The organism is Ensifer sp. 4252 (assembly GCF_050434565.1).
Taxonomy (GTDB): Bacteria; Pseudomonadota; Alphaproteobacteria; order Rhizobiales; family Rhizobiaceae; genus Ensifer.
Map to the genome: position 1 here is coordinate 1072531 of NZ_JBNDIU010000001.1, position 115343 is coordinate 1187873.

Annotated in this window: 99 protein-coding genes and 2 tRNA genes (2 of these 101 only partly in view); 40 read left to right on the plus strand and 61 right to left on the minus strand. The window is 61.9% G+C overall.

Annotation, left to right across the window (positions count from 1 at the left end):
• The 18 genes from fliF to ABIE33_RS05355 all read right to left on the minus strand — a co-directional run.
• Positions 1–450, minus strand: the 5' portion of a protein-coding gene (fliF, locus tag ABIE33_RS05270; RefSeq protein ID WP_429122243.1) for a flagellar basal-body MS-ring/collar protein FliF. Its footprint begins 1227 nt before the window's first position; 450 of the gene's 1677 nt are visible here — the first part of the coding sequence; its start codon is at positions 448–450; the stop codon falls past the left edge of the window.
• Positions 451–799: 349 nt separating this feature from the next.
• Entirely contained in the window at positions 800–1192 is a 393-nt protein-coding gene (gene cheT, locus ABIE33_RS05275) for a chemotaxis protein CheT (protein ID WP_429122246.1), read from the minus strand.
• 74 nt (positions 1193–1266) lie between these two features.
• Complete coding sequence (gene cheD, locus ABIE33_RS05280; RefSeq protein ID WP_053250482.1) at positions 1267–1821, minus strand: chemoreceptor glutamine deamidase CheD; 555 nt, start codon at positions 1819–1821, stop codon at positions 1267–1269.
• Complete coding sequence (locus tag ABIE33_RS05285; protein ID WP_025425902.1) at positions 1818–2207, minus strand: response regulator; 390 nt, start codon at positions 2205–2207, stop codon at positions 1818–1820. The genes cheD and ABIE33_RS05285 overlap by 4 nt, the downstream gene beginning before the upstream one ends.
• On the minus strand, positions 2207–3265 hold the full coding sequence (locus ABIE33_RS05290) for a protein-glutamate methylesterase/protein-glutamine glutaminase (RefSeq protein WP_429122249.1): 1059 nt from the start codon (positions 3263–3265) through the stop codon (positions 2207–2209). Before ABIE33_RS05290 ends, ABIE33_RS05285 begins: the two co-directional genes overlap by 1 nt.
• Complete coding sequence (cheR, locus tag ABIE33_RS05295; RefSeq protein WP_429122252.1) at positions 3262–4170, minus strand: protein-glutamate O-methyltransferase CheR; 909 nt, start codon at positions 4168–4170, stop codon at positions 3262–3264. The genes ABIE33_RS05290 and cheR overlap by 4 nt, the downstream gene beginning before the upstream one ends.
• Positions 4167–4637, minus strand: coding sequence for a chemotaxis protein CheW (locus ABIE33_RS05300; RefSeq protein WP_429122254.1), 471 nt, complete (start codon positions 4635–4637; stop codon positions 4167–4169). The genes cheR and ABIE33_RS05300 overlap by 4 nt, the downstream gene beginning before the upstream one ends.
• 5 nt (positions 4638–4642) lie before the next feature.
• Entirely contained in the window at positions 4643–6928 is a 2286-nt protein-coding gene (locus ABIE33_RS05305; RefSeq protein ID WP_429122257.1) for a chemotaxis protein CheA, read from the minus strand.
• 19 nt (positions 6929–6947) lie between these two features.
• A complete protein-coding gene (locus ABIE33_RS05310; RefSeq protein WP_025425897.1) occupies positions 6948–7313 on the minus strand; it encodes a response regulator in 366 nt (121 codons plus the stop codon).
• Positions 7314–7316: 3 nt separating this feature from the next.
• On the minus strand, positions 7317–7610 hold the full coding sequence (locus ABIE33_RS05315; protein ID WP_429122260.1) for an STAS domain-containing protein: 294 nt from the start codon (positions 7608–7610) through the stop codon (positions 7317–7319).
• A gap of 41 nt (positions 7611–7651) precedes the next feature.
• Positions 7652–9271, minus strand: coding sequence for a globin-coupled sensor protein (locus ABIE33_RS05320; protein WP_429122263.1), 1620 nt, complete (start codon positions 9269–9271; stop codon positions 7652–7654).
• A 695-nt stretch (positions 9272–9966) separates the two neighbouring features.
• The gene (locus ABIE33_RS05325) at positions 9967–11364 is read right to left on the minus strand and encodes an FGGY-family carbohydrate kinase (protein ID WP_429122266.1); all 1398 of its coding nucleotides are present in this window, start codon (positions 11362–11364) and stop codon (positions 9967–9969) included.
• 4 nt (positions 11365–11368) lie between these two features.
• A complete protein-coding gene (locus tag ABIE33_RS05330; protein WP_429122268.1) occupies positions 11369–11683 on the minus strand; it encodes an L-rhamnose mutarotase in 315 nt (104 codons plus the stop codon).
• A 7-nt stretch (positions 11684–11690) separates the two neighbouring features.
• Positions 11691–12695 (minus strand): ABC transporter permease, encoded by a 1005-nt coding sequence (locus tag ABIE33_RS05335; RefSeq protein ID WP_429122271.1) that lies wholly within the window; start codon positions 12693–12695, stop codon positions 11691–11693.
• Positions 12695–13675, minus strand: a complete 981-nt coding sequence (locus tag ABIE33_RS05340) for an ABC transporter permease (protein WP_429122274.1) — start codon at positions 13673–13675, stop codon at positions 12695–12697. The genes ABIE33_RS05335 and ABIE33_RS05340 overlap by 1 nt, the downstream gene beginning before the upstream one ends.
• Positions 13672–15168 carry a sugar ABC transporter ATP-binding protein gene (locus ABIE33_RS05345; RefSeq protein ID WP_429123107.1) on the minus strand — a complete coding sequence of 499 codons (1497 nt, stop codon included), beginning with the start codon at positions 15166–15168 and terminating at the stop codon, positions 13672–13674. The genes ABIE33_RS05340 and ABIE33_RS05345 overlap by 4 nt, the downstream gene beginning before the upstream one ends.
• 250 nt (positions 15169–15418) lie before the next feature.
• On the minus strand, positions 15419–16408 hold the full coding sequence (gene rhaS, locus ABIE33_RS05350) for a rhamnose ABC transporter substrate-binding protein (protein ID WP_429122277.1): 990 nt from the start codon (positions 16406–16408) through the stop codon (positions 15419–15421).
• Positions 16409–16533: 125 nt separating this feature from the next.
• Positions 16534–17346 carry a DeoR/GlpR family DNA-binding transcription regulator gene (locus tag ABIE33_RS05355; RefSeq protein WP_429122280.1) on the minus strand — a complete coding sequence of 271 codons (813 nt, stop codon included), beginning with the start codon at positions 17344–17346 and terminating at the stop codon, positions 16534–16536.
• A gap of 203 nt (positions 17347–17549) precedes the next feature.
• Between ABIE33_RS05355 and ABIE33_RS05360 the strand changes: the two genes are divergently transcribed.
• The 6 genes from ABIE33_RS05360 to ABIE33_RS05385 all read left to right on the plus strand — a co-directional run bounded on the left by ABIE33_RS05360 (position 17550) and on the right by ABIE33_RS05385 (position 22906).
• Complete coding sequence (locus ABIE33_RS05360) at positions 17550–19649, plus strand: bifunctional rhamnulose-1-phosphate aldolase/short-chain dehydrogenase (RefSeq protein ID WP_429122282.1); 2100 nt, start codon at positions 17550–17552, stop codon at positions 19647–19649.
• 13 nt (positions 19650–19662) lie between these two features.
• A complete protein-coding gene (gene rhaI / locus ABIE33_RS05365) occupies positions 19663–20955 on the plus strand; it encodes an L-rhamnose catabolism isomerase (RefSeq protein ID WP_429122285.1) in 1293 nt (430 codons plus the stop codon).
• 384 nt (positions 20956–21339) lie between these two features.
• Positions 21340–21594: a GlsB/YeaQ/YmgE family stress response membrane protein gene (locus ABIE33_RS05370; protein WP_053250496.1), complete on the plus strand. Its 255-nt coding sequence runs from the start codon at positions 21340–21342 to the stop codon at positions 21592–21594.
• 77 nt (positions 21595–21671) lie between these two features.
• Positions 21672–21860, plus strand: coding sequence for a hypothetical protein (locus ABIE33_RS05375; RefSeq protein WP_429122288.1), 189 nt, complete (start codon positions 21672–21674; stop codon positions 21858–21860).
• 94 nt (positions 21861–21954) lie between these two features.
• Positions 21955–22416 carry a YbaK/EbsC family protein gene (locus tag ABIE33_RS05380; protein WP_025425882.1) on the plus strand — a complete coding sequence of 154 codons (462 nt, stop codon included), beginning with the start codon at positions 21955–21957 and terminating at the stop codon, positions 22414–22416.
• 103 nt (positions 22417–22519) lie between these two features.
• Positions 22520–22906, plus strand: coding sequence for a DUF930 domain-containing protein (locus tag ABIE33_RS05385; protein WP_429122290.1), 387 nt, complete (start codon positions 22520–22522; stop codon positions 22904–22906).
• A 771-nt stretch (positions 22907–23677) separates the two neighbouring features.
• On the opposite strand, the gene ABIE33_RS05390 is transcribed toward ABIE33_RS05385, so the two are convergent.
• The 10 genes from ABIE33_RS05390 to ABIE33_RS05435 form a co-directional block, all read right to left on the minus strand.
• Positions 23678–23753: transfer RNA gene (locus ABIE33_RS05390), tRNA-Phe, on the minus strand.
• A gap of 181 nt (positions 23754–23934) precedes the next feature.
• Positions 23935–24144 carry a DNA gyrase inhibitor YacG gene (gene yacG, locus ABIE33_RS05395; protein WP_053248722.1) on the minus strand — a complete coding sequence of 70 codons (210 nt, stop codon included), beginning with the start codon at positions 24142–24144 and terminating at the stop codon, positions 23935–23937.
• A 5-nt stretch (positions 24145–24149) separates the two neighbouring features.
• A complete protein-coding gene (locus tag ABIE33_RS05400; RefSeq protein ID WP_025425878.1) occupies positions 24150–24770 on the minus strand; it encodes a Maf-like protein in 621 nt (206 codons plus the stop codon).
• Between the two features lie 49 nt (positions 24771–24819).
• Positions 24820–25038 carry a translation initiation factor IF-1 gene (gene infA, locus ABIE33_RS05405; RefSeq protein ID WP_004435948.1) on the minus strand — a complete coding sequence of 73 codons (219 nt, stop codon included), beginning with the start codon at positions 25036–25038 and terminating at the stop codon, positions 24820–24822.
• A gap of 287 nt (positions 25039–25325) precedes the next feature.
• Complete coding sequence (locus ABIE33_RS05410; protein ID WP_429122294.1) at positions 25326–25793, minus strand: low molecular weight phosphatase family protein; 468 nt, start codon at positions 25791–25793, stop codon at positions 25326–25328.
• A 14-nt stretch (positions 25794–25807) separates the two neighbouring features.
• Positions 25808–26284 carry a UPF0262 family protein gene (locus ABIE33_RS05415; RefSeq protein ID WP_025425876.1) on the minus strand — a complete coding sequence of 159 codons (477 nt, stop codon included), beginning with the start codon at positions 26282–26284 and terminating at the stop codon, positions 25808–25810.
• Positions 26281–27585: a histidinol dehydrogenase gene (hisD, locus tag ABIE33_RS05420; protein WP_429122297.1), complete on the minus strand. Its 1305-nt coding sequence runs from the start codon at positions 27583–27585 to the stop codon at positions 26281–26283. Before hisD ends, ABIE33_RS05415 begins: the two co-directional genes overlap by 4 nt.
• A gap of 37 nt (positions 27586–27622) precedes the next feature.
• Entirely contained in the window at positions 27623–28063 is a 441-nt protein-coding gene (locus ABIE33_RS05425; RefSeq protein WP_429122299.1) for a DUF2948 family protein, read from the minus strand.
• A 106-nt stretch (positions 28064–28169) separates the two neighbouring features.
• Positions 28170–29462, minus strand: a complete 1293-nt coding sequence (gene murA, locus ABIE33_RS05430) for a UDP-N-acetylglucosamine 1-carboxyvinyltransferase (RefSeq protein WP_429122302.1) — start codon at positions 29460–29462, stop codon at positions 28170–28172.
• Positions 29463–29622: 160 nt separating this feature from the next.
• The gene (locus ABIE33_RS05435; RefSeq protein ID WP_429123110.1) at positions 29623–29862 is read right to left on the minus strand and encodes a hypothetical protein; all 240 of its coding nucleotides are present in this window, start codon (positions 29860–29862) and stop codon (positions 29623–29625) included.
• Between the two features lie 158 nt (positions 29863–30020).
• Between ABIE33_RS05435 and ABIE33_RS05440 the strand changes: the two genes are divergently transcribed.
• The 3 genes from ABIE33_RS05440 (at position 30021) to ABIE33_RS05450 (ending at position 33170) form a co-directional block, all read left to right on the plus strand.
• A tRNA-Thr gene (locus ABIE33_RS05440) sits at positions 30021–30095 on the plus strand.
• 85 nt (positions 30096–30180) lie between these two features.
• Entirely contained in the window at positions 30181–31884 is a 1704-nt protein-coding gene (locus ABIE33_RS05445; protein WP_429122305.1) for a DUF6538 domain-containing protein, read from the plus strand.
• Between the two features lie 134 nt (positions 31885–32018).
• Complete coding sequence (locus tag ABIE33_RS05450; RefSeq protein ID WP_429122307.1) at positions 32019–33170, plus strand: hypothetical protein; 1152 nt, start codon at positions 32019–32021, stop codon at positions 33168–33170.
• A gap of 32 nt (positions 33171–33202) precedes the next feature.
• Here the strand turns inward: ABIE33_RS05450 and ABIE33_RS05455 are convergent, their stop codons facing one another.
• The 4 genes from ABIE33_RS05455 to ABIE33_RS05470 are packed head-to-tail and all read right to left on the minus strand — an operon-like array spanning position 33203 to position 39935.
• On the minus strand, positions 33203–33946 hold the full coding sequence (locus tag ABIE33_RS05455; RefSeq protein ID WP_429122310.1) for a M48 family metallopeptidase: 744 nt from the start codon (positions 33944–33946) through the stop codon (positions 33203–33205).
• Complete coding sequence (locus ABIE33_RS05460) at positions 33933–37235, minus strand: type I restriction endonuclease subunit R (RefSeq protein ID WP_429123112.1); 3303 nt, start codon at positions 37233–37235, stop codon at positions 33933–33935. Before ABIE33_RS05460 ends, ABIE33_RS05455 begins: the two co-directional genes overlap by 14 nt.
• Positions 37232–38431: a restriction endonuclease subunit S gene (locus ABIE33_RS05465; RefSeq protein WP_429122313.1), complete on the minus strand. Its 1200-nt coding sequence runs from the start codon at positions 38429–38431 to the stop codon at positions 37232–37234. The genes ABIE33_RS05460 and ABIE33_RS05465 overlap by 4 nt, the downstream gene beginning before the upstream one ends.
• A complete protein-coding gene (locus ABIE33_RS05470; protein WP_429122315.1) occupies positions 38421–39935 on the minus strand; it encodes a type I restriction-modification system subunit M in 1515 nt (504 codons plus the stop codon). The genes ABIE33_RS05465 and ABIE33_RS05470 overlap by 11 nt, the downstream gene beginning before the upstream one ends.
• Positions 39936–40618: 683 nt before the next feature.
• Here ABIE33_RS05470 and ABIE33_RS05475 point away from each other — a divergent pair.
• From ABIE33_RS05475 to ABIE33_RS05490, 4 genes are all read left to right on the plus strand, one after another.
• Positions 40619–41239, plus strand: a complete 621-nt coding sequence (locus ABIE33_RS05475) for a recombinase family protein (RefSeq protein ID WP_429122318.1) — start codon at positions 40619–40621, stop codon at positions 41237–41239.
• 135 nt (positions 41240–41374) lie between these two features.
• Complete coding sequence (locus ABIE33_RS05480; protein ID WP_429122321.1) at positions 41375–42685, plus strand: hypothetical protein; 1311 nt, start codon at positions 41375–41377, stop codon at positions 42683–42685.
• A gap of 1231 nt (positions 42686–43916) precedes the next feature.
• Positions 43917–44126 carry a cold-shock protein gene (locus ABIE33_RS05485; RefSeq protein WP_025425871.1) on the plus strand — a complete coding sequence of 70 codons (210 nt, stop codon included), beginning with the start codon at positions 43917–43919 and terminating at the stop codon, positions 44124–44126.
• Positions 44127–44273: 147 nt separating this feature from the next.
• Positions 44274–44588: a hypothetical protein gene (locus tag ABIE33_RS05490; protein WP_429123164.1), complete on the plus strand. Its 315-nt coding sequence runs from the start codon at positions 44274–44276 to the stop codon at positions 44586–44588.
• A gap of 208 nt (positions 44589–44796) precedes the next feature.
• On the opposite strand, the gene pncB is transcribed toward ABIE33_RS05490, so the two are convergent.
• The 3 genes from pncB to ABIE33_RS05505 form a co-directional block, all read right to left on the minus strand.
• On the minus strand, positions 44797–46101 hold the full coding sequence (gene pncB / locus ABIE33_RS05495) for a nicotinate phosphoribosyltransferase (RefSeq protein WP_429122324.1): 1305 nt from the start codon (positions 46099–46101) through the stop codon (positions 44797–44799).
• A 134-nt stretch (positions 46102–46235) separates the two neighbouring features.
• Positions 46236–46835 carry a bifunctional nicotinamidase/pyrazinamidase gene (pncA, locus tag ABIE33_RS05500; protein ID WP_429122327.1) on the minus strand — a complete coding sequence of 200 codons (600 nt, stop codon included), beginning with the start codon at positions 46833–46835 and terminating at the stop codon, positions 46236–46238.
• A 182-nt stretch (positions 46836–47017) separates the two neighbouring features.
• Positions 47018–48199, minus strand: coding sequence for a polysaccharide biosynthesis/export family protein (locus tag ABIE33_RS05505; RefSeq protein WP_429122330.1), 1182 nt, complete (start codon positions 48197–48199; stop codon positions 47018–47020).
• 405 nt (positions 48200–48604) lie between these two features.
• Between ABIE33_RS05505 and ABIE33_RS05510 the strand changes: the two genes are divergently transcribed.
• The 5 genes from ABIE33_RS05510 to ABIE33_RS05530 are packed head-to-tail and all read left to right on the plus strand — an operon-like array spanning position 48605 to position 61460.
• Positions 48605–56146 carry a type I polyketide synthase gene (locus ABIE33_RS05510; protein WP_429122332.1) on the plus strand — a complete coding sequence of 2514 codons (7542 nt, stop codon included), beginning with the start codon at positions 48605–48607 and terminating at the stop codon, positions 56144–56146.
• Positions 56143–57558: an aminotransferase class I/II-fold pyridoxal phosphate-dependent enzyme gene (locus tag ABIE33_RS05515; protein WP_429122335.1), complete on the plus strand. Its 1416-nt coding sequence runs from the start codon at positions 56143–56145 to the stop codon at positions 57556–57558. The genes ABIE33_RS05510 and ABIE33_RS05515 overlap by 4 nt, the downstream gene beginning before the upstream one ends.
• A gap of 51 nt (positions 57559–57609) precedes the next feature.
• Positions 57610–58428 (plus strand): SDR family oxidoreductase, encoded by an 819-nt coding sequence (locus tag ABIE33_RS05520; RefSeq protein WP_429122338.1) that lies wholly within the window; start codon positions 57610–57612, stop codon positions 58426–58428.
• 55 nt (positions 58429–58483) lie between these two features.
• Entirely contained in the window at positions 58484–60118 is a 1635-nt protein-coding gene (locus ABIE33_RS05525; protein WP_429122340.1) for an LTA synthase family protein, read from the plus strand.
• 13 nt (positions 60119–60131) lie between these two features.
• Positions 60132–61460: a capsule biosynthesis protein gene (locus ABIE33_RS05530; protein ID WP_429122343.1), complete on the plus strand. Its 1329-nt coding sequence runs from the start codon at positions 60132–60134 to the stop codon at positions 61458–61460.
• Positions 61461–61489: 29 nt separating this feature from the next.
• On the opposite strand, the gene ABIE33_RS05535 is transcribed toward ABIE33_RS05530, so the two are convergent.
• The 8 genes from ABIE33_RS05535 to ABIE33_RS05570 form a co-directional block, all read right to left on the minus strand.
• On the minus strand, positions 61490–62500 hold the full coding sequence (locus ABIE33_RS05535) for a KpsF/GutQ family sugar-phosphate isomerase (protein WP_429122346.1): 1011 nt from the start codon (positions 62498–62500) through the stop codon (positions 61490–61492).
• Between the two features lie 144 nt (positions 62501–62644).
• Positions 62645–63100, minus strand: a complete 456-nt coding sequence (locus tag ABIE33_RS05540; protein ID WP_053248737.1) for an RrF2 family transcriptional regulator — start codon at positions 63098–63100, stop codon at positions 62645–62647.
• A gap of 172 nt (positions 63101–63272) precedes the next feature.
• Positions 63273–63485 carry a hypothetical protein gene (locus ABIE33_RS05545; protein WP_429122349.1) on the minus strand — a complete coding sequence of 71 codons (213 nt, stop codon included), beginning with the start codon at positions 63483–63485 and terminating at the stop codon, positions 63273–63275.
• A 510-nt stretch (positions 63486–63995) separates the two neighbouring features.
• Entirely contained in the window at positions 63996–66536 is a 2541-nt protein-coding gene (secD, locus tag ABIE33_RS05550; RefSeq protein ID WP_429122351.1) for a protein translocase subunit SecD, read from the minus strand.
• 111 nt (positions 66537–66647) lie between these two features.
• Entirely contained in the window at positions 66648–67106 is a 459-nt protein-coding gene (locus ABIE33_RS05555) for a hypothetical protein (protein ID WP_429122354.1), read from the minus strand.
• Between the two features lie 126 nt (positions 67107–67232).
• Positions 67233–68837, minus strand: coding sequence for a 5-guanidino-2-oxopentanoate decarboxylase (locus tag ABIE33_RS05560; RefSeq protein WP_429122357.1), 1605 nt, complete (start codon positions 68835–68837; stop codon positions 67233–67235).
• Positions 68834–70024 (minus strand): pyridoxal phosphate-dependent aminotransferase, encoded by a 1191-nt coding sequence (locus ABIE33_RS05565; RefSeq protein ID WP_429123114.1) that lies wholly within the window; start codon positions 70022–70024, stop codon positions 68834–68836. Before ABIE33_RS05565 ends, ABIE33_RS05560 begins: the two co-directional genes overlap by 4 nt.
• A 17-nt stretch (positions 70025–70041) precedes the next feature.
• On the minus strand, positions 70042–70665 hold the full coding sequence (locus ABIE33_RS05570; protein WP_429122360.1) for a TetR family transcriptional regulator C-terminal domain-containing protein: 624 nt from the start codon (positions 70663–70665) through the stop codon (positions 70042–70044).
• A 273-nt stretch (positions 70666–70938) separates the two neighbouring features.
• Between ABIE33_RS05570 and ABIE33_RS05575 the strand changes: the two genes are divergently transcribed.
• From ABIE33_RS05575 to ABIE33_RS05610, 8 genes are all read left to right on the plus strand, one after another.
• Entirely contained in the window at positions 70939–71712 is a 774-nt protein-coding gene (locus tag ABIE33_RS05575; RefSeq protein ID WP_429122363.1) for an ABC transporter ATP-binding protein, read from the plus strand.
• Positions 71713–71749: 37 nt separating this feature from the next.
• Positions 71750–72532, plus strand: a complete 783-nt coding sequence (locus ABIE33_RS05580) for a transporter substrate-binding domain-containing protein (protein WP_429122366.1) — start codon at positions 71750–71752, stop codon at positions 72530–72532.
• A gap of 59 nt (positions 72533–72591) precedes the next feature.
• Positions 72592–73317, plus strand: a complete 726-nt coding sequence (locus ABIE33_RS05585; RefSeq protein ID WP_429122368.1) for an ABC transporter permease — start codon at positions 72592–72594, stop codon at positions 73315–73317.
• Positions 73314–74138: an ABC transporter permease gene (locus tag ABIE33_RS05590; RefSeq protein ID WP_429122371.1), complete on the plus strand. Its 825-nt coding sequence runs from the start codon at positions 73314–73316 to the stop codon at positions 74136–74138. The genes ABIE33_RS05585 and ABIE33_RS05590 overlap by 4 nt, the downstream gene beginning before the upstream one ends.
• 1 nt (position 74139) lies before the next feature.
• Positions 74140–75309, plus strand: coding sequence for a M20 aminoacylase family protein (locus ABIE33_RS05595; RefSeq protein ID WP_429122374.1), 1170 nt, complete (start codon positions 74140–74142; stop codon positions 75307–75309).
• Positions 75310–75634: 325 nt separating this feature from the next.
• Positions 75635–77038 (plus strand): cytochrome ubiquinol oxidase subunit I, encoded by a 1404-nt coding sequence (locus tag ABIE33_RS05600; RefSeq protein WP_429122377.1) that lies wholly within the window; start codon positions 75635–75637, stop codon positions 77036–77038.
• Positions 77028–78032 carry a cytochrome d ubiquinol oxidase subunit II gene (gene cydB / locus ABIE33_RS05605; RefSeq protein WP_429122380.1) on the plus strand — a complete coding sequence of 335 codons (1005 nt, stop codon included), beginning with the start codon at positions 77028–77030 and terminating at the stop codon, positions 78030–78032. The genes ABIE33_RS05600 and cydB overlap by 11 nt, the downstream gene beginning before the upstream one ends.
• A gap of 442 nt (positions 78033–78474) precedes the next feature.
• Positions 78475–78792, plus strand: coding sequence for a chorismate mutase family protein (locus ABIE33_RS05610; RefSeq protein ID WP_429122383.1), 318 nt, complete (start codon positions 78475–78477; stop codon positions 78790–78792).
• Positions 78793–78822: 30 nt separating this feature from the next.
• Here the strand turns inward: ABIE33_RS05610 and galE are convergent, their stop codons facing one another.
• From galE to mscL, 3 genes are all read right to left on the minus strand, one after another.
• Complete coding sequence (gene galE, locus ABIE33_RS05615; RefSeq protein ID WP_429122386.1) at positions 78823–79845, minus strand: UDP-glucose 4-epimerase GalE; 1023 nt, start codon at positions 79843–79845, stop codon at positions 78823–78825.
• Positions 79846–80028: 183 nt separating this feature from the next.
• Positions 80029–81195, minus strand: a complete 1167-nt coding sequence (locus tag ABIE33_RS05620; RefSeq protein ID WP_429122389.1) for a pyridoxal phosphate-dependent aminotransferase — start codon at positions 81193–81195, stop codon at positions 80029–80031.
• A gap of 248 nt (positions 81196–81443) precedes the next feature.
• Complete coding sequence (mscL, locus tag ABIE33_RS05625; protein WP_429122391.1) at positions 81444–81872, minus strand: large conductance mechanosensitive channel protein MscL; 429 nt, start codon at positions 81870–81872, stop codon at positions 81444–81446.
• A 271-nt stretch (positions 81873–82143) separates the two neighbouring features.
• Between mscL and ABIE33_RS05630 the strand changes: the two genes are divergently transcribed.
• A complete protein-coding gene (locus ABIE33_RS05630) occupies positions 82144–85647 on the plus strand; it encodes a PAS domain-containing hybrid sensor histidine kinase/response regulator (protein WP_429122395.1) in 3504 nt (1167 codons plus the stop codon).
• A gap of 116 nt (positions 85648–85763) precedes the next feature.
• On the opposite strand, the gene ABIE33_RS05635 is transcribed toward ABIE33_RS05630, so the two are convergent.
• Positions 85764–86414 carry a response regulator gene (locus ABIE33_RS05635; RefSeq protein ID WP_429122398.1) on the minus strand — a complete coding sequence of 217 codons (651 nt, stop codon included), beginning with the start codon at positions 86412–86414 and terminating at the stop codon, positions 85764–85766.
• A 75-nt stretch (positions 86415–86489) separates the two neighbouring features.
• Positions 86490–86909 (minus strand): hypothetical protein, encoded by a 420-nt coding sequence (locus ABIE33_RS05640; RefSeq protein ID WP_429122401.1) that lies wholly within the window; start codon positions 86907–86909, stop codon positions 86490–86492.
• A 121-nt stretch (positions 86910–87030) separates the two neighbouring features.
• Between ABIE33_RS05640 and ABIE33_RS05645 the strand changes: the two genes are divergently transcribed.
• On the plus strand, positions 87031–87378 hold the full coding sequence (locus ABIE33_RS05645) for a DUF952 domain-containing protein (protein ID WP_429122404.1): 348 nt from the start codon (positions 87031–87033) through the stop codon (positions 87376–87378).
• A complete protein-coding gene (locus ABIE33_RS05650) occupies positions 87375–88463 on the plus strand; it encodes a quinone-dependent dihydroorotate dehydrogenase (protein ID WP_429122407.1) in 1089 nt (362 codons plus the stop codon). The genes ABIE33_RS05645 and ABIE33_RS05650 overlap by 4 nt, the downstream gene beginning before the upstream one ends.
• On the opposite strand, the gene ABIE33_RS05655 is transcribed toward ABIE33_RS05650, so the two are convergent.
• The 3 genes from ABIE33_RS05655 to ABIE33_RS05665 all read right to left on the minus strand — a co-directional run bounded on the left by ABIE33_RS05655 (position 88439) and on the right by ABIE33_RS05665 (position 90915).
• A complete protein-coding gene (locus ABIE33_RS05655) occupies positions 88439–89797 on the minus strand; it encodes an MATE family efflux transporter (protein ID WP_429122410.1) in 1359 nt (452 codons plus the stop codon). The two genes, ABIE33_RS05650 and ABIE33_RS05655, sit on opposite strands and share 25 nt — an antisense overlap.
• Before the next feature lie 345 nt (positions 89798–90142).
• Complete coding sequence (locus tag ABIE33_RS05660; protein WP_429122413.1) at positions 90143–90646, minus strand: CAP domain-containing protein; 504 nt, start codon at positions 90644–90646, stop codon at positions 90143–90145.
• A 2-nt stretch (positions 90647–90648) separates the two neighbouring features.
• Positions 90649–90915 (minus strand): DUF6460 domain-containing protein, encoded by a 267-nt coding sequence (locus ABIE33_RS05665; protein WP_053248759.1) that lies wholly within the window; start codon positions 90913–90915, stop codon positions 90649–90651.
• Between the two features lie 153 nt (positions 90916–91068).
• On the opposite strand from ABIE33_RS05665, the gene ABIE33_RS05670 reads away from it, so the two are divergent.
• Positions 91069–92007, plus strand: coding sequence for a methyltransferase (locus ABIE33_RS05670; protein WP_429122416.1), 939 nt, complete (start codon positions 91069–91071; stop codon positions 92005–92007).
• A gap of 108 nt (positions 92008–92115) precedes the next feature.
• On the plus strand, positions 92116–92751 hold the full coding sequence (locus ABIE33_RS05675) for a YitT family protein (RefSeq protein ID WP_429122419.1): 636 nt from the start codon (positions 92116–92118) through the stop codon (positions 92749–92751).
• Between the two features lie 66 nt (positions 92752–92817).
• On the opposite strand, the gene ABIE33_RS05680 is transcribed toward ABIE33_RS05675, so the two are convergent.
• Positions 92818–93282: a carboxymuconolactone decarboxylase family protein gene (locus ABIE33_RS05680; protein ID WP_429122422.1), complete on the minus strand. Its 465-nt coding sequence runs from the start codon at positions 93280–93282 to the stop codon at positions 92818–92820.
• Positions 93283–93315: 33 nt separating this feature from the next.
• Positions 93316–93819 carry an Rrf2 family transcriptional regulator gene (locus tag ABIE33_RS05685; protein WP_429122424.1) on the minus strand — a complete coding sequence of 168 codons (504 nt, stop codon included), beginning with the start codon at positions 93817–93819 and terminating at the stop codon, positions 93316–93318.
• A 109-nt stretch (positions 93820–93928) separates the two neighbouring features.
• Here ABIE33_RS05685 and ABIE33_RS05690 point away from each other — a divergent pair, with 109 nt between their 5' ends.
• Positions 93929–96469 carry a ligase-associated DNA damage response DEXH box helicase gene (locus ABIE33_RS05690; protein WP_429122427.1) on the plus strand — a complete coding sequence of 847 codons (2541 nt, stop codon included), beginning with the start codon at positions 93929–93931 and terminating at the stop codon, positions 96467–96469.
• A gap of 155 nt (positions 96470–96624) precedes the next feature.
• Positions 96625–97350: a ligase-associated DNA damage response endonuclease PdeM gene (gene pdeM / locus ABIE33_RS05695; protein ID WP_429122429.1), complete on the plus strand. Its 726-nt coding sequence runs from the start codon at positions 96625–96627 to the stop codon at positions 97348–97350.
• Positions 97351–97399: 49 nt separating this feature from the next.
• On the opposite strand, the gene ABIE33_RS05700 is transcribed toward pdeM, so the two are convergent.
• From ABIE33_RS05700 to ABIE33_RS05720, 5 genes are all read right to left on the minus strand, one after another.
• Complete coding sequence (locus ABIE33_RS05700; protein WP_429122432.1) at positions 97400–97963, minus strand: dihydrofolate reductase family protein; 564 nt, start codon at positions 97961–97963, stop codon at positions 97400–97402.
• Positions 97964–98193: 230 nt separating this feature from the next.
• Positions 98194–98430 carry an Lrp/AsnC ligand binding domain-containing protein gene (locus ABIE33_RS05705; RefSeq protein ID WP_429122434.1) on the minus strand — a complete coding sequence of 79 codons (237 nt, stop codon included), beginning with the start codon at positions 98428–98430 and terminating at the stop codon, positions 98194–98196.
• Between the two features lie 81 nt (positions 98431–98511).
• Entirely contained in the window at positions 98512–99315 is an 804-nt protein-coding gene (locus ABIE33_RS05710) for a TIGR02186 family protein (RefSeq protein WP_429122436.1), read from the minus strand.
• Entirely contained in the window at positions 99315–100241 is a 927-nt protein-coding gene (locus ABIE33_RS05715; protein WP_429122438.1) for a sulfite exporter TauE/SafE family protein, read from the minus strand. The genes ABIE33_RS05710 and ABIE33_RS05715 overlap by 1 nt, the downstream gene beginning before the upstream one ends.
• Before the next feature lie 247 nt (positions 100242–100488).
• Positions 100489–104277, minus strand: coding sequence for a peptidoglycan-binding protein (locus ABIE33_RS05720; RefSeq protein WP_429122441.1), 3789 nt, complete (start codon positions 104275–104277; stop codon positions 100489–100491).
• Positions 104278–104712: 435 nt separating this feature from the next.
• Here ABIE33_RS05720 and ABIE33_RS05725 point away from each other — a divergent pair, with 435 nt between their 5' ends.
• The 5 genes from ABIE33_RS05725 (at position 104713) to ABIE33_RS05745 (ending at position 111514) form a co-directional block, all read left to right on the plus strand.
• Positions 104713–106509: an acyl-CoA dehydrogenase C-terminal domain-containing protein gene (locus tag ABIE33_RS05725; protein ID WP_429122444.1), complete on the plus strand. Its 1797-nt coding sequence runs from the start codon at positions 104713–104715 to the stop codon at positions 106507–106509.
• Positions 106510–106564: 55 nt separating this feature from the next.
• Positions 106565–107773 (plus strand): acetyl-CoA C-acetyltransferase, encoded by a 1209-nt coding sequence (locus ABIE33_RS05730; RefSeq protein ID WP_429122446.1) that lies wholly within the window; start codon positions 106565–106567, stop codon positions 107771–107773.
• Positions 107774–107775: 2 nt separating this feature from the next.
• Positions 107776–108186: a YbaY family lipoprotein gene (locus tag ABIE33_RS05735; RefSeq protein ID WP_429122449.1), complete on the plus strand. Its 411-nt coding sequence runs from the start codon at positions 107776–107778 to the stop codon at positions 108184–108186.
• Between the two features lie 11 nt (positions 108187–108197).
• Positions 108198–110414, plus strand: coding sequence for an FAD-dependent oxidoreductase (locus ABIE33_RS05740; protein WP_429122451.1), 2217 nt, complete (start codon positions 108198–108200; stop codon positions 110412–110414).
• Positions 110415–110677: 263 nt separating this feature from the next.
• Positions 110678–111514, plus strand: a complete 837-nt coding sequence (locus ABIE33_RS05745) for a methyltransferase domain-containing protein (protein WP_429122454.1) — start codon at positions 110678–110680, stop codon at positions 111512–111514.
• A 56-nt stretch (positions 111515–111570) separates the two neighbouring features.
• Here the strand turns inward: ABIE33_RS05745 and ABIE33_RS05750 are convergent, their stop codons facing one another.
• The gene (locus ABIE33_RS05750; protein WP_429122457.1) at positions 111571–112473 is read right to left on the minus strand and encodes a DMT family transporter; all 903 of its coding nucleotides are present in this window, start codon (positions 112471–112473) and stop codon (positions 111571–111573) included.
• Positions 112474–112777: 304 nt separating this feature from the next.
• Between ABIE33_RS05750 and ABIE33_RS05755 the strand changes: the two genes are divergently transcribed.
• On the plus strand, positions 112778–113359 hold the full coding sequence (locus tag ABIE33_RS05755; RefSeq protein WP_429122460.1) for a LysE family translocator: 582 nt from the start codon (positions 112778–112780) through the stop codon (positions 113357–113359).
• Positions 113360–113385: 26 nt separating this feature from the next.
• On the opposite strand, the gene ABIE33_RS05760 is transcribed toward ABIE33_RS05755, so the two are convergent.
• Positions 113386–113859, minus strand: a complete 474-nt coding sequence (locus ABIE33_RS05760) for an SRPBCC family protein (protein ID WP_429122462.1) — start codon at positions 113857–113859, stop codon at positions 113386–113388.
• Positions 113860–114007: 148 nt separating this feature from the next.
• Here ABIE33_RS05760 and ABIE33_RS05765 point away from each other — a divergent pair, with 148 nt between their 5' ends.
• On the plus strand, positions 114008–114517 hold the full coding sequence (locus ABIE33_RS05765) for a winged helix-turn-helix transcriptional regulator (protein WP_429122465.1): 510 nt from the start codon (positions 114008–114010) through the stop codon (positions 114515–114517).
• Between the two features lie 3 nt (positions 114518–114520).
• Here the strand turns inward: ABIE33_RS05765 and ABIE33_RS05770 are convergent, their stop codons facing one another.
• Positions 114521–115343: the 3' portion of a calcium:proton antiporter gene (locus ABIE33_RS05770; protein ID WP_429122467.1), read on the minus strand. Its footprint extends 266 nt past the window's final position; the window shows 823 of its 1089 coding nt (coding positions 267–1089); the start codon falls outside the window, past its right edge; the stop codon is at positions 114521–114523.

The window sequence follows — 115343 nt, forward strand, 5'->3', positions numbered from 1 at the left end:
GGCGGCAATCCCGGAAATCTGTTGGATGGTGCGTCCGATTTCGCCTTCAAGCGCGCGAACCCGGGTGACTTCCTGCATGAAGGAGGTCAGGCCGAGCGAGCCGACATTGTCGAAGAGTTCGTAGCCGGCATTGGCACTGCTCGGCAGGCCGCGCTCGGCGAGCAGCAGGCGGGACTTGCCGGTCATGCCGACCGGAACCTGGATGCTGCCGCCATCCGCACCGACGTTGAAGTCGATGTTGGCCTCGGCAAGCGCAATGCTGATCTGAGTGACGTCGCTTCGCTCGAGCCCGACATAGAGCGTCTCGAACGATGGCCTGTTGACGTAGATACCGGCCCCCAGAACCATGCCGACAGCGATAATGCCGGCGGCTGCCAGCGCTATCAGCTTGCCTTGCCCCAGACTGGCGAGGTTCTTCGTGAACATCGAAAATTGATTCAACAGACTCATTCTGTTTCCGCACCCAGTATCGCAGGACATTCGAGCCGGTCATCCGACGAGCGCCCTGCGCAGTTCCAACATTTGGTTTTCTGGGTTTCGCGCGCCCCGTAACGACTTCCAATACACGCGAATCCATCAGCCCCGATCGGGACCGTAGGAAACGAAACTTGCGCGAACTTGGCTTTCGCCGACAGTCTCGGGGAAATCGGGGGATATAACTGTAGAGAAATCTGGCTACACCGACGTCGATGCAGCCCCAAGGCTAGAGCGCCTCCATCTTAAACGGGGTTGCGGAAGCGCTCTCTTTGCTTCACGTCTTCCCTGACGGAAACCCGCTTCGCACCTTCCTGGAAAGGCTTTAGAACGCCTCGAAGTCGCCCGCTGACTTGGTCAGCGGCTGCGAATGACCGTGACGCAGCATGCCGTTGCCCAGCGCCTTCTTCATGTCGGCGAGCTTGACCAGATTGACGGCCGTGGTCACGTCGACGAGGCAGGTCTCGGGGATCGCCGCCGTGACCGTGTCGATGAATTCGGCAAGACCCCGGGTCTTCTGCACGGCCAGATCGATGCCCTGCAGCACCATCATGTCGTCGGGATTGCCCAGTGCCGAGGCGCCGCGCGCGCCGAGCAGCTGCGGCTCGATCCGCTCGATGAGATAGGCGACGTCGTGAAGTTCGGTGACGACGCGCATCAACACTTCAGGCAGCGATTCTTCCACGTGCGGCATGTGGCCCTGGTAGTCAGTCTGCATTGTCGGTTCTCACGTGGTTTTTCTAGCGATAGTGCAGGCGCATGGTTTGCCTGCGGAGCAAGCCCCCCGCAGGATCAGAAGAATTCGATGGAGCTCTCGACCGGACGCGGTGCCACCACCGGGCGCTCTTCCAGCTGGACCGTGCGCTGGGTTTCCACCCCTGTCAGTGCGTACTGACGGGCGCGGCCCGACGACGGCCAGTATTCGAGCTTGCGGCCGTGTTCACCGCCCGTGCTCTCGCCGACGATGCGGATGCCTTCGTCGAGCAGGAACTGCCGGGCAAAGGCGGCATTCTGCTCGCCGACATTCGAGAACCGCGCAATGGTCTTGGCGCCGCCGAAGATCTTGGCCTCGAGCCGATCGCGGCGGGCACCCTGTTTCAACAGGCCGTTGATCAAGAGTTCCATGAGATGGACCCCATAGCGGGTAGCGTCGCCACCGGAAGCGGGCGACGACGCCGATCCCGGCAGCAGGAAATGATTCATGCCGCCGACTCCGACCACGGGATCGCGCATGCACGCGGCCACGCAGGAACCGAGAATGGTCGACAACACCACATTGGGATCGTTGAAGACCTTGTACTCGCCCTGGATGACATGCACGCGCTTGCCAACGGCTTCCATGTTCATTTCAATGCCCCAAATACGGCTTCGATCGCGGCCTTCATCTTTTCGATGGTGAACGGCTTGGCCAGCACGTTGTTGGCTCCGAGTGCGGCCGCCTTCTGGACCAGTGCGCGGTCACCCTGCGCCGTCAGAATGATGAACGCCGCCTTCTTGGTGGCCGGGTTGGACCGCACCGCCTGGAGCAGGCCGAGGCCGTCCATCTTCGGCATGTTGAAGTCGGAGATGACGAGGTGATGCGGGTTCTGGGCCATGATCTTCATGCCCTGTTCCCCGTCACCGGCGGCGGTGATCTGCTTGAAGCCCAGCTGCTGCAAGGCGTCGCCCAGAAGCAGGCGGCTCGTGACCTGATCGTCGACGATCAGAACTTTTATTTTTTCGGCGATGGACATTATTCGCTTCCTTCCTTCCGGAGCGCCGCTGTCTTCAGTATCTCTTCCCCGATGGAACCAAGGGGGAGCTGCGTTTCGACGGCACCCAATTCATAGGCAACTCTCGGCATGCCGTAGACGACACATGTCTTTTCGTTTTGGCCGAAGGTCTTTGCCCCGGCATGCCGCATTTTCAGGAGACCGGATGCGCCGTCGCGGCCCATGCCAGTCAGGATGACGCCGATCGCATTGCGACCGGCAAGTTCGGCGACCGAATCGAACAGCACGTCAACCGAAGGACGGTGGCCGTTGACCGGATCGCGATCGACCAGACGGCAGCAAGGTGCCGTCGGATTGGAGACCTGCAGGTGACGCTCGCCGCCCGGCGCCAGGTAGACCTTGCCGATTTCCAGGCGCGCGCCATCGGTTGCTTCCTGCACCGCCGGTGCGCACAGGCGATTGAGCCGCTCGGCAAAGCTTTTGGTGAAAGTGTGCGGCATGTGCTGCGTGATTACCGTCGGCGGGCAGTTCGCCGGGAACTTCTGCAACACGGTGATCAGCGCCTCGACGCCGCCGGTCGACGCACCAATCGCGATGATCTTGCGCCCGGCGCGGTATTCCGAAGCACCATTGACATTGGCCGCCGTGGGTGCGGCCGCCTTGTTGCCGGTGATGATGAACTTGCGCTGCGACCGGGCGGCCGCCTTTACCTTGTCGACGAGACCGGCAAAAGGATTGGGATCCCCCGGAAGCGGCTTTCCGACGCAGTCGAACGCGCCGATTTCAAGCGCGGCGATTGTCGCCTCGGCACCTTTGTGCGTCAGCGTCGAAACCATGATGACCGGCATCGGGCGCAGGCGCATGATCTTGTCGAGGAATTCGAGGCCGTTCATGTTCGGCATCTCGATGTCGAGGGTGACGACATCAGGATCGAGCTGCTTGATCGCCTGGCGCGCTTCCATCGCATCGGCCGCCTGGCCAACGACGGTGACGCCGGGATCGGAATTGAGAACGGCCGTGATCAGACCACGCATGGTGGCCGAGTCATCGACGACGAGAACGCGAGCGGGTGCAGTCATACCCGTCCTCCATGAAACTTTCCGGTATGGCGGTAGGTGGTGATGCCGATGTTGTCGAACTGCGACTTGGCGTCGCCCGACACGCGCTCGGAATGACCGATGTAAAGATGGCCGTTGGTGCCGAGCATGCCGGCAAAGCGCGACCAGATCTTCATCTGCGTCGGCTCGTCGAAATAGATCACGACGTTGCGGCAGAAGATGACGTCGAACGGTCCCTTGAACGGCCATTGCGCCATCAGGTTCAGTTCGTTGAAGGTGATGAGCCGCTTGACGCGATCGTCGATCTGCCACTTGAAGCGGCCGCCGGCATTGACCTCGTCGAACCATTGCTTCCGCATGGCCGGATTGACCGTCTCGAGCGCGGTGGCGTCATAGGCGCCGGCCCGTGCCAGCGCCAGGATCTTCGGGTCGATATCGGTCGCGAGAATGCGGAAGTCATAATCGGCCGCATTCGGCAGCAGCGACAGCACCGTCAACGCGATCGAATAGGGCTCCTGCCCGTCCGAGCAGGCGGCAGACCAGATGCGCACGCGCCCACCGGCCTTGGCGCGGGCAATCAGCTCCGGCAGAACCTCGGTCTTCAGATGTTCAAAATGGTGGTTCTCTCGAAAGAAGCGGGTGAAGTTCGTCGTCAGATGCGAAAGCATGTCGCGGCGGGCGGCAGCACCTGACGGCGAGGAGACCAGCTGGCAGTAGTCGCGAAAGCCCTTGAGACCGAGGTTGCGGATGTGCTTCGACAGCCGGGAATAGACGAGCGATGCCTTGGTCTCGTTGAGGTAGATGCCGGCGTCGGCATAGATCATCGCTGCGATTTCGCTGAGATCGCGGCGCGTCAGCGGATACTCACCGCTTGCCAGGCATTCGTCGGGTGACTGCTTCTGTTCCAGAATGGCCTGGTTTCTCATGCTGCTTCCCTTTCTTCCTGCGGGAAGACGGATTCGAGTTCTATCAGGCAGATCAGCCGGCCTTCGATCGCGAGCACGCCGCGGGCGAAGCTCCTTTCGAATTCGGACGAGATGACATCCGGCGTCGGCTGGATTTTGTCGTCGGTGATCGTCAGGATGTCGGAGACGGCGTCGACGAGCAGGCCGACCACCTGGTTCTTCACCTGGGCGACGATGATGACATGGCGGACCGTCGGCTCGGCCGGCTTCATGCCGAGGCGTGCCGAGAGATCGACGATCGGCAGTACCGCACCGCGCAGATTGATGATGCCGAGCATGTAGGACGGCGCATGCGGCATCGCAGTCGCCGGTGTCCATCCGCGAATTTCGCGCACGGACATCACGTTCACGCAGAACTCCTGATCGCCGACGCGGAAAGCGATCAGCTCTCGTCCGTCCGTGGTCAGATTCTTTGCGGCATAGGTCATCACATTCATCCAGCGGCGGCGAGAGACATTTCAGGCTTCAGCGACTGGCCACGCGAAGCTGCCACGATCGTGTCGACATCGAGGATGAGCGCCACCCGACCGTCGCCGAGAATGGTCGCGGCAGCGATACCCGGCACGTGGGTGTAGTTGGCCTCGAGGCTCTTGATGACGACCTGGCGTTGGCCCTGGATGGCGTCGACCATGAGTGCGCGCTGGCCCCCACCTTCGGATTCCACCAGTAGCGCCACCCCTTCGACCGGGTTTGCCTGGCTGGCGCGGAAGTTGAGGATGCGACCGACATCGACAAGCGGGCAGAAGGAGTTGCGGATCGAGATCAGCCGCTGGTTGGAGCCGAAGGAATGGATTGCGGCGGCTTCCGGTTGCAGGGTCTCGACGATTGCCGTCAGCGGCACCACCAGCGTCTGGTTGGCGACCGTGACCACCATGCCGTCAAGCACGGCAAGCGTCAGCGGCAGGCTCATGGTGAAGACCGAGCCGTGGCCGGGCTTCGACGAGATGTTGATGCGACCACCAAGCGCCTGGATCGAGCGCTTAACTACGTCCATGCCGACGCCGCGGCCGGAAATGTCGGAGATCTTGTCGGCGGTGGAGAAGCCGGCATGGAAGATCAGGTTGTCGATCTCTTCGTCGGAGAGATTGGCGTCGGCGGCGATCAGATCGTTGTCGATTGCCTTCTGGCGCACCTTCTCGCGGTTGATGCCGGCGCCGTCATCGGCAAGCTCGATGACGATACGGCCCGAGCGATGCTTTGCCGTCAGGCGCACGGTGCCTTCGGCGCTCTTGCCGGCGGCAAGTCGCTTCTCCGGCGTTTCGAGGCCATGATCGACCGCGTTGCGGATCATGTGGGTCAGCGGTTCGGCCAGCTTGTCGATGACCGTCTTGTCGACTTCGGTGTTTTCACCTTCGGTGATGAGGCGGACCGACTTGCCTGTCATGTCGGCGATTTCGCGAACGATGCGCGACATGCGCTGGAACACCGGCTTTACCGGCTGCGCGCGGATCGCCATCACCGAATCCTGGATCTCACGGGTGAGCTGCTGCAGCTCTTCGAGACCCATGTTGATCGACGAGGTGCCGTTGGCGTCGTTTTCGACCACGCTCTGCGACAGCATCGCCTGGTTGATCACGAGCTCGCCGACGAGGTTGATCAGCCGGTCGACGCGATCGAGATCGACACGGATCGTCGGTGTCGCGGCGGATGCGGCTGCCTGCTGTGCGGCTGCAGATTGGGCAGCAGCGCTTGCCGCAGCGCCGGCCGACTTTTCAGCGGGTGCGCGGGCGGCCGCCTGGGCCATCTGCAGCACGTTGCTGGCTGTGGCTGCAGCGGAGACCGCCGCGTCGCGGATTTCCTGGCGGGCTGCCAGCTGCTCTTCTTCCTCGACCACGCCGACCGACACGGCCGGCTCGTCATCAAGGATCGACAGGTCGAACGGTACGGGCTGCATCGGCAGCTCCTCGCCGGGAACGCCTGCATCGCCAGCAACCAGCGAAACCTCGAGGTCGCAATCCCACTCGGCGAATTCGAACACGGTGCGGATCGCGTCCTCACCCTTGTCGGTTTTCAGCGAGATCTTCCAGGAGAAGTAAGCGGATTCCGGGCTCAGGCGATCGAGCGCCGGGAGCGCGTCCATGTCGCAATGGATGCTCATCTCGCCAAGGCGGGAGAGGTCGCGCAGAAGCAGCGTTGCCTCGTTGCCCTTGGCATAGAGATCCGATTTGGGCTTGAAGACGATCTCGTAGGTGGGCAGCTCCATTACCGGCTCGTCCGCCTCGAAATCATCGAAGGAGAACGCCACCGGCTGGAAGCCTTCGTCGTTGGCAACGGGGGCAGCAACCACCGGCGCGGCCTTGGCGACCGGCTCGGGAGCAGCCGACACCTGAAGCACTTCGCCGTTGGCAAGCGCTTCGAGTTCCTTGATCAGCTGGCGGCTGCGGGCCTCATCGACGCTGCCGCCATCGCGGGCAGCGTTCGTCAGGTCGGCCAGAACGTCGGCCGACTTCAGCATTACCTTCAGAACCTCAGGACCGGGGTCGAGCCTGTTGGAGCGAACGCAATCAAGTGTCGTCTCGAACACGTGGGCGAAGGAGACGAGGTCGTCGAGCCCGAAAGCGCCAGCACCACCCTTGATCGAGTGCACGGCGCGAAACACAGCATTGACCGTTTCCGGATCGCGGTCGCCGTCATTGAGCTTCAGAAGACCCGATTCCAGTTCGGCGAGTTGTTCCTCGCACTCCTGAAAGAAGATCTCTTTGATTTCGTTCATATCCATTGGAGGCTATCCTCGGACTTCAGGCCGTTACGCGCTCGATTGCATCAATCAGTTTCGTCGGGTCGAACGGCTTGACGATCCAGCCGGTCGCACCGGCCTGACGGGCGCGGTTCTTCTTTTCGGCATCGCTTTCCGTGGTCAGGACCAGGATCGGAATGGCGCGGTAGCGGTCGTTCTTGCGCACGCCTTCGATGAAGCCGAAGCCGTCGAGACGCGGCATGTTGATGTCGGTGACGATGACATCGGGGTTGGCTTCTTCGAGAACCTCAAGGCCCTCGACGCCGTCTTCTGCCTGGATCGTTTCGAAGCCGGCATTGTTCAGCGTGACCAGAAGCATGTTCCGGATCGTCCGGGAGTCGTCGACTGTCAGAACTCGCTTTTTCATTCTTCAAATCTCCTTTGCCATCAGGTGATCGATATCGACCCCGATGAGCTGTGTCGTTTTCTCGAAAGCGTCCGACACCTTGCTGAAGGTGAAAGACAAATGATCCTCTTCCCAAGTCCTGGCGCCTGCCATCAACACCTGAACGCAAAGCGTTCCCACCCGCTCGACCGCCGAGGCATCAATCACGAGATTGCTGCCCTTCAGGCCCAAAAGCTTCTCATGCAGCGACGTCGCTTCGTTCAGGTCCAACACCGGAGCGAGGCTGAGCGTCTTTTGAGCGGTCTTCTTGCTGGCCATTCCTGTTTTCCTCGACTGCGAACTCTTGAGTGCCCCTGGGATCAGCGTTGCCAACCGGCGAACTGACGTTGCGGACCGTCATCGAACAACGGTGTCGCCACGTCATAATCGACCGTGGCCAGGGGAGCCGCGAGGCTGCGTCCCGGGCTGGCGGTCGGTGTTGGCGAAGCCGCGCGGCGTTCGATACGGAACCGGCGGATGGTCTCGCCGAGCTCGACGATGACATTGTGTAGATCGTCGGAAGACCGGACGGTCTCGCCCGCCATCGCGGCACTTGCCTGTACGGCCTGCGAAATCGCCCCGATGTCGGATGCAACACCCTTGAGGTCGCCGACCTGCTGTTCCGCCTCGCGGGCGATGCCGGAGACGGCAGCATTGATCGATGTGACCTGCTGGACGATGCTGCTGATCGCATCCTGCGTGCGGCCGACGATCTCGACGCCGGTCTCGACCTGCGCCTTGGTGCCGGTCACCAGCTGCTTGATTTCACGTGCCGCCTCGCCGGAGCGCTGCGCAAGCGCGCGCACTTCCTGCGCGACGACGGCAAAGCCGCGGCCGCTGTCGCCAGCCCTGGCAGCCTCGATGCCGGCATTCAGCGCCAGGAGGTTGGTCTGGAAGGCGATCTCGTCGATGACACCGATGATCTGGCCAATCTTTTCGGCCGACGCCTCGATATCGGCCATGGCGGAGATTGCCTGGCCGGCAATCTCGCCGCTGCGCTCGACGGCAACCCTTGTCTCGTTGGCCTTTGCTTCGGTGGCGCTGATGCGACTCGAGCCCGTGGCCATGCGCGCAGTCATGTCGGAAAGTGCTGCAATCTGGCCAGTGAGGGAATCGGCTTCGGCTGACGCCTTGTCGGAAAAGGCGGCCGCGCCGTCGCGCAGACGGCCAATGAAGGTCTCCGCCGCCTGGCCGCGCTGGTCGGCGGACTGCAGGCTCTGCTGGATCGTGTCGAGTGCCGCATTCAGGCTGGCAACGATCGGCTGGTAGGCATCCGGGGCGCTCTCCGACAGACGCACGCCGAGGTCGCCCTCGTTCAAGCCCTTGGCGAAATCGCCGAAAAGAGTCGTTACCGCCTGCTCGTCGGCGCTGTGCTGGTCGGCGAGCTGACGCTGATGCTGCTGACGAAGGGCGTTGAAGCGAAGCGAGACGCCGATCTCGATGTCGACGAAGACGGTGCGGACGAGTGCCGCGACCAGATCGCACAGTTCCTTGCGGCGCCCCCTGCCCATCGGCAGGAAGGACTTCGGCCAGGCCTCTTCGATAAGGCCGACCACCAAGTGTTCAAGCACGACCGCATGGCTTGCCATCTGCCAGCGCGGGTCGAGGCCCATGCGGTTCGAAGTATCGGCAAGCACCTTGACGCGCTCGGCATAGAGGCCGTCAAAGCGCGCATCGGTCAGTACGTTCCAGTGGGAAGATTGGATGTCCTGGAGGCGATCGAGCTGCCGGTCGTTGTCGAAATGGCGGGCCGCGTCAGGATAGCTCTGCAGGCGCTGGAAGAGATCGCGAAGTGCTGCGTCGATACGGGGGGAAAGTTTCTGCCTGGCATCGCGGACGCGGGAACAGCTCTCGTCGTCGAGCCCGGCAAAGCGCAAGCGCTCCAGCAGACTGCCTGCCTGGCCCTTCCTTGCCTGTTCTGACGATGCTTCCTGCCTCAACGCTAAATCCCCGGCTTTGCATGCTCGGAATTTGCCAGGGGAGGATCAGGACGGTCCACGGTCCACCGGACGTGCACGCCACATCGATGAGATCAGCCCCCGCCGCTTGGGCGTCTGCTATCGTCCATCCCGCAAGTAAATTCGGTGAAGAATCGATACCGGACCTAAACCGGTACGGCGGGGCGGCATCATGCCTTGAGGAGACTGTGAATTTTTCCCATTCCGACGTGTGGGACAATGTTTATGGTTAATTCCTTGCTTGAAGGTTAACGGTTGATGGCCTGTAACCGGATTCACTAAAATTCGCGGGGCGATTTCTGGCGCTGTTTTTGCAGTGCAACAATGCCGCACTATTGGCCGCGAATTTCCACAGGTTTTCACTCACAAGAGTTTAGAATTGTACTTCGACTTGCGCTCGCGTATCGAAGCGAAAGTGAAGTGGGCGCGGATCGCGCGAAAGAAACCTTTGCAGCAAGCAAAGCGACATCATGACGATGCGCTGACGGGAAACGAACAATGATTGTTCTTGGAATTGGCGCCGCTCTCACAGCAATCCTGACAATGATGGCCGTATCCATCGTGCTCAATCTCGAGCATAACCGTTCGGCGAACCGCAGTTCGGTTTTCTGAGCGGCAAGACGCGCGTCATCGACGTCAAACGCCCATTTCCTGCAGCGCCGTTACTGCCTTATACCTCACCGTTGCTGGTCGCCATTGCCCTGTTGCACATGGCGTTTCGTTAGCGCCCGCCAGTTTTCCGCATAGCGCACAAAGCTCTGAGGTACGGGGCCGGCGAAGGCCTGCACGCCGGTTCGCACGTGACGGCCGTCGACAAGACTTGCAGCCCCGAGGCTGGTGCCGGTTACGTTGTGGCTGTCGGCAAGGACCGGGCGCGCCGTTGCCGCCTGAAGCATGCGCAAATAGGCGGCGTTTGCAGCAAACGGCCCCTCGACCACGATATCCCCTCGCGCACCGATGAGATCGAGGCATGTCGCCGTCATCAAGGCCAGATGGAAGGATACGGCAGCGGCCTTGCCGCCCGTCGTCAGCGCTTTTTCATCCATCGTCCAGCAGGCCCTGGCCGAAGGGTAAGGTCCCGAGCCCTCGGGAAGCGAGGGCAACAGCATGTGCCCCGCCGCGATGACCGCTTCCTCGTCTTCGAACGAGGCGGACGTCGCGCCATCGCCGAGCAACAGCGAGAAGGCGCGACCGCCCATGAAGCGCGCCGAAGGAACCGGGTCGCCGAGCGCGTTGACGTTGATCAGCGTGTCGCGATGTTCATCGAGCGCCACCTTGGCGCCGCCGACCGCCAGCATCACGACCCAGGTGCCTGTTGATACGACCGAGAAAGGTGCCTTCCGGGTCAGAAGGTGTGGAAGCAGCGAGGCGTTGGAATCGTGGATGCCGCAATAAACTGGCGTGCCGCTCGGGATGCAGGTGGCCGCACAAAGATCCGGCAGCAGGGCGCCGACGATAGCGCTCGCCTTGCGGACCGGCGCAAACAGAGGGCGCCAGCCCTGGCTGTCCACCAGCGTCGAAAAGGTACCCGCATTCGGATTCCAGAGATCGGTGTGGCAGCCGAGCGACGTCAGTTCGTTGACGCGAACGCCGGTCAACCGGAAGGTCCAGTATTGCGCATAGGTCAGGATCGTCGCGACCTTGGCGAAAGCCTCCGGAAAGGTTTGCTGCTGCCAGAACAGTTGCGCGCCGACATTCAGCCCCATCGGTAGGCGCGCCGAACCGGTTTCGGCAAAGGGGGGACGTACGGCTCCATACGCCTCGGCGCAGGTATCCGGCCCGCCGAATTCATAGTCGAGCACCGGCAAGGCAAGCCCACCGGCTTCGTCGAGAACGACCGCGGTTGCGCCGTGGGTGGTGATCGAGATCGCTTGCAAGGGATGGTCGGCATGGAGCGCCCTCAGGCTATCGAGCACGAAGGCCCAGAGACGCTCGACATCGAAATGCGGATAGGGGTCGCCTTCGACGACACCGTTTGCAGTCTTGCGCACGGCAATCTCTTCGAAACGATCGAGATCAACAGCTGCGACCTTGGCATTGGTCTTGCCGATGTCGATGACGCCCACGATCCGCATCGGGTCAGCTCATGTGAAAGACAGTTTTGAGCGGCACGGCGACCGGCTCGTTATCACCACGGGTTTCCATGATATCGGCCATATGGGCCCACCACTTCTGCATGACAGGATGGGAGGGCAGATCAGCCATGCCGTGATCGGCCGTTCGCCAGAGAACGCCGAAGAGCAGATTGTTCTCCTCGTCGAGATGGATGGAGTAGTCCGAGACGCCGGCCTCCTTCAACAGGGTCACGAGTTCCGGCCAGATCGCATCGTGGCGCGCGGTATATTCGCCGGCCATTCCCGGATTGAGCCGCATGCGGAAGGCGTATTTTTCCATGGAAACCTCAGTGAGCAAGACGGCGTCGGGCGCGTCGCCACAGGATGGGCAGGGCGATCACCGAGATCAACAGCAAGCCGATGAAGATCGACATGACGATGCCCGGCACGTTCAGCAGCCCGAAGCCGAAAGTGACCATGCCCATGATCAGGGCCGCAAGCACGACGCCCGGGATGGTGCCGGACCCGCCGAGAATGCTGACGCCGCCAAGCACCACCATGGTGACGACTTCCAGCTCCCAGCCGAGCGCGATCGACGGGCGGGTGGAGCCGAGGCGCGAAGTCAGGCAGATCGAGGCAAGCCCGGCCATCAGGCCGGTGAGCAAGAACAGCGTGAACTTCACGCGGCCGACGCGGATGCCGGAGAACAGCGCTGCCGTCTGGTTGTTGCCGATCGCGTAGACGGCACGGCCGAAATTGGTCTTGTGCAGCACCACGCCATAAATCACGGCAAGGGCGACAAACAGCGTGAACTCGAAGGAAAATACCCACCAGACATAGCCCTGCCCGAACCAGGAGAAGCTGTCAGGATAGCCGGTGAAGGCCTGATCGCCGAGAATGATGAAGGAGAGGCCACGAAACAGGCTCATGGTGCCGATGGTGACGACGATCGACGGCAGGCCGAGGCCGGTGATCAGCAGGCCGTTGACGACGCCGCAAAGCAGCCCGACCGAGAGCCCGACAATCACCAATGCCGGCGTGTCGAACCCGAGCTGGACGGCATAACCCATCACCGTCGAGGCGAGCGCGATGATCGAGGCGACCGAGAGGTCGATCTCGCCCGAAATGATCACCAAGGCCATGGCGAAGGCGATCATCGCCTTTTCCGTGAAGTTGAAAGTGGCGTCGGAGAGGTTCCACGGATCAAGGAAATAGGGCGAGGCCAGCGAATTGCCGAGAAAGATGAAGCAGGCAACGACGAGCAGCAGGCTTTCCCAGCTCTTCAGCAGGCGCGCGCCACGCCCTTCCAGACGATCGGGAATGTTGCGGGGGGAGAGATGCGTTTCGGCCATCAGACAGCCTCCGCCTTTTTGAGGATGACGCGGCCCTTGCGTCGTTCGGCACGGGCATTGACGGCAACGGCTGTGATGATGACCATGCCGGAGATCGCCATCTGGGCGAAGGGCGAGATGTTGATGACCGGCAGCGCGTTCTTGATGACGCCGAGGAACAATGCACCGAGCACCGCTCCGGGCACCGAGCCGATGCCGCCGGCAATCGAGATGCCGCCGATGACGCAGGCGGCAATGATGTCGAGTTCGAAGCCGGCAGCGATATCGACATAGGCAACGGCATAGCGCGACACCCAGAGATAGCCGGACAGGCCGGCGAGCGTGCCCGAGAGGCAGTAGGCAAAGAAGCGGGTCCGGCCGACATCGATGCCGGTGTAGACAGCCGCATGCGGATTGCCGCCAACGGCGAAGAAGGCGCGCCCGAGCGGTGTGCGGCTGATCACCAGGAAAATCGCAGCCACCATGACGACGGAGAGCCACGAAAGCACCGGAATGCCGGCCAGATCAGTGCGTGGAAAGCTCTTGAAGGCATCGCTCATCTGGTGGGCATTGATCCACTTGCCGTTGGTCAGGAGGAAGATCAGGCCGCGGTAGATGGTCAGGGTGCCGAGCGTGACGACGATCGGAGGAATGTCGAGTTTCCAGACAAGCGCGCCGTTGATCATGCCGAGGATCGCGCCGAGCGCCATCGCCGACAGAATGATGACCGGGATCGGCAGGCCGGGAAACGCCGCGTTCAGCATCGCCGCAACCATGCCGGAAAGCGCCAGGTTCGCCGCCATCGAAAGATCGATGCAGCGCGTCAGGATCACGGCCATCTGGCCGAGCGCCAGGATGATCAGGATAGAGGTATCGTTATAGACCCGCGCCAGATTGGCGGGCGCGATGAAGGGCGGGAAGCGCCAGGCGATAAGCGCGATCAGCACCAGGATCGCGCCGACAAGTAGCAGTTCACGGTTTTTCAGGAGCTTTGCCATCATGCGGCCTCCGCAATGCCGGCGGCAGCGCGCACCAGCTTTTCCGCCGTCAGTTCCGCACGGTCGAAGCGGCCGGCGATGCGACCCTCGCGCATGACGATGACGCGATCCGACATGCCCATGATCTCAGGGATCTCCGACGAGACCATGATGACGCTGAGGCCCTGGGCGGCCAGTTCGCTCATGAAGGCGTGAACCGCCGCCTTGGAGCCGATGTCGATGCCCTTGGTCGGCTCGTCGAGGATGATCACCTTCGGCTTGGTCGCCAGCCACTTGGCGATGACCACTTTCTGCTGATTGCCACCGGAAAGCGTGCCGACATCCTGATCGAGCGAGGCTGCACGCAGATCAAGCCTCGATGTATATTCCCGCGCAAGCGCGAACTCGTTGGCAAGTTTGAGGAAGCCGGAGCGCGAGGTGCGCGACAGCGACGGCAGCGTCACGTTCTGGAAGATCGGCAGACCGATGATCGCGCCCTGACGGCCACGCTCCTCCGGCACATAGACGATGCCACTCCTGATCGCCTCCGACGGGCTGCGGATCACCAGGATCTCGCCGTCGAGCCTGATGGCGCCTGCCGACGGGCGGGTGATGCCGATCAGCGACTGCATGAATTCGGAGCGGCCGGCGCCGACCAGCCCGTAGAAGCCAAGGATTTCGCCGCGCCTCAGTTCGAAGTTGATATCCTCGAACTCGGTGGGGTGGCGATAGCCGGAGACGGTGAGGACAGGCTCGCCGATGACAACGTCCTTCTTCGGATAGACCGAGCCGACGGCGCGGCCGACCATCATGCGCACCAGATCGTCTTGGGCGACATCGGCGATCAGCCCCTCGCCGACCATCGTTCCATCGCGAAAGACGGTATAGCGATCGGCGATACGGAAGATCTCGTCGAACTTGTGGCTGATGAAGAGGATCGCCTTGCCGTCTGCCTTCAGCCGTTCGACAAGTGCATAGAGTTCGTGAATTTCCTTGTGCGACAGCGCCGCCGTCGGTTCGTCCATGATGACGACGCGGGCATCGACGGACAGCGCCCGCGCGATCGCCACCAGATGCTTCTTGGCAATGCCGAGGTCGCGCAGCCGGATCGTCGGATCGAAATCGGCACCGGCGCGATGTAAGAGCGCGCGCGCGTCCACGTTGAGTTTCTTCCAGTCGATCAGGCCGAAACGATTGCGCGGTGCATGGCCAAGGAAGATGTTTTCGGCGACGGACAGTTCGTCGAACAGGACGGTTTCCTGGTGAATGGCGGTCACGCCGGCCCTTGCAGCAGAAAGGGCGGTCGGGAAGGTGGTTTCCGCATCCGCGACACGAATGCTGCCGCCGTCCGGCTGGTAGATACCGGTCAGGATTTTGACGAGGGTCGACTTGCCGGCGCCGTTCTCGCCGACCAGCGCGGTCACGGAGCCGGGATAGAGCGACAGCGAAACGTCGGACAATGCCTTGACGCCGGGAAAGGACTTGGAAATCCCCTCGAGCGCGATGGCGGGCTTCAGCCGCGATGTCATCGTATCCTGCAGCAAGTTCCGTCCGCCTGATTTGTGTGCCTCACACCGAGCGCACCGCAGTCTGCAAAATGGCCCCTCACCCCAACCCTCTCCCCGCTCGCGGGGAGAGGGGGTCTGTTGGCGTGTAGCCGGTCGAACGGCGTTCGTGATGAACGAAGCATCGCCGCGTGTTCCCTTCTCCCCGCTTGCGGGGAGAAGGTGGCCGGCAGGCCGGATGAGGGGCAATGCCCCTCGCCGATCAGAAGATCTTCGCGAACTCTTCGACGTTCGAGGCGTCGTAGACGAACGGGTCGGCCATGGCGCCTTCGTTGTTGTCGTCGAGCTTGACGGCGCCCATGCGGCCCATCTTCAGCTCCGCACCGGGCTTGGCTTCGGCACCGTTGACCAGATCATAGGCGATCATCGTCGCGGAATAGCCGAGATCGATCGGGTTCCAGATCGCGAAGGACTTGGATGCGCCCGACTTCACGTGGCCGGCCATCTCCGAGGGAAGGCCGAGGCCTGTGACATTGATCTGGCCGATCTTGCCGGCATCGGTGACGGCCTGTGCCGCCGCGACAATACCGACCGACGTCGGCGCGATGATCGCCTTCAGATTCGGATGGGACTGAATGAGCCCTTGCGTTTCGCGGTAGGACTTGTCGGCCAGATCATCGCCGTAAACGGTCGCGACGACATTGATGCCCTTGTAGTTGCCCTGAACCTTCTTCATTTCCTCGATCCAGGTGTTCTGGTTCGTGGCTGTCGCCGAAGCTGAAAGCACGGCGACATCGCCGCCGTCCGGCAGATTATCGGCGGCGAGCTTGATGATCATGTTGCCGATCAGCGGGCTCGAAGACGGGTTCAGGTGCATCAGGCGACCGTCCTTGGCAACGCCGGAATCCCAGGAGATGACCTTGATGCCGCGATCCATCGCCTTCTTCAGCGCCGGGACAAGGGCGTCGGTGTCATTGGCCGACACCGCGATGGCGTCGACCTTCTGGGCGATCAGCGAATTGATCACCTCGATCTGGCCTTCGGCGGTCGTTGTCGTCGGACCGGTGTAGATCACCTCGACGTCACCCAGTTCCTTGGCGGCTTCCTGTGCGCCCTTGTTGGCAGCCTCGAAGAAGCCAATGCCGAGCGCCTTGACGACCAGGGCGATCTTCTTGTTTTCCGCATGCGCAGTGCTGGCCATCAGCGCCAATGAAACGGCGGCCGTGACCATCAATGATTTCAGGATCTTCATTTCCACTCCTCCCATGGACCGGAACGCGATCGGGATGACCGCATCGTCCGGTACTGACCTTCTCCAAGCGAAACCGGCCCGGTCTTTTCCGACCGGTGCCGATCCTTCCCCTCCCCTCGGCCGTCTCAAGCGGTCGAGGATGCATTCTCTGCGTCAGTGCCGGACCTGGCATTGGCGATCACCAATCGCACGCCGGCATTTTCGAGCATCGCGGCATGCCTGTCCTCGATGCCCGAATCCGTGATCACCGTGGCGATCCGCTTCAATCCGCACAGGATGAGGCTGGAGCGCTTGTGAAATTTCGACGAGTCGACCAGCACGACGAGTTCGTCAGCCTGATCGATCAACTTCTGCTCGGCCTGGATCAGCAGTGGATCCGCTTCCATCAGGCCGAGAGGACCAAGCCCCTGGGCGCCCATGAACATGCGCCGCGCATAGAAATTGCGCGTCACGTCGTTATCGAAGGGGCTTAAGATAATGTTCTGCTCGCGGTAGATCGTGCCGCCCGACAGCATCACCGTGTTCTTCGAATGTTTGAGCAGATGCTCGGCAATCGGAAACGAGTTGGTGAAGACCTGCATCCGGCGGTTGGTGAGAAAGTGCACCATCTGAAAGGTCGTTGTGCCGCCATTGACGATGATCGGTTCGCCGTCTTCGCACAGCGCCACCGCCTCCTTGGCGATCGCCTGCTTCTCGCGGGCATGCAGCCCTTCATTGACCTTGAACGGCCGGCCGGCGAGCCCGACGAATTGTGGCGGATTGATCGCCTCCGCGCCACCGCGCACGCGCCGCAGCCGCTTCTGCACGTGGAGCGCCGCGATATCGCGCCGGATCGTCGCCTCGGAACTATCGGTCAGATCGACCAGTTCCGGCACCGTAACAACGGGCTTTTCCTGAACCGCCGACAGAATGATCCGATGTCTTTCTTTCTCGTGCATCCGTTCCTCCGATAATGTGCATGCTTCCATCACGACCAAACATTGTCAATCACAATCAATCATATTTTTTCATTGTGCAGTGCGATATGCGTGAATTTGATCGTTTTTGATTGACAATGACTCTCGGCGCATGTGATCTGATGCCAACCACATCTCCACGCGGCCGCCAAGCCGCGAGGCAACGGACCGGGAGGATTTTCGAGATGCTCGACAAGCAACAGGGCGCGCGGCTTGCCAATCTATGGGATGAGACGAAGGCGGCTGGCATGACCGAGGCCGAACGTCTTCTCTATCGCTCGAACCTGCTCGGCTCCGACAAGCGCATCACCAACTACGGCGGCGGCAACACCTCGGCCAAGGTGATGGAGAAGGATCCACTCGGAGGCGGCACAGTCGAAGTCCTGTGGGTCAAGGGCTCCGGCGGCGACGTCGGAACGATCAAGATGGACGGCTTCGCCACGCTTTACATGGACAAGCTGAATGCCCTGAAGAGCATCTATCGCGGGGTCGCCTTCGAAGACGAGATGGTCGGTTATCTCCCGCATTGCACGTTCAACCTCAACCCGCGCGCCGCCTCGATCGATACGCCGCTGCATGCCTACGTGCCGAAAAAGCACGTCGACCACATGCATCCCGATGCGATCATCGCGATTGCGGCCGCGAAGAACAGCAGGGAATTGACGGCCAAGATCTTCGGCAACGATATCGGCTGGCTGCCCTGGAAGCGCCCGGGCTACGAACTCGGGCTGTGGCTGGAAAAGTTCTGCCTGGAGAATCCTGATGCCCGCGGCGTCGTGCTTGAAAGCCATGGCCTCTTCACCTGGGGCAACACGGCAAAGGAAGCTTACGAAACCACCGTCGCAATCATCAACAAGGCGATTGCCTGGTTCGAGACGGAAAACACCAAACCGGCCTTCGGCGGCGTGGCCAAGCCGACGCTCGATTCCGGTGAGCGGGTGGCGATCGCCAAACGGCTGATGCCGGTTATCCGCGGCCTGATCGGCGCCGACGAGCGCAAGGTCGGGCATTTCGACGACAGCCAGGCGGTGCTCGACTTCGTGACGGCCAAAGATCTCAAGCCGCTGGCAGCGCTCGGCACCAGCTGCCCGGATCATTTCCTGAGAACCAAGATCCGCCCGCTCGTCGTCGATTTCGATCCCGCCGCGGCAGATGTCGAAAAGACGCTTGCCGGGCTTCCCGACGCAATCGCCGCCTATCGGGCCGATTACGCCGCCTATTACGGGCGCTGCAAGCACGCAGACAGCCCTGATATGCGCGACCCGAATGCGGTCGTCTACCTCGTGCCCGGTGTCGGCATGATCACCTTTGCCAAGGACAAGGCGACTGCGCGCATCTCCGGCGAGTTCTATGTCAATGCCATCAATGTCATGCGCGGCGCATCCGGGGTTTCGACCTATGTCGGCCTGCCGGAACAGGAAGCCTTCGACATCGAGTACTGGCTGCTCGAGGAAGCCAAGCTTCAGCGCATGCCGAAGCCGAAGAGCCTCGCCGGGCGCATCGCTCTGGTGACCGGCGGCGCCGGGGGCATCGGCAAGGCAACCGCCCACCGGCTGATGCAGGAGGGCGCCTGCGTCGTCATCGCCGATATCGACGACACGGCGCTTGCTTCAGCCGAAAGCGAGCTTGCAGCCCGCCATGGCAAGGATTTCGTGCGCTCCGTCCGCATGAACGTGACCAGCGAGGCGGCGGTCGAGGGCGGCTTCGGCGATACGCTTCTCGCCTTCGGCGGCCTCGATATCCTCGTCTCCAATGCCGGTCTTGCCTCCTCCGCCACGGTCGAGGATACGACGCTGGCGCTCTGGAACAAGAACATGGACATTCTCGCGACGGGCTACTTCCTCGTCTCGCGTGAGGCTTTTCGGATCTTCCGCAACCAGAAGGCCGGCGGCAACGTGGTCTTCGTCGCCTCCAAGAACGGTCTTGCCGCCTCGCCCGGCGCATCGGCCTATTGCACCGCCAAGGCGGCCGAAATCCACCTCGCCCGTTGCCTGGCGCTCGAGGGGGCATCCGCGCAGATCCGCGTCAACGTCGTCAACCCGGACGCCGTGCTGCGCGGCTCGAAAATCTGGACCGGCGAGTGGAAGGAACAGCGCGCCGCCGCCTACAAGATGGATGTCGATGACCTCGAGGCGCACTACCGCGAACGCTCGATGCTGAAACTCAGCGTGTTCCCGGAAGATATCGCCGAGGCGATCTACTTCCTCGCCTCGGACATGTCGGCGAAATCGACCGGCAACATCGTCAATGTCGACGCGGGCAATGCCCAGTCCTTCACCCGCTGATCCGGAGATTTCGATGAGCACCATGATCGGCAAAACCGTCCTCGACGTGGAAAACGGGCGTCGCGAGGCGGCACTCCACCAGGACTATGCAGGCCTTGGCGAAAGGCTGGCGCGCCGCGGCGTCGACATCGACGCCATCAAGCGCAAGGTCGCGGCCTACGGCGTCGCCGTCCCATCCTGGGGTGTGGGCACCGGCGGCACCCGCTTCGCCCGCTTTCCCGGCAAGGGCGAGCCGCGCAACATCTTCGACAAACTGGAGGATTGCGCAGTCATCCAGCAGTTGACACGGGCAACGCCCAATGTCTCGCTGCATATTCCGTGGGACAAGGTCAGCGATATCTCGGAACTGAAGCAGAAGGGCGCTGCACTCGGCCTCGGCTTTGATGCGATGAACTCGAACACTTTCTCGGATGCGCCCGGACAGGCGCATTCCTACAAGTTCGGATCGTTGTCGCACAGCGACGCGGCCACACGGGCCCAGGCGGTCGAGCACAATCTCGAATGCATCGACATCGGCCGACAGCTCGGTTCGAAGGCACTGACGGTCTGGGTCGGCGACGGCTCCAATTTTCCCGGCCAGAGCAACTTCACCAAGTCGTTCGAGCGTTACCTCGATGCGATGAAATCGGTCTATGCCGCACTGCCCGAAGACTGGCGTGTCTTCACCGAACACAAGATGTTCGAGCCGGCCTTCTATTCGACCGTGGTGCAGGACTGGGGCACCAACTACCTGATCGCCCAGGAACTCGGACCCAAGGCCTTCTGCTTGGTCGACCTCGGCCACCACGCGCCGAACGTCAATATCGAGATGATCGTCGCCCGGCTGATCCAGTTCAGGAAGCTTGGCGGCTTCCACTTCAACGATTCGAAGTACGGCGACGACGACCTCGATACCGGCTCGATCGACCCCTACCGCCTGTTCCTCGTCTTCAGCGAACTGGTCGATGCCGAGACGCGAGGTGCTCAGGGCTTCAATCCGGCCCATATGCTCGACCAGAGCCACAATGTCACCGATCCGATCGAAAGCCTAATGACGAGCGCCATCGAGGTCTGCCGCGCCTATGCGCAGGCGCTCATCGTCGACCGCGCGGCGCTCGACGGCTTCCAGCAGGACAACGATGCGTTGATGGCAACGGAAACGCTAAAGGCGGCGTTTCGTACCGACGTCGAGCCTATCCTGGCGATGGCTCGCCTCGAAAGTGGCGGAGCAATCGCACCGGTCGCGACCTATCGGGCGAGTGGTTATCGCGCCAAGGTGGCCGACGAGCGGCCGGCCGTCGCGGGCGGTGGCGGCGGCATCGTCTGATAGCACGCCACCGCATCCCAAAAGCAACCTGCCGGGCAGCGACCGCAGCCCGGTGTTTTCGCGCTCTATTGATGCTCTGGCGGATCGGCTCCGATCTCATAAGAGGATCATACAGCGAGCATGACCGCGGCCTTTTTCCGCCCTGTTCGACGAACAGCAACGGATTGTCCGGCACAAATGCACCGCATTCCTCCAAAAAATCACCGCACGATGAAATTGCCCCCTATCTGATTTGAAATCCTGGTCTATCTTTCCCCTCTACAGGGCCGCGTCTTACCGGACGCGCAAAGGTCGCTGTAGCACTTTGAATGCTGCATGTTTTATCCACAAATCGGCAAGGATCTGAGGAAACATGCAGGAGGTCCAACGGAAAAGGAACCATTCATGGGTATCGAAAGCATTCTCGTATTCCTGATTGTCGGTGCGATCGCCGGCTGGCTTGCCGGCTTGATCGTCAAGGGGTTCGGCTTCGGCCTGATCGGCAACATGGTCGTGGGCATCATCGGCGCCTTCATCGCCGGCTTCCTCTTTCCCGCCATCGGCATCAGCCTTGGAACGGGCGTGCTTTCGGCGATCCTGCATGCGACGATCGGCGCGGTGATCCTCCTGGTGCTGATCCGTATCGTCAAACAGGCGTGACGGCGCACTGTGACGCCATCGATACCGTGCGGCTCGCCGATTGGCGGGCCGTGCCAGACCAACGGAAGGAAGACACCGTGAGCGAGCTCCACACCGACAACATCGAGACGGCGCTGAAGGCATTCATGGCCGACCATCCTGGCAAGCTCACGCGCGAACAGGCGATCGCGGCGATCCTCGAAAACTGGTTCACCACCCACGGCTACCTGCCGCCGCAGCAGGAAGGCAGACGTCCGGAAGACCTTGACGCTTCCAACGACGATTGAGACAGTCTCGGCGGCGGCAACACCGTCGCGCTTCACACGCGTTCGTCCGCCCGACGTTCGTCACCAAACGATTGCCAGAGCCTGAAGCCCCGTTATGAGCCTTACCTCCGTCAAGCAGTTCTTCTCGCAGCACGCCCCCGACATCGACGTCATCGAACTCGAACAGAGCACAGCCACGGTGGCGCTTGCCGCCGAAGGCCATGGCGTCGAACCCGCCCAGATCGCCAAGACATTGGCGCTTCGCGTCGGCGACGACGTGATCCTGATCGTCACGCGCGGTGACGCACGGCTCGACAACAAGAAATACAAGGCCCGCTTCGGCACCAAGGCCCGCATGCTCGGCTTCGACGAGGTCGAGGCGGAAACGGGACATCCGGTCGGCGGCGTCTGCCCGTTCGGCCTTGCCAAGCCCCACAGCATCTATTGCGACCTGTCGCTGAAAGCCTACGACATTGTCGTTCCCGCCGCCGGCGCGACCAATGCCGCCGTTCACATCAATCCGCAGCGTATCGTCGAATTGACCGGCGCCGAATGGATCGACGTTTCGGAAACGTGATCGGTGCCTTGGAATGGCCACAAAGCTTAACTGAAAACGCAGGCACGTCCCGGCAGTGATTTGCCCGGGCGCGGCCTTTTCCATAATCAGGAGTCCGTCGAGCATGAAGACAGTCGCGTACCCGCTCATCTTCGCCGCCACATTTTCCCCGGCGCTGGCGATGGATCAGTCCCTGGTGCGCCAGTTCGAAAAACTCGACCCGCAGACCCGCCTGGAACAGCGCTGCGATACCGAGGCGATGGAGCGCATCAACGCCGACAAGACGACTTTCAAGCCGGACAAGGTGATTGCCTACACCTTCGCCGAACCGGTCATGAAGGAAAACAAGATGAAGGCGCCGGGCGCGGTCTTCCGCAGCAAGGGGGAATGGTACAAGCTGAAGTTCAAGTGCCGCACCGACGCGGAGCACCTGGATATCCTGTCCTTCGAATACAAGATCGGCGAGCTTGTGCCGCACGAGAACTGGGACGAGTTCTACCTCTATCCCTGACGGGCCGAAGGACTGCATGTTTCTTTAAACCGTATTCGGTTTAAGGCCAAACGGGACCTGGGCAAACGACGCCGGCCGAGCACCTGGCTGCTGTTAGGAATGTCGCGCAAAATTTTCGGCCCTTTCGCGATGACGACATGCGAAAGAACAAAAGCCTTTGGCGCGTCACGCGAGCCCTGGAGATCGCGACGCGCTTTAGAGAACGGCCATCAGAAACAGCAGCGAGCCAAATGACAACGCTGCCATGATGCTCATCAGCATTTTCATCATGTGATCTGCCATTTCGTACATCCTTGCCTCTACTCCCTCAGGAATGAACGAATGCGTCTGCCTTTGCGGCGTGAAATGCCTGGCATAATCCCGGCTTGAAACGCCCGACTGACACGATCCCACTGGATCCGTGCACAATCTGCTATCAGCGTTCCAGGTTGCGCCGACATGGTTAACAATTGGTTAATTGCACCATCCGCAGCATTGAATGGATGCGTGGCACGGCGCCCTCCCTCGGGCTCGTGTACGAAGGACGTACGCCGTCCAGCTTGCCAGCGAGGATATGTGGATTGGCAAGGATCCGAAGCGGTCGGCAGTGCCGGAGTAATCGCGCCAGTGACCATCGCGAGACCCGGATAGCCTACACAGCCTTCGCACAACAAAGGCAAAGCGCCACAGGCCGCGTGAGAGGACAGATTGTAATCGGCTGAATATGGGGCGTCCCCGACGGGCATCCGCTGAGCATCGAGTGTTCCAGGGCGATTTGACCATTGGGGAAAATGGTGCCCGGAGGCGGATTTGAACCACCGACACGCGGATTTTCAATCCGCTGCTCTACCAACTGAGCTATCCGGGCATCCTGCCGTTTCGGGCAGCGGCTCCTTTCGGAGCCCTCGGGGCGTTGTCTGTGCCCCGGAAGCGAGCGGGGTTATAACATCTTGTTCGGCGGTGTCCAGCACCAAATGAAAGTTTTTTGGCAGGAATTTCAAAGATAGTGGAAAAAGCCAAAAAACCGTGGATATTCAGGCAGATCGCGGTCAGCGATCGTCGTCGTCCGCTTTCGTCTCGTCGTCTGCCACAGGAATGGCGTAGGAGCCCGAGAGCCAGCGGTTGAGGTCGACATTGCGGCAGCGGTCCGAGCAGAAGGGATAGTGCTCGCGGTGGGAGGGACGGCCGCATTCGGGGCAAGGACGCGGTGCGCGCAGAGGCGCTACGTTCGAGCCGCTTTTCTTGTCTTCGTCCGTCACTGCCTTCAGCCTTCCAGCCAACGATTGTGAACGTCGTAGCCTTCACCAACCAGCAGGCCGACCGTCTCGTAGAGCGGCAGGCCGACGACGTTGCTGTAGGAGCCGACGAGCTTGACCACGAAGCTACCGGCAATGCCCTGGATGCCATAGGCCCCTGCCTTGCCGCGCCACTGGCCGGAGGCAAGATAGCTCTCGATATCGAAACCGGAAAGACGCTTGAAGCGGACCTTGGTGTCAACCACCTTCTGGCGCAGCGTCTTGTCGGGCGTGATCAGGCAGACGCCGGTGTAGACGCGGTGGCTGCGGCCCGACAGCAGATGCAGGGCGCTCGAGGCTTCGCTGACGAGTTCCGGCTTTGGCAGGATGCGCCGACCGACGCAGACGACGGTGTCGGCCGCCAGGATATAGCTGCCATCCCAACCGGCTTCACCCTTGATCGCAGCGAGCGCCGCCTTCGCCTTCTCAGCCGAGAGACGACGCGCCAGCGAGCGCGGATGCTCGGAGCGCTTCGGCGTCTCGTCGAGATCCATCGGCATCAGGCGCGCAGGTTCGATGCCTGCCTGGGCCAAAAGCTCGACGCGACGCGGCGAACCGGACGCCAGTATCAGTTTTTGAGCCGTTGTCATCGGAACGCGCCGTCACCCCAGAGATATGATGAAGCCACCTTTCGGCGGTTTACTTGAAGCGGTAGGTGATGCGACCCTTGGTCAGGTCATAGGGCGTCATTTCGACAAGCACCTTGTCGCCGGCCAGAACGCGGATACGGTTCTTGCGCATGCGGCCTGCGGTGTGGGCAATAATTTCATGTTCATTTTCGAGCTTCACGCGGAAGGTCGCATTGGGAAGCAATTCCGTGACCACGCCCGGGAATTCGAGGACTTCTTCTTTCGCCATGTAGGACTGTTCTTTCTGTGTTTGTTCGGGGATACGACACGCATCCCGAAAAATTCGCCGGAAACTACACAATCGACGAGGATTTGTGAACCGCTTTGCGCCGGCTTTTCAGCTTTTGTACTGCCTGATACCAACCTGCGCTGATATTGATCGATTGCGCCGCAGCGATTTTGCTCTCTGGCAAGGAGAAAACCGCAACCGGACCCAAGCGGTCCGGTGAGGATTGTCGACGCCGTCGGAGGCCAAAAGCGCCCCATGCAATCGATCAATATCAGCGCAGGTTGGTATTAAGCCTTTTCGCCCGCGGGCGCCACTACCAGACGGCGATTAATCAGAGTGGCAAGGTGATCGCGAACGGCACGATAGGCATCGACAATCTGCTCGCGCGTGCCGGTGGCAACGGTCGGGTCCGGCGTCGGCCAATAGACCACGTCGACGGCCATGGAGCGAGTCAAATCCAGCGCCAGGTGATGGGCCTCCGGCGCCAGCGTGACGATGAGGTCGAAATAGTCGTCCTCGAGCTCGTCCAGGGTGCGCGGCTGATGCCGCCCGATCGACAGGCCGACCTCATCCAGCACGACGTCGACGAAAGGATCGCGCTCGCCGTGGCGCACGCCGGCGGAGGCGACATAGGTTCCCGCCGGCAAGGCCGCCTTGGCGAGCGCCTCGGCCATCGGCGAGCGGATTGCGTTCATACCGCACATGAAGAGAACGGAACGGGGCGCTGTCGGCTGGCGCGTCGCGGTTCCCGTCATGCCGGTCTCCGCCGTCATCCGCGCCAGTAGAGCACGCAGACGAGCGTGAACAGGCGGCGGGCGGTGTCGAAATCGAGCCGGATCTTGCCCGACAGGCGGTCCATCAGCGTCTGCGAGCCCTCGTTGTGGATGCCGCGGCGACCCATGTCGATCGCCTCGATCTGGCTCGGCGTCGCCGAGCGGATAGCCTCGTAATAGCTCTCGCAGATCATGAAGTAGTCCTTCACGATCCGGCGAAACGGCGTCAGCGACAGAATATGGGTGGCGACGTCGGATCCCTTCTCGGTCGAGATCGCAAAGACCAGCTTTGCGTCCATCAGAGAGAGGTTGAGCTTGTAGGGGCCGCCCGGGTGGCCAACCGGTTCGAACAGGTTCTCTTCGAGAAGATCGAAGATCGCAACCGCGCGCTCATGCTCCACGTCGGGCGTCGAACGGCCGATCGTCTCGTCCAGAACGACATCGCAGAGGCGCTGGTTGCGGTCAGCCTTCATCCAGCATCCCCGAGATTGAGGCGAATGGCGACCGAACGCGCATGGGCCTCAAGCCCCTCGGACCGCGCCAGCGCGATCGCTGCCGGGCCGAGGATGCGAAGCTGCTCCGCATCCAGGCGCAGGATCGACGTGCGCTTCATGTAATCGAGAACGCCAAGGCCGGAGGAGAACCGCGCCGAGCGTGCCGTCGGCAGCACGTGGTTCGAGCCGCCGACATAGTCGCCGATGACTTCGGGCGTGTGGCGCCCGACAAAGATGGCGCCGGCATTGCGGATCTTCGCGACCATCGGCTCGGGATCGGCAAGCGCCAGCTCCAGATGCTCGGCGGCAATGCGGTTTGCAAGCGGTATCGCATTTTCGAGGTCCGGCACCAGGATGATCGCGCCGAAATCGCGCCAGCTCGCCGATGCGGTCTCTGCACGCGGCAAGGTCTTCAGCTGACGTTCGACCGCCGCTTCGACCGCCTTGCCAAAGGCCGCGTCGTCGGTGATCAGGATCGACTGGGCGCCGACATCGTGCTCGGCCTGGGCAAGCAAGTCGGCGGCGATCCAGTCCGGATCGTTTTCCCGATCGGCGATGACGAGGACCTCGGACGGGCCGGCAATCATGTCGATGCCGACAGTGCCGAAGACCTGGCGCTTGGCGGCGGCGACATAGGCATTGCCCGGGCCGACGACCTTTGCCACCGGCGCGATGGTCGCGGTGCCATAGGCAAGGGCGGCGATCGCCTGCGCGCCGCCGATGCGGTAGATTTCCTCGACGCCGGCCAGGCGCGCTGCGGCCAGCACCGCCGGGTTGATCTTGCCGCCGTTTGCCGGCACGACCATGACGATGCGCTCGACGCCGGCGACCTTGGCCGGCAGCGCGTTCATCAGCACCGAGCTTGGATAACTCGCCGTGCCGCCAGGCACGTAAAGCCCGACGGCGTCGACCGCCGTCCAGCGCGAGCCGAGGCCGACGCCCATCGTATCCTCGTAGATATCGTCCTTCGGCCGCTGGCGGGCGTGGTGCGCCTCGATGCGGACGGCGGCAACCTTGAGCGCACCCAGCACTTCCGGCTCGACGGCCTGGATCGCGGCATCGATTTCCTCGGCGCTGACGGCCATCGGCGTCGTTGCGAAGTCGATACCGTCGAAGCGGGCGGAGTATTCCGCCACCGCCTGATCGCCGCGCAGGCGGACATCGTCGATGATCGCCTTGACCGCCGCGTTGACGTCGTCGGAAACTTCACGCTTGGTGGTCAGGAATGCCGCGAACTGCTGTTCGAAATTACCGTCGAGATAGTTCAGCCTGATTGCCAACGCAAAATGTCCTTGTGGTATGCCTGTGTCGCGGGGTTCAAACGCCTTCGGGATGCCGGGGCTTGAAAGCGGTTTCCCATGCCCCGCCGGTATCCGCAAGCTGCACCTCGATGCATTCCACATCAAGGGCGATGGAATCTTCGCCGGCAAGCACGAGTTCGACGGTGCCTTCCGGCCCCTCACCGGCCACCGTGAACGTCACCGCCAGCAGATCGAGCACGGCCTCGCCGTTGCGACGATCAAAACCGAGCGAGCGCACGGCGCTCACCCGCTTGAACAGGAGCACGGCGCGCCGGCGCTCGAAGGAACGCCGCTTGCCGTCGGCCATCTCCCAGACGAAGCGGTTGACGGTGAGCGAAAACTGCCTGCGGCGCGCGTCGTATTCCAGTCCGGAAACCTTGAACACTGCATCCTGGACGTGAGCGGAGACAACAGCCAGGTCCTCCTCGTCGAGCGCCAGCAGCTTCAGACCATCCATGCCATCCATTCCTTTCGCTTTCGTCGCACATTTTGCGTGCCACAATTGAAATGGACATAGGACGTCGCGCCTGAAACCGCAACGGCATCAGGCGCGACGGCTAAAATCAGTCGCTGACGCGCTCGACGTGCGCGCCGCAACGGGTAAGCTTCTCTTCCAGCCGCTCGAAGCCGCGGTCGAGATGGTAGACGCGCGACACCATGGTTTCGCCTTCCGCCGCAAGACCGGCGATGACGAGCGAGACCGAGGCACGCAGGTCCGTCGCCATCACGGGCGCACCCTTCAGCCGGCTGACACCCTCGATCTTGGCCGTCTGGCCAGACAGCGAGATCTTGGCGCCAAGGCGGGCAAGTTCCTGCACGTGCATGAAGCGGTTCTCGAAGATCGTCTCGGTGATGTGCGAAGTGCCTTTCGCCATAGTCATCAGCCCCATGAACTGGGCCTGCAGGTCGGTCGGGAAGCCCGGGAAGGGATCGGTGACGATGTCGACCGGCTTGATGCCGGCGCCGTTGCGCACGACGCGGATGCCGCTGTTGGTCGGCGTGATTTCAGCGCCGGCCCGGCGGATCGCTTCCAGCGCGGTGTCAAGCAGCGCCATATCCGTATCTTCGAGGATGACGTCGCCGCCGGTCATGGCAACTGCCATGGCATAGGTGCCGGTCTCGATACGGTCGGGCAGCACGCGGTGACGCGCGCCCGACAGCGAGCGCACGCCTTCGATGGTGATCGTCGCCGTGCCCTGGCCGGTGATCTTGGCGCCCATGGCGTTCAGGCAATTGGCAAGGTCGACGACTTCGGGCTCGCGTGCGGCATTGCCGAGCACGGTGGTGCCGTTGGCAAGCGTCGCCGCCATCATCAGCACATGGGTGGCGCCGACGGAAACCTTCGGGAAGGTGTAACGGGCGCCGATCAGGCCGCCTGCCGGCGCGGTTGCGTTGACGTAACCGCTGTCGATCTCGATGTTGGCGCTGAGCGCCTGCAGACCCTCGATGAACAGATCGACCGGGCGCGTGCCGATGGCGCAACCGCCCGGCAGCGACACGCGGGCCTTGCCTTCACGCGCCAACAGCGGACCGATGACCCAGAAGCTTGCGCGCATCTTCGAAACGAGTTCGTAAGGCGCCGTGGTGTCGACGATGTTCCGGCAGGTGAAATGGATCGTGCGGGCGTAGCTCTCACCCTGGCGCTCGCGTCGGCCGTTGACCGAGATATCGACGCCGTGGTTGCCCAGAATGCGGATCAGTTGCTCGACGTCGGCCAGATGCGGAACGTTTTCCAGCGTCAGCGTGTCGTCGGTCAACAGCGATGCGATCATCAACGGCAGGGCCGCATTCTTCGCGCCGGAGATCGGGATGACCCCGTGAAGTTCATTCCCGCCTACAATCCTGATGCGATCCATGAGGCCTCTCGAACGGGCTTGGCCCGCCTTTCCAAAAAAATGAAGTGTGTCTGAAGGCGCCTCTTTAGTGGAGACGCCGCGAAATTAGAAGTGCCTTGAACGCATGGCGGACGCCTGCTGCGTTGGGGAATGCCGTGCCGCAGCCCTTCCCCCCGTCGTACTAATCTTCGGATTCGTCCGTTTTTGCGGCAGGCAAGCCGATCGCCTCGTCGGGAGCCCCGGAACGGCGCGCGCGCATCTGCTGTTTGCGGCGCTGGAGATTGTCGCGCAGCGTCTTGGCGAGGCGCGCCTTTCTCAGGTCCTGCTCGGTCGTATCCTTTTGTCTGCGCTTTGCCGTCGCCTTCTCCGCCTCGGCCAGCGAAGGTTCGCCCTCAGCGCTTTTCTTATCGTCTGTTTGCATGGAGGATGCATTAGCGCAAAAGCGGGGGCTTCGGAAGCCGAAACCGATTTTCTCACAGAACAACACCGAAAACTTCGAAAAGCGGCTTGCGCTCCCCGTCCAGCTATGGCAATAGCCGCCTCGCTTGATGCGGCTTGTCAACGAACCGGCCGCGAGATGCTGCTATAGCTCAGGGGTAGAGCACTCCCTTGGTAAGGGAGAGGCCGAGAGTTCAAATCTCTCTAGCAGCACCAGTTTTCCTTGTTTTATTACAAGGGCTTACCACAAAATCAATGGGTTACAGTTTCGTTTGCTCCAGCACACTGCTACAGCGGAGCCATGAACGACATGCCCTTGCCCCCTCGTCTTGTTCAGCGCGGAAACGTCTACTGGTTCCGCTGCTCGATCCCGCGTGACATCAAGAAATCATATCCGAAGACTGAAGAGACATTCTCCCTAGAAACCTCGGATTATCAGGACGCGCTAAAGAGGCACCGGAAAGCGTCGGCGGAGGTCGATGAGCGCTTCGATGAACATCGGCGGCAACTGTCAAAACAAAACGAGCCTGGCCTGGAAGAACTGACAGACGTTCAAATCAGGCTCGTTGAGCAAGTCTACTATGCGCACCTCCTCGACGAAGACGAGGAACTTCGGCTCGCTGGTTTCTTGGATGACCGCGACTTCGAAGAGTACGGTCAGTTGCTGGAGGACATGGACGCAGTAGACAAATACGCCCTTGCCCGGGGCGCTCCTTCCGAGTTTGCTCGATCCGAGGCTGCCGAAGTCCTTAGCTGGGACAATGTCGACCTGAAGCTTGAGCCCTCCTCCCCCAGCTGGCCGAAGCTTACCCGAGCAATCCTTAGTGCCAGCGTCCGCGCAAGGGCTGCAAAGCGGCATCGCAACGAAGGCATCCCAATCGAAACGCCGGTAATGCCTGTGCCCAAACAGGAAAAAGAAGGACCGATCGCGTCAAAACTGCTCAAAGAGTGGGTCGCCGAGAAGAGCCGCGTAAATGGCGGATGGACTCCGACAACAGCCAAGGCCAACCAGCTCTGGGCCGAACGCTTCATCGAAATGGTAGGTGATAAGCCAATGGGTCACTATGGAAAGGCCGACGCCCGCGGGTTCAAGACTGCCCTGCTCTCGCTTCCCCCTAACTGGACGAAGATGAAGGGCCTTGAGAAACTCACCATGAAGGGCGCCGCCAATCGCGCAGCCGAATTGAACCTTGAACCAATGGCCGGAAAGAACGTCAACAAGGTCCTCGGCTTCCTTCGTGCTTTCTGGAATTGGGCAAAGGCTAACTACGACGACGTCACCAGCAATCCCTTCGATGGCTTGAACATCAAGATCAGCGGCAAAGCTCGCGACGAGCGGCACCCCTTCACGGCGGCTGAGCTATCCGCGATCTTCAAATCGCCGATCTACACGGGCTGTCAGAGCGTCCGGTATCACAACAGCCCAGGCGATCTGGTCCCGGACGACAATGGCATTTACTGGGTCCCGCTCGTTGGCCTCTTCACAGGCTGCCGCTCCGGCGAAATCATTCAGCTCCGAACCGAGGATGTGAAGGTCGAAGGGGATATTGTGTATATCGAGGTTACGGACGACGGCGAGGACCTCAACCTCAAGAACGGTGGCTCGCGTCGACGCATACCGGTACACAGGACACTCAAGGAGATAGGCTTCCTTCGGTTTGCCGAACGGCAGCGGAAGCTTGGGCACAAACGGCTATTCCCTGATTTCCTGAAGGCAAAGGACGGCACCTACTCGACGGCTTATTCGAGGAAGTTCACCAATCTGCTGAAGGCGCTCGACATCAAGCACGACAAGATTTCTTTCCACAGCTTCCGCCACAGCTTCGAAGATGCTTGCCGGAACAGCCGCATCCCGCTTGATTTCGTCAATGCTCTGCAAGGACACGCTCAGCAAGGCATGGCAGGACGATACGGAAACGGCCTTTACGGGCTGCAGTTGCTCAGTGAGGAAATGGAGAAGTTCCGATACGAGGGCCTGGACCTGTCACATATAACTATCCGATAGGTGCTGCGCCTAACTGTCCGATAAGTGCTGCCATATTGCTTGGGCCAAGGCAATTTGGAGTTGAAGAAACGACTTGCATCTCGCTACACAGATTGTAACTCTCGGCAACTGCAACCAGACTTGGACCCTTCTCAATGAATATTGCATTCCTATTCAATTCTGATGATCCAAAGTACAACGGGTCTTATGGAGACCCAATCCGCGACGTTGTATTTGGGCCGGGGATCGTCCAAGCATCAGGCAGACACATGAAGGTGCGCCTCGGGGACGTGCTATTGCATTTCCATGCGCGAAATCAGGATGCTTACCTGAACCTGGCAGAAAAGGTTTACGACGCACACACATGGTCATCGTTAATTGTTGATCGATTGGTTGCGACCTTTGGTCAAGCGGTCCCATTCGCGATCATCTTCGAGAATATGCCACAAAAGCTCGCTGAGAACCTCCATTCGGCGTTGGCAGTGGACGGTGCCTACCTCGGCGCCCTTGAAGTTGATTATGACTATGGCCCTCACTTGGCTCTGTTCAGAAACAGCATGATTTGCAGGTACAGAGTAGAAGGAGCGACTTGTCGAATATTCTACTCAATGGGTGAGGATGACGATAAAGATATTTACGAAGCACAAGCCATGGGAAGTCTGGGATATACAGATGTAGATTGGGAGGATCGAGGTGCGCACGGCACGATCTTCGATGACTACGATACACCAGCACATTTCCAGCTAGTTAAAGCCTTCTGCCAAGCCGTCGCTCCCTATCTGCCCGAGGGACATGACGACGCATCAGAACTCGCGATGGTTCTGGAAGACCTTAATCCTCGGCTATTTAACGCACTCGGTTCAGCGGTCGTAGCACTAGGACGGGCTCGTAATGAAGAAGACGTTGCGCAAGCCGCCATATCTGGGAGGAGGTTCCTAGAGCAGTTAGCTGACGTTCTCTTTCCACCTCAGACACAGTTGCACAACAACAGAGCTGTCAACAAACAACAGTACAAGAATCGGCTTTGGGCATTCATCGCGGATAACATCCAAGATGCGGCAAGGATCAAACTTATCGGAGCTGAGCTGGATCGCCTAATTGAAGAATTCAACGCCGGGCTTCATGGAGACATGACCAAAGAGCGCATGTTGAAGGCCCTCTCCGACACAGCATTGCTAACTTCCACTCTTCTCGCCCTTAACCCACAAGATGTCCGGAAGCCATACTATGCCCATCGGCAGAAGATGCTCGACGTCTTTCGCGAAGCATTCGGCGGTCGGGAAAGCTCATCGTCTGATACGACCTGACAACTCGGAGAAACGCCTTACGCTCATGCTCCTCAGTCGTTCAGCAGCACTTCAGCCATATCATCGAGCCTTATCTTGATGCGCTGCCAGTCCGGCATGGCGCGGGTAAGGAGATTGAAGAATTCTGGACTGTGGTTGTGCTCGCGCAAATGACAAAGCTCGTGGGCGATGACGTAGTCGATGCACTCGCGGGGTGCTCTGACAAGGAACGGATTGAGCGTCACGGTGCCACCGGCTGCACAGGTTCCCCATCGGGTCTTCATTTCCTTAAGACGGAAGTCCGGCACGTCTTGAGGCCACGGCAAACCGCGAGCGACGACAGCGATGCGTTCGCTGAAGTAATCCCGCGCCTTCATTCGATACCAAGCCCGCACCCGCGCCCGGATAACGTCACGCGAAGTGTCCTCGTGGGCAACCTCCAACAATGCCCCTTTCAACTTCACTGCGCGTTCAACACGTGGAACCCGGCGAACCTTCAGACTGTATCGCCGCCCAAGATAGATGACCTGTTCACCGCTTACATATTCGCGCGGAAGCACATGGGCGAACCGCCCCCTTGCGCTGACGACATGTTCATGGACCCATCTCGCCCGCTTCTGGACGGCTTTGGCGATGGCCTCACGCGTGGCGTCTGCTGGAGCCTCCACCTCAACCGCACCATCATGGTGGACGTTGATCTTGATGCGCTCCCGACGCTTCGAGCTGAAGGTCACGCCGTAGGCGATTATTTCGCCACCGTAGCGCAGGACCCCATTGCTCGGCTTACAGTGTTCCACGGCTCACCCCAAGGCGCACAATCTCGATTACGCGGTCGATGAGCGTGTTCGCATTGTCCAGCCCGCCGAGTTCCTTGAAATAGCGCGGTAAGAGTTCGCGTCGGATTTCTGCTTCTACATTCGCCGGGTTTATAGAGTGCTTGGCAACGGCATCATCGACCGTTTTGTCGATGTGAAACGCTTCCGCAACCAGCCAGTCTTCCCCGCGACCCTTTGCGGCAACCTCGCCAAGAACGAGCGGGAACAGGCCATAATAGGCCTGAGCGTGCCGATTGTCTCCGAAGCGCTCCGGCACGTAAGGGTTATGGCGGACCTTCGCCTGTTCCTCCAAATCCTTGAATAGCACGTACTGCTTATTCGGATGATCGAAGAGCGCTTCCGCTTCATGGATGGCCTTGCGCAGTAGTTCGGAGAAGACGGTCTGTGCATAGGGATCGTCGGCAAGCTCCTGCTCGATGGTCTTGGTCAGCCGCGTCTTGATGACATCAGTTTCCGCGCGTGTCTTTTCCTCGCTCCAGCTTTCGGGTGTGTCGTGGACGAAGGGGTCGCCCTCCTCAGCCATGCCAGTGATGTCAATGACGCCGCCAGCAGCCTTCACCTCGACGCCTACCACCTGCTTGTCGACAAGGCTTCTGATCTGCTTCTCGTAAGTGGAGAAGTCCACCGTCTCCTGAGCGTCCTGCTTGGCCTGAATGCGTAGCTCGGTGAAGAACGCGAGGTCCTTCTTGTAGGTGGCGATGGTTTTCTCGTCGAAGGCAGTGTCCTCGAAGAAAGCGCGGGAGGACAGCGCCAGTTTCAGGCACATCCCGAACTCGGTGAGCGCCGCATAGAAGTCCTCACGGACCTTCTGATTGCGGTCGTAGCTGGCCCCGTCATCGCTAAGCATTGTGTCTGGCACGAGCACTCGACGGAACTGCTCGCGGTCGCCTCGGTTCTTCACTGCGGTGAAGATCGCCCAAACGGAGTCATGCAAGGAGGGCAAGCGCTTATATTCGGTCGAGACATTGGCGTAGATGCCTGTGATGTCGTCGAGGTCGAAGCCTCCCTGTGTTCGCTCAGCGAGGTCCTGATAGGCAGTCAGTGACGTGTCGAGCTCTTTCAGGATGCCTCGATAATCAACGAGGTAGCCATACTTCTTGTCCTCGTGCAGCCGGTTTACGCGGGCGATTGCCTGAAGCAGATTGTGCTCCTTTAGGTACTTGTCGATGTAGAGAACCGTGTTGCGGGGTTCGTCGAAGCCGGTGAGAAGTTTGTCAACCACGATAAGGATGTCGGGTGGCCCTTGAGTGCTGAAGTGCTCAATCACACGTTTCTCGTAGCCTTCCGCATCATTGCCGACATTCGCCGCCCACCACTTTTGAACCTCGGGCGTCTTTTCCTGATCGGTGTCCTCGTGCCCCTCGCGCGTGTCTGGTGGCGAAATGATGACTGCGCTTGTCACAAGTCCGGTGGCGTCAAGCGCCGCCTTGTAGCGGATGGCGGAAAGCTTGCTGTCAGTTGCCAGTTGCCCCTTCAGACCGAGGTCCTTCCAGTTGCGCGAGAAGTCTTCCGCAATATCCATAGCGATGAGATCAATGCGGTTGCCGGAGCGATAAATGCTGCCCCGCGTCGCGAACTTCTTCTTCAAGTCCGCCTTCTGATCGTCAGAAAGCCCTGCCGTGATCTTTTCGAACCAGTTGTCGATGGCCTTTTCATTGATGTCGACCAGCGGCTTGCGCTCCTCGTAGAGCAGAGGCGTCACGGTGCCGTCCTCTACCGCTCGCTGCATGGTGTAGGCATGTAGGATGGGGCCAAACTTGTTCTGCGTCTTGTCGTCCTTCAGCAATGGCGTTCCGGTGAAGGCCATGAACGCGGCGTTCGGAAGCGCCTTCCTCATGCGCTCATGGTTCTCTCCGCCATGGCTGCGGTGCCCCTCATCGACCAGCACGATGATGTCGGATGACACGTTGTGGCATTCGGGCAGCCGGGTCGCGGAGTTGAACTTCTGGAGCAGCGTGAAGGTGACGCGCTCTGTGCCCATGCCGATACGCTTGGCGAGGTCTCGTCCACTGTCCGCCTTCGATGCCGCCCCCTCCTTTTTGGTCGCCACAGCTGAGCCGAACGCACCGCCAGACATAAAGGTGCCAGACAGTTGCCGTTCAAGGTCGGTGCGGTCGGTAACAACGATGACACGGCACCGCGATAACTCATCGTCGATGAGTAGCGCCTTCAGCAGGAACACCATGGTGTAGGACTTGCCGGAACCAGTGGTGTGCCAGATGACGCCGCCCTCACGACCGCCGTCCCGGTTGCGTTCGGCAACACGGGCGAGCATCGATTTCACGCCTGAGACCTGCTGATAACGGGCGACGATTTTCCCGGCCTTCTCATCGACGAGGGTGAAGTATCGGATGAACTCCAGAAGCCGCGACGGCGAAAGGAGACCAGCAATTGTGGCATCCTGTCCTGTGGCGACGATAGGTGACGACCACAGCGCCTCGAAATGACGGCGCAAATGTGCAGGACGCTCCGCGAAGAGGACGGCACTTTGTTCGGGTGTGAGTGGCCGGTTGACCAACGCCTCGATGTCCGCTTTCGGGGCCTCCTCCTCGCGCCACGTGGCGTAGAACTTCATCGGCGTCTCGGTGGTGCCGTAGCGGGCATCCGTGCCGGAGATGGCGATGAGAAGCTGTGCATAAGCATAGAGGGGGCGGATACCGTCCGGCTTCTGGTTGCGGAGGTGCTGTGAGATGCCTTCCTTCAGCATGTCCTTGTCGGGATTGGAGCCGACAGGGCGCTTCGCCTCGATGACCGCCAGGGGGATACCGTTGCCATATAGAACAATGTCCGGTCGGAAATGCCCATGCGCCGCCCCGCGCTCGACCGACAGTTCCTCGGTGACATGCAGCAGGTTCCGTTCGGGGTTGGCGTAGTCGAGTAGCGGCACGGTGACGGAATGCCTGTGCCCATCCGGCATGAACTCGGTGACCGTGACGCCGAAGGTAAGATGCTTGGTGATGCGCTCGTTCGCCGGTGTAAGCCCCTCGGCAAGCCCAGTGTCAGACACTGCCTTGACCACCTGTGCGATGCCCCCGGAAGAGAGGGGGTAGTCCTTGCCGCGATAGGTAAAGCGATGCGCTGAGAGCCAATCTCGTAGTACGCTTTCCATCAGCACAGTGCGTTCGCTACCACGCACCTTCAGACAGGCTTCAGGGGCGACATAGGACCAGCCGAGCTTCATGAGCAATGCAAGGCCCGGAACCTTCGCTTGGCTCTCCTCGTCGGTCCTCGGGCGCTTCGGTGCATTCATACGCTTACCCGCCGGTTGCCAGTGAGCAGCTGCTGCGTTAGGGCGCGTTTCTCCCCGCTTAGTGAGAATAACTGCGTCCGGTAGTTGGCGACCATCTTGTCCGAGGCGTCGAGACAATCCGCGATAGCGATCTGCTCCGGAAGCGGCGGCAGATTAACGTGTCTTTCTGCAATCAAGCTCGTCTTTATCGAAGGGAACCCATCACCTTGTATCAAGTCGGAAGGGGGGTACATCTGGAGATAGTAGAACAGAAACCGCTCATCGGCTTTCGATGGGTTCGGCAACAGCGCTGCCAGATGCGACACCAAATACGCGTTGCCTTCGAGCCGATACACACGTCCGAGTTTTGCCGACATGCCGCTCTTTGCGAAGACTATTGTGCCAGCGGGAAACAGTTTCAGCCTGTATTGATCAACGGTCTTCGGCGATACCTTCTCGAATGAGCCTTCGCTCCTTCCCTTAAGCAGCGGCGCAAGGCAGGACACTCGCAGGAACGGAATGCCCTCGTCACAATAAGCGTCGGGATTGTTTGGTGCAGGTTGGCCGGTGGTGACCTTCCAGATGCGCCCAAGCTTGACCTCCTTCCACTCCCGCCCGTCGAAGCCCTTCAGACGCCGCTTACCTGTGAGCAGTTGTTGCATGAGCGCCCTCTTCTGCTTCTCGGCATTGGCCAGCAGCTTTTCGGTGGTCTCGATGGCTTTGTCCCATGTCGACAGGATGTCCGCGATCTTCTTCTGCTCGGGGAGTGGGGGCAGTGCGACAACTAGGCGCTCAAGTTCCTTCTGGCCCAACGTCTTGTTTCGTCCCGCACCGCCCGGTGACGCGAGGCCGAGCAGATGCTTACCCCTCGGCGTGAGAAAAAAGTATCGAAGGAATTCAATATCTGAACGATCATATATCGGCCGGTACATCGGAAAGCGATGTGACGCTATTAGCCCGCGATGTTCTGGCGATGTCTTTGCAACGGCTTGTTCCCAAGCGAATACGATGTTGAGCACCAAGCAATCGGGTTCAACGTGAAAAACACGCTTCGTGCCAAGCTCTCTTCCGCTGACCGGTTCCTTTATGAACACACCGCGACCGTGCGAGCGCACACCGATCTGCGTGTATTCATCATCGTGCTTCACTTCCACTGGACGGGAGACGCGCTGAACTACGCTGCCGAGCGGTTGAACACGCCACCCATCAGGAACCATAGCCAAGCTCCTTCAAATAGCCCTCCATCCGTACCTCCAGTTCCGCCATTTCCGCCTTCAGCGTCTCGCGTTGCTTGCGCACCGACATGAGGTCAATTTCGGCTTCTTCCTCGAATGTATCGACATAGCGCGGGATGTTGAGGTTAAAGTCATTCGCCTTGATCTCATCGAGCGACGCCAGATAGGCATAGTTGTCGATGGTTTCGCGCTCGTCATAGGCGGCAAAAATGCGGTCGATCTGCTCGTTGCCCAGCCTGGTCTGGTTGGTGCCCTCGATATAGTCTCGGCTGGCATCGATGAAGAGGACGTTGCTGTCCGCCTTTTTCTTTCGGAGGACGAGGATGGCTGCTGGAATGGCAGTTCCGAAGAAAAGCTTCTCGGGCAGCCCAATGACCGCATCAAGCAGGTTCTCCTCCACCAGCTTCTGGCGGATGGCTCCCTCGGTCGAGCCGCGAAAGAGCACGCCGTGAGGCGCAACAACGGTCATGCGACCGGTCTTCGGCTTCAGCGTTTCCACCATGTGCAGGATGAAGGCGTAGTCGCCTTTGGTCTTCGGGGGCACGCCACGCCGGAAGCGTCCGAATTTGTCCGCGCCAGCCTTCTCCGCGCCCCACTTGTCGAGACTGAAGGGCGGATTGGCGACGACCACATCGAAGTGACGGAGGAGATCATCGCTCGTGCGCAGCTTGGGGTTGCCGATGGTGTCGCCCCATTCGATCTGGTGATTGGCCTCGCCATGCAGGAACATGTTCATCTTGGCGAGCGCCCATGTGGAGCCGATAGCCTCCTGCCCGAAGAGGGCGTAGTGCGCCTTGCCATCCGCGTTTCGTTTCACCTCGCGGGCGCACTTCAGCAACAGCGAGCCGGAACCGCATGTCGGGTCGCAAATGTCGTCGCCTTCCTGTGGTTCGACCAGACGCGCCATGAGCATCGACACTTCGGCGGGCGTGTAGAACTCACCTGCCTTCTTGCCAGCCGACGCAGCGAACTTGGAAATCAGGAATTCGTAGGCACCGCCTATGATGTCGAGATCGCCCACGCGGCTCGGGCTCATGTCGAGTTCCGGCTTGGCGAAGTCTTCCAGCAGGTGACGGAGGATGTCGTTCTTCTGCTCCTCGTCGCCCAGCTTGTTCGCATTGAAGGAGATGTCTTGGAACACGTCGCGAAGCTTTGACCCATTCGCCTCTTCAATGGCGTGCAGAGCCTTGTCGATGCGCTCCCCATTGCCGGCCTTCTGCCGGTTGCGGTGGAGGTCGTAGAAGCTCGCGCCCTTCGGCAGCACGAACTGCTCCTGCTCCATCATCGCTTCAATGAGTTCTGGGTGGTCCCCATGCTTTGCCTTGTAGCCCTCGTAGTGGTCCTTCCAGACATCGGAGATGTATTTCAGGAACAGCATGGAGAGCACGTAATCCTTGTAGACGGATGCGTCGACGGTGCCCCGGAAGGTGTCACAGGCAGCCCAAGCCGTCTTGTTGATGGTGTCCTGTGTGATGCGCTCCAGCATCGTGCTCCCTCTATCTCTGCCTCGGTCGGGCCATATTAGGTCAAACCCAAGGCACGAATCATCGTTTGATTGTTGTTCGGACCTTTCTGTTATCTCAGCTTGTTTTCAACCCCATGAGCGAAGGAGACGATCCAAGATCGGAAAGTACCTGTAGCAATCTGACCATGGAAGTCTCTCGCAACCTCACGGCATTGGAGCAGACGCTACCTGCCTGTCCGGAAGTTGGCTCCAAAAGTTTCTGATGAAGTACCTTCGACGCACGGTGAGGTCGCTCCAAGAGTGGGTGGCCCCGAAATGTTTGGTGAAAATTTCTGAGCGACCCATCTCATAGGATGAACGCGCGAAGTCCCCCCGGCACCCCCTTCGTGCCGCCACTGGTCGCGCTCCGCTTAGCCACCGACAGAGCGGTTCCGGTTCTGTTGTAGACCATGGCTGGAGCGCAACGAGTGCAGCGCGGGGATGCTATCGCCAACTATTGAGGCGGGGTGTGTCAATAGGCGCTGACCCAACGGCATCGCTCGATCTGGGGGTCAAGGTCGAATTCCGGCATCCGCGTAGAAACGGTAACCGTCTAGAGACAATGTCCAGATGGGCAGGGGCCAATGGACGTCCGCTTCATGATGCGATGATGTGTCCAAAAGACCCCCTCTTGACTTTTGGACACGATTGACTCAGAAGCCTAGATGCTAATGGACACATTGGGGGCCGACACCATGCAAGTAGGATACGCAAGGACATCAACAGAAGAGCAGGTCGCCGGGCTTGAGGCCCAAGTGCGCGACTTAGAAGCTGCCGGGTGCGAACGCGTCTACCGGGAGCAGGTGTCGGCACTCGGCGACCGATCTGAACTCAAGGACGCACTGTCTTTCCTTCGTTCAGGCGATACGCTTGTCATCACGAAGATTGACCGCCTTGCTCGAAACACTCGCACCCTCGGGGATGTCGTTGATGATCTTCACGCGCGTGGAATTGGCTTAAAGGTTCTGCAATTCGGCAAGGAGACGCTCGATACCACAGGTGCCTACGGTCGGCTTATGCTGAACATGTTCGCCGCGTTCGCCGAGTTCGAGCGTGATCTAATGAAAGAGCGGCAGAAGGAAGGCATCGCCAAAGCCAAGGCCGAGCAGAAGTACAAGGGAAGGAAACCAACCGCCCGAGCTAGGGCCGGAGAAGCGATCGAACTCTTCCGACAGGGAAGATCGGTCTCCGAGATAGCTAAATCGGTTGGCATCGGGCGTGCTTCCGTGTACCGGGCTCTGGAAGCTGCGGGCCTGAAGGAGTCGTCGCCCTCCCAGGACTCATAAGTGGCCACAGGGCCGCTGTGAGCGTTACCGAGCCGGCTTGCCCCTCATACCTGCCGGTTTGCTTCATACGCGGCTGTCTGCGCTCCGGTGCCCGGGAGAGCGGGGTGGCTATTTTGACGAATTGGAATTCTGTAGATGGATCAGATTGCACCCACCTTTGACACACCGGACGACGAGGTGGAGGAACGGGAGCGCCCCTTCAATGCCTATCGGTTCGCCGCGTCCGAGAACGCCAAGGCCATTGTGGCGGAAGTCATCCGTTTGCTTCTCAACTACGAAGCCCATTTCGGGCTCAAGAAGAACAAGCGACGTGCGAAAGACCAGGAGACGCTCGACCTCACCGTCAACGCCATCCTATCCGACCTCATGCATCACCATCTCGTCGGAGAGGAAGGCAGCATTTACGTAACTCGCTCCAACAGAGTACTGGGCACGAAGAGCCGCTACCGACCACGCGCGTACAGCAAAATGTTCCCGTACATCCTGGACCTTATGGCGAAGCCGGAAATGGGCTTTGTCGTGCAGGATGTGGCACCTGCGGTCGAGGGGCTGGCGCGGTCGACGGTAATCCGAGCGGGACAGCCACTCCAGTCGCGGATCGATGAATATCAAATCGGCTCGGATGAGCTGGATCAACATCCGCATGGTGAGACCATCATCCTGAAGCGCACGAAGGACGTTGACGACTACTGGGATGAAGGCGGGTTTGAGGAGTATGAGGACACCGCGGTAACTGACAAGTTCCGCCAGGAACTCGACCACATTAACCAGTGGCTGGCTTCGGCGGACCTGAGGTTCGACAACGCGGGCATCCCGTGGCCCCGAACGACATTCCACATCGGGGATCGGCAACTGCGTCGCGTCTTCACCCAGGGACGTTTCGACAGCGGCGGCAGAATGTTCGGCGGCTTTTGGCAGCGCCTCCGTAAGCATGAGCGGCGACAGGGGCTATGGATCAGCGGTGAGAAGGCCGTCGAACTGGATTATGGGCAGGTTGGTCCACGTATCGTGTACGCCCGGTCGGGGCAGAAGCCGCCCACAGACGATCTGTACCACCTCTGGGGCTACACTCAGCAGAGGGATGGCATTAAGCGCGTGATGAGTGCCATGATCTTCGCCTCCGATCGGCTGGACAGATTTCCAAAGGGCACCCGCAAGCTCTTCCGAAGGAGCGATAAGATCGGCGAAGTGGTCGAAGCGATTGAAGCCAAGCATCCGCTGATCAAGGATAGTTTCCATCGCGGCCTCGGACACGAAACCCAGTTCGTCGAAAGCCAGATCATGGTCGAAGTAATTCTTACTCTCAAGGCAGAAGGTATCGTGGCTCTGCCAATCCATGATGCAGTGATGGTCCCAGCTACTAAGACCGCCACCGCAACCGAGGTCATGCTCTCCACCTTCCACAGGCACACTGGGGTGGAGGGAATTGTTACGGAGGAGACATGAGAGGAGGTCTCTGACCTTTCCTTCCTTCTCTTCATCATGGTCGGGTGGAACCTCTCCAACCACCTATGGAGAACCTACCGATCACCTTGGAGGGACTCGAGATTGGCAACGAACTGGACAAAAAGACGCGAGAGACGAGACGAGGTGAAGGTCCGGGCAGCCGAGCCCAGCCACATGTTCTCTCGGTGTCGCGTGATCGGGTGCGGCAAAGCCGCTCGCGCTGGAACAGACGACGGCCTGGACACGCGATTCTGTCGTTCCCATGCAGACCATCACGCCCGACATGGTAGCCCCTACAAGCCTTCCTATACCGCCCAAGAGATCACTCCGTATCGAAGGGCAGCCTTGGAGTGGCTGGAGTCGAACGAACAGGACTTCTGGGTCCAAAATGCCATCGACCGGGTGAAGACATTGTACGGGACCGCAGGGCCTCACATCGAGGCGTTCCGGCTGCGCGGGCTATCTCCAGAGGCTCGCGCCAAGGCAGCCTGGGCGAGACTGAGAAGGGCCAGTATAGAGCCCCGCCGGGTGGTCGCAGCGTGGCTTGCTGTCGAGATGATCATTCGCCATGATCCGCAGCCGGAGACGAAGGCCGAATACAAGCGCGTCCAGGCTGCGAAACTCATCCACAAAATGGCGTCAGGGACGCACAAGAAATGGGGTGATGGACCGAATGCCCGGGAGCTTCACGTCTATCCAAGATCACGCGGGAAAGTCCTGAGGCACTTAGGCCGGGATGCCGAACTAGCCTGTGAGCTTTTGGTGCAGCATTCAGGTCAAAGCTTGCTCGCCTCCAGGCTTGCCGACATGAGCGCGTGAGGACCCTCAACGGCCTTGAAAGTGCTACAGCACCATGCTACATCAGCCCTCGGGCAAACGCTCTTAACGCATTGATTTTGCTGCCTCAATGGCGAGATCTGAGGAAGTTCAAATCTCTCTAGCAGCACCAGTTTTCCTTCTGCGTTGCCTCAAAACCTTATCACTATCCGGTGCAGTGACACCCGATGAGCATTGACGTGTGCATACCCGTCAACCTCGCCCAGCCACCAACAAACAAAGCCTTGCAATCGTCACATTCAGCTCCTATTTGGCGGAAATCGATATTGCTGACGAACTTTGTGTCGGCGCCCTATGCGCGTGAGAGACGGACTTCCCTCTTCAAAATCGGTTATCCTGATCCGGAGGTTTGTTTCCGGAAATGTCTATTACGAGCGATTGAAAGGGAATCGTCATGGCTACAGGCACAGTAAAGTGGTTCAACAGCACCAAGGGTTTCGGCTTCATTCAGCCTGACGACGGCAGCCCGGACGTGTTCGTTCACATTTCAGCCGTTCAGCGCGCAGGTCTTTCCGGCCTCAACGAAGGTCAGCAGATCAGCTACGAGCTGACGCGCGACCGCAAGACCGGCAAGTCTTCTGCAGACAACCTGCAGGCCAAGTAATTTTCGCGCGGAGCCGCCGAACGCAGATTTGCGGGCGGTGGCAGTGCAGCGAATGAAAAGGTCGGGTTCGCCCGGCCTTTTTTGTTGCCCTGATGTCACCGACGATTTGATAATTCCACCTCAAATCGGCGACGGTGAGGTGGGATTATGCTGCAAATTCGAGATATCGCGGCGTCGTCAGACCACCCTATCCGATACGCCGCGCCGCAAGGCTTCGACCTTATGTGCGGCGCGATCTCCAAGATCAGATCGTCGCACTTTAAGCTACAGTTGCCTTCCATGCCGTTATCGCCAACGCTGCACGCTTTTGCGCGACCTGCTCAAGCAGGGAACGTTTCCCGACAGCCCGCGTTACCAATTGAACGGCAACGACGTGGAGGTTTTGAAATGAAAGGCATCGTTCTCTGGCTCATGGGCGTACCCCTGATCGCCATCATTCTGCTTTACATGTTCGTGTTCTAACGGGTCGCTCAGGAAGTTGAGGAGATCGGTCGATCGAAACGCTCAAGCGGAAGATTTAATTTGTAGTTGTAGACATCAAAAGATGCGCCTTAACGCGACCTTAAGATTCTGCCCCTAGATTTGATATCGCGATGATGGACAATCGCAACGCTTAAATCCCCTTTTGAAACCGGCTCGCGCCGGTTTCTTTTTGTCCAATCGACCGCCGTCAGACCTTGACGGCCTGCTCGACGAAATCCTGGCTCCCGAAGAACTTCAGATAGCGCTGCACCTCGGCCGCGTCACCGGTCGCCTTACGGGGGTTGTCCGACAGCTTGACCGCCGGCCGGCCATCAGCGTCGCTGACCTTGCAGACGATCGATATCGGATTGAGCCCCTTGATCTCCGTCGGCGCGCAATCGGCAAAGTCATTGGTGAGGTTCGTTCCCCAACCAAAGCTCATGCGCACACGTCCCTCGAAATGCCGGTAGGTTTCGATGATCGTTTCGACATCAAGCCCATCGGAAAAGATGAGTAGTTTTTCACGTGGGTCTCGCCCCATCTTCTTCCACCAGGCGATAATCTTCTCGCCGCCTTCGATCGGCGGGGCGCTGTCCGGACGAAAGCCTGTCCAGTCCGCCACCCAGGCCGGCGCATCGCGCAGGAACGCGGCCGTGCCGAAGGCATCAGGAAGCACGATCAAGAGATTGCCACCGTAGAGCTGGTTCCAGTCCTGCAGCACCTTGTAGGGGGCAGCGGCGAGTTCGGCATCATTGCGGGCGAGTGCTGCTGCTACCATCGGCAATTCATGCGCGTTGGTGCCGAGCGCCTCTAGGTCCGTATCCATCGCCAGAAGCACGTTGCTGGAGCCGGAGAAGGATGCACCGATGCCTTCCTTCAATGCCTCGACGCACCAGCGCTGCCACAGGAAGCTGTGGCGCCTTCGGGTGCCGAAATCCGAGATCCTCAGGTTGGGATACTGCCGAAGGCGCTCGACCTTCGACCACATCTTCGCCTTGGCACGGGCATAGAGCACATCGAGCGTGAAGGGGCCGAGCCCTTTCATGGCCGAACGCGAGCGCAACTCATTGATGATCGCAAGCGCCGGTATCTCCCACATCGTGGTCTCGGCCCAGCGCCCGCGGAAGGTCAGTTCGAACTGGCCGTCGCGCCGTGACAATTCATAGTCCGGCAGACGGAACTTTGCGAGCCAGGCGAGGAACTCCGGCGCGAAGATCTGCTTGCGGCCGTAGAACGAGTTACCGGCAAGCCAGATCATCTCCTTCTTGGAGAACCGCAGCTCGCGCGCATGATCGAGCTGCTCGCGCAGTTCATGCTCGTCGATCTCGTCGGCCAGGCGCACGGTCTTGGTGCGGTTGATCAGCGAGAAGGTCGCGTCCACGTCCGGATAGAGCTGCCAGATCATCTGCAGCATCAAAAGCTTGTAGAAATCCGTGTCGAGCAGGCTGCGCACGATCGGGTCGAGTTTCCAGGCATGATTGTAGACGCGCCTGGCGATATCGGTCTTGGTCATCTTAGGAATTGCTCCTCTTACAGCGCCGCGCGTCTTATGAGATGCGCCAAGGTCGCTGTAGCACTTTGAATTGCTGCATGTTTTTATCCTTAAATCGAACAGGATTTAAGGAAACATGCAGCGGGGGCGCAAGGCTAAAGCATCCGCACGCCGGCTTGCCGCATGCGCGCGATCATGGCGGAGAGCGAGCCGTTAAGATCGATACCCCTGCTGGCATCGAGCACCACCGAGGTCGAAAACCCCTGTGCAACGGCGTCGAGGGCGGAAAAGGCGACGCAGAAATCGATCGCAAGACCACACAGGGTGACGCTCTCGATCCCGCGGTCCCGGAGGTAGCCGGTCAAGCCGGTCGGCGTCCGGCGATCATTCTCGAAGAAGGCGGAGTAGCTGTCGATGCCGGTGCGAAAGCCCTTGCGGATCACCAGTTCGGCGCGTGTCCATTCCAGCGACGGATGAAAATCGGCACCCGTGCTGCCCTGAACACAATGGTCCGGCCAAAGCGTCTGCTCACCATAGGACATCATTACCGTTTCGAAGGGCGCTTTTCCCGGATGGACGGATGCGAAGCTCGAATGGCCGGCCGGATGCCAATCCTGCGTCAGCACCACATGCTCGAACGTCCGGATGAGATCGTTGACCACAGGCACGATCTCATCGCCTCCGGAAACGGCAAGCGTTCCACCCGGGCAAAAATCGTTTTGCACGTCGACGACGATCAACGCCTCACCAGCCATCGCTTTCCCTCGACCGGACCAATCCCTATCGATCACCAAAATCGATTTAAGTCCAAGATCAATCACAGAATTTGAGCGGCGGCAACCGGCTTCGACACTTCGCGGCACGATCCGCGACGACCATAGAAAAAGGGCGCCGACCACGGTCGGCGCCCCCTCAAGAACTGCAGCCTGAAAATGGATCAGTTGCCGTTGAGGTTGTCGGCGATCGAGAAGCCGGAATTGGCGATGCCGACCGGCTGCGCCACGAAGTTCAGGAACTTCGAGAAATCGACCGACGGATGACGCGAGGCATAGATCACGTCGCGATTCTTGATCGGGAAGGTCTGGCCGACGATCAGGCTGTCCGGCTTGCTCATGTCGAAGCGGTAGACGATCGGATAGCGCCCCTGGCTGTCCGTCTTCATGCCCTTGCGCAACATCTCATTGAAGCGCTGCTGACCGAGAAGGCTCATGACCACATCCGGCTCTTCGTAACGGAAGATGAAGTAACCCTTCATGTCGAGCGCGTAATCGGAACCGCCGCCGGCGAGCCCCATGGCCTCCAGCAGGTTGAGGTCGTTGGCGCCGAATTCGACGCGCTGGTTGGCCTTGACGGCGCCGAGGATGGTGAAGCGGCGCGGATCGCGCGCAACGAAGATCTGGTCGCCAGGCTTCACATGGATGTTTTCAGACGGGTTCTCGATGATCGACTTCAAAAGGACCGTGCCGGTCTTCTTGCCGCGCACCAGCGTGACATAGGTCTCGTAGGGCTGCGCCACGGGACCGCCCGCTTTGGCGATGACCTCGTTGATCGTCTCGTCGACGAGGCTGAGCGGGACGACCGCGGACTTGCCGACAGCGCCCGAAACGGTGACGTTGCGCGAGGCGGTGCTCATGCTGGTGACGATGACATCAGGCTCGACCGCCTTCTGCTTCAGCGCTTCCAGGATCTCCTGGCGCGCCTGTTCCAGCGTCAGACCGGCAAATCGGACCGAGCCGACATAGGGGATGGCTGCCTTGCCATCCGGCTGGACGACGAGATCGATGCTTGTCTGCTTGGAGTCCTGCGTCGAGAACAGACCGTCGCTGCCGGCCTCGAAGATCGATACTTTCAGCGCGTCGCCGACACCGATGACAACCCGACCGACGCCGCCACCGATACCAAACCGACGGTTGAGCGTCGACGATACGTAGTCGGAAACAAGGCGCGCGGACTGACCGTTGACATCGACGATATCAAATACGGTGGCGTTCTTTCGACCGATTTCGGCGCCGGATTGACCGGCATCTGCAACAATGGCTCCGGCCAGCGGCCCCTCGCCCGGAACAGCCTGACATCCCGCAAGCGCGGTAGAAAGCAGAAGGGCAGCTACACGTTTCAACTAAGACACTCCGAATTCGGCACAGCCATGATTCTATTCATAGTTCTGCACCGCATGATCTCCCGGTCGGGAATCCGCCGGTCTCTGAAAAGCACAATAGCCGTCTCACAACAAGTCACTTGCAGTCGAAGACAAGCAAAATAATTGACCCTGCGCCTTTCCGGTCATACCTCCTGCACCTTGACGGGTTTGCGGCCCGATTTGTCTTGGATGAAGGTTCTGGGCATGTATATGTTAGGCCATTGGACTTGAAAGCTAGGTACTTTAAGTTAAAAGCTGACTAATGAGGCGGAACGAATATACGTGGGGATAACCCTGGGGCGGAATGATTGGCAGTTGCGTTTTCCGCTTGGAACCGCAATCGCAGATGCAACTTTAACGTCAGTTTAGAGCGTTCGATCATATATGGCTGTTGAGATTATTGGGCGTGCATGCCTCGCCCCTGGAGCAGAATCGCCTTCGGCGTTGTTCAAACTTCTTCGTCAGGGCAAGTGCACAGTTACCAGCATCCCATCCGATCGCTGGGACGTTGCGCGTTTCTGGCACCCGGTCATGGGCACGCAGGGCAAGACCTATTCCTTCGCCGCGGGTGTGCTGGATCAACTCTATGACTTCGACCCGGCCGTCTTCGGCATGTCGCAGCGCGAAGCCATGTATATGGATCCGCAGCAGCGCGTGCTCTTGCAGCTCGCCTGGCGCGCGCTCGAGGACGCCAATATCTCGACGACGTCGCTGCACGGCGAGAATGTCGGTGTCTACATCGGCGCATCGAGTCTCGACCACGCCAACCTGACGGTCGAGGACCCGGCAGCAGCCGGCCCGTACTTCATGACCGGCAATACCCTGTCGATCGTCTCCAACCGCATTTCGCACATCTTCGGCTTAAGCGGCCCGAGCATGACGGTCGATACGGCCTGTTCGTCCTCGCTCGTCGCGCTCGATCAGGCGATGCGGGCACTGAACGCCGGCGAGATCGATACGGCGATCGTCGGCGGCGTCAATATCCTCGCCCATCCCTTGCCCTTCGTCGGCTTTGCACAGGCGCGCATGCTGTCGCCCGAAGGGCTGTGCCGCGCCTATGACAACGATGGTGCAGGCTATGTGCGCGCCGAAGGCGGCGTCGTGTTCGTCTTGCGCCGCTCGGACCGTGCGCGCCGCGAAAAAGACCGTAGCTATGCCCGGATCGTCGCCACCGGCGTCAATTCGGCCGGCCGCACCAACGGCATCTCCCTGCCTTCACGCGAAGCCCAGGCAAATCTGCTGCGGGCGATCTACGAAGGCAACGGCATCGATGCCAACCAGGTCGCCTTTGTCGAAGGTCACGGCACCGGCACCAAGGTCGGAGACCCGGCGGAAGTCTGGTCCATCGGCACGGTCATCGGCGCAAACCGCCGGGCGCCGGTTCCGATCGGCTCGATCAAGTCGAACATCGGCCACACCGAGCCTGCCTCCGGCCTTTTCGGCATGATGAAGGCGATCCTGGCGCTCGAGAACAATTACCTGCCGGCATCGCTGCACTTCGACACGCCGAACGAACATATCGACTTCGACGGCCTGAATGTGCGCGTCACGGCAAGCCCGATCGAACTGCTGCGTGGCAAGCGTGCCCGCCTTGCCGGCATCAACTCGTTCGGTTTCGGCGGCGCCAATGCCCACGTGGTCATCAGCGATCCGGAGCCGGTTTCCGAAGACAAGATCAACAATCCGCCGTCGTCAGGTCACGTCTTCCTTGCAAGCGCGCATACCGCGTCGAGCCTCGAAGCCCTGCTGAAGGACTACAAGACGCGTTTTGCCAACGCTTCAAAGGGCGAAATCCGCTCGATGGTCGCGGCGTCGGGCGCCAACCGCACCCATATGCGCTATCGTTTCGCGGCCCGCAGCGATCATCCGGAAGATATCGTTCGTGCGATTGCAAGCCATGTCGAAAAGCCGGGCTCGGATATCGGCGAAGTCGGCGAAGCCGTCACCAGAGATGCCAAGGTCGCCTTCGTCTTTTCAGGCAACGGTTCGCAATGGGCGGGCATGGGCGTCGAAGCGTTCCGTGAGAACCTGCATTTCCGCCAGTGTTTCACCTCGGTGAGCGCGCTGTTCAAGTTCCATTCGGACATCTCCCTGATCGAGCTTCTGACCGATCCCGACCTCGACAAGAAGCTGTCCGACACGAAGATCGCTCAGCCGCTGCTCTTCGCCGTCCAGGCAGCCCTTTCCGATTCTCTGGTCGCCATGGGTATCAAGCCCGTCGCCGTGTTCGGCCATTCGGTCGGCGAGATCGCCGCGGCCTATGCGGCCGGCGCGCTGTCGATGGTCGACGCCGTCTCGATCGTCGCGAAACGGTCGCTGCACCAGGACCTGCTTGCGGGCCATGGCACCATGGCTGCCGTGATGCTCGGCGAAGACGCCGCGCGCGCCTTTGCCGAGGCGCGGGGCCTTGATGATCTTTGCGTCGCTGCCGTCAACGCCCACAATTCAGTGACGATCTCGGGCCCGGCCCATGAGATTTCCGCCTTCCGCGACGCGGCACGCAAGGCGAAGATCCCGGTGCAGATCCTCGACATCAATTACCCCTTCCATCACCCGATCATCGACCGGGCCAAGGACGCATTCCTGTCGGACATTCCCGACATCGCGCCCCGTCGTGCGGACGTTACCTACCTGTCGACGGTTACGGGTGCTGCCCTTGATGGCACGCAGCTCGACCCCGACTACTGGTGGAAGAATGTTCGCGAGCCGGTTCGCTTCCAGGCGGCGGCAGAGGCGGCGATCGAGCTCGGTTGCCGGCTCTTCGTCGAGATTTCTCCACGCCCGATCCTGTCCTCCTACGTCAAGGAGACGATCAAGCAGGCGGCAGCACCAGGCATGGTCGTGCCGACGCTGCTTAGAGATGTCGGAGAGACCGGCCAGGATCCGATCTCGGCCGCCATGGCGCGTGCTGTCGCCCACGGCGCGATCGTCGACACCGCGCGCGTATTCGGCAAGCGCAATGCGGCGATTTCGCTGCCGAGCCTGCCGTTCGAGCCGGTCGAATTGCGACCGGCAGCCACGACCGACGCCACGGATCTCTTCGGCCGTACCGCCAAACCCTACCGCCTGATCGGTTGGCGTAGCGATCCGAACAGCGGCAGCTGGAAGAACCACATCGATGCGCCCCTGTTCCCGGATCTGGCCGAGCACGTCGTCGACGGCAAGGCTATCCTGCCGGGCAGCGGCTTTATCGAAATCGCCGTCGCAGCGGCGCAGCAGTTCTACGGGACGAACGAAGTCGAGATCACCAATCTGGAGATCGTCCGACCGCTGGAGCTCAGCGACAGCCGCATCATGGAGCTGTCGACCATCCTGTCGCCGGAAACCGGCGACATCGAGATCCGCTCGCGCGAGCGCCTGTCCGAAGATGACTGGGCCGTTCATGCGGTCGCCCGGTCCCGCAAGCCCTTGCCGAGCGAAGAACGCACGGTGCCCTCCTTTGCCGGCATGCAGAAGACGGCAACCGTCGCTCCGGCCAAGGCGTATGACACGGCGCGGCAGTTCGGCCTCGACTACGGCCCGCGTTTCCAGCTGTTGGCAAAGGCGGTCGCCTATAACGACCGGATCGTCGACGTCGAGTTGAAGAGCCCAGACAAGTCCGGACATCCGCTTGTCACCTATGCGCTCAATCCGATTTCCGTCGACGCCACGTTCCATGGCCTGGTCGCGCTCTTCGACCGCTTTACCGGCGACAAGAGCGGCGCGCCCTATATTCCGGTGCGTTTCGGTTCCGTACGCGTCGTCAATGCCGGCCAGCCGATCGCGCGCGCCACGATCGAGATCGAACGTGTCAGCGCCAACTCGATCAAGGCCAAATTCCATTTCTTCGACAAGTCGGGCGACCCGATCGCTCATTTCGAGGATTGCCGCTTCCGACGCACCTATCTGCGCAAGCACAAGGCGCTGGACGCTCTCTCTTTCCATTACGAGACAGTCCTTTCCGAGGCGTTCCTGCCGATGGTTGAGGCCGGCGTCCGCACGCCGGTAACCCTCGGCGTCAAGACCGCAGCCGATGCCGGCGTCGACAACACGACGTTGCTGTTCAACGCGGCGATCTACCGCGCCTGCCAGGAGATTGCGCTGAAGCTCGGCAAGGGCCGATCGATCGTGCGCAGCGATAGCCTTCCTGGTGATTTTGCCTTCCAGTGTTTCCTGGCGAGCTGCCTTTACGTGCTCGAGGATGCCGGCCTCTGCGAGCACAAGGATGGCGTCTGGGTCGTCGCCCAGGAATTCAGCTTGCCGAGCGTTCCCGAAATCCTGCGCGAACTCTATGGCGAACGCCCTGATCGTGCCGTCGAAGCGGTGCTGATCAACAACGCCTATGCGGAAGCGCTCGCACGCCTCGACGTCCTGCTGGCGGCTCCAGCCGGTGGCGATGCCGAAATCCTTGCCAATGCCGGCTTCATGAGCGATGCGACCCTCGATCATCAAGCCGTGCATTCGGAAGTTAGCCGCCAGCGTATGGCGCTCGTTCTCGATGCGGTCGAAGGCGCGCTGCGGGCGCAGCCGACGGGAACGCGCCTGCGCATTCTCGAGCTTGGCAGCGTTTCTACCGGGTTCACGCGCCGCATCGCGACCCTTGCTGCCAAACACGGCGCGAGCCTCGCTGTGGTCGAGCCGCGTGACAATGCCCAACGCGGCCTTGAGCTCGCCTTCGAAAACGATGCACATGTGCGCATTCTCAAGAAGGACGAGCTTGCGACACAGGCGCCGTTCGATCTCGCCGTCAGTGCCTCCGACAGGCTCTATGGTCTGATCGAAGACGATATCGACGTTCGCGCCGCACTTCGCTCGACGCTGCGTCGGACCGGTGGCCTTGTCGCGGCCGTGGGTGCGCCATCGCTCTTCAACGATTTTGCGCTCGGATTGTCGGAGGGGTGGTTTGCCCGCAGCCAGACGACAGAGTTCCCGATCGGCAATCTCGCAGCTGTTCCTCACTGGCAGAAATGTCTGGCCGATCTCGATCTTCGCGAGATTGACGTCACCGACCGCGAATGCGCATCCGGCAATGTCATCGTCCTCGAAGCACGCGGCGTGGAAGCGCCGGCGGCGGCCGAGGCCAGTGCCAATGCTGCTGCCTCAGCGGCTGGTTCCTACCTTCTGTTGCAGGTCGGCACGCCCAAGACAAAGCAGCCGACCGCCGGCGCCGTCCCCGTCGAGCTGACGGGTGATTCGGCAACGGATACGGCCCTGCTTCGCGATGCGCTCGAGGCCTTCCGCGACCGGCCGGTTCGCGCCGTCTTCCTTTCGTCGCCTGCACCGAAGAACCGGGCAGACGATTCCGCCGCGTTGCAGAACCAGGTTCTGGCCCTCAGCGCCGTTGCCGAAGCGTTGCGGCAGTATGTCGGCGACACCGATCCAAGCGGCGACGCACGCCCGAGGCTCGTTCTTGTCGCGCCTGGTGGAGCACCGGTTGCCAGCCGTGTCTCGGGCACGACGGCGCCAAGCTCCGGCATCAATGCCGGCCTTTGGGCTTTCGCCCGGGTACTGCAGAACGAATACGAGTTCCTTGACGTCCATGCTCTGGATCTCGCCGCAGACCTGACGTCTGCCGAGCAGAAGATTGCCGCGTCGCTTGCATTGCTCACCGTTTCCGGCACCAATCGCGAGTGGCTGCTGGAAGGGCCAAACGGATCGCTTTCGGAAATCCGTGCGGTTCCCGGTCCGACCGACAACGCCCATGGTTCGACGGCGTCCTTCGAGGCCGCCACCATCCGCCAGCGTGTCTCCTCCCAGGTCGGCAGCATCGTCTGGGAAGAAAGCAATGTGCCGTCCGCAGGCCCCGGCGACGTGGTCGTCAAGGTTGCTGCCACCGGCCTCAACTTCCGCGACGTCATGTGGGCGATGGGTCTTCTGCCTGAGGAAGCCCTCGAGGACGGCTTTGCCGGTGCGACGATCGGCATGGAACTGTCCGGGCACGTGGTTGCCGTCGGTCAAGGCGTGGACGACCTTTCGGTCGGCGATGCCGTCATGGCGATCGCGTCTGCGGCCTTCTCCACCCACGCCGTCGTTTCGCGCGCCGGCGTCGCCAGGCTGCCGCAATCGGTCAGTCCGGTCGCCGCTGCCACGGTGCCGGTTGCGTTCCTCACGGCCTATTACGCCATGGTCGAACTCGGCCGCATCCAGGCCGGTGAAACTATCCTCATCCATGGCGCGGCCGGCGGCGTCGGTCTCGCTGCGCTGCAGGTTGCCAAGCTGAAGGGCGCGAAAGTCATCGCCACGGCCGGCACCCGCGAGAAGCGCCGCTTTCTTTCGATGCTCGGCGCCGACCATGTGTTCGATTCGCGCTCGCTCGGTTTCGTCAACGACGTGCGCGCCGTGACTGACGGCGAAGGCGTCGATCTCGTGCTGAACTCGCTCTTCGCCGAGGCGATGGAGCAGAGCCTGGCACTCGTCAAACCGTTCGGCCGCTTCCTTGAACTCGGCAAGCGCGACTACTACGCAGACAGCAAGATCGGCCTCAGGCCGTTCCGCCGCAATATCAGCTATTTCGGCATCGACGCGGACCAGCTTCTGGTCAACGCGCCGGCATTGACCAAGCGCATCTTCACGGAGATCGGCGCCCTGTTCGAGGACGGCAAGCTGACGCCGCTGCCGTACCGTGCCTTCGACTTCGACGAGATCGGCAATGCGTTCCGCCTGATGCAGAACGCGGGTCACATCGGCAAGATCGTCGTGCTGCCGCCGGTCGCCGGCAAACACCAGGTCGCGACCCGGCCGCACGGTGGCGTCAAGGTCGATCCTGAAGGCTTGCACCTTGTCGTTGGCGGTATCGGCGGCTTCGGCCTGGCTGCCGCCAACTGGCTTGCCGAAAGGGGCGCGAAGACGATTGCGCTCTGCTCGCGGCGCGGCCTTGCTGACGCGGAAACGACGGCGATGATCGAGCTTTGGGCCAAGGCCGGCATTTCGGCCACGGTTCATGCCTGCGATATCACCGACGCGACGGCTGCGGATCGCCTGCTTGCGGAACTGCGCACCATTGCACCGCTGCGCTCCATCGTTCACGCAGCGATGGTGTTGGACGATGCGCTGATCAGCAATCTCAATCGCGAGCGCAACCGGCCGGTCATCGACACGAAGGCAAAGGGCGCGGCTGTTCTCGATCAGCTGACCCGCAGCGACGCGCTCGACAACTTCATCCTGTTCTCGTCGGCAACGACGCTGGTGGGCAATCCAGGCCAGGCAAACTATGTTGCGGCCAACGGCTACCTCGAAGGTCTTGCCCGTCGCCGGCGCGCGGAAGGGCTTGCCGGCCTTGCGGTCGGCTTCGGCGCGATCGCCGACAAGGGCTATCTCGTGCAGAACACCGACGTCAACGATCTGCTGGCCAAGCGCATCGGCAAGACGGCACTTAAGGCGCAGACGGCGCTGGACATGGTCGAGAGCCATCTCGCCAGCGATCCCGGCACGGTCGACGCTGCCGTCGTGATGATATCGGAGATCGACTGGTCGGCGGCCCGCAACCTGCCGGTGGCGCGAAACGCGCTCTTCGAAGTCATCCTGCGCAGCGCCGATCAGCATTCGTCCGGCGGCGAAGGCACCAAGATGGACCTCGTCGCGATGATCGAGGGCAAGTCGGCGCAGGAAGCCGAAGATATTCTCTTCGATCTGGTCGCAGGCGAAATTGCCGCCATCCTTCGGGTCTCGAAGGATACCGTCACGCGCAGCAAGGTCCTGAAGGAAATCGGCCTCGACAGCCTGATGGCGGTGGAACTGGGCATGAGCTTCCAGCAGAATACCGGCTTCGACATGCCGCTGAGTGGTGTCGCAGACAACACGACGGTTGGCGACGTCGCCCGTAAGCTCTATGAAAAGGTCAGCAAGCGCGACCAGGGCGAAGAGAGCGACGGTGCGGACGACAAGTTGGTCACCGAACTGGCGCAACGGCATGTCGGCACGGCAAAGGAAAAAGCACAGAGCCAATGAGCACGAACGGAAACGGTCCAGGCGCATCCAAGATGACCAGCAGCCTCAAGGAGAACCTGCTGGACCGGATGAGAAACACGCATCAATCCTCCGAGCGCAACCGTATGGCGCGTTCGGAGCGGGAGATGCCGCCGCCGGCCCGCCGGCAACAGGCCCGTTTCGAGGATCTGCCTGAGTACAAGCAGGTTCTGACCCAGAAGTTCGCAAGCGAACAGCTCGGTATCGCCAACCCGTTCTACCGCGCGCATCAGACCGCAGCCGGCGCCACCACCGTCATCGACGGGCGCAAGCTGATCAACTTCGCGTCCTATGACTATCTTGGCCTCAACCGGCACGCAGAGGTGCTGGCAAGGGCGCGGGAGACCGTCGAGACCTTCGGGATCTCCGCCTCGGCCAGCCGGCTCGTCGCCGGCGAGCGCCCCGTCCATGTCGAGCTGGAAGAAAAGATCGCGCGTTTCTACGGCGTCGATGCCGCCGTCTGCTTCGTCAGTGGCTATCTCACCAATGTCGCGGCCATCAGTTGCCTGATGGGGCCGAAGGATCTAGTCGTCCACGACGAATTCATTCACAACAGCGCACTTGCCGGCATCAAGCTCTCCGGCGCCACCCGCCGGCTGTTTAAACACAACGACGCAAGCGACCTGGAACACGTGCTGCGCACCGTCTCGGGCGACTATCGCCGCATCCTGGTGATCGTCGAGGGCATCTACTCGATGGACGGCGACATCGCCGACCTGCCGGCCCTCTTGAAGCTCAAGGCCGAATACGGCTTCTGGCTGATGGTCGACGAGGCGCATTCCTTGGGGGTCGTCGGTAAACATGGCCGCGGCCTTGCCGAGCACTTCGGCGTCGATCCGCATGAGATCGACATCTGGATGGGAACGCTTTCGAAGACGACGTCCAGCTGCGGCGGCTACATCGCCGGCAGCGAAGCGCTGGTTGCCGTGCTCAAGGCGTCTGCCGGAGGCTTCGTCTACAGCGTCGGCCTTGCGCCGGTTCTGGCCGCCTCGGCAGCCGCCAGCCTGGACGTGCTTGCGCGCGAGCCGTCGCGCACTGCCGCCCTCAGACGCAATGGCGCGCTCTTCCTGAAGCTTGCCAAGGAGGCCGGCCTGGATACCGGCCTCAGCAGTGGCTTTTCGGTTGTGCCCGTACTGGTGGGCGATTCCCTGCGCGCGGTTCAACTGTCCAACGATCTGCTTGCGGCCGGCGTCAATGCGTTGCCGATTATCCACCCCGCCGTTCCCGAAGGACTGGCGCGGTTGCGCTTCTTCATCACCAGCGACCACACCGAAGAACAGATCCGCAAGACGGTGACCCTGACGGCGGAACGCCTGAAGGACCTGACCGAACGCAACTTCGGCCTCGGCGGGATCGATATCGATCAGATGATGAAGGCGCTCTCGGCGCGCTGAGGACGGAGCGTCGGTGCCTTTGGGCGCCGGATGCCGCGGGCGGGAACCAGCATGACCCATGTGATCATCACCGGCGGCTCGAGCGGCATAGGGCTGGCGATCGCATCGATCTATGCCAGTCGCGGCGCGCGCCTTTCGCTGATCGCGCGCTCGGCCGAAATCCTGAACCGTGCGCGGGATGAACTCATCTCAAAGTCGGCAACAGCCGGCAACATCCGGATTGAGACCGCGGATGTTGCGAGGGAAGAGGAAATCATCGCTGCCATCCATCGCTGCGAAGCCGCATTCGGGCCCTGCGACATCCTGGTGACCTCGGCCGGCGTGGTTGAGCCGGGCCGGTTCGAGGAACTTCCTAGCGCCGCCTTCCAGCGGCAGATGGAAACGAATTTTTCCGGTACCGTTCATGCAGTTCGCGCCGTCTACGGCGGCATGAAGCAGCGTGGGCACGGAAAGATCATGATGATCTCCTCCGGCGCCGGCCTTCTCGGCATTTACGGCTATTCGGCCTATTGCGCCTCGAAGTTCGCACTGCACGGCCTTGCCCAGGCGCTGCGCTGCGAGGCGCGCGCGCATGGGGTAGGCGTCTCGATCTGCTTCCCGCCAGACACCCAGACGCCGCAGCTCCAGCGCGAGCTTGCCTTTCGCCACCCAGAAGCTGCCGCCGTCATGGGCACAGTCAGGCCTTGGTCGGCAGACGCCGTCGCCCACAAGGTCGTCGCTGGCATCGAGCACGGGCGGTTCGAAATCTTTTTTGGAATGACGCTTTTTCTTCTCGGCCGGCTCGGCCCCGCCGTCAGACCGATCCTCAACTGGTGGTTCGACCGCGCAATCGCCCGCAGTAGCGGTGGAGTATCAAAGCGCGGCCGGTGACGGCGCTTGTGCGCGCCACCGATAGGATCTAAGTGTCAGGCGGATGCCGTGCTGCATGAGGCGGCGCCGGCGTGCAAGAAAGCATGAAGGTTTCCGCTTGGCGTTGCTCCCCTTTCAATTGCACGACTATCCGATAACGCTGACGATCTGTTGTTTCATCTTGTCCTGTGCGGTGATTTTCTTCACCGACCGCTTCGCTCTGCCGAAACGGGAACGACGGGCAAACCCATCACCCTTTGGGCGTAAGCAGGACATCATCGACGTTGTCGCTCGCCTGCCGGTCATCGCGCTGGTGTTCGCCGGCTTCTTCGCTGGTTCCTGGCGGCCGCTCTATGCCGCCGCCGGCACGATGAGCTTCTTCATCATCTTCACCGGGATTTCCCGGGCCAAGTTCAAATTCATCCGCGAACCACTGATCTTTTCCGACATCGCGCTCGTCGTCGACGTCTTCAAATACAAGACGATCTTCTATGCCAGTTCGCTGAACATCGTGTTCTGGACCGTCGCCTTTCTCTATGTCTTCGGCGTTTCCGGGCTCTACCTCTATTTCGAGCCGTCTGTTCTGCCCAACAGCGGCAAGGCCTTCTGGATCCTGGTGATGGTGGCCGTCGCCGCAGGCCCATGGCTTCTGCTGTTCTACGGCCCGGTCAACAGGCCGACGGCGGCGCTCGTCCAGAGGCTCGTCAAGGTGCTCGACGTCAAGATGAATACGGTGCGCTTCGGCACCTTCGGGTCGGTGATCTTCCGCTTCATCATCTGGCTCGGCGTCAAGCGGGAAAAGATCGTCGCCGAGCTGTCAGAAATCGTTCGGGCGGCCGTCCAGGACCTGATCGGCGACGACGGTTCGCCGCTCATCGTCGTCTGGCAGTCGGAGTCCTTCATCGACATGCGGCATTTCGGTGTGGACACGCTGAAGATGCCGACACTCGACCGGTTGCGGCGTCAGGCCGCCCAATGGGGACGCCTCAGCAGCGTCTTCGAAGGCGGCTATACGCTGCGCACCGAGTTTGCCGTCATCAGCGGGCTCGTGCCCGACGATATTCACGTGGATGCGAGCTACCCGTATTTGCGCGCGTCCCATTATTCTGACGTCGTCTGGCCGGGCAAGATGAAACGCGCCGGCTGGCACACCCATTTCATGCATCCTTACGATCGCACGTTCTTCCTGCGTCACAAGGCGATGCCGCAGCTCGGCTTTGTCGAGCTGACAATGCTCGATGGCTTCGACCACGCGCCGGCCCGCGATGGGCCTTACGTCTCCGACGAGAAGCTCGCCACCAGGGTCATCGATGCCTGCGAGAAACTGCCGGAAGACAAGAGCGGTTTCGTTTTCGTCGCCTCGATGGCAAACCACGGCCCCTGGGAACCGGGTCGCGTTGGTGACCTCACCAATCCTGTCGACATCTACCTGGCGATCCTTGAGCAATCCGACGCAGCACTGAAGCAACTGACCGATCGGCTCGACAAGCTCGACCGGCCCGTCTGGTTCGTCTTTTATGGCGATCATGCGCCGCTGCTGAAATCGTTCGCAGACCCCTTCCCCGATCCGCGCACAGACTATCTCATCGTGCCGTTTGCCAAGGCGAAATCGACGCATCACCGACCGGTCGAACCACGGGATGTCGCTGCCTGGGATCTGATCGAGGCGTTGCTCAACCATGCCAACCTCAAGAAGGACACGCTGCGTTAGCGGCGGCGAGACGATGGAAAACGCTGCGCTTAACACCCGTGTGTCAGCCGATCGGCCAAGCCGGCGGGTATTCCTGTTCCTGCAGGGCCCGTCATCGCCGATCTTCCGCAAGATCGCCGACCGGCTCGAGAGCTACGGCCACACCTGCCTGCGGATAAACCTCAATGTCGGCGACCAGATCACCTGGTTGCGCAACGGCGCATATAACTACCGCGGAACGTTGGTAGACTGGCCTGCCTATCTCGAGCGGCTCATTCGCGACTGCAATGTGACCGACATGATCCTGCTTGGCGAGGAGCGCCCCTATCATCAGGCTGCCACTGCGGTCGCGCGGCGGACCGGGGTCGCGATCGCGATCGTCGAGATGGGCTATCTCCGACCCGACTGGCTCACACTCGAGCGCGACGGCATGTCGTCGAACTCCCACTTTCCCGCCGACGCCACCCACATAGTCAATGCAGCAAGGAACCTGCCGGAGCCGGATTGGCGCAAGCACTATAGCCAGACCTTTCTGGCCGATGCCAGCTACGACCTTCTCTACAACCTGCCCAATGTCTTTCTGTGGTTTCTCTTTCCGCACTATCGACGTCACGCGATCTTTCATCCCCTTGCCGAGTATGCCGGGTGGATCCGTCGCCTTTTCAGCGGCAAGCGACGCAGTGCCGAAGCTGACGAGACTATACGCACTCTGCTTTCGGAGCGCGTGCCCTACTTCGTTTATCCGCTGCAGCTAGAAACCGATTTCCAGCTGCGCGCCCACTCGCCGTTCCACAGCCAGAGGGACGCAATCGACGAGGTCATGCGCTCTTTTGCAGCCCATGCGCCTAGGGATCAAAGGCTGGCCTTCAAGGTTCATCCGCTCGACAACGATCTTATCGCTTGGCGCAAATTCATCGAAGCGAAGGCGGCGGCGCTCGGACTGACCGGACGCGTGTTCTATCTCGATGGCGGCAATCTGGATGTGCTGGCAGAGGCGAGTGCAGGTATGGTCACGGTCAATTCGACCGCTGGTCTGCACGCACTGAAACAGGGCCGACCAGTCAAGGTGCTGGGCACCGCAGTCTTCGACATTGCCGGTTTGACGGACCAGCAGCCGCTGGAGGATTTCTGGCAAAGGCCGACACCACCCAACGCCGAGGTGAGCACCGCCATGTTCCGGCTGCTTGCAGCTTCGATCCAGGTGCGCGGCAACCTCTACTCAAAGGCAGGCACCGACGCCGGCGCGCGGGCAATCGCCGAGCGTCTGCACGAGAACACTCTCAATCAGCCGGGCGCCTTCGTCGATCCACCGCCACGCCGGAAGCCGCAGAAAAGACAACGGCCAGCCTCGCTATCCGCATAGGCTGGCCTCAACGATCGAAAGGGCCTGGATCAGGCAACGCCGGCGCGGAGCAGGTCGTGAATGTGCAGGATGCCGACGGGAAGCCCGTTGTCGTCGACGAGAAACAGCACGGTCACCTTGTGATCCTGCATGAACTCCATCGCACCGCTTGCCAGGACATCGCCCCTGATGACGCGCGGGTTGCGCGACATGACCGCCTCGACGGTCTGCGCAAGCAGATCGCCCGACATGTGGCGACGAAGGTCGCCATCGGTGATGACGCCGGTCAGCTTGCCAACCTCGTCGACGATGCCGACGACGCCAAAGCCCTTGGAAGACATCTCGATGACGGCTTCGCTCATCGGGCGACCGACACTCAAGAGCGGCATCTGTTCGCCGGCATGCGCCAGCTCGCGCACGAGACGCAGTTGCGCGCCCAGCTTGCCGCCGGGATGGAACGTCTTGAAATCCTCGGCGGAGAAACCGCGGCGCTCGAGCAGAGCGATCGCGAGCGCGTCGCCGACCGCAAGCTGCAGCATCGCCGACGTCGTCGGCGCCAGCCCATGCGGACAGGCTTCCTGAACCCTCGGCAGCACGATCGGCACCTCGGAGTTGCGAGCCAGCACGCTGTCGCGGTTGGACGAGATCGAAATGATCGGCACCTTGAAGCGCTTGGCATAGGTGAGCATGTTGGCGAGTTCCGCCGTCTCGCCCGACCACGACAAGAGGATCAGCACGTCCTGCGACGTGACCATGCCGAGATCGCCGTGGCTCGCCTCGGTCGGATGGACAAAATAGGCGGACGTGCCTGTCGATGCCATGGTCGCCGCCATCTTGCGGCCGATATGGCCGCTCTTGCCGACGCCGGAAACGACAACGCGCCCCTGGCTTTCACCGATGAGTTCGATCGCCTCGACCATGCTTTGCGCAAACGCAGTGTCGGCACCGAGATGATCGGCCAGCGCCTTGATGCCTGCCATTGCCGTCGTCAGCGTCCTGCCGACGGACTCCAAAGCGGCAGAACCGCGACGCTCATCCGCTGATGCGTGTCTCAAACCCATGGTGTTTCCATTCCCGCGAAGACGTTTGCGCCGGCCAGAAGCGGCGTTTCCCAGACCCATTGCAGGCAGATAGGCGCTTTTTCTTGGCAAACCAAGCCGAGATCATACAGTTTCGGCAGGAAATCCCACAAAGCGACGGTTTCGTCAGCCGACGCGCTTTTCTTCCGGCGCTTCGAGTGGCATCGACTTGTCGGCCGCAAACTCTTCGAGCGTCATGGAATCGAGGATCGAGGCGACCGCGTCGCGCACGGTCGTCATCGAAACGCGGACCTGACAGGTCTCGGGATCATTGCAGTCCTCGCAGACCTCGTAAGCCGTACGGCTGGCGCAGCGGATCGGCGCAAGCGGTCCGTCCAGCGTGCGGATGACATGGCCGATGCGGATTTCCGCAGCCGGGCGCGACAGCGAATAGCCGCCGCCTGGCCCCTTCTTCGAACGCAGCATGCCGGCGTTGCGCAGTTCAAGCAGGATCGTGTCCAGGAATTTTTTCGGGATATTGTTGCGTTGAGCGATCTCGGTAATGAAAGCCGTCTCTCCCGGCTCCAGTCGAGCAAGGTCGACAAGAGCCTTCAATCCGTACTTTCCCTTCTTCGTCAGCATTCCGGCAAGCTTTCCCTGCGGCTCCCTCAAGAACGGGAATCATCCGCGCAAACGCAATCTTGTTTTGGCATAGCACAAGAAAGGTGCGGCCAACACACAATTGTGGCGCGGAATCAACGCAAAACGTGGTGTTTGGGTACGTTCGGAATGTGGGAGACAGCGGCCCTCGGCATTACGCCGCGGCCGCATCACCATGGCGTTCGGCAGGCACTGCCTGGCGCGCGAGCAGATGGCGAATGGCCGCGCGCGCTTCGTCAGCCGACCTGAACCGCTGCGCGTCCAGATCCCAGACATGATACTTGACTGCCAGGAACTTGAACCGGCCCTCGTCCGGGACGACGACCCCGACGGCTTCGCCGCCATATTCGATAACCTGCTTGCTCATGCAAATAACGCTCCTTCCACACCCGAGGGCGCGGACATTTCAATTTTCGGCAAAGGATGAATTTCGAGAGTTCGAGGATCACATTCGGCAGAGGCGAATGAGACGTTTCTTCACTGTTGCACGACAATGGGAACGCGTGCCGAAGAAGGCGGCGGTCGAGACGGTTTCGGACATGTCACACTCCTTTGGCTTGTGTCCGGCATCGCAATGCCGGAGCGGTTCATGAACAACCATGAGGCGGACTCGCCCGCGTCACAGAGTTGCAAACTAGAATAATCTACCAATTCCGTCAATTAAAAAGATGATGATGCGAAAAATATTTCTCCACCCATCAAATTTTAGGGGGTCCGGATGCGAAATCCTTTCTCCCGATACGAAACCGGAGGCCCTCACTATCTAGGAAGCGAAGAATCAACCTGCAAGGTACGGGGGAGATAGAGACAGCACTTTCGGACAAAAAAGGGGCGACCCGTAAGGCCGCCCCTTCACGTTTTGTATCCTTGGCCCGGATCAGGCGGCCGGTGCGCCCGGCTGCGTGGTCCCGGTTCCGGTGCGGGTCGCCTCGCGATCCTTCCACCAACGATTGAGGAACAGGAGGATCGGGCCGCCGATGTAGATCGACGAGGTCGTCGCAACGATCACGCCGAAGATCATCGGCCAGGCGAAGCTCTTGACGGCATCGCCGCCCCAGATCGCCATCGGCACCAGCGACAGCGCGGTGGCCATCGAGGTGAAGATGCATCGCGCGATCACCTGATTGATGCTCATGTCGATGAGGTCGGAGAACGGCATCGACTTGTACTTGCGCAGGTTCTCGCGCATGCGGTCGTAAACCACGACCTTGTCGTTGACCGAGTAACCGATCATCGTCAGCAGCGCGGCGATGGCCGTCAGGTTGAAGTCGATGCCGGTGAGCGCGAAGAAGCCGATCGTCTTGGTGATGTCGAGCAGCAGGACCGCGATCGCACCGACGGCGAAGTGCCATTCGAAGCGGAACCAGATGTAGAGCAGGATCGCCACCATCGCGAGGCCAACGGCGAGGAAGCCCGACCGCGCGAGTTCGGTGCTGATCGTCGGGCCGACGACTTCCGTCCGCTCGAAGGTCACGTCAGGAATGGTCTGAACGGCCGCATCCTTGATCTTGTTCAGGGCAACCGTCTGCTCCTGCTCACCGCCGGGCTGGCGCTGAACGCGGATCAGGACCGACTTGTCCTGGCCGAACTCCTGCAGGGCCACTTCACCGATATTGAGCGACTCGAGGCCATGGCGCAGCGCCGGCAGATCGAGCGTCTGCTTGGATGTCGCTTCCACCTGAATACCGCCGACGAAGTCGATGCCGTAGTTGAGGCCAGGCGTGAAGAACAGCACGACCGAGCTGATCGACAGGAAGGCGGACATGCCGATGGCAACGAAACGGCCCTTCATGAAGGAGAAGGACGGCAGGTGCGGAACACGTCCGAAGAGCGAGGGGATCTCGAGCTTCTTCATCTTCCGGCGGATGACGACTTCACGCATCATCAGGCGCACGACGGTAACCGACGTGAACATCGAGATGATGATGCCGAGCATCATCGTGACTGCGAAGCCCTTGACCGGTCCGGAGCCGAACGCGAACAGCAGCACGGTACCCGAAAGCGTCGTGACGTTGGAGTCGATGATCGTCGCATAGGCTTTGTTGAAGCCGATATCGAGCGCCTTCATGGCGCCAGCGCCGCCCTCGGTTTCTTCTCGAATACGGGCATTGATCAGAATGTTGGCGTCCACCGCCATGCCGATGCCGAGGATGATACCGGCGATGCCGGGAAGCGTCAGGGTCGAGCCGAGCATGGCCAGCACGCCGATCGTCAGGATCGTGTGCAGCAGAAGGCCGACATTGGCGATCATGCCCCATGCACCGTAGAGCACGACCATGAGGGCAACCACGAGGCCGAAACCAGCAAGACCGGTGAAGATGCCCATGCGGATGGAATCGCTGCCGAGGTTCGGGCCGACGGAGCGCTCTTCGATCACCGTCAGCGGTGCAGGCAGTGCGCCTGAGCGCAGGAGTGCCGAAAGAACGGTTGCTTCCTGTGCCGTGAAGTTGCCGCTGATCTGGCCATTGCCGCCGATGATCGGTTCACGGATGACCGGCGCGGTCAGGACCTTGCCGTCGAGCACGATGGCGAAGGGCCGGCCGACATTGTCGCGGGTGATTTCGGCGAACTGCCGGGCGCCAAGCGAATCGAAGGTGAACGAGACGATCGGCTCATTGGTGCGCTGATCGAAGCCGGCCTTGGAATCGGCCAGGCGCTCGCCGGAGATGGCGATGCGGCTTTCGACCGGATATTTGTTACCGTCGTTGGCGCCGGGAAGGATGTCGACGCCACGGGGCGCCGGCTGGGTCACGTCCACGGTCTGATCGAGCATGTGGAAGCTCATCTGGGCGGTCGAGCCCAGGAGCTGGCGCAGCCCGGTCGGATCCTGCAAGCCCGGAAGCTGAACGAGGATACGGTTGGAACCGACGCGCTGGATCAACGGCTCGGCCACACCGACCGTGTCGACGCGGCGGCGAATGATCTCGAGGCTCTGTTCGACCGCCTTGGTCATGCGGTCATTGAGGCCAGCCTCGGTCATCGCCAGGCTGATGTTGCCGCCGTTCTCGGTGACTTCGACATCAGAGGCCGAACCGCTGAAACCGAGCGTGCCGACCGGTGCCGCGAGCTCCTTGAGCTTCGGCAGCGCCTTTTCGAGGTCGGCCGGATCGTCGATCTTGACGGTGACGGCATCGCCGCTGATGCGCGCCGACGAGGCGGGAATGCGCTCGCCGCGAAGCGCCCTGCGGGTGTCGTCGAGCAGGGTTTCAAGCCGCGCCTTGCGCAGGCCGGCGGCGTCGACTTCGAGGACGAGGTGAGAACCGCCCTTCAGGTCGAGGCCGAGGGTGACCGGCTTCACCGGCAGCCAGGCGCCGAACTGCTCGCGTTGCGCCGGCGAGAGAACGTTTGGCAGCGCCGCTATGCATCCGAAGATGATGACGACGACATAGGCGAAAATCGCCCATTTGGATGTACGCATGTTGTGGTTCCAAGAGAGCCTGTGCGGACGCCAGCGCGTCGTCAGGACTTTGTTTCATCAAGGGCATGAACACGATCGCAGCGATCATCGTGCCCGAATATCAGCAATCACTCAGGCGCGCGGAGGCGCGCGGATTTGCGGGCCGCGGTTGAGCAAACCGTCGGCGAATGGGGCACGGCCGAAAGCGAAATCTTCGCCGTACGGCACGAGGGGCAGCAACATGGCCGACACAGACAGCATCGGCACCGCGCCGTCGCCGGTTGCGGATTTGCTATCCTTGCGTTCGGCAGTGAAGCGCAGGTCCGAGGCCGGGATCGCGCGCGATATCTGGCGCGCGGCGGGGTGGTCCGAAGGAACGGTGTCGGGCGAGGAGAAGTTGCCCGCCTGCTGTTCGGCCGAAAGGCGTGAGGAAAAACCCTGTCCGACGACAATCAGCTGCATGGCGAGCGAGGCGCAGAAGAGCCACAGCACGGCGACGAGCCGGCCGGCAAACTTGCCTCTGTTGCCACCACACACTGGGTCCATTCGGGACGCCGCCCCTTCCTCGGCGCTTGGCGCCTGAAAGTTCAATTCAGCCGGAATGCAACAAATCTAGCCGAAGAACATGGCCGGAATCGAGCACGAGGCGCTCTTAACACCACTGCGGGCGCGAAATGTCAAATTTCGCGCCGCTCAAACGGTGGCATGACCTGCAGGTTACGCCGTTGCGCCGTTGGTTCTGACCTGGTGAATCTCGATCAGCGACGGCCCGCTGCGCGCACCGGCATCCGCCAGCGCACGCGGGAGATCGGTTATCGACGCCAGCCTTTCCGCCTCGATGCCATAGGCCTTGGCGGCGAGGATAAAATCAGGCGCCGAGGGCCTGACACCCTCAGGCGTCACACCGGAATCGATCATGTAGGACTCAATCTCCTGGTAGCCGTCATTGTTCCACACGAGGAAGATCACCCGCGCCTGGACATCGACGGCCGAACCGATTTCGGCAAGCGAGAACTGGAAACCGCCGTCGCCGACAAGGCAGACGACCGGCCGCGTCGGGTCGGCCACGGCAGCACCGACGGCAGCCGGCGGCGCGTAGCCGAGCGCGCCATACCCCGTCGCCGAGTTGAACCAGCTTCGCTGGCGCGGCGCGTCACAATAAAGGTTGCCGGCATAGACGGCCTGGGTGGAGTCTCCGACGATGGTGCAGTCCGGCAGCGCCTTGTAGACCGCATCGACCACGGCGATCTCGGCCCGCATCTTGGCCGTCAGTTCCTTCAGCGCCGCCTTGCGCGCAACTTCGGCGCGGGCTGCCCCATCCTTCGGCGCGTGTCCCGGCAGGAAGGCGAGAATGCTTGCCGTCGCCGTCTTGGCGCCCGACAGGATCGAAAGCGCCGCATGCGGTCCACGAGCCAGCTGTGCGGCATCGATGTCGGTGCGGATCAGGTTGCGCAGCACCGGGAACCCGCCATCGGCGTACATGTCATAGTCGGTCTGTCCCATCTCGGTGCCAAGCGCCAGCACGAGGTCGGCCTCCTTGAGCAGCGAGCGCACAGCCTTGAGGCTCGGGCTTGCGGGAACACGCAGCGGGCTACCGGCGAGCATGCCGCGCGCATTGACCGTGGTGACGACGGGCGCGCCGATCTGTTCGGCAAGCGCCCTGACCTCCGCCTCGGCGGTGAGCGCGCCGCCGCCGCAGATGATCACCGGGCGGCTCGCATCGGCACAGAGGATCGCAGCACGTTGCAGCGTCTCGCTGTCGGAGCGCGGGCGGGTCGCGGCGGCCGAGCGGATCGTCTTCGGCTCGATCCGCGCCGCCATGACATCGGTCGGGATTTCGATATGCACCGGCCCCGGCCGGCCGGACAAAAGCACCGAGAAAGCCCGATCGACGACGAAAGGCAGATCGTCGGGATTGAGCAGGGTGTGCGAATAGAGCGCCAGCGTCTTGATCATGCCGTGCTGGTCGGGAAGCTCGTGCAGCAACCCGCGACCGTGGCCGAGCGAATCGCGACGGTTGACGCCCGAAATCACCAGCATCGGGATCGAATCCTGCCGTGCCTGCGCCATGGCGGTGATGGTGTTGGTCAGACCCGGTCCGGTAATGACAAGCGCGACGCCCGGTTTGCCGCTGACGCGGGCGTAGCCATCGGCCATGAAACCGGCGCCCTGTTCATGCCGGGGCGTGACATGGCGGATTTTCGACGCCGCCAGCCCACGATAAAGCTCGACCGTATGCACGCCTGGAATACCGAAAACCACCTCGACGCCATTGGCCTCGAGCAGATCGACCAGGGCTTCGCCTACCGTTTTCGTAGTCATGCGCGGCGCTCCTGACGCAGTGTGGCACGCTCGGCAAGCGCGGTTATACGGCGGCACGCCTCGTCGATGTCCTTGTCGGGCACGGTCAGGCTGACGCGCAGGAAGTTCTGCGCCTCACCGCCGAAGGAAGATCCGGGCATCACCGCCACCCCCTCTTCCTCCAACAGCGCCCAGGCGAAGGCTTCGCCGCTCATGCCCGTTGCCGACACATCGATCAGCGTGAACATACCCGCCTCCGGCGGCAAGACCAGAATGCCGGGCGCACCGGCCAGACCCTCGACGACACGGCGCGAGCGGGACTTGTAGCTCTCACGCATCCGCCGCGCCGTATCAATGTCGTGCGTCAGCGCGTAAGCCGTCATATCGGCAATGAAGGGCTGTACGCCGAACAGCATGGTTTCCGACACCGGCAGCAGCCGGCTGGTAAATTCCGCCGGCCCAACGGCCCAGCCACTGCGGAAGCCGGGTGCGGCGTGCGACTTGGAGATCGACGAAACGACGATGGTGCGCTCGGCCAGATCCGGATTGTCGAACGGAGAGGCGAAGACGGCGTCGAACACCAGCTCCTCATAGACTTCGTCGCAGACGATCCAGAGGTCGTGGCGGCGCGCGACCTCGCCGATCTCGGCAATTTCGGCCGCCGTCAGCACGGCCCCGGTCGGATTGTGCGGTGTGTTGAGCAGCAGCACCCGGCATTCCGGCGTGATCGCCTTTTCGATATCGGCAGCCTGCATGTGAAAACCGAACTCTGGCTTCAGCGGCACCAGCACGTGATGGGCGCCTGTCGACTGAATGACACCCTCATAGGTGGCGTAGAGCGGGTCGCCGACGAGGACGGCATCGCCAGCCTCGACCAAGCCCAGCATGACGCCGAAAAGCGCTGTCTGCGTGCCCGGGAAGCACATGACGTTTTCGGTCGTCACATCGGCGCGGCGGCGGCGGTACTTCTCGACCAGCGCGGCCACGACCGCATGCTCGCCGCGGCCGTTGGAATAGCGATAGCGGCCGGCGTTCATGGCGCGCTGGCATTCGTCGATCAGCGCGCGGTCCGGCGGCACGTCCGGCTCGCCGATCGTCAGCTCGATGATATCGGCACCACCCGCCTTCAACTGGCGCGCACGGATGTGCAGCGACCATTTTCCCGAACCGAGGTCTGCGAGCCGGTCGGTGATCGAGGCGTAGCGCATGGTGTTTTCTCCCGTTTTCATTGTTTTTCACTGCCGATCGAGGTGCCAAGCAGCGCTTCGACCGAGGCCATGGCGATGGCGACCAGTTCGCCTTCGCGGAACAGATCTCCCGCCAGGCACCCTTCGATCCACAGGCCGTCGACAAGGCCGTTGATCGCGATCGCATAGGCGCGGCAGGTTTCCGCGTCGGCCGGCTTGTTCTTCACCGCCAGGAAATCGGCCAAGAGATCCTGCAGCGTGTTGCGGAAAGTCAGATAGCCGTCCCTGTGAATTTCGGCGAGGATCGGGTCGACGCGCACCTGGCTGATAAAAGCCGCCCAGAGCGAGATGCTGCGGCTGTCGGCGACCGGTTCGGTGAGGTTGATGGCGATGAAATCCCTGAGACGCGTTTCCGGATCGCCCTCGACATGGGCGGCCTTGTCGGTGAGCGACGCGATCACCGCCCGGTAGGCCTCGGCGACCATCTGGTCCTTCGATTCGAAATAATGCCGGACGAGGCCAGCCGTCACGCCGGCGCGGATGGCGATCTGGCGCACTGTCGCGCCTTTGAGGCCAAACTCCGCGATGCAATCGAGCGTCGCTTCGATCAGTTCCTGGCGGCGTTCTCCCTCGGGGGCCCGGTGAAACGTTCGGCGATTCATGCCGCCATCCGCGCGCGCGGGCTGGCGAACAGGTTCGTCAAGTCCTTCGAGCGGAACGGATGCATGGGGGACTCCTTCGGGGAAAATCGGGTAAGCGGCGAACAATAAAAAACGACGATACGCATTATTATACGCTTGAACAATAGCGGCACAAGTGCAACCATGCCTGCCAACAAACACCGTGACAAGCCAAAGATGCTGCGCGGAAAGACGACAGGGGAACTGTTTCATGCCTTCAGAAAACGCTCGCAGAGCCATGGGAGCAGCGCGCCGATGACGGATGCGGCCCAGGCAATCGCGGTCACTGACCTGCACAAGCGTTTCGGGCCATTGGAAGTGCTGAAGGGAGTTTCGCTCACGGCGAAACAGGGCGACGTCATCGCCATCATCGGCGGTAGCGGCTCCGGCAAATCCACCTTCCTGCGCTGTATCAACATGCTGGAGCTGCCGTCCGCCGGCACCGTCAGCGTGCACGGCGAAAAGATCCGGATGAAGCCGGACGGCCGCGGCGGCCTCGTCCCGGAAGACCGCAAACAGGTCCAGCGCCTGCGCAGCCAGCTCGGCATGGTCTTCCAAAGCTTCAATCTCTGGCAGCACATGACGATCCTCGAAAACGTGATCGAGGCGCCGATCCATGTGCTCGGCAAACAGAGGGCCGAAGCCATCGCCACGGCCGAAACGCTGCTCAAGCGCGTCGGGCTCTATGAAAAGCGCGATGCCTATCCCGCCTTCCTGTCGGGCGGCCAGCAGCAGCGCGCCGCCATCGCCCGCGCACTCGCGATCCAGCCGCTGGTCATGCTCTTCGACGAGCCGACCTCGGCGCTCGACCCTGAACTGGTCGGCGAAGTGCTTTCGGTGATCGGCGATCTCGCCCGCGAGAAGCGCACGATGATCCTCGTCACCCACGAGATGAAGTTTGCGCGCGACGTCGCCAATCACATCGTCTTCCTGCACAACGGCGTCATCGAGGAGCAGGGCCCGCCGGAGGCTATCTTCGGCGCACCCAGATCCGAAAGGCTCAAGAAGTTCATCAGCTCCATTCACTGAATTCAGCATTGCTCAACAACCAAAAAAGGGGAACAGCATGAAGAAGACATTGAAAGTCCTGGCGGTCGCAGCCGCCATAGCCGTCAGCGGCGGGATTGCCGCTTCGGCGGAAGCATTGAAGGTCGGCGTCGCCGCCGAGCCTTACCCGCCCTTCACCGCGCCGGATGCGAACGGCAACTGGGAAGGCTGGGAAGTGGAACTCATGAAGGCCGTCTGTGCGGAGGCGAAGCTTGAGTGCGTGCTGACGCCGGTCGCCTGGGACGGCATCATCCCGGCGCTGACGTCGAAGAAAATCGACATGATCATCAGCTCGATGTCGATCACCGATGAACGGCTGAAGACGATCGACTTCTCCGACAAGTACTACAACACACCGACCGGCATCATCGGCACCAAAGGCGAGGACATCAAGCCGACGCCCGAGGGCCTGAACGGCAAGGCGCTCGGCGTCCAGGTGTCGACCGTGCACCAGGCCTACGCCGCCAAGCACTTCGCCCCGGCCGGTGTCGAGGTCAAGGAATACCAGACGCAGGACGAAGCCAATAACGACCTCGCCGCCGGTCGCCTCGACGCCGTCCAGGCAGACGCCATAGCGCTCAAGGCGTTCCTTGCGACCGACCAGGGCAAGGAATGCTGCGACTACAAGGGTGACGTGGCCGAAGACGTGGCCGTGATCGGCCCCGGCGTCGGGATCGGTCTGCGCAAGGGCGAGACGGAGCTGAAGGACAAGCTCAATACCGCGATCAAGGCGATCCGCGACAACGGCACCTACGACACGTTCTCGAAGGAGTACTTCGACTTCGACATCTACGGCAAATAAGGCGCAAGCGGCCGGCAGTCCTCGCGCTGCCGGCCGTTGCCTTCGGAGGTCGAAGACGCATGGCATCGGATTCTATCGTCAACTGGAGCCTGCTTGCACTGTCCGCGCCCGGATGGGGCGGCGTGCTGCTGCAAGGCTTCGGCAACTCGATCCAGATCGCCGTCGGCGGTTTTGCGCTCGGCCTGACGCTCGGTATCGGCGGCGCCTTCGGCAAGCTCTATGGCGGCCCGATCCTGCGTGACCTGCTCGAGTGTTACACCACGGTCGTACGGGCGGTGCCCGAGCTCGTGCTCATTCTCCTGCTCTACTACGCCGGCACGGACCTTTTGAACCAGCTGTTGGCGCTGCTTGGCATCGGCCCGGTCGACATCAGCGGCCTGATGGCCGGCATCTTCGTCATCGGCGTGGTTCAGGGCGCCTATTCCACCGAGGTGCTTCGCGGCGCGATCAAGGCGGTTCCGGCCGGGCAGATCGAAGCCGCGCGCGCCTACGGCATGTCGCCCTTGAAGGTGCTGCGGCGCGTCACGCTGCCGGCGATGCTGCCCTACGCCATCCCCGGCCTTTCCAATCTTTGGCTGATTGCCACCAAGGACACGGCGCTACTGGCCGTCGTCGGCTTCAGTGAGTTGACGCTCGTCACGCGCCAGGCGGCGGGCACGACCAAGGCCTATCTCCTGTTCTTCCTTGCCGCCGGCGCGCTCTATCTGGCGCTGACGCTTATCTCCAACATCTTCATCGGCATGCTGGAACGGCATGCGAGGCGCGGTTTCGCGGAGCAACGATGACGGACCAAACCACTCACGCCGTCGCCTTCACGCCCGAAGACCTGCCGACCGCGCGCAGCTTCTTCCAGCCGCATCGCATCGTAATGATGCTGGTCTTTGCCGCCCTCGTCGTCTGCGCCGCGGTCTTCATGCGCTGGGACTGGCTGCCGCGCTACCTGCCGCGGCTCGGCTGGGGCATTCTCATCAGCCTGGTGATGCTGTTCAGTACGGCGATCCTCGGCTTCCTGCTTGCCGTGCCGATCGGGCTGGCCCAGGTGACCGGCCCCTGGTTCTTCAAGCTGCCGGCAAAGGTGTTCTGCACCGTCATTCGCGGCACGCCGCTGCTGCTGCAGCTCTGGCTCCTCTACTACGGGCTCGGCTCGCTGTTCCCGCAATTTCCCGCCATCCGCCAATCGTTCCTCTGGCCCTATCTGCGCGAGGCGTGGCCCTATGGCGTCGCGGCGCTGACGATATCCTTCGCGGCTTACGAGGGCGAAGTGATGCGCGGCGCCTTTGCGGGCGTTCCAGCCGGCGAACTGGAGGCGGCGAAAGCCTATGGCATGAGCCGCTGGACGATGTTCCGGCGCATCTGGCTGCCGCGCGCCATCCATCGCGCCCTGCCGACGCTCAACGGCGAGACGGTGCTGCAGCTTAAATCGACGCCGTTGGTGGCGACGATCACGGTCGTCGACGTCTACGCCGTCATCTCCAAGGTCCGCCAGGAAACGTTCCTGACCTATGAGCCGCTGCTGCTGCTCGCGCTCATCTATATGTGCCTCACCGGCATTCTGGTGGTGGCCTTCCGCACGTTCGAAAATCGCATACCAACCCGCGGTGCATGACATGAAGCTTTCCTCCTCCATCGACAACGCCATGCCGGAACTCGTCGCCATCCGCCACGATCTGCATGCTCACCCGGAACTGGGGCTGGAGGAGACACGCACCTCGGCCTTCATCGCCAGACACCTCACCGAACTCGGCTACGAGGTGACGACCGGGCTTGCCAAAACCGGTGTCGTCGCAACGTTGCGCAACGGCAGCGGATCGCGCTCGATCGGCATTCGCGCCGATATCGACGCGCTGCCGATCCTCGAGGAAACCGGCCTCGGCTACGCCAGCGAGACACCGGGGCTGATGCATGCCTGCGGCCACGACGGCCACACGACGATGCTGCTCGGTGCGGCACGCGCGCTTGCCGAGCGCCGCAACTTCGATGGCACCATTCATCTGATCTTCCAGCCGGCCGAGGAGAATTTCGGCGGCGCCAAGATCATGATGGACGAAGGGCTGTTTGAAAAATTCCCCTGCGACGCGGTCTTTGCGCTTCACAACGAACCGGGCCTGCCCTTTGGTCAATTCGCCCTGCGTGAAGGGCCGATCATGGCGGCGGTCGACGAGGCGCGCATTACCGTGCACGGACGCGGTGGCCATGGTGCCAAACCGCAGGAAACCGCCGACCCGATCGTCTGCGGCGCCTCGATCATCATGGCGCTGCAGTCGATCGTCTCGCGCAACATTCACCCGATGGACCCGTCCGTCGTCACCGTCGGCGCCTTCCATGCGGGCTCGGCCAGCAACATCATCCCGGAGCGCGCCGAAATCGTCGTCGGCATTCGGTCCTTCGAGCCTGATGTCCGCGACGAGCTGGAGCGCCGTATCCGCATGATCGCAGAGGCGCAAGCCGCGAGCTTCGGCATGCGCGCGACGGTCGACTATCTGCGCAGCTATGACGCAACCATCAACCACAAGGCGGAGACGGATTTCGTCCGCGATCTAGCCATTCGCTTTGCCGGTGCCGACAAGGTGGTCGACCTCGCCCGTCCGTTCATGGGCAGCGAGGATTTCGCCTATATGCTGCAGGATCGGCCAGGCACCTATTTCTTCCTCGGCTCGAAGGTGAACGGCGAGGAGAAGCCGCTCCATCATCCCGCATACAATTTCAACGACGATCTGCTGCCGATCGGCGCCGCCTTCTGGACGGAGCTTGCGGAAGCCTATCTGCCCACGCGCTGAGAGCCCCGCACAACACCAAGCTTAGCCCATGGGCGCCTGCCATTGGTAGCCGGCCCGCCCGCTCCCTTTTGCCGCAAGCGCGACATTGCCGCAGTGTGACAACGTGGCGGCCGACCCGTCATTGACCTTTGGCAATTTTGGCGCAGATTCAAGCACATGCTGAAACGCGGGTACAACCACAGGATTGGCCCGGCCCGAAAGGCACTGCGCAACGCCTGGGATCGCAATGATCCGAGGCTGACAATGCGCAGCAGACCAGAGAGCTGCAGTGCCCCCCGTGCGCCAGGATCGACACGCGGCGCTGCACGTCTGAAAGGATTGTGCCGTGTTTGAAAATTTCGATGCGACCATACTTGCCCGCATCCAGTTCGCCTTCACCGTTTCGTTCCACATCATCTTCCCGGCCTTCTCGATCGGGCTTGCGAGCTACCTTGCGGTGCTTGAAGCTCTGTGGCTGTGGAAGAAGGACGAGGTCTATCTCGAGCTCTTCAACTTCTGGAAGACGATCTTCGCCGTCGCCTTCGGCATGGGCGTCGTCTCCGGCATCGTCATGTCCTATCAGTTCGGCACCAACTGGAGCGTCTTTTCCGACAAGGCCGGGCCGATCATCGGGCCGCTGATGGGCTATGAAGTGCTGACCGCCTTCTTCCTTGAGGCGGGCTTCCTCGGCGTCATGCTTTTCGGCCTCAACCGCGTTGGGCCGAAGCTGCATTTTCTGGCTACCGCCATGGTGGCGATCGGCACGCTGATCTCGGCCACCTGGATCCTTTCGGCAAACTCCTGGATGCAGACGCCGAGGGGCTTTGCTATCAACGAAGTCGGACAGTTCGTGCCGGTCGACTGGTGGGCGATCGTCTTCAACCCGTCCTTCCCCTACCGCCTGGGGCACATGGTGCTTGCCGCCTATCTGACGACAGCCTTCGTCGTCGGCGCCTGCGGCGCCTGGCATCTCATCCGCAAGACCGCACCGCGCCGCGCGCGAAAAATGTTCTCGATGGCGATGTGGATGGCGGCGATCGTAGCGCCAATCCAGATCTTTGCCGGCGACATGCACGGCCTCAACACGCTGGAACATCAGCCGGCCAAGGTGATGGCGATGGAAGGTCATTACCAGAGCCATCCGGATGGCGCGCCGCTCATCCTCTTCGGCATTCCCAATTCTGCCGAGAAGCGCGTTGACTACGCGATCGAGGTGCCGAAGCTGTCGAGCCTGATCCTCAAGCATGATCTGAACGCGCCGCTTGCCGGCCTCGACACCATTGCCGAGGAGCTGCATCCGCCCGTCGGCATCGTCTTCTGGTCCTTCCGCGTCATGGTCGGCCTCGGCTTCGCCATGCTCGGTATCGGGCTCTGGAGCCTGTGGTGTCGGTATCGCGGTACGCTCGACAGCAATGCCTGGCTGCATCGCGCCGCAGTCTTGATGGGACCGGCCGGCTTTGTCGCCGTGCTTGCCGGCTGGGTCACCACCGAGGTCGGGCGACAACCCTATACGGTCTACGGCCATCTGCTGACAGCAGACTCGGTCGCACCGATTGCGGCGCCTGCCGTCGGCGCTTCGCTGCTCGCCTTCATCATCGTCTACTTCTTCGTTTTCGGAGCCGGCACCTTCTACATCCTGCGGCTGATGGCGCGACTGCCGCGCGATCCGTCGCCGGATCTCGACGAGGGACCGATCCGCACGGCCGGTGCCGCCCTCGCCAACCCCCATGGAGGTCATCATGGACATTGATCTGCCGCTGATCTGGGCCGGCATCATCGCGTTTGCGGTGCTCGCCTATGTCATCCTCGACGGGTTCGACCTCGGTGTCGGCATCCTCTTCCCGTTCTTTCCGCAGAAGCACGATCGCGACGTGATGATGAACTCGGTCGCGCCCGTCTGGGACGGCAACGAGACCTGGCTTGTTCTGGGCGGCGGCGGCCTGATGGCGGTGTTCCCGCTTGCCTACGCCACGATCCTGCCGGCCCTTTACGCGCCTATCATCGCCATGGTCATCGGCCTCATCTTCCGCGGCGTCGCGTTCGAATATCGCTGGCGCACCAGGCGAGCCGAGTATCTCTGGAACTGGGCTTTCTCGGGCGGCTCGATGCTCGCTGCTTTTGCGCAAGGCATCACGCTCGGGGCACTGGTCCAGGGTATCCCCGTCGCCAACCGTGCCTATACCGGCGGCTGGTGGGATTGGCTGACGCCGTTCTCGATCATGACCGGCATCGCCGTCGTCGTCGGCTATGCGCTACTCGGCGCCACCTGGCTGGTCATGAAGACCCATGGCGACCTGGCGGATCGCGCGCGCCGCCTCGCCCTCAAATGCTCGTTCGGCACCATCGCCGCCATGGGCATCGTCAGCCTGTGGACGCCCTTCCTCGAGCCGCTCTATCTGGAGCGCTGGTTCGGCTGGCCGACGGCGATCTTCAGCATCATCGTGCCGCTCCTGGTGCTTGCCTGCCTCTACCTTTTGATTTCAGGCATCAGGACCCGTCATGACAGCCGGCCGTTCCTTGCCGCCCTCGGACTGTTCGTGCTCGGCTATGCCGGCATCGGCATCAGCTTCTTTCCCTATATCGTGCCGCCATCGCTGACGATCTGGGATGCGGCAGCGCCCGACGAAAGCCTGTCGTTCCTGCTCGCCGGCGCATTGGTGCTGGTGCCGATCATCCTTGCCTATACCGGCTACGCCTACTGGGTCTTCCGCGGCAAGATCGATCCGGAGGAGGGCTACCATTGAAGAGCGAAACGGGAACCGGCCGAAAGCTTCTGTGGTTCGTCGGGCTTTGGTGCGCCGGCGTTGCCACCGTCACCGTCGTCGGCCTCATAATCAAATTGATGATCGGCACCTGATTGTAACGTTTCGATGACAGGGCAAAAAGCCTCGCTCAAGCTTGGCGGGTTAGCTTTTCCCAACACGTCAGCAGGCGATCGCCGCGGACGGAGACAGGACCGCACCCTCCTCCCCCGCCAGGCGATCGCCTGCTGAGGTGACCACCGTCCCGGTGGCATCAGGTGACCACCGACACGGTGGCACCCGGTGACCATCCCCTGGATGGCACCCGGACCGTGCGACCCTGTTGCCTCTTCTCAGATCACCCGCCGTTTGTTAGCAGTGCGCCACAAGAACGCCGCGCCCATGCGGACGCGCCAGGCATCACTGCCGCAACCGGACGAGACAGATGCAAAAGACCCCAGCCGAATGCACGACCATGGCCGATGTGCGCGCCGAGATCGATCGGCTCGATCAGGCCTTGATGGCGCTTTTCGCCGAGCGCTGGGGCTATATCGACCGGGCGGCGGAAATCAAACGGCCGCTGAAACTGAAGGCCGATATCCCGGCGCGGGTCATGGAAGTGCGTGAGAATGCCCGCAAGAATGCCGAGAGCCAGAACCTGGACCCGGATTTCTACGAAGAGATCTGGGCACGGCTGATCAACCACGCGATCGCGCATGAACAAAAGATACTGGGCGAAACGAGCGACGATCAAACGCCCTGATCGAAGGCCCCATACCAACCTGCGTTGATATCAGACTAACCGCATCTGTGGGCGCGGCAGGTCGTAGCTGTTTTTGCGCGCCAGATGCTCTTCCCAGGCGAAGGCGCTCTCGACGATCTCGTCAAGGCTTGCATGGGCCGGTACCCAATCGAGCTTCAGCCGTGCGAGCGAGGGATCGGCAACGATGCGAGCGATATCGCCCGGTCGCCGCGGTCCGTGCTCAACCGCAATGTCACGGCCGGAGATGCGCCTGATGGTGTCGATGACCTGCAACACGGAAAAACCCTGGCCGTAGCCGCAATTGCTGACCAGCGGCTCCCCGCCGGCCCTGAGATAGGCAAGCGCACGCATATGCGCTTCGACAAGGTCGGTCACGTGGATGTAGTCACGGATGCCGGTGCCATCGGGCGTCGTATAGTCAATGCCGTAGATATCGACCTTCGGTCGCTTGCCAAGCGCCGCTTCGCAGGCGACCTTGATCAGATGGGTTGCGCCGATCGTCGACTGACCTGCCCTGCCCAGGGGATCGGCGCCGGCGACGTTGAAATAGCGCAACGCCACATAGCTGAAATCGTGGGCTGCAGCTGCATCCCGCAGGATCAATTCGGCCATCAGCTTCGATAGCCCATAGGGGCTTTCGGGTTTAAGGGCTGCCGTCTCGCGCACGGGTTCCCCGCCGTCCTGGCTGCCATAGACGGCGGCCGTCGACGAGAAGACGAAACGGCCGATCCCCGCCTTGACGCCAGCCTCTATCAGCGTGCGCGTGGTGGCGGTGTTGTTGTCATAATAGGCAAGCGGGTTGGCAACTGATTCGGGCACGATCGCCGAACCGGCGAAATGCACGACCGCATCGATGCTGTTCTCTTCGAAGATACGCGCCAGCAAGGCCTTGTCGCCGACATCGCCACGGTAGAAGCGCGCCTCGGGTGGCACGGCCCAGCGGAAGCCGGTCGACAGCCGATCGAGCACGACCACATCCTCATGCGCGTCGAGCAACGCCCACGTCATGTGGCTGCCGATATAGCCGGCACCGCCCGTTACCAATACGGCCATTCACTGCTTCCCGTTCCCTGGACCACTGTCGACAGCAAAGCCCAGGGATGCTTTCGGAATAGGTAAAGGCCGCACGCCTGCACGGTCGGGGCACCACAATTCCTTGGTGTAGAGTTAAGAAATGGTCACGCGGAAAGGTCGGCGCGGCATTTGGCGCATGCCGACCTCTATTGCGGCCGGTCTTTACCGGCTGAGAATGTAATTCTGCAGGCGGTTTGCCGCTTCTGCGACCTGGGCCGGATCACGCAGAAAGCAGGCGCGCATGAACAACGAGCCGCCATCGCCGAAGGCGGTTCCCGGAGCAAGGCCAACGCCTGTCTTGTCGACGATGTCGATCGCCGCAGCCCGCGAATCCGTGACGCCGTCGATCTTGAGGAACGTGTAGATCGCACCGTCCGGCTTCAGCGTTTCGACCCGATTGGTCGCGATCAGCGCGTCGCACAAGAGGTCACGGCTTTGTGCCGCCTTGGCAATGTTGGCGTCGACGAAAGCATCGCCCTCGTCCAGCGCCACGACGGCGCCGCGCTGCATGAACTGCGCCACACCTGAGGTTGCATATTGCACCAGGTTTTCAAGCACCTGGCCAATTGCCGGCGGGGCGGCGATCCAGCCGACGCGCCAGCCGGTCATCGACCAGTTCTTGGAGAAGGAGTTGACGAAGATGATGCGCTCGTCGTCGTCCATCACGTCAAGGAAAGAAGGCGCCCGGCCACCGGCGTAATGATAGAGCGCATAGATCTCGTCGGCGACGATCCAGAGGCCGTGCTTGCGCGCCAGTGCCAGAATGGCGCGAAGATCGTCATGGCTCGCGGTCCAGCCGGTCGGGTTCGACGGCGTGTTGATGAACAGGGCCCTGGTCTTCGGACCGATTGCCGCTTCGAGCCGCTCGTGGTCGAGCTGCCACGTGCCGTTTTCGAAGCGGAGCTCAACGGAAACGGGCTTGACGCCCGACAGTTCGGCGGCTGCGGCAAAGTTCGGCCAGGCAGGGGTCAGAAGCACCATTTCGTCGCCCGGCGACGTGATCGCCTCGATCGAAAGCTTGATCGCCTGCATGCCCGAGCCGGTGACATAGAAATGCTCCGGCGAAAGATCCTTCTGGAATCGGCGCTGGTAGTAGCGCGACAGCGCTTCGCGCAGCGGCGGGATGCCGCGCTGCCAGGTGTAGAAGGTCTCGCCGGCGAGCAGCGCTTCGCTGGCCGCTTCGGAAATGAAGGTCGGGGTCGAAAGATCGCCCTCGCCCACCCAGAGCGGGATCAAACCGTCGCGCCCACGGGCATAGTTCACGACCTCGACGATGCCGCTTTCCGGCGCCGAGAGTGCACGGGGGCTGATGGTGGTCATGATGGTCATCGACGGGCTCCTGGATCACGATGGCTTTGGGTCGGGTGGACCCAAAATCTTGAACGTGAACGATTCTCATAGGTTAGAGCAGAATACGGGTGGAAAACCGCGCGCACTTTTCCTCATCCCGCTCCGGATTGCCCGTCGCTTCTAGCCGCTTTCGCAGATGCGATCACGCGACTTTATCTGACCGACTTATTGATTTCTGTGATGTTTCGCGGGCTCCGGCCGACGCCGGAGCCCCGAGGGAGAGGAACTCAGGCGCGCTGCTTCAGCAGGTCGCGAATTTCCGAGAGCAGCAGGATATCTTGCGGCGGCGGCGCGGCCGGTCCTGCTTCCTTCTGTTTTTCGAGCGATTTGCGCATGCGGTTCACCGCTTTGATCATCAGGAAGATGATCCAGGCGAGGATCAGGAAGTTGATGAGCACGGTGATGAAGTTGCCATAGGCAAAGACGGCGCCCTGCTGGCGAGCAGCGGCAAGGGACGTCGCCGTGACGTTGGCCGACAGCGGCAGGAAGTAGTTGGAGAAGTCGAAACCGCCGCCGGTGAGCGCACCGACGATGGGCATCACGAGGTCTTCGACGACCGACGTGACGATCTTGCTGAAGGCGGCGCCGATGATCACACCGACCGCGAGATCCATGACGTTCCCGCGGGCAATAAACTCCTTGAACTCATTCAGCATACGTCTCTCCGTATTATCCCCGTTGAAAGCGACCGCCGGCGCTGTCCCGCGCTGCAACCGTTCACGGAATCTAAACCAAAGCGGGCAATGTGGAAACCGTTCTTTGCCTTTGATCAAATCGCATGCAAGCGAGTTGCCCGATCGCGACCAGCCCTTGCCGGTGCCGGCCGGCGGCGCGCTTTCTGTAACGCCGCCTTGAACTTAAGACTGATGCCGAGGCAATTCTCAACCTCTTGCAGTTGGCCTATGCTTGCCCCCGGAGGAATGAGGCATGCTCTCGGGTTCGGTCATCTTCGCCTCGGCCTTCGCCTATCTGCTGCTGCTTTTCGCAGTCGCAAGCTACGGCGACCGACGGGCCAGGAGAAAAAGCACTGCGGTCAAAGGCAGGCCGCTGGTCTATGCGCTGAGCCTTGCGATCTATTGCACGTCCTGGACCTATTTCGGCGGCATCGGTCTTGCGGCCGAGCGCGGTCTCGAATTCACCGGCATCTACATCGGCCCGATCCTGATGTTCACACTCGGCATGCCGCTGATCCGAAAGATCATCCGGCTGGCCAAGACCGAGAAGCTGACATCCGTCGCCGACTTCATCGCGGCCCGCCACGGCAAGAACCCGGCGGTGGCAGCGATCGTCGCGCTGATTTCGCTGGTGGGCGCCGTGCCTTATATCGCGCTGCAACTGAAGGCGATCTCAAGCTCGGTCGCCGCCATGATCAACACGAGCGACTATGGCATCGGCGCCGGGCAAAGCTTCATCGATCTGCCGCTCCTCGTCACCCTGTTTCTCGCCTGCTTCGCCATCGTCTTCGGCACCCGCCATACGGATGCAACCGAACACCAGGACGGCCTGATCCTCGCAATCGCGATGGAATCGGTGGTCAAGCTGGTGGCGCTGATCACCGCCGGTCTCTACATCGTCTTCGTGATCTTCGACGGGCCGACGCATCTGTGGACGCTCGCCCAACAGAGCCCGGCGGTCGAGCAGGCGCTTTCCTACGAAACGCCGATCGCGCGCTGGATCCTGCTGATCGTCACCTCGGCCTTTGCGATCATCATGTTACCGCGGCAGTTTCACGTCACTGTTGTCGAGAACCGCACCGAAGGCGAGTTGCGTACCGCCGGCATCCTCTTTCCGCTCTATCTGGTCGCCATCAACCTTTTCGTTCTGCCGATCGCCATTGCCGGCATCCTGACCTTCTCGGGTTCCGGCGATGCCGACCTCTACCTGCTGACGCTGCCGCTCGCCAACGGCCTGCCGCTGTTGACGCTCATCACCTTCATCGGCGGGTTTTCGGCGGCGACAGCCATGGTGATCGTTGCCTCCGTGGCGCTGTCGATCATGATCTCCAACGACATCGTCATGCCGGTGTTCCTGCGCCGCAACCTCGGCCAGCGTGGCGGGCTGCAGGAAAACCTCGCCGGCACGCTGCTCAACATCCGTCGCACGGCGATCTTCGTCGTGCTTCTGCTCGGCTATGCCTATTACCGCTCGGCCGATATCAGCGCCGGCCTCGCCTCGCTCGGCCTTCTCTCCTTCGTTGCCATTTCGCAGATGGCACCTTCTCTGCTTGGTGGCCTGGTCTGGCGCCAGGCCAATGCCCGCGGCGCGATCTGCGGCATGGTCTCGGGCTTTTTCGTCTGGGCCTATCTCTTGTTCCTGCCGAGCCTCGGCGGACCTGATAATTCGCATGTCGCAACGACCATCCTCAGTTTCCTCCTGCCCTTCACCGACGTCTTTTCCGGCGCCGATGCCGATCCTCTGGTCAACGCCACCACGCTCAGCCTGCTGATCAACCTGACCATGTATGTGCTCGGCTCGCTGACGCGCGCACCCAAGCCACTCGAACGTTTCCAGGCAGGGGTCTTCATCACCCGGCGATCACGCAGCGAAAGGGCGTTTCGCGGCCGCAAGACGAAAGTCACCGTTCGCGACCTCAAGGCGACGATCGCGCGCTACATGGGCGACGAGCGCATGCAGCGTTCGTTCCACACCTATGAGCGCCAGTCCGGCCGCTGGCTCGACGACAATGCGCCCGCCGACATGGCGCTGGTGCATTTCTCCGAGCAGCTGCTCGGCAGCGCCATCGGATCGTCCTCGGCCCGCCTGGTCTTTTCTCTGGTGCTGCAACGGGTCGACGACACCTCGTCGGATACGGCCTGGCTGCTCGATCAGGCCAGCGAAGCGCTGCAATACAATCAGGACATGCTGCAGACCGCGCTTTCGCAGATGGACCAGGGCATCGCCGTCTTCGACAATGCCAACAACCTGATCATCTGGAACAGGCGCTTCCGCCAGTTGCTCGACCTGCCGGAGGCGGCCGGCCAGGTGGGCTTCCCGCTTGCCGATATCGTCGCGATCCTCACCAAGCGGGGCGACATCCGTAAGGAGGACGAGAAGCGGCTGATCGCCAACTTCCTGACCCTCGACAAGCCGTTCCTGATGGAGCTTGGAAACGGCCAGCAGATTATCGAAGTGCGCACCAACGCCATGCCCGACAAGGGCATCGTCACGACCTACACCGACATCACCCAGCGGGTCGCCGCCGACATGGCGCTGAAGCAGGCAAACGAGACGCTGGAACTTCGGGTGGCGGAGCGCACCGGCGAGCTGACGCGGGTGAACCACGAGCTGGCCGAGGCCCGCGCCGCCGCCGAAGAGGCCAATATCGGCAAGACACGCTTCTTTGCCGCTGCCGGTCACGACATCCTGCAGCCGCTCAACGCCGCGCGGCTCTACTCGTCCTCGCTGGTGGAACGGCTTGGGGAATCGGACAACAGCACGCTGGTGGAAAACATCGATTCCTCGCTGGAATCGGTGGAAGCCATTCTCGGCGCCGTGCTCGATATCTCCCGGCTCGACACCGGCGCGATGAAGGCGCGCCTGCAGTCGGTGCCGCTCAACGATCTCCTGCGCCGGGTAGAGACGGATTTTGCGCCGATGGCGCGGGCGAAGGACCTCGAGCTGGTGGTGATGCCGACATCGCTGGTGGTGCGCACCGACCCGAACCTGCTCAGGCGTGTGGTGCAGAACCTTGTCTCGAACGCCGTCAAATACACGCTCAGAGGCAAGGTGCTGGTCGGCGTGCGCCGGCGCGGCAAGATGGCAACGATCGAAGTGCTGGATTCCGGCATCGGCATTCCGTCGTCGAAGTTCCGCACTGTCTTCAAGGAGTTCGCGCGGCTCGACGAAGGCGCGCGCACCGCATCCGGCCTCGGCCTCGGACTTTCCATCGTCGACCGGATTTCGCGCGTGCTCAACCATCCCGTCAGCCTGCAGTCCAAACCCGGCAAGGGCACCGGTTTCAAGGTCACGGTGCCGCTCGATCCGACCGCCGGAGAACGGGTCGCCGTTGGGCCGGTGCCGACGACCAAGGCCAGCGAGGCGCTCAACGGTCTGCGCGTGCTCTGCATCGACAACGAGCCGCGCATCATCGAAGGCATGCGGGTGCTGCTGTCGGGCTGGGGCTGCATCGTCACGACGGCAGAATCGCTGGCCGCCTGCACGGAGATGTCGACGTCCGCACAGGAGCGTCCGCACGCCATCATTGCCGACTACCATCTCGACGACGGCACCGGCATCGAGGCGATCGCGCGCATCCGGGCGCTGCTCGGCGAAAACATACCGGCATTGCTGGTTACCGCCGACCGGTCGCCGGAAGTGCGAGGAGCGGCGGAGCGCGACGGCGTCGCCCTGCAGAACAAGCCGGTGCGGCCGGCCGCCATGCGGGCGTGGCTGACCCAGCTCTCGACGGCGGCAAAGACGGCTGCGGAATAGCCCGACCCAGCGGCCCACGTTGAAGCGCAAACGATCTTTCGGATCAGCTTGTCGCGCTTCAGGCTCTTTCTTCCGCATACCGCGTAAAACCGCTGCACACTTTTGCGCGGGATGCTCTAAGCGGCTGCCACAGTGCCGATCTTCGAAAGCTGGATGACGGCCTGGGTGCGGCTGTCGACGTTGAGCTTCAACAGGATCGCCGAGACATGCGCCTTGATGGTCGCCTCGGAAACCCCAAGCTCGTAGGCGATCTGCTTGTTGAGCAAGCCCTCGCCGAGCATGCTCAGAACGCGTGATTGCTGCGGCGTCAAGGTCTGCAGCCGCTGCAAGAGATCGGCGACCTCCGGCTCGTATTCCTGCCCCTGTTCGTAGCCGGCCGGCACGAAGACTTCGCCGGCCATGACTTTCTCGATGCCGTTGCGGATTTCTTCGATCCCCGCCGATTTTGACAGGAAGCCGGAGGCGCCGAGATCGAGCGCCCGGTGGATCGTCGCCGGATCGTCGTGAGCGGAAACCACCATGACCGGCAGGCTTGGAAACTCGGCGCGAAGTGCGATCAGGCCCGACAGGCCGCTGACGCCGGGCATGGTGAGGTCAAGCAGCATCAGGTCGGCGTCGGGACAATCGGCGGCAGCCTTGCGCGCGGCAGCGAAGTCGCCGGCTTCGACGATGGCGGGCGCGCCGGCCATGCCGCTCAATGCCTGCCGCATGGCGCCACGAAACAGCGGGTGATCGTCTGCGATGATGATGGTCATGTCCGGCGTCATGTCGCTCCCTCCCAAGAGCCTCGGCTACAACCCGCGCCTCCACGCCGATTGTTGCCGCACGGTCCGTCCGACCCGTCAGGTCTTCTGCGGCGACGTTTCGTCGCTGCTGCCTTCAAGATCCTTCACGATATCCATGAACTTGCGCATCATTCTTTCCATGATGCCCATTGTCCGGTCAATCTCTTCATCGGTCGGAAGGTCGGGTTTTGCGACGGCTCCACCGGATTCGGCTGCCTTTTCCAGCGCTTCCACCCGCTTGGTCAGGAGATCGATCTCCAATTCGAATGCCGTGCGCTCATCGGCAGCCATGCGGCAGACGAGCTGGCCGTCCCTCTCCTGGCAGAGCGAGACCTCGCCGGTCTGAGTGTCGAGCCGGGCAATGCCGGTCTCCGACTTCTGCATGGCATAGCGGCCCGGCGCCGGGTCCTGGGCGCGCGCGCCTGTGGCAAGGCCAAGGCTTGCGCCGACCAGCAGAACTGCGATTACTTTACTCATGACTTCCTCTCCGTTGCGGACATGCGGCGGAAATCCGCCGGTGAACGACCTTCAGCAATGGACAATCGCCGATATTTGCGGCAAGGCCACGACAGGATATCACGACGGACAAGCGGGCATCATGAGCTCAATCATATACAAGATCGTTCCGGCCGCACTATGGCAGGAAGCCAAGCGCACCGGCCGTTTCGATGGCGCGCCCGTCGACCTGGCCGACGGCTTCATCCATTTTTCGACCGGCGAGCAGGCGATCGAGACCGCGGCGCGCCACTTCGAAGGGCAGGAAGGCCTGCTGCTGGTGGCGATCGATGGCGATGCGCTCGGCGAAGAGCTGGTCTATGAGCCGTCACGCGGCGGCGCCCTCTTCCCGCATCTCTACGCACCGCTGTTCCTTTCGGCCGTGCTGTGGGAAAAGCCGCTGCCGCTCGGCGCCGACGGCCTTCACGTTTTCCCGGAACTCGACGCATGAACAATCCCTTTGCCAATCTTGCCCGCCGCGGCCTTTTCCTCTTCGATCCGGAGGCCGCCCACGGCTTGTCGATCAAGGCGTTGAAGACTGGTCTCGTGCCGAGCTGTCCGTCCAGACAGGACAAGCGGCTCGCCCAGACCGTTGCCGGTATTACCTTCCCCAATCCGCTCGGCATGGCGGCCGGATACGACAAGAATGCCGAAGTGCCGGAAGCACTGCTGAAGATCGGCTTTGGCTTTACCGAGATCGGAACGGTGACACCGCGTCCACAGTCGGGCAACGACAAGCCGCGCATCTTTCGCCTGGTGGAAGACGAAGCGGTGATCAATCGCCTCGGCTTCAACAATGAGGGTCATGGCGCGGCCCTGGCGCGCCTCAAGGCCTGCTCGCGCGATGCGCTGATCGGCGTCAATATCGGCGCCAACAAGGACAGCGCCGACCGCATCGGCGACTATGTCAGCGGCATCCACACCTTCTACTCCGTCGCCAGGTACTTCACCGCCAACATCTCCTCGCCGAATACGCCGGGCCTTCGCGACCTGCAGGCGCGCGAGAGCCTGGCCACGCTGCTTTCGGCCGTGCTTGCCGCACGTGACGAGGAAGCCTCGCGCAGCAACAGGCGCGTGCCGGTCTTCCTCAAGATCGCTCCCGACCTGACCGATGAAGGCATGGACGACATCGCAGCCGAAGTGCTCGCCCAGGATCTCGACGGATTGATCGTCTCGAACACGACACTCGCCCGCGACGGCCTCAAAGACCAGGCCCAGGCGAAGGAAGCGGGCGGGCTTTCCGGCAAACCGCTGTTCGAGAAGTCGACGGCCGTGCTTGCCCGGATGCGCAAGCGCGTCGGCCCGGATCTGCCGATCATCGGCGTCGGTGGCGTCAGCTCGGCCGAAACGGCTGCGGAGAAGATCCGCGCCGGCGCCGACCTGGTCCAGCTCTATTCCTGCATGGTCTATGAAGGCCCGACGCTTCCCGGCCGGATCGTGCGCGGGCTTTCCGATCTGTGCGATCGCGAAGGCCTGACATCGATCCGCGATCTTCGCGACAGCCGCCTCGACTACTGGGCCGAGCGAAAGGTCTGACCTGCCTTCGCGGGAATTCTGGCTAGCAGGAACAGGCCACGCATCAAGAGAAAAAGATTGAGCCCCGCCCATAGGCCGTGATTGCCGAAGGCGGGGACGAGGATCGCCAGCGCCGCGACATATCCGGCAAGGGCGACCAGCATCATGTTGCGCATGTCGCGCGACCAGGTGGCGCCGATGAAGACTCCATCCATCAGGAAGGCAAGCGCGCCGGTCATCGCCGTCAGCGCTGCCCAGGGTAGATATTCATAAGCCACCGTGCGGACATCCGGGGCGGTCGTCAACAGGTCGACTAGCCCGTTGCCGAAGAGCAGAAACGCCACGGTCGTCAGTGCGGCAAGGCCGAACGACCAGGCGGCGGTCAGCTTCAGCGCCCGATCGAACGCCGGACGGTAATGCGCGCCGATGGAGCGGCCGATCAGCTGCTCGGCTGCATTGGCAAGGCCATCGAGGTAGTAGCCGGCAACGAGGAAGATGGTCATCAGCACCGCGTTCGCGGCCAAGGTCACCGGGCCGAAGGCCGTGCCGATGCGCGTCATCAATGTGAAGGCGGCAACCAGCACGAAGGAGCGGATCATGATGTCGCGGTTGAGCCCGAACAGCGGCTTCAGCCGGTCACGATCAAAGATCATCGACCAGCCTGGCGCGTGCTTCCGGTCGAACCGACCGTAGACGATGACAAAGCCGACCAGCGCGCCGATCACCTCGCCCGTAACGGTTGCGATCGCGACACCGGCGACACCCCAGCCGAGGACCAGGCCGAGCAGGATCGACAGCACGATGTTGATGCCGTTGATCAGCATCTGCAGCATCAGACCGATCGTGCCTTCGCCGCGCCCGAGCACGAAACCGAGAATGGCGTAGTTGGCGAGCGCAGCCGGACCGGAAAGGATGCGATAGAGAAAATAGGTGCGGGTGACGGCCTCTACTTCCCCAGGCGGATTCATCAACCAAAGACCGCCGGCAAGCAGCAGCGGCGACAGCGCGACGAGCGCGACACCCGCCAAAAGCGCGATCACCAGCGAGCGCCAGAAGACGGCCTGTTGTTCGCATTGATCGCCCCGGCCATAGGCTTGGGCGACCAGGCCGGTCGTGGCGGCGCGCAGGAAATTGAAGGTGGTGAAGATCAGGTCGAACATCACCGCGCCGACCGCAAGCCCGGCCAGCAGCGTCGCCTGGCCCATGCGGCCGACGACCGCAGTATCGACGAGGCCGAGCAACGGCGTGGTGAGGAAGCCCAGCGTCATCGGCAGCGCAATCGCAAAGACCAGCCGGTGCGTGACCTGAAAGGGGCCGGCGGGATCGCTCGGCGAGGCGGCAGAAGCGGCGGTCATCGATCGGTCCCGGCGCAATGAGTGCGTGACAACCTTTTTACGGACGAAGGATGGGGGGACGCAAGGTGCTGCGGGCGGTCGTCGCAATCGATGCCTCACGCCGCAAGGGCCCCTCACCCTAACCTCATCCCCGCTTGCGGGGAGAAGCGAAGCGAAAGGCCGTAACCGCCGATTGCTTGGCATTTACAGCCAAAACCACAGATATCGACAAGCATTGGGACCAAACCTAACGCCCAAAGGGAGTCGAGGCCGCGCAATATCGTCCCTTCTCCCGCCTGCGCGGAGAAGGTCCCGGCAGGGGGATGAGGGGCCGCATCGACTGCGATTGACAGAGAAAAGGAGCGCTTAACCCGCCAGCACCATGGCCCAGTAGGGCCGGTTGCCCGAAGCGGCGTTCTGCGCCACGGCCACGCCGAGACCGCGGTAGTTGCCGAGCATGTTTTCCAGATGCTTGGGCGATTTGTACCAGGCGTCATAGGCGCGTTCGGCGTCGTCCTGGCCGACAGCGATGTTTTCGGCAGCAGGAAGGACTACGCCCTGGCTCTTCATCCGGTCGTAGAAGCTGTCGTTCCAGCCGATCAGGTGCTGCATCTTGCCGACCTTGGCCATTCTCGCCGCCTGGGTCATGGCCGCAGCGGAAGCCGCCTTGTCCGCCACCAGCGGCGACAGGCCCTTGTCCTTGCGCAGGACGTTGACATAGCCGAGGCTCGCCGTGGTCTGGTCGCTGCCGGTACCGGTTGCCGGCGTCAGCACGTTGGATGTCGTGCAGCCGGCGATCATGCCGAGCGAAAGCACGGCACCGGCGCGCAGAAAGCCGCGCCGCTCGATGAAAAAAAGCTGATCCGTCATGTTCAACGCCGGTAGCTCATGACACGCAAGATGAGGAAGGCGGGAATGACGATTGCAGCACCGAGCAGCAGATAGTCGCCGACCCGACCGAGAGCCGAGAAGCCCGTGTGCCAGAGGTCGAGCAGGAAGTTGCGGATGCCGAAATAGATGTCGGCGGGATACCAGCCGAAAACGGTCATGACGAACCCGACGAGGATCGACACCACGACGAGCTTGACGAGAACGCGCAATGGCGAATCCCCCAAGAATTTGTTCACTCCGTCCGACATCGGCGAAATACTCCTGTTTCCCTTCACATAAGCTGCCATTCGCACCCTCGCAAGTCACCGGAAAAGACGGGCGTCTGCCCGGCTTTCAGATTCCGCTTGTGTTTTGCCCGGTCCGGCGTCAGAAGCGCTGATCGCAACCAACATCTCACATTGATGACGCTCAACCAGCTCTCCTCCGGCGACCTGATCGCCGACCGCCGCGCCGACTACGCAAAAATGCTTGCCGAGGCCGGCGAGCCCGAGAGTGCGGCCGATCTCATGGTGCAGGCGCTCGAACGCGTTCCGGAATGGGCTGCCGGCTGGTTCCGGCTGGCGGACTATGAGGAAAAATCGGGCCGGAAAGAGGCGGCGATCGACGCGCTGCGCAAAACCTTGCGTCTCAATCCGAAAGACATCTTCGGCGCCGGACTGAAGCTGGCGCTGCTGGGCGCCACCGAGATGCCGGAACAGCCGCCGAGCCTCTATGTCGAGCGGCTTTTCGACGACTACGCCGACAGGTTCGACCACGCGCTGGTGGAGAAGCTCGATTACAGCGTTCCGGAAAAGCTCGCCGCGCTGATAGAGAAGTCAACGGCGGGCGCGCGTTTCGAGCATGTGGTCGACCTCGGTTGCGGCACCGGCCTGTTCGGCGAGCGCATCCGCGAGCGTGCCGTGTTTCTCGAAGGCTTCGACATTTCCGCCAACATGCTGGCAAAGGCAGAGACAAAGGCCGTCTATGACAGGCTGGCGCGAGCCGACCTGTCGCTGCCTCCGGAACAATCTGATGTCTTCGGCAACTTCACTGCCGCTCGCGCCGATCTCGTCAGTGCCGCCGACGTGCTGATGTATCTCGGCAGCCTCGATGGCGTCGCCGAGATCGTCGGTGAATTGCTTTCCCGCCAGGGCCTTTTCGCCTTCTCGGTGGAGGATGCCGGCGTGGGCGACGGCTTCGTCCTGCGCCCGTCGCTGCGCTACGCCCACAGCGAGGCCTATATCCGCGCGCTTCTTGCGTCCCACGGTCTGGAATTGGTGGCTGTCGAGCGCACCGTCATCCGCATGGATGCCGGGCAACCGATCTCGGGCATTCTGTTTCTCGCCCGCAAGCCTGCTTAAAAACGCAGGGCAGATCCGCAAAAATACGTCAGCATTACTGACGTATTTTCCTTGATTGTTTTTGTGCGTTGCAGCATTGCTGGGCGCATCGCAATCGAGGTTTTTGCCATGGCTCTGAGCAGCAGCGTTTTCGGTCTTTGGAACACCAGCCCGACTCGGCACACGCCGATCGAGGACCTGCAGGGCATCTTCTCCGGCAGCCTGATCGCCGCACTCGGCCTTTATTTCCTCGCCAGCGCCGGTCTGCTCACCGGCAGCACCGCTGGCGTCGCCTTCCTGCTGCATTATGCGACCGGCGTGAACTTCGGCCTCGCCTTCTTCCTGCTCAACCTGCCGTTCTTCTATCTCTCCTGGAAGCGGCTCGGGCCGGCCTTCACGGTCAAAACCTTCATCGCCATCGGCGTGACCTCGTTCCTGACCGACATCCAGTCGCGCCTGTTCCAGATCGGCGATATCCATCCGGCCTGGGCGGCGCTCATCGGTGGCCTGCTTCTCGGCTACGGCCTCCTGGCGCTCTATCGCCACCGCGCGAGCCTCGGCGGCGTCGGCATTCTCGGCATCTACCTGCAGGAACGCTTCGGCGTTCGCGCCGGGCTGGTGCAGCTGGCGATCGACATGGTCGTGCTGGTCGCCGCCTTCGGCGTCACGAGCCCCACTGTGGTCGCCTGGTCGGTGCTCGGCGCGGTCGTGCTCAACCTGTTCGTGGCCATCAACCACCGTGCCGATCGGTACATCGCACTCTAAAACATCAGTTGCCGATAGCCCCGAATTAGACTTCGGGGCCATGCTGTGAGCCGGCCTCGGGGGATATTAGGCGGCCTTTGCCGGCGCGTCGACCGGATGCTGCGAACGCAGGCCGACGGCGACCCGGTTCCAGACATTGATGACACCGATGGCCATGGTGATCTTGGTGATCTCGGCTTCGTCGAAATGCTCTCTCAGAGGCTCGAAATCCGCGTCGGGCGCGCCGGTCTGGGCAAGGTTGGTGAGCGCCTCGGTCCAGGCGAGCACCGCGCGTTCGCGGGCGTCATAGATCGGCGATTCCCGCCAGGCGCAGATCAGGTGGATCCACTGCTCGCTCATGCCGGCATGGCGCGCGTCTTTCACATGCATGTCGACGCAGTAGGCGCAGCCGTTGATCTGCGAGGCACGCAGCTTGATCAGGTGGATCAGGCGCGGCTCCAGCCCCGATTCCTTGATGATGTAGCTGTCGAAGGCTGCCGCTGCCTTGTAAGCGTCGGGAGCGGCTTTGACGAAGTTCAAACGTGGCTGCATGGTTTTCTCCTTCAGGTGGATGGGGTTGAGATTTCAGGCGCCGACGGCCGATTTGCGCTCGTTGACCGCCAGGAATGTGTTGGTTCGCGCCGAGATGCTGCCGTCGTCTATGGCGCTGAGGTCTTGCATGATGTCGGCAATGGTCACGCGCCGAAGCTCGGCGCGGTAGGCCTGCTCGGCCCTCAGCATCGCGACATTGATCGTGCACGACGCCTTCGGCTTGCAGGCATAGGGATTGGGGCCGCGCAGCCGGATCTCGTTGCAGCGAAACGCCGGCTCCGGCCCTTCGACGGCAAGCACGATATCGAGCAGGCTGATCTTTTCCGGCAGGCGGGCGAGCCGGTAGCCGCCCTTCGGGCCAGGCACCGCTTCGAGCAGCCCTGCCCCGGACATAGCCTGCAGATGCTTCAGGAGATAGCTCGTGGAAACTCCGTGAAATTCGGCGAGTGCCGCCGCCGACAGCGTGCTGCCGGGCTGAAGACAGCTCAGCATCGTCACGCTGTGGATCGCCTGCTCGACACCGTCCCCGAGTTTCATTCGCTCCCTCCCTAATCGTGGATATTTTTTATCCACGATTAGTCCAAGAGTCAATTGCCATGCGATCGCCGATGCGACAGGCTTCTCTTTTGCCGGATTTGATCTACCTTTGTTCTCCGTGAACAGGATCGATTCCCCGCGCCCGCAGGGCGACGCGCTGACCTTGCCCGCCCCTTTCCTTCGCTGGTTCGGCGAAAAGGGCTGGCAACCCCGTGCCCACCAGCTGGAACTGCTGGCGCGGGCGGAGGCTGGCGAAAGCACGCTGCTGATCGCGCCGACCGGAGCGGGCAAGACGCTCGCCGGCTTTCTCCCCTCCCTCGTCGACCTCACCCGGAGGGGGAAAATCCCTGCAGGATCCGCCTTTAGCATCCACACGCTCTACATCTCGCCGCTGAAGGCCCTGGCAGTCGACATCGAGCGCAATCTGATGAAGCCGGTCGACGAAATGGGCCTGCCGGTCCGCGTCGAAAACCGCACCGGCGACACGCCGCAGGGCAAGCGCCAGCGCCAGAAGCTTAACCCGCCCGACATCCTCTTGACGACGCCGGAGCAACTGGCGCTGCTGCTCGCCAACGGCGAGGCCGAGCGCTTCTTCAGGAATCTGCGTTACGTCGTCTTCGACGAGCTGCATTCGCTAGTCACCTCGAAGCGCGGTCACCTGCTGTCGCTCGGCCTTGCCCGGCTGCGTAGGCTGGCACCTAAGCTGCAGACAATCGGGCTGTCGGCGACGGTCGCCCACCCGATGGACCTGCAGCGCTGGCTAGCGCCGCAGGCGCCGTATAGGGTCAATCACGCCGGCCTCGTAACCGTTAAGGGTGGCGCCAGGCCTGAGATTTCCATCCTGCGCACCGACGAACACGTGCCCTGGGCCGGACATTCGGCGCGCTACGCCATTGCCGACGTCTACGCCGCCATCAAGGAGCACGGCACCACCCTTCTCTTCGTCAACACCCGCAGCCAGGCGGAACTTCTGTTTCAGGAACTCTGGACCATCAATGACGACAACCTGCCGATCGCGCTTCACCATGGCTCGCTCGACGTCGCGCAACGGCGCAAGGTCGAGGCAGCGATGTCGGAAAATCGGCTGCGCGCAGTCGTTGCCACCTCGACGCTCGACCTCGGTATCGACTGGGGCGATGTCGACCTCGTTGTGCACGTCGGCGCGCCCAAGGGCGCAAGCCGGCTCGCCCAGCGCATCGGCCGCGCCAACCACCGCATGGACGAACCTTCGAAGGCGATTCTGGTGCCAGCCAACCGTTTCGAGGTGATGGAGTGCCAGGCGGCGCTCGACGCCAACTACATCGGCGCACAGGATACGCCGCCGGTCGGCAAGGGCGCACTCGACGTGCTTGCCCAGCATGTGCTCGGCATGGCCTGCGCCGCACCCTTCGATGCCCTGTCGCTTTACGACGAAATCACCAGCGCTTCGCCCTACGCGTCGCTCCCCTGGGAAACCTTCGAGCGCGTCGTCGATTTCGTCGCCACCGGCGGCTATGCCTTGAAGACCTACGAGCGCTATGCCCGTATCCGCCGGACCAAGGAGGGGCTCTTTCGCGTTTCCAATCCGCTGGTCGCGCAGCAATATCGTCTCAATGTCGGCACCATCGTCGAATCGCCGATGCTGAACGTGCGCATGGTCAAGCGCAACCAGCGCGGCTCGCTCGGGCGCGGCGGCATGTCGCTCGGCAAGGTCGAGGAATATTTCCTCGAGATGCTATCGCAGGGCGACACCTTCCTGTTTTCCGGCAAGGTGCTGCGTTTCGAAGGCATCCGCGAAAGCGAATGTCTCGTCAGTCAGGCGTTTTCCTTCGACCCGAAGGTGCCGAGCTATGCCGGCGGCAAGTTTCCGCTGTCGACCTACCTCGCCGAACAGGTGCGCAAGATGCTGGCCGACCCGGTGCGGCGCGCGAGCCTGCCCGAACAGGTGCGCGACTGGCTGTCGCTGCAGAAGGACGTGTCGATGCTACCGCGCGAAGACGAGCTGCTGATCGAGACCTTTCCACGCGGCAGCCGGCACTACATGGTGATCTATGCCTTCGAGGGACGGCTGGCGCACCAGACGCTCGGCATGCTGCTGACGCGCCGGCTCGACCGCGCCGGCCTGAAACCGCTCGGTTTCGTCGCCACCGACTATTCGCTGGCCGTCTGGGCACTGGACGATCTCGGCGCGACGTTCCAGCTGCGCCGAAAGGCGCTCGCCGACCTCTTCGACGAGGACATGCTCGGCGACGATCTCGAGGCCTGGCTGAACGAATCCTTTCTCTTGAAGCGGACGTTCCGCACTTGCGCGGTCATTGCCGGGCTGATCGACCAGCGGCATCCCGGCAAGGAAAAGACCGGACGTCAGGTGACCGTCTCCGCCGACCTCATTTACGACGTATTGCGCGCGCACGAGCCGGACCACCTGCTGCTGGAAGCTACGCGCAACGATGCGGCAACGGGGCTTTTGGACATCGGTCGTCTCGGGGATATGCTGAAGCGAATCAAGGGCCACATCACCCATCGCCGGCTCGACCGGATTTCGCCGCTCGCCGTTCCCGTCATGCTCGAAATCGGCAAGGAGGCAGTCCAGGGCGAGGCGCAGGACTTCCTGCTTTCCGAAGCCGCAGACGACTTGATCAACGAAGCGATGGGCGCCGAGCCGCTATAGAATACTCCCCGTGTTCACGCGAACACGCTACTGCATAATTCCCTAGATCGGATCCGATTTAAGGACGAAATTATGCAGAAAATTTAAAGTGTTACGGCGTCCTTTGCGCGTCCTATTTGACGCGCGGGGCTGTAAGAACGGTGAAGAGACGACGCATGCACAGGCTTGCCCACGCACTATCGGCTCCAACGGACAGCACGGCGGTCTCCGCGCGCACTATCGTCCACGGCGTTGAAGCGGTCTGCGATCCGCTCGGCAGCCTCTATCTGCCGGAGACCGGAACGCTTGTCGTTTCCGATCTGCATCTCGAGAAGGGATCGGCCTTTGCCCGGCGCGGCATGATGCTGCCGCCCTACGACACCCTTGCCACCTTGCGCGTGCTCGAAGCGGCCATTGCTCGCCATGACCCCAAGCTGGTCATCAGCCTCGGCGACAATTTCCATGACCGGGTCGGATCCGCAGCGATGCCCGATACTTTCCGACACATGATCGCCGCGATGGCAATGGGACGGGAATGGGTCTGGATCAATGGCAATCACGACCCCGATGGCGCCTGCGGCCTGCCCGGCATATCGCTGGACGAATTCCGGCACGCGGGTCTCACCTTTCGCCACGAGCCGTCGCGGGGTGAGGCATCGGGGGAAGTTGCCGGCCACCTGCACCCGGCGGCGACGGTCGTCCGGCGGGAGAAATCGGTGCGGCGCGCCTGCTTTGCCACCGATGGGAAGCGGCTGCTGATGCCGGCCTTCGGCGTCACCACCGGCGGCCTCGATCTGCGCCACCGAGCCATGACTGGCCTCTTCGACCGCGCCAAGCTGGTCGCCCACATGCTCGGTCGCGATCGGATCTATTCGGTTCGATTCACGAACCTTATCGCCTGAAGCGCATCGGATTGCGGCCCCCTGGCGTGAACGGTCGGCGTACCGGCGTTCAGGCCACGACGGGTTGCGGAGCATAACGCAGGATCACGCTGCCCGACGAAAGCGGTCGCGCTTCCAGAAGCGTCATCGGCATCGCCGCTTCGGCACTCTTAAAAAAAGGCGTACCCTTGCCGAGCCGCACCGGGACGAGGCACAGCATGATCTCGTCGATCAGATTTTCCGGCAGGAGTGAATCGACCAGTTCGGCGCTGCCGAAGATGTAGAGGTCTTTCTCACTGCGCTGCTTCATCTGCCTGAGTTCGCCGGCAATGTCGCTGACGACGCGGCTGTTGTTCCATTCCGCCCTGTCCATCGTGCGTGAAGCGACGATCTTCGGCAGGGCGTTCATGTAGGTTTTGACCTCGCCCTCCTCCTCGGTCGTCGACCAATAGGCCGCCATGCCTTCGTAGGTCACGCGACCGAAGACCAGCGCCTCGGCCTTTTCGCCAAACTCATGGCTGAGTTCGTCGAGCTCAGGACCCCAGGCACTGCCGTGGAAATCGAGATCCCACTTCTTCGTGCCTTCGAAGTAGCCGTCGAGCGACACCAGATTCCAGACGATGAGCTTGCCCATTCTTCCGCCCTTCCAAAACCGGTTGCATAACTGAAGCAGTTTGAAGACATCAAACCGATCTTAAATTGCAAGCGGTTTTGAGTATCAGAAAGGCTTCACAGCCCGCGGGCGCTCCGCCAACGGGCTGTGAAATGATCGCGGTCGGGTTGTTTCCATGCGGCACGACAGGCGTGCCTCACCGTGGAGCGTGGGGCCTGCCGGATAACGGGGGCGCCAGCCGCCCGCTGGGCTCAGAACGCGTTGAAGGTCAGCGTCGTCAGCGACCGGGAGATGCCCGGAACCGTGGCAATGTTGTCGTTGATGAACTTGCCGATGTCTTGGCCTTCTTCGATGTAGATCTTGACCAGGAGGTCGTAGTCGCCGCTTGTCGAATACATTTCCGAAACGATCTCCCTGCGGTAGATCTCGTCGGCAACCTCGTAGGTCTTGCCGGGAGCGCACTGCAACTGGACGAAAATCGGTTTCATGGAGTTTCCTCTGTTTCTGCCTTGCGTTTTCTTTAGCCGTCCGGCGCCCAAAAGGAAACGTCGGTCGACTGCCATCAAGGACTATTCCTTGCGGAACAGCAGGCTCGCGCCCCAGCCGGTGATGACGGCAAGTAGTACCGCAAAAAAACCGTAGAACAGCGGCTGCTGATGCGCCGTCTGGGTGATCACCTGCTCGAGGCCCGTCTTGACCACGCGCAGCGGCAGCGCCTTGGCGGCGACGAACGTGCCGTCGCGGAAGAGATAGGCACGCACCACATGCACCCCGTTCGGGACGTTGGCCGGCAGGCGCACCGATGCCTTGAACAGGCTGGAGCTGATGAACTGCACGCCGCCCGGATCGCGCTCATAGACGCCGCTCGTCTCACGGATGCGGCGGAAGGCATTGCGGAACTCGCCGAGATTGCTGCCGTCGCCGACGAAGCCGAGAGGCACCAGCCGCATGTGGTCGACACCGATGCCCATGTTGCCCATTTCGCCCGGCGGGGCGATCGTCTCGATGTCACGCGTGCTCGACAGAGAATAGGATTCGGGCACCAGCTCGAAGGTCATGGAGCTGGTGTTCACCCAGATGCCGAAGACGCGCTCCTTCTTGCGCACCGTCGCATTGTCCTTCGGGCCCTCGAGCGAAACGATGATGTTGTACTTGCCCTGCGCCAGGAGGTTAGGATCAAAGCCGTCCACTGCGCCGAAGATCGTCAGATCCGCGCCGCGGAAATCGGAGGTGATGGCAATCTCGTCGGTCGAGATGCCGATCTCCAGCTTTTCGGTGAAATCATTGGCATTCTCGTCCTGCAGCTGGGCACCGGCCGGAGCGGCGAGGGCCAGGGTCAGAGCTGCAAGGGCGATGCGGGTGAAACGGACCATCAGAAGCCGAACCCCGCTGACACGACGGAATAGATGTCCTTCGGCGGAATGACGAGTTCGATCGCCAGTCGGATGCCGACGGCAAGCACGAGCAGCGCCAGCAGCGCGCGCAACTGTTCGCCGCGCAGCTTCTGGCCGACCCGGACGCCATATTGCGCACCGATGACGCCGGCGATCATCAGCACGAAGGCGAGCACGATATCGACGGTATAGTTGGTGGAGGCCTGGACGATGACCGTATACGCGGAGACGAAGATGATCTGGAACAGCGAGGTGCCGACAACGACATTGGTCGGGATGCGCAGCAGATAGATCATCGCCGGAACCATGATGAAGCCGCCGCCGACACCCATGACCGACGTCAGGACACCGATGCAGAAGCCGAGGGTCGCGACGGGAATGACGCTGAGATAGATCTTCGATTTCTTGAACCGCATCTTCAGCGGCAGCCGGTGAACCCAGTTGTGCTGTCCGGGACGGCGCAGCGGCGTCGCCTGGTTCTTGGCCGCCTTGCGCATGGCGCGCACACTCTCCCACAGCATCAGGCTACCGACCGAGCCGAGCAGAACGACGTAGAGCAGCGAGATGACCAGATCGAGCTGACCGACGCGGCGCAAGAGCGAGAACAGCCAGACGCCGACCGTCGCGCCGGCAAGGCCGCCGCACAGAAGCACCGTGCCAAGCTTGATGTCGATCGTGCCGCGCCGGAAGTGGGTGATAGCACCCGAGATCGAGGAGGCCACGACCTGGTTGGCGCCGGTCGCGACGGCGACCACAGGCGGAATATTGTAGAAAATCAGAAGGGGCGTGATCAGGAATCCGCCGCCAACACCGAACATGCCCGACAGAAAGCCGACGGCCGCACCCATGCCGAGGATGATGAGTATGTTCACCGACAACTCTGCGATGGGCAGATAAATCGTCACGCCGGACCTCAATATGCCAACGGCCCGCGGTGCGGGCAAAAAACGTCACAGTGGCAAGCAATTCACCACGGAGGGGGGATTATCTCTGAAAGCCGACACCCCTCCCGAGGGCGAGGTGGCATAGGCTTCCGTCATGCGCTCCTGGGCCGGAGCTGTCAACCTTTTCAGCCACATGGCGGACAGCTTCGGTTCCGCGAACCGTGTCACCCGGTTCTGCGGCTTTATTGCGGCGGCAGACCCTGGCGGATCAGGAATTGCGCTTGAGCAATTCCTTCACCAGCTGGTCGGTGATTTCACCGGTCGGCTCCTGGCCGACGGATGTCTGGAAGGCCTTGATCGCCGCAACCGTCTTTTTGCCCATCTGGCCGTCCGGCTTGCCGGCATCGAAGCCGTTGTTGTTGAGGATCGCCTGGATGTTGCGAATGGCCTTGCTCATGTCGATCGAGGCGGTCTTGTTGGCCGGGCCTACCCAAGCATCCGGCACGTCGACCGTGTTTGCCTTGGCGTCGACCGCCTGCGGCTTCCATGCATCGGCCTTGGCCTTAGCGCTCGAAAGCTGCTCGGGCTTCATCGCCTTGGCCACGTCGTCGCGCTTGGCCGCGGCATCCATGTCGCCCTCGCGGGCAGCGGCGGAAAACCACTTGTAGGATGCTTCAAGATCCTGCGGCACGCCGTTGCCGCGAGCATAGAGGACAGCCAGATTGAACTGGCTGTCGCGGATGCCGAGCTCGGCTGCCTTGGCAAACCATTTCGTCGCCTCGACGAAATCCGGCGGGCCGTCGCGGCCGCTGGCGAGCATGACCGCGAGATTGTGCATGGCGCTGGCATTGCCCTGCCCGGCAGCCTTCAGATAGAGAACCTTGGCCTTGGCAGCATCGCGCGTCAGCCCCGAACCCTTTTCGTACATGCTGGCAAGCCGGTATTCGGCCGGCACGACGCCGGCATCGGCGGCGCGCTGATACCATTTGGCGGCTTCCGCCAGATCTTCCTTGACGCCACGGCCTTCGGTGTAGCGCGCACCGATCTCATAGAAAGCCAGGGGGTCGCCACCCTTGGCGGCCGTCACCAGCGCAACCGGGCCGAAACCATCAGGCAGGACGACTTCGGCAGCCTTTGCGACCGGCGCAAAGGTTCCGACCTGCGCGGCATCTGCCTGCGCGGCCTGGAACGTCGAGGCGGCTACCGGCTCCTTGACCTCCGGCACCGGCTGTAGCAACGGCGCCTGCGTTTCGGTTGACGTCGTCGTCGATGCGGATGTGTCAGCCAACGGTGTCGAGACGGCGGGCGTCTCAACGGCGCTTGACGGCTGCTCGACGGAATCGCGCGGTGCTTCAGGAATGGGCTGCAGCGCTTCGACGGGTGTTTCGGTCGCCACGGCGGCTGCCGCCGGTGCCTGGTCGCCTGCGATCCGAGTTGCATTGGCGATTGCCGGCTGTTCGACGGCCGGAGCCGCGTTCTGCTCGATGATCGCCACCGGTTCGGCGACAGGCGCATCGCTGCCCTTCAGCATGGCGCCGACGAGCGGATAGGACATGATCGCCAGAAGCACGGCGCCGACAGCCATGAGGATCGGGCGGCGATGGCGGGCAAAGGCACCGCCGATGCCGCCGGCAGCGCCACCGTCCTTGGTCTTGTTGAGCGTATCGGCTTCCTCGACGGCCAGTTGGGCGGCCCGGCGGGCAGCGGCAATAAAGTCCGCCTTGTCGCCGTCAGCGGCCTGTTTGCCGCCGCGGTTCATCTGGCCGGCGCGAACGCGCTCGAGGATCTTCTTGACGTCAGGAACGCCTGAGCCCGGCTCGAGCAGCTGATTGGCCTCTTCCGGCGCCAGCATTTCGGATGGGTCGATGGAGGGGGCGGGCTCGACCAGTTGTCGTGCCTGCTCCGGTGCGGGCTCGGCGCGCTTTCCGGAAAAGCGCCGGGTCAGGCCGGCAAGCAGGCCCGTGCGGGCGGCCGCCGGCTGTTCGCGTGCGCCATCGGGCTCTATGGTCGAAATCTGGCCTTCGTCGCCGGCAAAGGCGGTCGCATGCGCAGATGCGGTGGCGGCGGCGATGATGCCATCGTCTTCCGCCTGCAGCGCGCGGACATTGCGCTGCAGATCCTGATAGCGGTCATCGAGATCGGCGCCGCTGAACGGGTCGTTGAACTCCGGCTGCGCTGCCTGGGGCATGGCGGGCAATTCGCGCGCCACCGGCGCCTCGTAATGGGCCGCAGCCATGGCAGGCTCGCGTCCCTCGATGCGCTCGAGCTTGTCGGCAATGTGAACGAGGGTCTCATGCAGCGCTTCGAAGGTGCGCGCCGTACGCTCCTCGCTGGAGCGGCTGAGATCCTCGAGCGTGCGCAGGTCTTCCGCCAGCGCCGAGATCGCGGCGAGATCGCCGCCGCCGGCCGACTGAGGCATGCCCTTCTTGGAATAGGCTTCCATCACCGCCTCGGCCGCCTGCCGGGCGGCCTCGACAATGTACTCGTCGCTGGTGGCGAAATAGTCTTCGAGCGCATTCATGCGGCTCTCGAATTCCACCGGCATGGCTGCACCTGCCTCGACGCGAGGCTGGCTGACCAGGGTCGACAGATTGGCAATCTGCGCTTCGAGATTGTGCAAGGCGGCGCGGTCGTCGAACGGCGCCGCATAGGTTTCTTCCAGCCGCTGGGCGATGCCGGCCAGACGATCTTCAAGACGGTCGAAACGCGGATCGGCGGCGGGGTGTGCGCCGAGTGTGTCGAGGTCGTCGATGCGACGGGCAAGATAGTCGAGCCGCTCGGCCAGTGCATCGTTGACGCTGCCCTGATCGAGGGCCTCGATCTTGCGGGAAATGTCGTTGAGGTAGCCCGTCAGGTCCGGCTGGATGTTGCGGTGGCTGCGCTCCATCAGCAGGGAAAGCTGGTCCAGACGCTCTTCCAGTCCGGCCGCAGCCTTCTCGCCGGCGAGATCCTCAACCCGGGCGGCCAGCGCTTCGAGGCGGGCGCCAAGACCGGAATCGGTCGGGCGGGATAGACCGTCGATCTGCCGCGAAAGGTCGCCGAGCCTGGTCTCCAGGCGATTGGTGAACCCACCGTCGAGACTGCTGGCAGTACGGCTGTTGGCGGCGATCGCGCGGCTGATCTCGTCGAGGCGCGCATCCAGATCGGCGAACTGCGACACCAGGCGCCGGTCATCCGGCTGTATCTGGCGACCGAGCATCTCGATCGCCTGGGCGACCGCAATCATCTTGTCTTCAAGCACATCGACGGCAGAGCTGTTGCCCAACGCCCCGATCTGCGACTTGATCTCGTCGAGGCGGTAGGCCAGCGCCACCAGTTCGTCGTCACGGTTCTGGTCGAAGGCGATCAGCCGATCCTCGACGCCGTTCCAGCGGCTTTCCATCCGACGAACGCTGTCTTCGCGCGCCAATCCGTCGATCATGGTGCGCAAATCATCGAAATCACCGCGCAGCGCGTCAGCCTGCGCAGGCGAGGCCTGACGGCCGAGCTGCTGGATGCTGTCGGCAAGGCGCTGCATGTCGCCGCGCACGTCCTCGGCGAAGCTGTGATCCTGGGCCTGCGCCTTGATGCCGCGAATTTCGGCGCGCAGGGAGTTCATCTCACGGGTGACCCCTTCGGTGATGTCGCGTTTAAGGTCCTGGCGCAATCCGACGAGTGCCTCGGCGATATCGTTGACGGCCGCCGCAGGCCGGGCGACGGGCGCACGTACGGGCTGCGACCGCATGTCGTCGACATAACGCTCGGGTTCGCGCTGAGCCAGGCGTTCGGGCTCGCGCTGTGGCAGGCGGTCTCTCAAGGGCGGCCGCTCGCGCGAGGTGCTAAGCGCCCGCTGGCGCTGCATGATTTCGGAAACGGCATCACGCGGGGATGGGATATCGCGGGGGGCGGCACGCTCGCGCTCGACCGGACGGGCCGGCGGCTCGCGCCCCGCGCCGCTCATCAGGCCTTCGATCCGGGCTTCAAGCCCTTCGATCGTGCGGTTCAGGGCGTCCAGCGAGGGCCGCTCGCCATAGCTCTGGCTGCCAGCGCGCTGAGGATTTGATCGCGATCCATTCATTGTGCTCTTCGCCCCTGTCCGTCGGCCATCTCGAAAGTCGCCACGGAAGGAAACGGCTTCCCTCACCCCTGCGGCACTTGCGACGTGGGCAAAGCTACAACAATGCGAGGACCGGACCGGTTGCAGCTTTGACCATCTCAACACGCACTTTTCATTAAACGTGGTAAACAAGCCGTTAACCGACGCGGATTTTTTAACGATTTGACAGCGGTAGGTAATGGAGACTGCCGTGCGGCGGTGATTTCACCGCGCCATCCACCGGCAAATGAAACTTCGATCGGGCGTTATTTTTGACGTTTACGCAAACGTCAAAATTTTGTAGCATCCTGCCAACGATGCGAGACTGCCCTCAGATGGCGGCGCATTCGGCATGTTGCAACCGGACGTCGGCCGAGTGGAGGCGGCGATCCGAAAGCGAAAAAAGGCGAGGAAAGAATGCCCACCTACAAGGCACCGGTCGACGATACTCTCTTCATTCTGAACGACGTGCTCGGCATCGAGCGATACAACAACCTTCCCGGCTTTGCTGATGCGACACCCGACATGATCGAAGCGATCGTCGGCGAGGCCGCCAAGCTTGCCGAAGAAGTGCTGTTCCCGGTCAACCTTTCCGGCGACCAGGAAGGCTGCAAGCGGCGCGACGATGGTTCCGTCAGCGTGCCCAAGGGCTTCAAGCAGGCCTTCGACCTCTACCGCGAAGGCGGCTGGCTCGGGCTTTCTGTACCGGAGGAATTCGGCGGCCAGGGCCTGCCCTACACGTTGCACACCGCCGTCGGCGAATACATGTCTTCGGCCAACATGGCGCTGACGATGTATCCGGGCCTGACCCAGGGCGCGATCGCTGCGATCCTCGTCCATGGCTCGGACGAGCAGAGGAAGGCCTACCTGCCGAAGATGGTGGAAGGCACATGGACCGGCACGATGAACCTGACGGAGCCGCATTGCGGCACCGACCTCGGCCTCCTGCGCAGCAAAGCCGTGCCTGATGGCAACGGCGCCTACAAGATTTCCGGCCAGAAGATCTTCATCTCCGCCGGCGAACACGACATGTCGGAGAACATCATTCATCTGGTGCTTGCCCGCATCGAGGGCGCGCCGGAAGGCGTGAAGGGCATTTCGCTGTTCATCGTGCCGAAGTTCAAGCTCAACGGCGACGGCGCGCCGGGCGAGCGCAATGGCGTTTCCTGCGGCGCCATCGAGCACAAGATGGGCATTCACGGCAACTCGACCTGCGTCATGAACTATGACGAGGCTGAAGGCTACCTCATCGGCACGGAGAACAAGGGCCTCAACGCCATGTTCGTGATGATGAACGAAGCCCGCCTCGGCGTCGGTCTGCAGGGCCTGTCGATCGCCGAAATCGCCTACCAGAACGCCGCCAACTATGCCCGCGACCGTATCCAGGGCCGCTCGCTTTCCGGCCCGAAGGCGCCGGACAAGAAGGCCGATCCGATCATCGTGCATCCGGATGTGCGCCGCACGCTGATGACGATCCGCGCTTTCAACGAGGCCGGCCGCGCCTTCACGCTATGGACCGCACTCAAGTCCGACATCGCCCACCGTTCCGACAACGACGCCGATCGCCAGACGGCCGACGACATCCTCGGGCTGATGACGCCGATCCTCAAGGGCGTCCTGACCGACAAGGGCTTCGACCACGCGGTCATGGCGCAGCAGATGTTCGGCGGCCACGGCTATATCGAAGAGCACGGCATGAGCCAGTATGTCCGCGATGCCCGCATCGCGATGATCTACGAAGGTGCCAACGGCATCCAGGCGCTCGATCTCGTCGGCCGCAAGCTCGGCCTCAACGGCGGCCGCGCCGTCATGGCGCTGTTCAAGGAAATCGGCGATTTCTGCGAGGAGAACCGCAACAACGAGAAGCTGGCCACCTATACCAAGGCGCTGAAGAAGGGCCTCAACGATCTGCAGGCTTCCACCATGTGGTTCATGCAGAACGCCATGGCCAAGCCCGACAATGCCGGCGCCGGCTCGACCGACTACATGCACCTCTTCGGTCTGGTCGTGCTCGGCTACATGTGGGCCAAGATCGCCAAGACGGCCGAGGAAAAACTGGCCTCTGGCGAAACGGCGCGCGCGGACTATCTGAAGAACAAGCTGATCACCGCGACCTTCTTCATGGAAAGGATCCTGCCGGAAACGGCGCTGCGCAAGGCCCGCATCGAGACGGGTGCCGACACGGTGATGGCGCTCGACGCGGCCGCGTTCTGATTTCTAACTGTTTGACGGGCAGCACCTGATGGTGTTGCCGAAAGGGAGATGAGACATGACGAAAGTCTTCGTTTACGACCACGTGCGCACGCCGCGCGGCCGTGGCAAGAAGGACGGATCGCTGCACGAAGTGCCGTCCGTTCGCCTTGCGGCCAAAATGCTGGAGGCCGTGCGTGATCGCAACGGGCTCGATACGTCGACCGTCGACGACATCATCATGGGCTGCGTCGATCCGGTGATGGATGCCGGTTCCGTGATCCCGAAGGCCGCAGCCTTCGAGGCAGGTTATTCCACCCGCGCGCCCGGCATGCAGATCTCGCGCTTCTGCGCGTCGGGTCTCGATGCGGTCAACTTCGGTGCGGCGAAGATCGCCCAGGGCGCCGATGATATCGTCATTGCCGGCGGCGTCGAGAGCATGTCGCGCGTCGGCCTTGGCATGTCCGGCGGCTCCTGGTTCATGGACCCGTCCGTCAATCTGCCGGCCTATTTCATGCCGCAAGGCGTCTCGGCCGACCTGATCGCCACCAAATACGGTTTCAGCCGCGACGACGTCGACGCCTACGCCGTCGAAACCCAGAAGCGCGCCGCCCATTCCTGGGAAAAGGGCTACTTCAAGAAGTCGGTCGTGCCGGTGAAGGACCAGAACGGCCTGACCATCCTCGACCGCGACGAGCATATGCGCCCCGGCACCGACATGCAGGCACTCGCCTCGCTCAACCCGTCGTTCCAGATGCCGGGCGAGATGGGCGGCTTTGAAGCCGTCGGCATCCAGGCGCATCCGGAAATCGAGAAGATCAACTACGTGCACCATGCCGGCAACTCGTCGGGCATCGTCGATGGTGCTGCGGCCGTGCTGCTCGGCTCCAAGGCCGGCGGCGAAAGCATGGGGCTCAAGCCCCGCGCCCGCATCCGCGCCTTCGCCAATATCGGCTCCGACCCGGCGCTGATGCTGACCGGCCCGGTCGACGTGACCGAGAAGCTGCTCGAGCGCGCCGACATGAAGCTCTCCGACATCGATCTCTTCGAGCTCAACGAGGCTTTTGCCGCGGTCGTGCTGCGTTACATGCAGGCCTTCGACATTCCGCACGACAAGATCAACGTCAACGGCGGCGCGATCGCCATGGGCCATCCGCTCGGCGCAACCGGCGCGATGATCCTCGGCACGGTGCTCGACGAACTGGAACGCCGCGATCTCAACACCGCGCTGGTGACGCTGTGCATCGGCGCGGGCATGGGCACCGCGACGATCATCGAAAGGGTCTGACGATGGAAGCCAGCCGCCGCACACTTCTCGGACTGATGGGCTTGGGGCTGCTTGCAGTCTCAGCTTGCGTCTCCGACGAGGAAGGCGGCGACAGCTTCACGCTGACCGGTGCGATCACCAACGTCGCCAAAGGCCCGGTTCCGGCCGGCACCGTCACCGTCCGGCTCGAGGAGCAGGGCGTGATGGATGTGGCCGCCAAACTGATCGCCGAGACTTCGGTCGCAAGCGACGGCAAGGCAAATCGCGTGCCCTTCGTGCTGCAGGTGTCGAAGCCCGAACTCGACAAGGCTGTCGATGCGGGCTTCACCATCCGCGTCGAGCGCGACGGCAGGCTGATCGCTACCAACACCACCAAACAACGTTACAGCGGCGGATCGAATATCTCGCTGCGCATCGAACCCATTCTCTACTGAGGGGGAGAACCATGACGAAGTATACCAATTTCAAGATCGAAACCGATGCCGACGGCATTGCCCTTGTCACCTGGGACATGCCCGAGAAGTCGATGAACGTCTTCACCCAGGAGGTGATGGAAGAGCTGAACGCCATCGTCGACGAAACCACGGCCGATGCTGCCGTCAAGGGCGTCGTCTTCACGTCGGGCAAGGCGTCGTTCTCCGGCGGCGCCGATCTGTCGATGATCAAGTCGATGTTCACCTTCCAGCAGGAAGAAAAGAAGAAGGACCCGGCCAATGCCGCCCAGAAGCTTTTCGACCTCGTCGGCCGCATGACCGGTCTGTTCCGCAAGCTCGAAACCTCGGGCAAGCCGTGGGTATCGGCGATCAACGGCACCTGCATGGGCGGCGCTTTCGAGCTTTCGCTCGCCTGCCACGGCCGTGTCGCCTCCAATTCCAAGTCGGTCAAGATCGCGCTGCCGGAAGTCAAGGTCGGCATTTTCCCGGGCGCCGGCGGCACCCAGCGCGTGCCGCGCCTGACCAATGCGCAGGACGCGCTGCAGATGATGACCACCGGTTCGTCGCTAACGGCGGCCCGTGCCAAGGCGCTTGGCCTCGTGCATGAAGTCGTCGACGCCGACAAGCTGGTCGATGCCGCCAAGGCGATGATCAAGAACGGCCTGAAGCCGGTCCAACCCTGGGACGAAAAGGGCTACAAGGTACCTGGCGGCGGCATCTGGACCCCGGCTTCCGCCCAGCTCTGGCCGGCTGCTTCCGGCATCCTGCGCCGCGAGACGCAAGGGAACTATCCCGGCGCCATCGCGATCCTCAAATGCGTCTATGAAGGCCTGCAGGTCCCGTTCGACACGGCCCTGAAGATCGAGCAACGCTACTTCACCGAGATCCTTCAGACGACCGAAGCCTTTTCGATGATCCGCTCGCTGTTCGTCTCGATGCAGGAACTCGGTAAGGGCGCCCGCCGCCCCGCCGGCGTGCCGAAGTCGGAGTTCAAGCATGTAGGTGTCGTCGGCGCCGGCTTCATGGGCGCCTCGATCGCCTATGTAACAGCCGCCGCCGGCATCGCCGTGACGCTGATCGACCGCGACATGGAAGCAGCCGAGAAGGGCAAGGCCCACTCGGAAGGCCTGGTCAAGGATTCCGTCGGCAAGGGCCGTCTGACTAAGGAAGAAGGCGAAGCACTGCTCGCGCGCATCACGCCCTCGGCCGACTATAGCGACCTGAAGGATGTCGGCCTCGTCGTCGAAGCCGTGTTCGAAGATCGCCAGGTCAAGAAGGACGTGATCGAGAAGGTGGAAGCGGTGATCGGCGAAGACACGATCTTTGCCTCCAACACCTCGACGCTGCCGATCACCGGCCTTGCGAAGAACTCCAAGCGTGCCGGCCAGTTCATCGGCATCCACTTCTTCTCGCCGGTCGAGAAGATGATGCTGACGGAAGTGATCCTCGGCAAGGAAACCGGCGACAAGGCACTCGCCGTCGCACTCGACTATGTCGCCGCGATCAAGAAGACGCCGATCGTCGTCAACGACACGCGCGGCTTCTACGTCAACCGCTGCGTCTTCCGCTACATCCACGAAGCCTATGACATGCTGATCGAAGGCGTGCCGCCGGCGATGATCGAAAACGCCGCCAAGATGGCCGGCATGCCCGTCGGTCCGCTGTCGCTCAACGACGAAGTGGCGATCGATCTCAGCCAGAAGATCCTGAAGGCCACTATCGCCGATCTCGGTGAAAAGGCCGTCGATCCCAAGCACATGGCGCTGATCAACAAGATGGTCGACGACCTCGACCGTCGCGGCCGCAAGAACGGCAAGGGCTTCTACGAATATCCGGCAAAGCCGGCGAAGAAGTATCTGTGGCCGGAGCTGAAGACGCTCTATCCGCAGAAGAACGCCGACAAGATCGACGTCGAGGTGCTGAAGCAACGGTTCCTGGCAACGATCGCGCTCGAAGCGGCCCGCACCATGGAAGAAGGCATCGTCACCGATCCGCGCGAAGCCGACGTCGGCTCGATCCTCGGCTTCGGGTTTGCGCCTTACACCGGCGGCACGCTCTCCTACATCGACGGCATGGGCGCCAAGGCCTTCGTCGCGCTGTGCGAGAAGCTCGCCAAGGACTATGGCAGCCACTTCAAGCCGACGGCACTCTTGAAGGAAATGGCCGACCGCGGCGAAACCTTCTACGGCCGCTTCGACCCTTACGGCGAGAAGAAGCAGGCGGCGTAAGAAGCCTCCAACCGAACATGCAAACAGGCTCCTCGCGGAGCCTGTTTTCGTTTGTTGGAACGAATCTCGCCAAGAATTGTCACCACAATTCCTCGTAAAGATCGCGCCAGTCCGGGTTCATGCGCTCGATCAGGTCGAGCTGACGAGACGCCAGAGCGGCGCTAAATGACCGCCGCAACAACCTGAGTCCGGCAACGCGCCTCCCACGTTGACCGCCGACTTGGGCGGGTGCATCCTCCTGTTCGCCAGAGGGGGGAAACGCCATGAGCGAGCCTGATCTCTATCTGCTTGGGCGCGCCGGGCCCGAGGAAGAACGGTTAAAGCGGCAGATTGCCAATCTCGCTCCCGACTCCGATCAGCAACTCGAGCGGATCGGCATTCGGCCGGGCGAGCGCGTCCTCGATCTTGGCTGCGGCCCTGGCGGTGTGTTGCATCTGCTTGGCAAGCGCGTCGGCCCGACCGGCTCGGTCCTTGGCATCGAGCGCGACGCCCACTTCGTCGATCTCGCACGCCGGTTCGTTGCGAGCCACGCTTTGCCACAGGTGGAAGTGCGCCAAGGAGACGCCTATGACAGCGGCCTGCCGCGCGGCTCCTTCGACGGGGCTCATATGCGGCTCGTGCTCGTCAACGTGCCTGAGCCGGAGCGCATCGTGCGCGAGATGGTCTCGCTGGTAAAACCGGGTGGCTGGATCGCCAGCTTCGAGGCCGATTTCCTCGCCCATATCTGCGACCCGCCGCTTGCTGCCTGGGATCGTCTGCTGGCCGCCTATATCGCCTATTCGGCAGCGCGGGGCATCGATCTGCACATAGGACGCCGCGCGCATCGGCTGTTCCGCGAGGCCGGCGTCGAGGCACTCAGCACGGATGCCATCGTGCACGTCTATCCGCCCGGCCATGACCGCCGGCCGATCCTGCGCGATTTCATCGCCAATGTCCGCGAGAGGCTGGTCAGCGAAGGTTTTGTCGGCCGCGCCGTACTCGATGACGACCTGAAGGCACTCGATCGGCACCTGGCCGATCCTTCGGTCCTCGTCACCTCGCACCTGTTCTTCCGGGTGACCGGCCGCATCCCCGACACGCGACACCCATCGGCAGGCTGACGGGCTGGAAGCTTCGGCTGTTTCCATTTTGGTGCGCCGCTTGGCAGTGTTGGCCGTTAGGCCTGCGGGCCTGCTTCCTGGACGGCAGTCGTCCGCCGATGCGCAAGACGCTCGCCGACGATGATCGTCAGTCCGGCAACGAAGATCAGGCCGGCGCCGGCAAAGACATTGGTGGTGGGAATATCGCCCCAGATCAGGAAGCCAAGCCCGAAGGCCCAGACGAGCGAGGTGTATTCGAACGGCGCGATCACCGAGATCGGCGCCCGGCGCATGCCCTCGAACAGGGCATACTGGGCAATGCCGGCAATCACGCCGGTACCCGCCATCAGGGCGATGTCGAACAGCGCCGGCGGCGTCCAGTAGAAACCGACGGCAAGGCCGGTCATCGCGATGAAGAAGACGTTGGAGATCGTCATCTGCGTCAGCGTCGTCTCGTGAAGGGCGGTCTTGCGCAGCATCACCGTGCCGATCGCCCAGAAGACGGCGGCCATCAGTGCCAGGAAAACCGGCAGCGAAAGCTTCATGCCCGTTCCGAGCGGATCGCAGGCAATCAGCACCCCGACGAAACCGAGCAGCACCGCGAACCAGCGGATCGGCGGCACGTCTTCCTTGAGGATCGGCACGGCCAGCAGCGTCACCACGATCGGCGCGGCGTAGTAGAGCGTCGTCATTTCGGCAAGGCCGAGATCGCGGGCCGCGTTGAAATAGGAAAGCCAGGCGGCCAGCAGCAACAGATTGCGCACGAACAACGGTTTGACGACGGGCGAGGCGATCGCGCGACGGACGAGCTTGCCTCGGCCGATCACCAGGCACAGCAGGAGAATGGTGATGCTGCGGGTAAACAGGATCTGCCAGACGGAATAGCCGACCACCAGCCATTTGACCGACGCATCCTGCAACGAAAACAGGAAATAGGAGAACGTCGTCATCACGATGCCGGAAAGCACTGTCTTGTTCATGGAAAGCCCCGAAGGCAGCCGGGAAGGAAGGCGGCAGCGCCCGTCTGATAGCGCGCCACCGCCAAAGGCGGAAGAGGCGCCGGCGGCCCGCGCTGTGGCGAAATCTTGGAGTGTGTTCGTACTTTGGCTTGATGGAGATCAAGGCCCCGGACCCGCCGCTTCGCTACGCATGGGGGCAACGGGGTCGGGGTAGGTCCCGGGAGTTATGCAGAAAGTCCCAGTGCTGCGGCAACAAGAGCGTATCCAGATTGATGCGCGATGCTGTAGATGACCGCAATATCGCCGCGAAACCGGATCCTCGCTGATGCAGCCGCTCGCCTTCACCCTTGCCGCCCTCGTGCTGCTGGCAACGCCCGGCCCGACCAACACGTTGCTGTGGCTTTCGGGAGCATCCGCCGGGTTCCGGCGCTCGACGCCGCTGCTTTTGGGCGAACTCGGCGGCTATCTCTCGGTGATCATTCCAGCCGTCGCGTTGCTGGCGCCGTTCCTCGCGGCGCATCCGCAGATCGGGCTTCTGCTCCGGATCGTCGCAGCCTGCTGGGTGCTTTTCCTCGCCTACGCACTGTGGACCACCGGCGACGACAGCCGGACGTCGAGCGAGATCACCATCCGGCACGTGTTCGTCACGACGCTGCTCAATCCCAAAGCCCTCATTGTGGCGCTCGTGCTCTTGCCGCAGACCGGCCTTGCGGCGACGATGCCGTGGATCGCCGGATTTTCGCTGCTCGTCGTTGTCGCCGGCTCGCTCTGGATCGGCGCCGGCGCCATGTTCATCCGGCTGTCGCGCGGCGCACGCACGTCCCATCTGCCGCGCCGCATTGCCGCCATCTGCCTCGCCGTGTTTTCCTTCGGCATCGCCGGCAGCGCGCTGGCAACGATGCTTTGAGGCAGCAGATTAGCCGCGATGGCAGATCAGGCGGCTGCCGCCGCCTCGCCGAGTTCCGTGCCAAGCGCGGCGATCAACTCTTCCCAGCCCTCACGCCGATAGGCAACCTGGTCGAGACCATCGAGGAACGCCGCCTGCTCGGTGAAGACGATACGTGCGCCGGTACCGTGCGGCTGGATATCGACAGTTGCCACCGAGGCTGAAATCCGCCGCTCGTTCTCCGCCATGGTATAGGCCGAGATGATGCGCCGGTTTTCGACGATATCGAGGTAGATCGTGTCGTTGTGATAGAAGGTCTTGCCGTCCTTGCTGAAACGGCCGCTCTCGCGCCCACCGACGCGGAAGTCATGGCTATATTCGGCGACGGGCCACCCGTCGGCCTTGACGAACCAACGGTCGTGCGCCGCCGGATCGGCGAAAGCACGAAAGACCTGTTCGGGTGTTGCCTTGAAAATCCGTTCGATGGTGAAGCTCGCATGTTCCACGGAATTGGCACTCATGATCTTCTCCTCTTCTATCCGTTTGGGCACCTGGGCAGACAGGCGCGGCTTCAGCAATGCGCTCTCCAGCAAAACTGCTTTCATTTCAAAAGCAGTTGCAACGTAATTCCACTGATGCAATAATGCAAGCGGTTTTGAAGGGGTCCCAATGAAAGACGATCATCGCTCCGGCTGCCCGATCAATCTTGCGCTGGAAGTCTTCGGCGACAAATGGAGCCTGCTGATCATCCGCGACATGATCTTCGGCGGAAAAAGGCACTTCCGCGAACTGCTGCGATCGCAGGAAGGTATCTCCTCGAACATATTGGCGGATCGGCTGAAAATGCTGGTCGAGCTGGGCATGCTGACCAAGACGGATGACCCGACTCACAAGCAGAAGGCCATCTACAGCCTCACCGAAATGACCATCGCGCTGGTGCCGATCATGGCGCATCTGGGCGCTTGGGGGCGGCGCTACCTGCCGGTCAGCGAAGAGCTCAGCATTCGGGCCGAACTGATGGAAACCGGTGGTCCGGAGCTGTGGAACCGATTCATGGAAGAGCTTCGATACGAGCATCTCGGCGTGCCCCTCGACGGTCCACCGCGCGTCCGCGCCACCCTGCAGGCAGCCTATGAGGATGTCGTCGCGAGGAAAACCCGGGAAAGCGCAGTCGCGTGAGGATTACAACCCGATAGCCGAAAGCATGACGAAGGTGGCAAACAGCACGAAATGCGTCATGCCCTCGATGGCGTTGGTCTGACCGTCATTGAGATTGATCGCCGCGACGATCAGCGTGATCGTCACCATCACCGTCTGCACCGGCGACATCGCCATGATGAAGGGCTGGCCCGTATAAAGCGCGATCGCCTCCATCACCGGCACGGTGAGGATCACGGTCGACAGCGATGCCCCGAGCGCGATGTTGACGACGGCCTGCATGCGATTGGCCAGTGCTGCACGCATCGCAGTCATGATCTCGGGCGAAGCCGAGATCGCGGCAACGACGATGGCGGCGACGGCCGGTGGCGCGCCGCTGCCTTTCAGGCCGGATGTCAGCAGCCCCGACATGATCTCGGCGAGCGCGCCGATCAGCACCACGCCGACCAACAGGATAATGACCGACGGGACGACCGGCTCGCCAGGTTCTTCAGCAACGTTGATCCCGTCGCCTTTCGCCCGGGGATAGCTGTAGCTGAAGAAGTAGCTGTGCACCCCCACCTGCATGCGCAGGAACAGCGTGTACAGCATGATCATCGCGCCGATGGTGAAGGCGGAATAGAAGTGCCATTTCGCAGCCGGCACGAATTCGGGCACGACCATCGAGATCCCCATCGCCGTCAGGATCATGACGCTGTAGGTGCGCGCGGAATCGTCGTTGTAGGGCTGCTCGCCGTGTTTCAGCCCGCCCAGCAGCGCGGCAAGACCGAGAATGCCGTTGATATCGAGCATCACGGCGGAATAGATCGTATCGCGCACCAGCGTCGGCGAACTCTCGCCGGTCATC

Coding starts and splice junctions, on each gene's coding strand:
- cheT (WP_429122246.1), bottom strand. CDS start 1,192: ATGCAGACTGACTACCAGGGCCACATGCCGCACGTGGAAGAATCGCTG.
- cheD (WP_053250482.1), bottom strand. CDS start 1,821: ATGAACATGGAAGCCGTTGGCAAGCGCGTGCATGTCATCCAGGGCGAG.
- ABIE33_RS05285 (WP_025425902.1), bottom strand. CDS start 2,207: ATGTCCATCGCCGAAAAAATAAAAGTTCTGATCGTCGACGATCAGGTC.
- ABIE33_RS05290 (WP_429122249.1), bottom strand. CDS start 3,265: ATGACTGCACCCGCTCGCGTTCTCGTCGTCGATGACTCGGCCACCATG.
- cheR (WP_429122252.1), bottom strand. CDS start 4,170: ATGAGAAACCAGGCCATTCTGGAACAGAAGCAGTCACCCGACGAATGC.
- ABIE33_RS05300 (WP_429122254.1), bottom strand. CDS start 4,637: ATGACCTATGCCGCAAAGAATCTGACCACGGACGGACGAGAGCTGATC.
- ABIE33_RS05305 (WP_429122257.1), bottom strand. CDS start 6,928: ATGGATATGAACGAAATCAAAGAGATCTTCTTTCAGGAGTGCGAGGAA.
- ABIE33_RS05310 (WP_025425897.1), bottom strand. CDS start 7,313: ATGAAAAAGCGAGTTCTGACAGTCGACGACTCCCGGACGATCCGGAAC.
- ABIE33_RS05315 (WP_429122260.1), bottom strand. CDS start 7,610: ATGGCCAGCAAGAAGACCGCTCAAAAGACGCTCAGCCTCGCTCCGGTG.
- ABIE33_RS05325 (WP_429122266.1), bottom strand. CDS start 11,364: ATGCGGATCGTGGGCGTCATCGACATCGGCAAGACCAATGCCAAGGTC.
- ABIE33_RS05330 (WP_429122268.1), bottom strand. CDS start 11,683: ATGGAAAAATACGCCTTCCGCATGCGGCTCAATCCGGGAATGGCCGGC.
- ABIE33_RS05335 (WP_429122271.1), bottom strand. CDS start 12,695: ATGGCCGAAACGCATCTCTCCCCCCGCAACATTCCCGATCGTCTGGAA.
- ABIE33_RS05340 (WP_429122274.1), bottom strand. CDS start 13,675: ATGATGGCAAAGCTCCTGAAAAACCGTGAACTGCTACTTGTCGGCGCG.
- rhaS (WP_429122277.1), bottom strand. CDS start 16,408: ATGAAGATCCTGAAATCATTGATGGTCACGGCCGCCGTTTCATTGGCG.
- ABIE33_RS05355 (WP_429122280.1), bottom strand. CDS start 17,346: ATGCACGAGAAAGAAAGACATCGGATCATTCTGTCGGCGGTTCAGGAA.
- ABIE33_RS05360 (WP_429122282.1), top strand. CDS start 17,550: ATGCTCGACAAGCAACAGGGCGCGCGGCTTGCCAATCTATGGGATGAG.
- rhaI (WP_429122285.1), top strand. CDS start 19,663: ATGAGCACCATGATCGGCAAAACCGTCCTCGACGTGGAAAACGGGCGT.
- ABIE33_RS05370 (WP_053250496.1), top strand. CDS start 21,340: ATGGGTATCGAAAGCATTCTCGTATTCCTGATTGTCGGTGCGATCGCC.
- ABIE33_RS05380 (WP_025425882.1), top strand. CDS start 21,955: ATGAGCCTTACCTCCGTCAAGCAGTTCTTCTCGCAGCACGCCCCCGAC.
- ABIE33_RS05385 (WP_429122290.1), top strand. CDS start 22,520: ATGAAGACAGTCGCGTACCCGCTCATCTTCGCCGCCACATTTTCCCCG.
- ABIE33_RS05400 (WP_025425878.1), bottom strand. CDS start 24,770: ATGACAACGGCTCAAAAACTGATACTGGCGTCCGGTTCGCCGCGTCGC.
- infA (WP_004435948.1), bottom strand. CDS start 25,038: ATGGCGAAAGAAGAAGTCCTCGAATTCCCGGGCGTGGTCACGGAATTG.
- ABIE33_RS05410 (WP_429122294.1), bottom strand. CDS start 25,793: ATGACGGGAACCGCGACGCGCCAGCCGACAGCGCCCCGTTCCGTTCTC.
- ABIE33_RS05415 (WP_025425876.1), bottom strand. CDS start 26,284: ATGAAGGCTGACCGCAACCAGCGCCTCTGCGATGTCGTTCTGGACGAG.
- ABIE33_RS05425 (WP_429122299.1), bottom strand. CDS start 28,063: ATGGATGGTCTGAAGCTGCTGGCGCTCGACGAGGAGGACCTGGCTGTT.
- murA (WP_429122302.1), bottom strand. CDS start 29,462: ATGGATCGCATCAGGATTGTAGGCGGGAATGAACTTCACGGGGTCATC.
- ABIE33_RS05435 (WP_429123110.1), bottom strand. CDS start 29,862: ATGCAAACAGACGATAAGAAAAGCGCTGAGGGCGAACCTTCGCTGGCC.
- ABIE33_RS05445 (WP_429122305.1), top strand. CDS start 30,181: ATGAACGACATGCCCTTGCCCCCTCGTCTTGTTCAGCGCGGAAACGTC.
- ABIE33_RS05450 (WP_429122307.1), top strand. CDS start 32,019: ATGAATATTGCATTCCTATTCAATTCTGATGATCCAAAGTACAACGGG.
- ABIE33_RS05460 (WP_429123112.1), bottom strand. CDS start 37,235: ATGAATGCACCGAAGCGCCCGAGGACCGACGAGGAGAGCCAAGCGAAG.
- ABIE33_RS05465 (WP_429122313.1), bottom strand. CDS start 38,431: ATGGTTCCTGATGGGTGGCGTGTTCAACCGCTCGGCAGCGTAGTTCAG.
- ABIE33_RS05470 (WP_429122315.1), bottom strand. CDS start 39,935: ATGCTGGAGCGCATCACACAGGACACCATCAACAAGACGGCTTGGGCT.
- ABIE33_RS05475 (WP_429122318.1), top strand. CDS start 40,619: ATGCTAATGGACACATTGGGGGCCGACACCATGCAAGTAGGATACGCA.
- ABIE33_RS05480 (WP_429122321.1), top strand. CDS start 41,375: ATGGATCAGATTGCACCCACCTTTGACACACCGGACGACGAGGTGGAG.
- ABIE33_RS05485 (WP_025425871.1), top strand. CDS start 43,917: ATGGCTACAGGCACAGTAAAGTGGTTCAACAGCACCAAGGGTTTCGGC.
- ABIE33_RS05490 (WP_429123164.1), top strand. CDS start 44,274: ATGCTGCAAATTCGAGATATCGCGGCGTCGTCAGACCACCCTATCCGA.
- pncB (WP_429122324.1), bottom strand. CDS start 46,101: ATGACCAAGACCGATATCGCCAGGCGCGTCTACAATCATGCCTGGAAA.
- pncA (WP_429122327.1), bottom strand. CDS start 46,835: ATGGCTGGTGAGGCGTTGATCGTCGTCGACGTGCAAAACGATTTTTGC.
- ABIE33_RS05510 (WP_429122332.1), top strand. CDS start 48,605: ATGGCTGTTGAGATTATTGGGCGTGCATGCCTCGCCCCTGGAGCAGAA.
- ABIE33_RS05515 (WP_429122335.1), top strand. CDS start 56,143: ATGAGCACGAACGGAAACGGTCCAGGCGCATCCAAGATGACCAGCAGC.
- ABIE33_RS05520 (WP_429122338.1), top strand. CDS start 57,610: ATGACCCATGTGATCATCACCGGCGGCTCGAGCGGCATAGGGCTGGCG.
- ABIE33_RS05525 (WP_429122340.1), top strand. CDS start 58,484: ATGAGGCGGCGCCGGCGTGCAAGAAAGCATGAAGGTTTCCGCTTGGCG.
- ABIE33_RS05530 (WP_429122343.1), top strand. CDS start 60,132: ATGGAAAACGCTGCGCTTAACACCCGTGTGTCAGCCGATCGGCCAAGC.
- ABIE33_RS05535 (WP_429122346.1), bottom strand. CDS start 62,500: ATGGGTTTGAGACACGCATCAGCGGATGAGCGTCGCGGTTCTGCCGCT.
- ABIE33_RS05540 (WP_053248737.1), bottom strand. CDS start 63,100: ATGCTGACGAAGAAGGGAAAGTACGGATTGAAGGCTCTTGTCGACCTT.
- ABIE33_RS05545 (WP_429122349.1), bottom strand. CDS start 63,485: ATGAGCAAGCAGGTTATCGAATATGGCGGCGAAGCCGTCGGGGTCGTC.
- secD (WP_429122351.1), bottom strand. CDS start 66,536: ATGCGTACATCCAAATGGGCGATTTTCGCCTATGTCGTCGTCATCATC.
- ABIE33_RS05560 (WP_429122357.1), bottom strand. CDS start 68,837: ATGACTACGAAAACGGTAGGCGAAGCCCTGGTCGATCTGCTCGAGGCC.
- ABIE33_RS05565 (WP_429123114.1), bottom strand. CDS start 70,024: ATGCGCTACGCCTCGATCACCGACCGGCTCGCAGACCTCGGTTCGGGA.
- ABIE33_RS05570 (WP_429122360.1), bottom strand. CDS start 70,665: ATGAATCGCCGAACGTTTCACCGGGCCCCCGAGGGAGAACGCCGCCAG.
- ABIE33_RS05575 (WP_429122363.1), top strand. CDS start 70,939: ATGACGGATGCGGCCCAGGCAATCGCGGTCACTGACCTGCACAAGCGT.
- ABIE33_RS05580 (WP_429122366.1), top strand. CDS start 71,750: ATGAAGAAGACATTGAAAGTCCTGGCGGTCGCAGCCGCCATAGCCGTC.
- ABIE33_RS05585 (WP_429122368.1), top strand. CDS start 72,592: ATGGCATCGGATTCTATCGTCAACTGGAGCCTGCTTGCACTGTCCGCG.
- ABIE33_RS05590 (WP_429122371.1), top strand. CDS start 73,314: ATGACGGACCAAACCACTCACGCCGTCGCCTTCACGCCCGAAGACCTG.
- ABIE33_RS05595 (WP_429122374.1), top strand. CDS start 74,140: ATGAAGCTTTCCTCCTCCATCGACAACGCCATGCCGGAACTCGTCGCC.
- cydB (WP_429122380.1), top strand. CDS start 77,028: ATGGACATTGATCTGCCGCTGATCTGGGCCGGCATCATCGCGTTTGCG.
- ABIE33_RS05610 (WP_429122383.1), top strand. CDS start 78,475: ATGCAAAAGACCCCAGCCGAATGCACGACCATGGCCGATGTGCGCGCC.
- galE (WP_429122386.1), bottom strand. CDS start 79,845: ATGGCCGTATTGGTAACGGGCGGTGCCGGCTATATCGGCAGCCACATG.
- ABIE33_RS05620 (WP_429122389.1), bottom strand. CDS start 81,195: ATGACCATCATGACCACCATCAGCCCCCGTGCACTCTCGGCGCCGGAA.
- mscL (WP_429122391.1), bottom strand. CDS start 81,872: ATGCTGAATGAGTTCAAGGAGTTTATTGCCCGCGGGAACGTCATGGAT.
- ABIE33_RS05630 (WP_429122395.1), top strand. CDS start 82,144: ATGCTCTCGGGTTCGGTCATCTTCGCCTCGGCCTTCGCCTATCTGCTG.
- ABIE33_RS05635 (WP_429122398.1), bottom strand. CDS start 86,414: ATGACGCCGGACATGACCATCATCATCGCAGACGATCACCCGCTGTTT.
- ABIE33_RS05640 (WP_429122401.1), bottom strand. CDS start 86,909: ATGAGTAAAGTAATCGCAGTTCTGCTGGTCGGCGCAAGCCTTGGCCTT.
- ABIE33_RS05645 (WP_429122404.1), top strand. CDS start 87,031: ATGAGCTCAATCATATACAAGATCGTTCCGGCCGCACTATGGCAGGAA.
- ABIE33_RS05650 (WP_429122407.1), top strand. CDS start 87,375: ATGAACAATCCCTTTGCCAATCTTGCCCGCCGCGGCCTTTTCCTCTTC.
- ABIE33_RS05655 (WP_429122410.1), bottom strand. CDS start 89,797: ATGACCGCCGCTTCTGCCGCCTCGCCGAGCGATCCCGCCGGCCCCTTT.
- ABIE33_RS05660 (WP_429122413.1), bottom strand. CDS start 90,646: ATGACGGATCAGCTTTTTTTCATCGAGCGGCGCGGCTTTCTGCGCGCC.
- ABIE33_RS05665 (WP_053248759.1), bottom strand. CDS start 90,915: ATGTCGGACGGAGTGAACAAATTCTTGGGGGATTCGCCATTGCGCGTT.
- ABIE33_RS05670 (WP_429122416.1), top strand. CDS start 91,069: ATGACGCTCAACCAGCTCTCCTCCGGCGACCTGATCGCCGACCGCCGC.
- ABIE33_RS05675 (WP_429122419.1), top strand. CDS start 92,116: ATGGCTCTGAGCAGCAGCGTTTTCGGTCTTTGGAACACCAGCCCGACT.
- ABIE33_RS05680 (WP_429122422.1), bottom strand. CDS start 93,282: ATGCAGCCACGTTTGAACTTCGTCAAAGCCGCTCCCGACGCTTACAAG.
- ABIE33_RS05685 (WP_429122424.1), bottom strand. CDS start 93,819: ATGAAACTCGGGGACGGTGTCGAGCAGGCGATCCACAGCGTGACGATG.
- pdeM (WP_429122429.1), top strand. CDS start 96,625: ATGCACAGGCTTGCCCACGCACTATCGGCTCCAACGGACAGCACGGCG.
- ABIE33_RS05700 (WP_429122432.1), bottom strand. CDS start 97,963: ATGGGCAAGCTCATCGTCTGGAATCTGGTGTCGCTCGACGGCTACTTC.
- ABIE33_RS05705 (WP_429122434.1), bottom strand. CDS start 98,430: ATGAAACCGATTTTCGTCCAGTTGCAGTGCGCTCCCGGCAAGACCTAC.
- ABIE33_RS05710 (WP_429122436.1), bottom strand. CDS start 99,315: ATGGTCCGTTTCACCCGCATCGCCCTTGCAGCTCTGACCCTGGCCCTC.
- ABIE33_RS05720 (WP_429122441.1), bottom strand. CDS start 104,277: ATGAATGGATCGCGATCAAATCCTCAGCGCGCTGGCAGCCAGAGCTAT.
- ABIE33_RS05725 (WP_429122444.1), top strand. CDS start 104,713: ATGCCCACCTACAAGGCACCGGTCGACGATACTCTCTTCATTCTGAAC.
- ABIE33_RS05730 (WP_429122446.1), top strand. CDS start 106,565: ATGACGAAAGTCTTCGTTTACGACCACGTGCGCACGCCGCGCGGCCGT.
- ABIE33_RS05735 (WP_429122449.1), top strand. CDS start 107,776: ATGGAAGCCAGCCGCCGCACACTTCTCGGACTGATGGGCTTGGGGCTG.
- ABIE33_RS05740 (WP_429122451.1), top strand. CDS start 108,198: ATGACGAAGTATACCAATTTCAAGATCGAAACCGATGCCGACGGCATT.
- ABIE33_RS05745 (WP_429122454.1), top strand. CDS start 110,678: ATGAGCGAGCCTGATCTCTATCTGCTTGGGCGCGCCGGGCCCGAGGAA.
- ABIE33_RS05750 (WP_429122457.1), bottom strand. CDS start 112,473: ATGAACAAGACAGTGCTTTCCGGCATCGTGATGACGACGTTCTCCTAT.
- ABIE33_RS05755 (WP_429122460.1), top strand. CDS start 112,778: ATGCAGCCGCTCGCCTTCACCCTTGCCGCCCTCGTGCTGCTGGCAACG.
- ABIE33_RS05760 (WP_429122462.1), bottom strand. CDS start 113,859: ATGAGTGCCAATTCCGTGGAACATGCGAGCTTCACCATCGAACGGATT.
- ABIE33_RS05765 (WP_429122465.1), top strand. CDS start 114,008: ATGAAAGACGATCATCGCTCCGGCTGCCCGATCAATCTTGCGCTGGAA.